Origin of the sequence: Dermacoccus sp. NHGro5 (genome assembly GCF_017565385.1) — a bacterium.
Classification (GTDB): domain Bacteria; phylum Actinomycetota; class Actinomycetes; order Actinomycetales; family Dermatophilaceae; genus Dermacoccus; species Dermacoccus nishinomiyaensis.
The window spans coordinates 1-95,819 of sequence record NZ_JAGEKQ010000011.1 but is presented as its reverse complement, the minus strand read 5'-3'; the positions used below and the strand labels follow the sequence as shown (position 1 = coordinate 95,819).

The 95,819-nt window shown below is 67.5% G+C and carries 94 protein-coding genes, 1 tRNA gene and 2 pseudogenes; 70 read left to right on the top strand and 27 right to left on the bottom strand.

What is annotated here, in order from left to right; translation table 11 throughout:
* The first annotated feature begins 255 nt into the window (after window positions 1-255).
* The 3 genes from J4Z35_RS06260 to J4Z35_RS06250 are packed head-to-tail and all read left to right on the top strand — an operon-like array spanning window position 256 to window position 2,266.
* Window positions 256-711, top strand: coding sequence for a MaoC family dehydratase N-terminal domain-containing protein (locus J4Z35_RS06260; protein ID WP_074040615.1), 456 nt, complete (start codon window positions 256-258; stop codon window positions 709-711).
* Window positions 708-1,142, top strand: coding sequence for a MaoC/PaaZ C-terminal domain-containing protein (locus J4Z35_RS06255; protein ID WP_006946241.1), 435 nt, complete (start codon window positions 708-710; stop codon window positions 1,140-1,142). Before J4Z35_RS06260 ends, J4Z35_RS06255 begins: the two co-directional genes overlap by 4 nt.
* An 11-nt stretch (window positions 1,143-1,153) precedes the next feature.
* Window positions 1,154-2,266: a UDP-N-acetylmuramate dehydrogenase gene (locus tag J4Z35_RS06250; RefSeq protein WP_208065448.1), complete on the top strand. Its 1,113-nt coding sequence runs from the start codon at window positions 1,154-1,156 to the stop codon at window positions 2,264-2,266.
* Window positions 2,267-2,343: 77 nt separating this feature from the next.
* Here the strand turns inward: J4Z35_RS06250 and J4Z35_RS06245 are convergent, their stop codons facing one another.
* Complete coding sequence (locus J4Z35_RS06245) at window positions 2,344-3,396, bottom strand: adenosine deaminase (protein WP_006946103.1); 1,053 nt, start codon at window positions 3,394-3,396, stop codon at window positions 2,344-2,346.
* 145 nt (window positions 3,397-3,541) lie between these two features.
* On the opposite strand from J4Z35_RS06245, the gene J4Z35_RS06240 reads away from it, so the two are divergent.
* The 5 genes from J4Z35_RS06240 to rplA all read left to right on the top strand — a co-directional run bounded on the left by J4Z35_RS06240 (window position 3,542) and on the right by rplA (window position 6,517).
* Window positions 3,542-3,614, top strand: a tRNA-Trp gene (locus J4Z35_RS06240).
* Between the two features lie 30 nt (window positions 3,615-3,644).
* On the top strand, window positions 3,645-3,896 hold the full coding sequence (secE, locus tag J4Z35_RS06235) for a preprotein translocase subunit SecE (RefSeq protein ID WP_006946054.1): 252 nt from the start codon (window positions 3,645-3,647) through the stop codon (window positions 3,894-3,896).
* A gap of 113 nt (window positions 3,897-4,009) precedes the next feature.
* Entirely contained in the window at window positions 4,010-4,843 is an 834-nt protein-coding gene (gene nusG / locus J4Z35_RS06230; RefSeq protein WP_208065447.1) for a transcription termination/antitermination protein NusG, read from the top strand.
* A gap of 126 nt (window positions 4,844-4,969) precedes the next feature.
* On the top strand, window positions 4,970-5,398 hold the full coding sequence (gene rplK, locus J4Z35_RS06225; protein ID WP_208065446.1) for a 50S ribosomal protein L11: 429 nt from the start codon (window positions 4,970-4,972) through the stop codon (window positions 5,396-5,398).
* Between the two features lie 399 nt (window positions 5,399-5,797).
* Window positions 5,798-6,517, top strand: a complete 720-nt coding sequence (gene rplA, locus J4Z35_RS06220) for a 50S ribosomal protein L1 (protein ID WP_038567056.1) — start codon at window positions 5,798-5,800, stop codon at window positions 6,515-6,517.
* Between the two features lie 130 nt (window positions 6,518-6,647).
* Here rplA and J4Z35_RS06215 read toward each other — a convergent pair whose 3' ends face one another.
* From J4Z35_RS06215 to J4Z35_RS06205, 3 genes are all read right to left on the bottom strand, one after another.
* Entirely contained in the window at window positions 6,648-9,050 is a 2,403-nt protein-coding gene (locus tag J4Z35_RS06215; RefSeq protein WP_208065445.1) for a lamin tail domain-containing protein, read from the bottom strand.
* A gap of 222 nt (window positions 9,051-9,272) precedes the next feature.
* Window positions 9,273-9,788, bottom strand: a complete 516-nt coding sequence (locus J4Z35_RS06210) for a hypothetical protein (RefSeq protein ID WP_208065444.1) — start codon at window positions 9,786-9,788, stop codon at window positions 9,273-9,275.
* A 418-nt stretch (window positions 9,789-10,206) separates the two neighbouring features.
* Window positions 10,207-10,974, bottom strand: coding sequence for a DUF6318 family protein (locus tag J4Z35_RS06205; protein ID WP_143181257.1), 768 nt, complete (start codon window positions 10,972-10,974; stop codon window positions 10,207-10,209).
* 397 nt (window positions 10,975-11,371) lie between these two features.
* Between J4Z35_RS06205 and rplJ the strand changes: the two genes are divergently transcribed.
* The 9 genes from rplJ (at window position 11,372) to tuf (ending at window position 28,823) form a co-directional block, all read left to right on the top strand.
* Window positions 11,372-11,962 carry a 50S ribosomal protein L10 gene (gene rplJ / locus J4Z35_RS06200; protein WP_040014839.1) on the top strand — a complete coding sequence of 197 codons (591 nt, stop codon included), beginning with the start codon at window positions 11,372-11,374 and terminating at the stop codon, window positions 11,960-11,962.
* A gap of 105 nt (window positions 11,963-12,067) precedes the next feature.
* A complete protein-coding gene (gene rplL, locus J4Z35_RS06195; protein ID WP_006946083.1) occupies window positions 12,068-12,454 on the top strand; it encodes a 50S ribosomal protein L7/L12 in 387 nt (128 codons plus the stop codon).
* Between the two features lie 198 nt (window positions 12,455-12,652).
* Window positions 12,653-16,123, top strand: a complete 3,471-nt coding sequence (locus J4Z35_RS06190) for an ABC transporter ATP-binding protein (protein ID WP_006946251.1) — start codon at window positions 12,653-12,655, stop codon at window positions 16,121-16,123.
* Between the two features lie 394 nt (window positions 16,124-16,517).
* A complete protein-coding gene (gene rpoB, locus J4Z35_RS06185) occupies window positions 16,518-20,003 on the top strand; it encodes a DNA-directed RNA polymerase subunit beta (RefSeq protein ID WP_006946069.1) in 3,486 nt (1,161 codons plus the stop codon).
* Window positions 20,004-20,168: 165 nt separating this feature from the next.
* On the top strand, window positions 20,169-24,065 hold the full coding sequence (locus J4Z35_RS06180; protein WP_006946156.1) for a DNA-directed RNA polymerase subunit beta': 3,897 nt from the start codon (window positions 20,169-20,171) through the stop codon (window positions 24,063-24,065).
* Between the two features lie 381 nt (window positions 24,066-24,446).
* A complete protein-coding gene (gene rpsL, locus J4Z35_RS06175) occupies window positions 24,447-24,821 on the top strand; it encodes a 30S ribosomal protein S12 (RefSeq protein ID WP_006946105.1) in 375 nt (124 codons plus the stop codon).
* A complete protein-coding gene (gene rpsG, locus J4Z35_RS06170) occupies window positions 24,821-25,291 on the top strand; it encodes a 30S ribosomal protein S7 (RefSeq protein ID WP_006946238.1) in 471 nt (156 codons plus the stop codon). Before rpsL ends, rpsG begins: the two co-directional genes overlap by 1 nt.
* 103 nt (window positions 25,292-25,394) lie before the next feature.
* On the top strand, window positions 25,395-27,509 hold the full coding sequence (gene fusA, locus J4Z35_RS06165) for an elongation factor G (protein WP_006946174.1): 2,115 nt from the start codon (window positions 25,395-25,397) through the stop codon (window positions 27,507-27,509).
* A gap of 117 nt (window positions 27,510-27,626) precedes the next feature.
* On the top strand, window positions 27,627-28,823 hold the full coding sequence (gene tuf / locus J4Z35_RS06160) for an elongation factor Tu (protein ID WP_006946303.1): 1,197 nt from the start codon (window positions 27,627-27,629) through the stop codon (window positions 28,821-28,823).
* A gap of 98 nt (window positions 28,824-28,921) precedes the next feature.
* Here tuf and J4Z35_RS06155 read toward each other — a convergent pair whose 3' ends face one another.
* Window positions 28,922-29,776 carry a hypothetical protein gene (locus tag J4Z35_RS06155; RefSeq protein ID WP_139023619.1) on the bottom strand — a complete coding sequence of 285 codons (855 nt, stop codon included), beginning with the start codon at window positions 29,774-29,776 and terminating at the stop codon, window positions 28,922-28,924.
* A 208-nt stretch (window positions 29,777-29,984) separates the two neighbouring features.
* Here J4Z35_RS06155 and J4Z35_RS06150 point away from each other — a divergent pair, with 208 nt between their 5' ends.
* The 33 genes from J4Z35_RS06150 to truA all read left to right on the top strand — a co-directional run bounded on the left by J4Z35_RS06150 (window position 29,985) and on the right by truA (window position 49,484).
* On the top strand, window positions 29,985-31,253 hold the full coding sequence (locus J4Z35_RS06150) for a PLP-dependent aminotransferase family protein (protein WP_208065443.1): 1,269 nt from the start codon (window positions 29,985-29,987) through the stop codon (window positions 31,251-31,253).
* A gap of 337 nt (window positions 31,254-31,590) precedes the next feature.
* Window positions 31,591-31,899: a 30S ribosomal protein S10 gene (gene rpsJ / locus J4Z35_RS06145; protein WP_006946210.1), complete on the top strand. Its 309-nt coding sequence runs from the start codon at window positions 31,591-31,593 to the stop codon at window positions 31,897-31,899.
* A 15-nt stretch (window positions 31,900-31,914) separates the two neighbouring features.
* Window positions 31,915-32,571, top strand: a complete 657-nt coding sequence (gene rplC, locus J4Z35_RS06140; protein ID WP_038567101.1) for a 50S ribosomal protein L3 — start codon at window positions 31,915-31,917, stop codon at window positions 32,569-32,571.
* Between the two features lie 2 nt (window positions 32,572-32,573).
* Window positions 32,574-33,218 (top strand): 50S ribosomal protein L4, encoded by a 645-nt coding sequence (gene rplD / locus J4Z35_RS06135; RefSeq protein WP_006946139.1) that lies wholly within the window; start codon window positions 32,574-32,576, stop codon window positions 33,216-33,218.
* Window positions 33,215-33,514: a 50S ribosomal protein L23 gene (gene rplW, locus J4Z35_RS06130; protein ID WP_006946188.1), complete on the top strand. Its 300-nt coding sequence runs from the start codon at window positions 33,215-33,217 to the stop codon at window positions 33,512-33,514. The genes rplD and rplW overlap by 4 nt, the downstream gene beginning before the upstream one ends.
* A gap of 51 nt (window positions 33,515-33,565) precedes the next feature.
* Window positions 33,566-34,402 carry a 50S ribosomal protein L2 gene (gene rplB, locus J4Z35_RS06125; RefSeq protein ID WP_006946059.1) on the top strand — a complete coding sequence of 279 codons (837 nt, stop codon included), beginning with the start codon at window positions 33,566-33,568 and terminating at the stop codon, window positions 34,400-34,402.
* Between the two features lie 15 nt (window positions 34,403-34,417).
* On the top strand, window positions 34,418-34,699 hold the full coding sequence (gene rpsS / locus J4Z35_RS06120) for a 30S ribosomal protein S19 (protein ID WP_006946113.1): 282 nt from the start codon (window positions 34,418-34,420) through the stop codon (window positions 34,697-34,699).
* Between the two features lie 46 nt (window positions 34,700-34,745).
* The gene (rplV, locus tag J4Z35_RS06115) at window positions 34,746-35,114 is read left to right on the top strand and encodes a 50S ribosomal protein L22 (protein ID WP_006946292.1); all 369 of its coding nucleotides are present in this window, start codon (window positions 34,746-34,748) and stop codon (window positions 35,112-35,114) included.
* The gene (gene rpsC / locus J4Z35_RS06110) at window positions 35,114-35,941 is read left to right on the top strand and encodes a 30S ribosomal protein S3 (protein WP_006946142.1); all 828 of its coding nucleotides are present in this window, start codon (window positions 35,114-35,116) and stop codon (window positions 35,939-35,941) included. The genes rplV and rpsC overlap by 1 nt, the downstream gene beginning before the upstream one ends.
* A complete protein-coding gene (rplP, locus tag J4Z35_RS06105; protein WP_006946267.1) occupies window positions 35,941-36,360 on the top strand; it encodes a 50S ribosomal protein L16 in 420 nt (139 codons plus the stop codon). The genes rpsC and rplP overlap by 1 nt, the downstream gene beginning before the upstream one ends.
* Entirely contained in the window at window positions 36,360-36,596 is a 237-nt protein-coding gene (gene rpmC, locus J4Z35_RS06100) for a 50S ribosomal protein L29 (protein ID WP_006946167.1), read from the top strand. The genes rplP and rpmC overlap by 1 nt, the downstream gene beginning before the upstream one ends.
* 2 nt (window positions 36,597-36,598) lie before the next feature.
* Entirely contained in the window at window positions 36,599-36,889 is a 291-nt protein-coding gene (gene rpsQ, locus J4Z35_RS06095; protein WP_038567110.1) for a 30S ribosomal protein S17, read from the top strand.
* 188 nt (window positions 36,890-37,077) lie between these two features.
* Window positions 37,078-37,446: a 50S ribosomal protein L14 gene (rplN, locus tag J4Z35_RS06090; RefSeq protein ID WP_006946197.1), complete on the top strand. Its 369-nt coding sequence runs from the start codon at window positions 37,078-37,080 to the stop codon at window positions 37,444-37,446.
* A gap of 6 nt (window positions 37,447-37,452) precedes the next feature.
* Window positions 37,453-37,812: a 50S ribosomal protein L24 gene (gene rplX / locus J4Z35_RS06085; RefSeq protein WP_038570394.1), complete on the top strand. Its 360-nt coding sequence runs from the start codon at window positions 37,453-37,455 to the stop codon at window positions 37,810-37,812.
* Complete coding sequence (gene rplE / locus J4Z35_RS06080) at window positions 37,812-38,375, top strand: 50S ribosomal protein L5 (protein WP_006946222.1); 564 nt, start codon at window positions 37,812-37,814, stop codon at window positions 38,373-38,375. Before rplX ends, rplE begins: the two co-directional genes overlap by 1 nt.
* Before the next feature lie 2 nt (window positions 38,376-38,377).
* On the top strand, window positions 38,378-38,563 hold the full coding sequence (locus tag J4Z35_RS06075) for a type Z 30S ribosomal protein S14 (RefSeq protein WP_006946078.1): 186 nt from the start codon (window positions 38,378-38,380) through the stop codon (window positions 38,561-38,563).
* A gap of 91 nt (window positions 38,564-38,654) precedes the next feature.
* Entirely contained in the window at window positions 38,655-39,053 is a 399-nt protein-coding gene (rpsH, locus tag J4Z35_RS06070) for a 30S ribosomal protein S8 (RefSeq protein ID WP_006946236.1), read from the top strand.
* 23 nt (window positions 39,054-39,076) lie between these two features.
* Complete coding sequence (gene rplF / locus J4Z35_RS06065; RefSeq protein ID WP_006946061.1) at window positions 39,077-39,616, top strand: 50S ribosomal protein L6; 540 nt, start codon at window positions 39,077-39,079, stop codon at window positions 39,614-39,616.
* 3 nt (window positions 39,617-39,619) lie between these two features.
* Window positions 39,620-39,994 carry a 50S ribosomal protein L18 gene (rplR, locus tag J4Z35_RS06060; protein ID WP_006946162.1) on the top strand — a complete coding sequence of 125 codons (375 nt, stop codon included), beginning with the start codon at window positions 39,620-39,622 and terminating at the stop codon, window positions 39,992-39,994.
* A gap of 37 nt (window positions 39,995-40,031) precedes the next feature.
* Window positions 40,032-40,679 carry a 30S ribosomal protein S5 gene (rpsE, locus tag J4Z35_RS06055; protein ID WP_062258619.1) on the top strand — a complete coding sequence of 216 codons (648 nt, stop codon included), beginning with the start codon at window positions 40,032-40,034 and terminating at the stop codon, window positions 40,677-40,679.
* Window positions 40,679-40,861: a 50S ribosomal protein L30 gene (gene rpmD, locus J4Z35_RS06050; RefSeq protein ID WP_038567114.1), complete on the top strand. Its 183-nt coding sequence runs from the start codon at window positions 40,679-40,681 to the stop codon at window positions 40,859-40,861. The genes rpsE and rpmD overlap by 1 nt, the downstream gene beginning before the upstream one ends.
* A 2-nt stretch (window positions 40,862-40,863) precedes the next feature.
* Window positions 40,864-41,328 carry a 50S ribosomal protein L15 gene (rplO, locus tag J4Z35_RS06045; protein ID WP_074040626.1) on the top strand — a complete coding sequence of 155 codons (465 nt, stop codon included), beginning with the start codon at window positions 40,864-40,866 and terminating at the stop codon, window positions 41,326-41,328.
* A gap of 197 nt (window positions 41,329-41,525) precedes the next feature.
* Window positions 41,526-42,839, top strand: a complete 1,314-nt coding sequence (secY, locus tag J4Z35_RS06040; protein WP_074040627.1) for a preprotein translocase subunit SecY — start codon at window positions 41,526-41,528, stop codon at window positions 42,837-42,839.
* Window positions 42,839-43,417 carry an adenylate kinase gene (locus J4Z35_RS06035; protein ID WP_038567119.1) on the top strand — a complete coding sequence of 193 codons (579 nt, stop codon included), beginning with the start codon at window positions 42,839-42,841 and terminating at the stop codon, window positions 43,415-43,417. The genes secY and J4Z35_RS06035 overlap by 1 nt, the downstream gene beginning before the upstream one ends.
* Entirely contained in the window at window positions 43,417-44,367 is a 951-nt protein-coding gene (locus J4Z35_RS06030) for a M24 family metallopeptidase (RefSeq protein ID WP_038567122.1), read from the top strand. The genes J4Z35_RS06035 and J4Z35_RS06030 overlap by 1 nt, the downstream gene beginning before the upstream one ends.
* Window positions 44,368-44,584: 217 nt before the next feature.
* Complete coding sequence (gene infA, locus J4Z35_RS06025) at window positions 44,585-44,806, top strand: translation initiation factor IF-1 (protein ID WP_006946284.1); 222 nt, start codon at window positions 44,585-44,587, stop codon at window positions 44,804-44,806.
* A gap of 88 nt (window positions 44,807-44,894) precedes the next feature.
* On the top strand, window positions 44,895-45,008 hold the full coding sequence (gene rpmJ / locus J4Z35_RS06020) for a 50S ribosomal protein L36 (RefSeq protein ID WP_006592630.1): 114 nt from the start codon (window positions 44,895-44,897) through the stop codon (window positions 45,006-45,008).
* 267 nt (window positions 45,009-45,275) lie between these two features.
* Entirely contained in the window at window positions 45,276-45,650 is a 375-nt protein-coding gene (rpsM, locus tag J4Z35_RS06015) for a 30S ribosomal protein S13 (RefSeq protein ID WP_006946278.1), read from the top strand.
* A gap of 65 nt (window positions 45,651-45,715) precedes the next feature.
* Window positions 45,716-46,123, top strand: coding sequence for a 30S ribosomal protein S11 (gene rpsK, locus J4Z35_RS06010; RefSeq protein WP_006946182.1), 408 nt, complete (start codon window positions 45,716-45,718; stop codon window positions 46,121-46,123).
* A 44-nt stretch (window positions 46,124-46,167) separates the two neighbouring features.
* Window positions 46,168-46,776, top strand: coding sequence for a 30S ribosomal protein S4 (gene rpsD / locus J4Z35_RS06005; RefSeq protein ID WP_006946058.1), 609 nt, complete (start codon window positions 46,168-46,170; stop codon window positions 46,774-46,776).
* A gap of 155 nt (window positions 46,777-46,931) precedes the next feature.
* Complete coding sequence (locus J4Z35_RS06000) at window positions 46,932-47,951, top strand: DNA-directed RNA polymerase subunit alpha (RefSeq protein ID WP_006946192.1); 1,020 nt, start codon at window positions 46,932-46,934, stop codon at window positions 47,949-47,951.
* A 78-nt stretch (window positions 47,952-48,029) separates the two neighbouring features.
* Window positions 48,030-48,545: a 50S ribosomal protein L17 gene (gene rplQ / locus J4Z35_RS05995; RefSeq protein WP_074040628.1), complete on the top strand. Its 516-nt coding sequence runs from the start codon at window positions 48,030-48,032 to the stop codon at window positions 48,543-48,545.
* A 90-nt stretch (window positions 48,546-48,635) separates the two neighbouring features.
* Window positions 48,636-49,484, top strand: a complete 849-nt coding sequence (gene truA, locus J4Z35_RS05990; protein ID WP_074040629.1) for a tRNA pseudouridine(38-40) synthase TruA — start codon at window positions 48,636-48,638, stop codon at window positions 49,482-49,484.
* A 135-nt stretch (window positions 49,485-49,619) separates the two neighbouring features.
* On the opposite strand, the gene J4Z35_RS05985 is transcribed toward truA, so the two are convergent.
* Window positions 49,620-50,189 (bottom strand): helix-turn-helix domain-containing protein, encoded by a 570-nt coding sequence (locus J4Z35_RS05985; protein WP_038567131.1) that lies wholly within the window; start codon window positions 50,187-50,189, stop codon window positions 49,620-49,622.
* A 285-nt stretch (window positions 50,190-50,474) separates the two neighbouring features.
* Between J4Z35_RS05985 and rplM the strand changes: the two genes are divergently transcribed.
* The 4 genes from rplM to J4Z35_RS05965 all read left to right on the top strand — a co-directional run bounded on the left by rplM (window position 50,475) and on the right by J4Z35_RS05965 (window position 54,283).
* Window positions 50,475-50,924, top strand: a complete 450-nt coding sequence (gene rplM, locus J4Z35_RS05980) for a 50S ribosomal protein L13 (RefSeq protein WP_006946227.1) — start codon at window positions 50,475-50,477, stop codon at window positions 50,922-50,924.
* A 31-nt stretch (window positions 50,925-50,955) separates the two neighbouring features.
* Complete coding sequence (gene rpsI / locus J4Z35_RS05975; protein WP_006946115.1) at window positions 50,956-51,465, top strand: 30S ribosomal protein S9; 510 nt, start codon at window positions 50,956-50,958, stop codon at window positions 51,463-51,465.
* Between the two features lie 115 nt (window positions 51,466-51,580).
* Complete coding sequence (glmM, locus tag J4Z35_RS05970; protein ID WP_038567134.1) at window positions 51,581-52,936, top strand: phosphoglucosamine mutase; 1,356 nt, start codon at window positions 51,581-51,583, stop codon at window positions 52,934-52,936.
* Window positions 52,937-53,098: 162 nt separating this feature from the next.
* Window positions 53,099-54,283 (top strand): aminotransferase class I/II-fold pyridoxal phosphate-dependent enzyme, encoded by a 1,185-nt coding sequence (locus tag J4Z35_RS05965; RefSeq protein WP_074040630.1) that lies wholly within the window; start codon window positions 53,099-53,101, stop codon window positions 54,281-54,283.
* Window positions 54,284-54,425: 142 nt separating this feature from the next.
* Here the strand turns inward: J4Z35_RS05965 and J4Z35_RS05960 are convergent, their stop codons facing one another.
* The 3 genes from J4Z35_RS05960 to J4Z35_RS05950 all read right to left on the bottom strand — a co-directional run bounded on the left by J4Z35_RS05960 (window position 54,426) and on the right by J4Z35_RS05950 (window position 58,016).
* Entirely contained in the window at window positions 54,426-55,409 is a 984-nt protein-coding gene (locus J4Z35_RS05960; RefSeq protein ID WP_074040631.1) for a malate dehydrogenase, read from the bottom strand.
* Between the two features lie 222 nt (window positions 55,410-55,631).
* Window positions 55,632-56,252 carry a carbonic anhydrase gene (locus J4Z35_RS05955; RefSeq protein WP_006946116.1) on the bottom strand — a complete coding sequence of 207 codons (621 nt, stop codon included), beginning with the start codon at window positions 56,250-56,252 and terminating at the stop codon, window positions 55,632-55,634.
* 30 nt (window positions 56,253-56,282) lie between these two features.
* Window positions 56,283-58,016 carry a fumarate hydratase gene (locus J4Z35_RS05950; protein ID WP_074040632.1) on the bottom strand — a complete coding sequence of 578 codons (1,734 nt, stop codon included), beginning with the start codon at window positions 58,014-58,016 and terminating at the stop codon, window positions 56,283-56,285.
* Window positions 58,017-58,283: 267 nt separating this feature from the next.
* On the opposite strand from J4Z35_RS05950, the gene J4Z35_RS05945 reads away from it, so the two are divergent.
* Genes J4Z35_RS05945 through ugpC form a run of 4 tightly spaced genes read left to right on the top strand, consistent with a single transcriptional unit; the run spans window position 58,284 to window position 62,730 of the window.
* The gene (locus tag J4Z35_RS05945) at window positions 58,284-59,597 is read left to right on the top strand and encodes an extracellular solute-binding protein (RefSeq protein ID WP_040014836.1); all 1,314 of its coding nucleotides are present in this window, start codon (window positions 58,284-58,286) and stop codon (window positions 59,595-59,597) included.
* Window positions 59,598-59,611: 14 nt separating this feature from the next.
* Complete coding sequence (locus J4Z35_RS05940; RefSeq protein WP_006946255.1) at window positions 59,612-60,568, top strand: sugar ABC transporter permease; 957 nt, start codon at window positions 59,612-59,614, stop codon at window positions 60,566-60,568.
* A complete protein-coding gene (locus J4Z35_RS05935; protein ID WP_006946055.1) occupies window positions 60,568-61,434 on the top strand; it encodes a carbohydrate ABC transporter permease in 867 nt (288 codons plus the stop codon). Before J4Z35_RS05940 ends, J4Z35_RS05935 begins: the two co-directional genes overlap by 1 nt.
* Window positions 61,435-61,461: 27 nt before the next feature.
* Window positions 61,462-62,730, top strand: coding sequence for a sn-glycerol-3-phosphate ABC transporter ATP-binding protein UgpC (ugpC, locus tag J4Z35_RS05930; protein ID WP_074040633.1), 1,269 nt, complete (start codon window positions 61,462-61,464; stop codon window positions 62,728-62,730).
* A gap of 259 nt (window positions 62,731-62,989) precedes the next feature.
* Here the strand turns inward: ugpC and J4Z35_RS05925 are convergent, their stop codons facing one another.
* Both J4Z35_RS05925 and glpX read right to left on the bottom strand, forming a co-directional pair.
* Window positions 62,990-63,922 (bottom strand): carbohydrate kinase, encoded by a 933-nt coding sequence (locus J4Z35_RS05925; protein ID WP_074040634.1) that lies wholly within the window; start codon window positions 63,920-63,922, stop codon window positions 62,990-62,992.
* Window positions 63,923-63,975: 53 nt separating this feature from the next.
* Window positions 63,976-64,980 (bottom strand): class II fructose-bisphosphatase, encoded by a 1,005-nt coding sequence (glpX, locus tag J4Z35_RS05920; protein ID WP_006946101.1) that lies wholly within the window; start codon window positions 64,978-64,980, stop codon window positions 63,976-63,978.
* 188 nt (window positions 64,981-65,168) lie between these two features.
* Between glpX and J4Z35_RS05915 the strand changes: the two genes are divergently transcribed.
* Window positions 65,169-65,729, top strand: a complete 561-nt coding sequence (locus J4Z35_RS05915) for a DUF4245 family protein (RefSeq protein ID WP_083603928.1) — start codon at window positions 65,169-65,171, stop codon at window positions 65,727-65,729.
* A gap of 75 nt (window positions 65,730-65,804) precedes the next feature.
* Here J4Z35_RS05915 and J4Z35_RS14420 read toward each other — a convergent pair whose 3' ends face one another.
* Both J4Z35_RS14420 and xseA read right to left on the bottom strand, forming a co-directional pair.
* Window positions 65,805-66,146: an exodeoxyribonuclease VII small subunit gene (locus tag J4Z35_RS14420; RefSeq protein WP_074040636.1), complete on the bottom strand. Its 342-nt coding sequence runs from the start codon at window positions 66,144-66,146 to the stop codon at window positions 65,805-65,807.
* Window positions 66,143-67,582, bottom strand: coding sequence for an exodeoxyribonuclease VII large subunit (xseA, locus tag J4Z35_RS05905; protein WP_074040637.1), 1,440 nt, complete (start codon window positions 67,580-67,582; stop codon window positions 66,143-66,145). The genes J4Z35_RS14420 and xseA overlap by 4 nt, the downstream gene beginning before the upstream one ends.
* Window positions 67,583-67,758: 176 nt before the next feature.
* Between xseA and J4Z35_RS05900 the strand changes: the two genes are divergently transcribed.
* Entirely contained in the window at window positions 67,759-68,784 is a 1,026-nt protein-coding gene (locus tag J4Z35_RS05900) for a 4-hydroxy-3-methylbut-2-enyl diphosphate reductase (protein WP_074040655.1), read from the top strand.
* A gap of 98 nt (window positions 68,785-68,882) precedes the next feature.
* On the opposite strand, the gene J4Z35_RS05895 is transcribed toward J4Z35_RS05900, so the two are convergent.
* Together J4Z35_RS05895 and J4Z35_RS05890 are read right to left on the bottom strand one after the other, a co-directional pair.
* Window positions 68,883-70,082, bottom strand: a complete 1,200-nt coding sequence (locus tag J4Z35_RS05895) for a DNA recombination protein RmuC (protein ID WP_074040638.1) — start codon at window positions 70,080-70,082, stop codon at window positions 68,883-68,885.
* A gap of 115 nt (window positions 70,083-70,197) precedes the next feature.
* Window positions 70,198-71,214, bottom strand: a complete 1,017-nt coding sequence (locus J4Z35_RS05890; protein WP_074040639.1) for a DUF389 domain-containing protein — start codon at window positions 71,212-71,214, stop codon at window positions 70,198-70,200.
* Window positions 71,215-71,298: 84 nt separating this feature from the next.
* Here J4Z35_RS05890 and ychF point away from each other — a divergent pair, with 84 nt between their 5' ends.
* Entirely contained in the window at window positions 71,299-72,372 is a 1,074-nt protein-coding gene (ychF, locus tag J4Z35_RS05885; RefSeq protein WP_006946293.1) for a redox-regulated ATPase YchF, read from the top strand.
* Between the two features lie 97 nt (window positions 72,373-72,469).
* On the opposite strand, the gene J4Z35_RS05880 is transcribed toward ychF, so the two are convergent.
* The gene (locus J4Z35_RS05880; protein WP_006946079.1) at window positions 72,470-73,414 is read right to left on the bottom strand and encodes an EamA family transporter; all 945 of its coding nucleotides are present in this window, start codon (window positions 73,412-73,414) and stop codon (window positions 72,470-72,472) included.
* Window positions 73,411-73,977: a TetR/AcrR family transcriptional regulator gene (locus J4Z35_RS05875; protein WP_006946191.1), complete on the bottom strand. Its 567-nt coding sequence runs from the start codon at window positions 73,975-73,977 to the stop codon at window positions 73,411-73,413. Before J4Z35_RS05875 ends, J4Z35_RS05880 begins: the two co-directional genes overlap by 4 nt.
* Window positions 73,978-74,405: 428 nt before the next feature.
* Here J4Z35_RS05875 and J4Z35_RS05870 point away from each other — a divergent pair, with 428 nt between their 5' ends.
* Together J4Z35_RS05870 and J4Z35_RS05865 are read left to right on the top strand one after the other, a co-directional pair.
* Window positions 74,406-75,746: a DUF262 domain-containing protein gene (locus J4Z35_RS05870; protein WP_006946161.1), complete on the top strand. Its 1,341-nt coding sequence runs from the start codon at window positions 74,406-74,408 to the stop codon at window positions 75,744-75,746.
* A 1-nt stretch (window position 75,747) separates the two neighbouring features.
* Complete coding sequence (locus tag J4Z35_RS05865; protein ID WP_006946302.1) at window positions 75,748-77,793, top strand: DUF262 domain-containing protein; 2,046 nt, start codon at window positions 75,748-75,750, stop codon at window positions 77,791-77,793.
* Between the two features lie 153 nt (window positions 77,794-77,946).
* Here the strand turns inward: J4Z35_RS05865 and J4Z35_RS05860 are convergent, their stop codons facing one another.
* Both J4Z35_RS05860 and J4Z35_RS05855 read right to left on the bottom strand, forming a co-directional pair.
* Complete coding sequence (locus J4Z35_RS05860; protein WP_074040640.1) at window positions 77,947-79,107, bottom strand: cation:proton antiporter; 1,161 nt, start codon at window positions 79,105-79,107, stop codon at window positions 77,947-77,949.
* 13 nt (window positions 79,108-79,120) lie between these two features.
* Window positions 79,121-79,420 (bottom strand): hypothetical protein, encoded by a 300-nt coding sequence (locus J4Z35_RS05855; RefSeq protein ID WP_006946179.1) that lies wholly within the window; start codon window positions 79,418-79,420, stop codon window positions 79,121-79,123.
* A gap of 459 nt (window positions 79,421-79,879) precedes the next feature.
* Here J4Z35_RS05855 and J4Z35_RS05850 point away from each other — a divergent pair, with 459 nt between their 5' ends.
* The 5 genes from J4Z35_RS05850 to J4Z35_RS05830 all read left to right on the top strand — a co-directional run bounded on the left by J4Z35_RS05850 (window position 79,880) and on the right by J4Z35_RS05830 (window position 87,094).
* The gene (locus J4Z35_RS05850; RefSeq protein WP_074040642.1) at window positions 79,880-80,188 is read left to right on the top strand and encodes a nucleotidyltransferase domain-containing protein; all 309 of its coding nucleotides are present in this window, start codon (window positions 79,880-79,882) and stop codon (window positions 80,186-80,188) included.
* A 234-nt stretch (window positions 80,189-80,422) separates the two neighbouring features.
* On the top strand, window positions 80,423-81,772 hold the full coding sequence (gene gdhA / locus J4Z35_RS05845) for an NADP-specific glutamate dehydrogenase (RefSeq protein WP_074040643.1): 1,350 nt from the start codon (window positions 80,423-80,425) through the stop codon (window positions 81,770-81,772).
* A 90-nt stretch (window positions 81,773-81,862) separates the two neighbouring features.
* Window positions 81,863-83,632 carry a circularly permuted type 2 ATP-grasp protein gene (locus tag J4Z35_RS05840; protein WP_074040644.1) on the top strand — a complete coding sequence of 590 codons (1,770 nt, stop codon included), beginning with the start codon at window positions 81,863-81,865 and terminating at the stop codon, window positions 83,630-83,632.
* Between the two features lie 89 nt (window positions 83,633-83,721).
* The gene (locus J4Z35_RS05835) at window positions 83,722-85,821 is read left to right on the top strand and encodes a prolyl oligopeptidase family serine peptidase (RefSeq protein ID WP_074040645.1); all 2,100 of its coding nucleotides are present in this window, start codon (window positions 83,722-83,724) and stop codon (window positions 85,819-85,821) included.
* Window positions 85,814-87,094, top strand: a complete 1,281-nt coding sequence (locus J4Z35_RS05830; protein WP_083603929.1) for an amidohydrolase — start codon at window positions 85,814-85,816, stop codon at window positions 87,092-87,094. The genes J4Z35_RS05835 and J4Z35_RS05830 overlap by 8 nt, the downstream gene beginning before the upstream one ends.
* 133 nt (window positions 87,095-87,227) lie before the next feature.
* On the opposite strand, the gene J4Z35_RS05825 is transcribed toward J4Z35_RS05830, so the two are convergent.
* The 5 genes from J4Z35_RS05825 to J4Z35_RS05805 form a co-directional block, all read right to left on the bottom strand.
* Entirely contained in the window at window positions 87,228-88,292 is a 1,065-nt protein-coding gene (locus J4Z35_RS05825; RefSeq protein ID WP_074040646.1) for an acyl-CoA dehydrogenase family protein, read from the bottom strand.
* A 3-nt stretch (window positions 88,293-88,295) separates the two neighbouring features.
* The gene (locus J4Z35_RS05820) at window positions 88,296-89,456 is read right to left on the bottom strand and encodes an acyl-CoA dehydrogenase family protein (protein ID WP_006946290.1); all 1,161 of its coding nucleotides are present in this window, start codon (window positions 89,454-89,456) and stop codon (window positions 88,296-88,298) included.
* A 122-nt stretch (window positions 89,457-89,578) separates the two neighbouring features.
* Entirely contained in the window at window positions 89,579-89,752 is a 174-nt protein-coding gene (locus tag J4Z35_RS05815) for a hypothetical protein (RefSeq protein WP_171969865.1), read from the bottom strand.
* Window positions 89,753-89,769: 17 nt separating this feature from the next.
* Window positions 89,770-90,387 (bottom strand): MBL fold metallo-hydrolase, encoded by a 618-nt coding sequence (locus J4Z35_RS05810; protein WP_074040648.1) that lies wholly within the window; start codon window positions 90,385-90,387, stop codon window positions 89,770-89,772.
* A 116-nt stretch (window positions 90,388-90,503) separates the two neighbouring features.
* A complete protein-coding gene (locus J4Z35_RS05805) occupies window positions 90,504-91,382 on the bottom strand; it encodes a siderophore-interacting protein (RefSeq protein ID WP_062258654.1) in 879 nt (292 codons plus the stop codon).
* A 130-nt stretch (window positions 91,383-91,512) separates the two neighbouring features.
* Between J4Z35_RS05805 and J4Z35_RS05800 the strand changes: the two genes are divergently transcribed.
* Both J4Z35_RS05800 and J4Z35_RS05795 read left to right on the top strand, forming a co-directional pair.
* A complete protein-coding gene (locus J4Z35_RS05800; RefSeq protein ID WP_136788992.1) occupies window positions 91,513-92,301 on the top strand; it encodes an NAD-dependent deacylase in 789 nt (262 codons plus the stop codon).
* A complete protein-coding gene (locus tag J4Z35_RS05795) occupies window positions 92,298-92,918 on the top strand; it encodes a hypothetical protein (protein ID WP_208065442.1) in 621 nt (206 codons plus the stop codon). The genes J4Z35_RS05800 and J4Z35_RS05795 overlap by 4 nt, the downstream gene beginning before the upstream one ends.
* Here the strand turns inward: J4Z35_RS05795 and J4Z35_RS05790 are convergent.
* From J4Z35_RS05790 to J4Z35_RS05780, 3 genes and pseudogenes are all read right to left on the bottom strand, one after another.
* Window positions 92,882-94,134, bottom strand: a protein-coding gene (locus tag J4Z35_RS05790) for an IS3 family transposase (protein ID WP_143181261.1) whose coding sequence is annotated in 2 segments (ribosomal slippage) — window positions 92,882-93,852 and window positions 93,852-94,134 — 1,254 coding nt in all. Because the reading frame shifts where the segments join, the coding sequence is not laid out codon by codon here. The genes J4Z35_RS05795 and J4Z35_RS05790 overlap by 37 nt on opposite strands.
* An 88-nt stretch (window positions 94,135-94,222) precedes the next feature.
* A pseudogene (locus tag J4Z35_RS05785) lies at window positions 94,223-94,522 on the bottom strand (integrase core domain-containing protein); the annotation flags it as partial.
* A 7-nt stretch (window positions 94,523-94,529) separates the two neighbouring features.
* Window positions 94,530-95,600, bottom strand: a pseudogene (locus J4Z35_RS05780) (IS30 family transposase); the annotation flags it as partial.
* Between the last annotated feature and the right edge of the window lie 219 nt (window positions 95,601-95,819).

The following is a 95,819-nucleotide window of genomic DNA, read 5'->3' as shown; positions in this document are numbered from 1 at the left end:
GTGCCATGCGGCAACGCCACATACTGCTGCACCAACGCGGTCTTCTCTTCCGCAGTCCATCTGCGCATACCCACCTCCTGAGTGACTCACACCCAGGCTGACAGTCAGGGCACCTTCGCGATTTTCGTCCCCATCTGCGATTTTCGGTCACATGCGTCTGACGTCCGTCGTGCTGCCGTCTTCGAACCTATGCGCGCCTCGACCTCGCGCCTCTCCGACTTCCGAGTAACGCCGAGGCACCTCTAGCGTCGAGACATGCCAGTGAACCCGGCGGTCGAGGGCCGCACCTACCGCATGCCGCAGGCGCACGTCGTCACGCGCGATGAGATCGTGACGTTCGCCCGCGCCGTCCGCACGAGCGACGACCGTTGCCTCGACGTCGACGCCGCCCGCGCCGCGGGCCACACGGACATCGTCGCGCCGACGACGTTCGCCGTCACGCTCGCCCAGCAGGCGGAGGCGCTCTTCATGCGCGATGAGGAGGCTGGCGTCGACTTCTCGCGCCTCGTCCATGGTGAGGAGACGTTCACGCATCACGCGCCGATCGTCGCGGGAGAGGCGCTCATCGCCGAGACGACCGTCGCGCGCGTTCGCTCGGCCGGCGGACACGACATGGTCACGCTCGCCACCGCCGTCACGACCGCTGATGGGTCGCATCGAGCTGACACGACGAGCGTCGTCGTCATCAGGGCAGAGGAGGCACACGCATGAGCGAGCACGAACACCGCAGCGTCGACCTCACGTCCGCGAGCGCGGGCGACACGTTGCTCGAGACGAGCGAAACGCTTCGACGCGCCGATCTCGTCGCCTACGCCGACGCCAGCGGCGATCAGAACCCGATCCACCAGGACGAGGCGTTCGCCAAGAGCGTCGGCCTGCCCGACGTCATCGCCCACGGCATGCTGACGATGGGGCTGGTCGCCTCACGCATCGAGGAGCTGGCGCAGGGGCACTTGATCGTCTCCTTCGGCACCCGCTTCGCCGCGCCCGTCGTCGTGCCTGCCGGCGGCGATGCACGCGTCGACATCGTCGTCTCGCTGTTCTCGCGCGACGACGACGCGGGCAGGGTGACGCTGGACGCGGCGGTGTCGGTGGCAGGCACTAAGGTCTTGAGTCGAACGAGAGCAGTCATCCAACTCTGATCGAGGTCTTCATGCAGGAGCAGTTCGACGTCCCGCTCGCGAGCCTGACGACGATGCATGTCGGTGGCCCTGCTCGACGTCTCGTGGTCGCGGAGACGATCGACGAGATCGTCGACGTCGTGCGCGAGGTCGATGACGCCGAGGAGCCGCTGCTCGTGCTCTCGGGCGGTTCGAACCTGCTCATCGCGGACGAGGGTTTTCCCGGCACGGTCGTCAAGATCGCGAACGACACCCTCGAGGTCGAGCACGACTCCGACTGCGGGGGCGTGACGGTTCGTGTCAGTGCCGGCATGGTGTGGGACGAGTTCGTCGCGTACGCTTGCAGCCACGACTGGTCCGGCATCGAGGCGTTGTCGGGTATCCCGGGGCTCGTCGGCGCGACGCCCGTGCAGAACGTCGGCGCGTACGGCCAGGAGGTCGCGCAGACCGTCGCGAGCGTACGGACGTACGACCGCGTCACCCAGCAGATCAAGACGTTCGCCAACGCCGACTGCGACTTCACCTACCGTCACAGCATCTTCAAGAACACCCCCTTCCGTGACGGCGACGCGAGCGGTCGCTACGTCGTGCTCGACGTGTCGTTCCAGCTGCGCAAGGCCGATCGCAGCCAGCCCATCACGTACGCGGATCTCGCCGCGGGGCTCGGCGTCGAGCAGGGCGATCGCGTTCCGCTCGCCGACGCCCGCGAGGCCGTCCTCGCCCAGCGTTCCAAGCGCGGGATGGTCGTCGTCGAGGCCGATCATGACACCTGGTCGTGCGGTTCGTTCTTCACCAACCCGATCGTCTCCGAACGCGTCATGGCGCGCATCCGCGAGCGAGCGGCCGAGCGCCTCGGCGCCGACGGACCCACACCGCCCGAGTTCCCCGCCGGCGCGGCGCACCCGGGGTTGCTCAAGACGTCGGCGGCCTGGCTCATCGACAAGGCCGGCTTCGGCAAGGGGTACAACATGCCCGGCCCGGCGGCGTTGTCGACCAAGCACACGCTCGCTCTGACGAACCGTGGCGATGCCAGCGCATCGGACGTCGTGGCCCTCGCCACCGAGATCGTCGACGGCGTCGAGGCCGCGTTCGGCGTGCGTCTCGTGCCCGAGCCCGTGTGGGTCGGGCTCGAACCGATCGCCTGACCCGCTCCGCCCACCTCCGGCGTCCGCGCACTCGATGCTCGAGCGCGACGCAGCAATCTGGGAGGCCGGCTGAGCGCTCAAGCAGGCGGTGCGGCGAGCCAGGCGTCGATGTCGGCGTCCGCGGCCGCGACGACGTCCGCCGGCGCGTTCGAGATCGTGAAACTGTCGCGCGCGAGTTGGGCGAGTTCGGCGTCGCTGAATCCGTGGACGTCACGCGCGGTGCGGTACTGATCCGTGAGGCGTGAGCCGAACAGCAGCGGGTCGTCGGCGCCGAGCGCCATCCGCGCGCCTGCGTCGAACAAGGGACGCAGGGGCACCTCCGGGGCGCTCTCGTACACGCCGAGTGCCACATTGCTGCCGGGGCACACCTCGAGCCCGACGCCGGCATCGACGACGCGCGCCAACACCTCAGGCGATTCCGCGGAACGCACCCCGTGCCCGAGCCGCGTGGGGTGCAGTGCGTCGAGCGTCTCGCTCACGGCGTCGGCGCCGAGCAGTTCGCCCCCGTGGGGCAGTGAGGCGAGGCCCGCGTTGCGCGCGATGCGGAACGCCGGCGCGAACGCGGAGGTGTCGCCGCGGCGTTCGTCGTTGCTCAATCCGAAGCCGACGACACCGCCGGCGTTCTTCGCCGCGAGCCGGGCCAACGTCCGCGCGTCGAGGGGATGCCGTAGCCGTGACGCCGCGACTACGACGCCCACCCCGATGCCGTGACGCTCACCGGCCCGCGCAGCTTCGTCGAGCACGATCTCCAAGGCGGGTGTGATGCCGCCGACGAACGGTGCGTAGGACGTGGGGTCGACCTGGATCTCCAACCATCGTGAGCCCTCACGCGCATCGCTCGCGGCGGCCTCGTCGACGATGCGGCGCATGTCATCCTCGCTACGCACGCAGGCGCGGGCGGCGTCGTAGAGGCGTTGGAAGCGGAACCAACCCCGCTCGTCGCGGGCCGATGCGAGCTGAGGAGGCCAGCTGCGCCTCAGGCTGTCCGGCAGCCGGACGCCGTGCGTCACGCTCATGTCGAGCAGGGTGTCGAACGCCATCGAGCCGGTGAAGTGCAGGTGCAGGTGCGCCTTCGGCAGGGCGTCGAGGTCTCGCCGGGAGCGGCTGGGGGAGGTGTCGCGACTCGTCACCCGCTCATCCTGTCACCGCCCTCGCGCGACGGCTGCCGCGCATCACGCACGGGGGAGGGCCAGATTTCCGTTCGAGCGTCGTCGTCCCGTACAGTTGGGGGTCGACACGGCACTCAACCGCCGCGTCGCGCGGGTTCGCTCGCGAAGGGCACTAGCTCAATTGGCAGAGCACCGGTCTCCAAAACCGGGGGTTGGGGGTTCAAGTCCCTCGTGCCCTGCACAGCGTATTGATCCGAGAGGGCGGGGCCGTGGCAGATTCCGATGTCGTGACGGGGGCTTCCGTCGCGGGTGAATCTGAGCGCCGCGGTTTCTTCGGCCGCATCCTGTTGTTCATCCGGCAGGTCATCGGCGAGATGCGCAAGGTCGTCTATCCGACGCGTGACGAGTTGACGACGTACACGATCGCGGTCCTGGTCTTCCTCGCCGTCATCATGGCGTACGTCAACGGTCTAGACTGGCTGTTCACGCGTGCGGTCTCCTGGGTCTTCGGTTCGAACTGAGTCCCGGGCCCATCTCGAAGATTCGCCGCCTGAGCGCCCCCGCGGGGGCCGCGCGGGCGGCGTTCGTGTGAGAGCACGCGACGTACGTCCCCACATGTGAAGGAAGCAGGTCGATGACCGAGCAGAACCCCGAGCAGCTTTCGCCGGCTGCGGCGGAAGAGGCCGAATTCGCGGCGGGCGCTGTGCGCACGCCTGACGCTGACCTGGCGCCCGAGCAGGGCGAGGTCGGCGAACTGCCGAGCGCCGCCGAGGACCACGCCGACGACGCCGAGCGCGAGGTGGAGCAGGAGGCCGTCGTCGACGCCGAGGTCGCCCCGGCCGAGCAGGCTGACGCGGTCGACCCTCGCGAGGCGTTCATCGCGGAGCTCAAGTCGCAGTTCGGTGACTGGTACGTCATCCACTCCTACGCGGGCTACGAGAAGCGTGTGAAGACGAACCTCGAGCAGCGCATCACGAGCCTCAACATGGAGGATTACATCTTCCAGATCGAGGTTCCGATGGAGGACTACACCGAGATCAAGAACGGGCAGAAGAAGTCGGGTACGCGCGTGCGCATCCCGGGTTACGTGCTCGTGCGCATGGATCTGACGGACGAGTCGTGGGGCGCAGTGCGTCACACCCCGGGTGTCACGGGCTTCGTCGGCAACGCGCACCAGCCGTACCCGTTGTCGATCGACGAGGTCGTCACGATGCTGAACCCGACGTTCGAGGAGCCGGAGGCTTCGGCTGAGGGTGCGGCCGCGTCGAGTGGCTCCGCGTCGTCGGCGTCCGCGGATGTCGACTTCACCGTCGGCGAGTCCGTCACCGTCATGGAAGGCCCGTTCGAGACGTTGCCCGCGACGATCTCCGAGATCAACGCGGACACGCAGAAGATCAAGGTGCTCGTGTCGATCTTCGGTCGCGAGACGCCGGTCGAACTGGGCTTCAACCAGGTCGCGAAGATCTGATCCTTCGACCTGCCGCGCGTTTCGTCGCGGCGGTCGTCATCAACCTCTCATCGCCTGTCCGGGTGGTGAGGATGCAACCGGGTCATCGCCCACGGCGTCGGCCCATGACAGGAAAGAGGTGGCTTCATGCCTCCGAAGAAGAAGGTTTCCGGTTTCATCAAGCTGCAGATCCAGGCCGGTGCGGCGACGCCGGCTCCGCCGGTCGGTCCGGCGCTGGGTCAGTACGGTGTGAACATCATGGAGTTCGTCAAGGCGTACAACGCTGCGACGGAGTCCCAGCGCGGCAACGTCATCCCGGTCGAGATCACGGTCTACGAGGACCGTTCGTTCACGTTCATCACGAAGACGCCGCCGGCTGCTGAGCTCATCAAGAAGGCTGCGGGCGTCCAGAAGGGTTCCGGCGAGCCGCACAAGACGAAGGTCGCGCACCTGTCGGCGGATCAGGTTCGTGAGATCGCGCAGCAGAAGATGCAGGACCTCAACGCGAACGATCTCGACATGGCGTCGCGGATCATTGCGGGTACGGCGCGTTCGATGGGGATTACCACCGACTGAAAGTGCACCGCCGGTACGGGCAGTGATGTTCGTACTGCCGTGACGTTCCGGCGGGGTGCGTTCAGTCGAGGAAAAGTGTCTGAGAGTGCATCCTCGGTACGGTCGGTGATGTTCATGCCGCCGTGACGTTTCGGCGGGGTCGATCAGTCGAGAAGAAATCGTCTGACGGTTCTGCCGGTTCTGCCGGTTCGACGCAAGCCCCTGGCCCTCACCTGGGTCAGGGGCTTCGTGCGTCCGTCGCCGATTTCACCCCACCCCCGCACGTCACGTAAGATCAACCGGTTGCCTGTGTGGCATCGCGGCGTCAGGATCGACCTGGTGTCGGGGGCGCGGAGCCCGAAAGTGGTTGGGCCGGCGCTGGCTCGTAGAACCACGATCTCCCTGTTGAAGGAGTTTGAGATGAAGCGCAGCAAGACGTACCGCGCGGCGGAAGAGAAGATCGAAGAAGGCAAGCTGTACTCGCCGCTCGAGGCTGTTCGCCTCGCGAAGGAGACGGCCGGCACGAAGTTCGATTCGACGGTCGAGGTTGCGATGCGCCTCGGTGTCGACCCGCGCAAGGCGGACCAGATGGTTCGTGGCACGGTGAACCTGCCGAACGGCACGGGTAAGACGGCTCGCGTCCTCGTGTTCGCGAACGGTGACAAGGCTGCGGCGGCTGAGGCTGCCGGCGCCGACTTCGTTGGTTCGGATGACCTGATCGCCAGGGTTCAGGGTGGCTGGACGGACTTCGACGCCGTCGTCGCGACGCCGGACCTCATGGGCAAGGTCGGTCGCCTGGGTAAGGTGCTCGGTCCGCGTGGTCTCATGCCGAACCCGAAGACAGGCACGGTGACGATGGACGTCGCGAAGGCCGTCGGAGACATCAAGGGCGGAAAGATCGAGTTCCGTGTCGACAAGCACGCGAACCTCCACTTCATCATCGGCAAGTCCTCGTTCGACGAGAAGGCTCTCGTCGAGAACTATGCGGCTGCGCTCGATGAGATCCTGCGGCTGAAGCCGTCGGCGTCGAAGGGTCGTTACATCACGAAGGCCACGATGGCCACGACGATGGGCCCTGGCATCCTGATCGACCAGTCGCGCACGCGCAACCTCATGGAGGACGGCGCCGAGCAGGCCTGATCGGCTTCTCGCTCGATCGCTCTACGTGAGCGGTCGACGCTTCTCGACGGGCGAGGCCCGCATCCCGATTCGTTCGGGGTGCGGGCCTCGCCTGTTGTGCCGTCCAGATCACATGGCCGGCCGCATGACCTCAGAACGGGGTGACGGTCATGCGGACGATCTGCGGGTCGTGGTCGGAGTCCTGGTCGGGGAACTCGCTGTTGGTGTGGACGATGTCGTAGTTGAACGGCGGCTTCCCGAGGCCGAGCCAGGGCTGGGCGAGCTTGGGGCTGAGCAGGATGTGGTCGAGGATCTGGCTGTTGCCCTCGTACACGTACGAGTACCGCTCGTTGGCGGGCAGGGTGCGCGGCAGGTCCGTCATCGCTGTCTTGCGGTTTCCGACGAGGATGTCGGTGGTCTGGCTGAACTCGAAGTCGTTGAGGTCACCGAGCGTCACGATGCGAGCGTTGGGGTCGGCGGCGAGCAGCTTGTCGATGAATCCGCGCACGACGGTGGCCTGCGCGTGGCGCTGCGTCTCGGACGAGCGCACGGGCTGCTGCCAGCGGCCGAAGAGCGGGTCGTCGCCGCCCTTGCTGTTGAAGTGGTTGGCGATGACGTACACCTTCGTCCCGCGGAACTTGAACTCGCCGACGAGCGGCTTGCGCGAGTCGGTGAAGGCGGTGTTCGTCGGGTCGATGCGGCCGGGCGAGACGGTGAGGTCGGTGAACAGACCACGCCCGGTGACGCCGGTGGCCGTCGTCGCGCCGGGGGTTCCCTTGTCGACGAACGACGTGCCGCGGTCGGTGCGGTAGAGGAACACCTGGCGGATGTTGCCTCCGGGCTGGCCTCCGTCCTTGCCGTTCTCGGGGTCGACCCAGCGCGCCTGGTACGTCGGGCCGCCGGCGGCCTTGATGGTGTCGACGAGCTTCTTGACGGTCGTGGACGAGTCGACGGTGCCGTCGTTCTGGGCGCCGTTGTTGTCCTGGATCTCTTCCAGCGCGAGGACATCGGGGGAGTGCAGGTTGCCCGTGATCTGGCCGGCGAGGCGGTCGTACTTCGTCTGCGGGTCGCTGGGTGCGAGGTTCTCGACGTTGAATGTCGCGACGGCCATCTCGAACAGGCCCTGGGCCTTCGTCGTCTCGCGCTTCAGGCCGGCGCTGCGGTGCCCCGCGACGTCGGTGACGTGCACGTGCGGCATGGCGAAGGAGTAGTCCATGATGCCGGTGGTGCGGCCGGTGTAGACGTCACCGACGGTGCTGACCGGCAGCGCGTTGGCGGGCTTGGCCTGGTCGTCGAGGATGACGCGCATCGCGTTCGGGTGGTCGTAGCCGGAGTAGAGCACGCCACCGCGCGGCGTGGTCAGCGCGTCGACGTTCTGGCCGGGCACGACCGGGGTCTCGCGGTACTTGGGGTTGGTCGGGCCGACGGCGCGCGCATCGTCGAGGGCGACGCGCATGCCTTCGAGCGACTCGTCGAAGTCGATCGCGTTCTTCGTCGGGTCGAAGGTGGCCGCTGCCGATTCGACGTTCTTCGGGTCGCCCGACGCGACGTTCTGCTGCGGGGCGATGCGGTCCTTGCCGAGGACGGCAGGCGCCGGCAGCGCTTGCCCGGACGCGGTGACGGTGACGACGGGGCTCGTCAGCTGCGTCGTCGTCAGGTTGTCGTTGCCCGAGGCGCCGCCCGGCCGGAATTCGGAGACGGTGGCGTCGACGCTGACGGCGTCACCGACGACGGCGGTGGGCGCGGTCTTGGTGTAGACGAAGACGGCGTCGCTCGTCGCGTCGTCGTCGTCGCTCGGGGCCTGCATCCAGAACCCGGTGGCATTGATGGCGGTGACGACACCGCTGACCTTGCTGACGCGCTCGTCCCTGAGCGGCGAGAGGTGCGAGGAACCCTGGATCTGCTGGATCGTCACCGTCGACGGCTCGTGCGGCGCCTGCGGGGTGCAGGCCGTCGCGCCGGCCGCCGACGACGTCGGCGTCGGGGTGCCGACGGTGAAGTCGACAGCGTTGTCGTCGGTGTCGGTGCACTCGCTCTTGCGGAAGACGGACGTCGAGTTCGTCGTCGCGGGGGCAGGGGAACCCTCCGCGACGCTCGCCCCGCCCCAGCCGACGAGGTCGACGGTGGCGCCGTTCGGGTCGACGATGGCGACGCGGCCCGCGGTGCCCGACATCGCGATCGTGCCCGTCACGTCAGGATTCTCCAGGGCGGGCGCGGACATGTTCGCGCCGTCGGCTTCCTTGACGAGGAAGTGGTGTCCCGGTGCGACCTGGCCGCTGAGCGGAGTCTTCTGGGCGCTCGTGCCCGACGCGGACCAGTACTGGACGCTCCAGCCGGTGAGGTCGACGGGCGCGCTCGAGGTGTTGTAGAGCTCGACGAAGTCGCTGCGCAGCGGTGCGCCGCTGTTGCCGCCTCCGCCGAACACCTCGCTGATCGTGACGGTGGTCGACGCAGCCTGCGCCGAACCTGCGGTGGACAGCGAGAACGACGTCAGCCCCGCGACGGCTGCGGCGACGGTGACGATGGCGGTGGGGCGCTGGGGAAGCAGTGGCATGAGGGGCTTTCGTTAGTTCAGCAACAGGACGAGCTGACAGTAGGCGGCGGGCCGCGGCGCGCAGGGTGCGTCATCGTGGCCAGTGGGTGAACAGTTGGTGCAGCGACTCTGCTGGGGACTGTGCACCCACACGGGGAACGTGCGCGCAGTCGCGCATTCGTGGTGCAGCTGGCGGGTGGGTGCGAGCGGTCGGGCGGCGGGTGTGTTCCCTGGGTGCGGTGGTCAGTGGTGGAGGCGTGATTGGAGGGTGGCGATGGTGAGCCGTTGAGGCTGTCCCGTGATCGTCGTGGCGCCGGGGATGGTGCGCCAGGGGCCGTTGTTCTCCTGGTACTGGCCGCTGAGGGTGGTGTCGATGCGGGTGGTGACGGTGCCCTTGGTGGGGTAGGTGTGAGTGACATTGCCGGTGGGGTAGGGCCCGCCCGCGTCGGTGGTGGGGCCGTAGGTGGCGGTGTCGCCGTAGTGGTAGGTGTAGGTGACGTCGGTGGGGCGCAGGGTGATGGTGTGTCCGAGCAGGGTGACGGTGGTCGTCTCACCGGGGGCGAGCCCGTCGGGGCCGTAGGTCGCCTGGAAGTAGGTGGGCAGGCCCGTGAGCGTGGTGTTGCCGGTGGGTTGGATGGCGACGGTGGCCTTCGTGAAGGTCTGAGTCGTCCAGGCCTGGGTGGCTGCTTGCTCGGCGGTGTAGGTGGGCGCGGCCGGAGCTGCTGGCGCTGTGGCGGTTTCTGATGCGGGGGTGGTCATCGTGGGTGCAGGTGGCGCGGTGGTGTAGTTGACGCACGATAGCTTCGGGGTCTGTCCTTCCCCTGTCGCGCACGGAATGTCTGCTAAACGGGTGTTCACAGTCGCATCGACGGTTGCGGTCGTTGTTCCCGTGGTGGCGGCTCGGCCGGTTCCGGTGCCTTCCGGGGCTCCTGGATGTGGGGCGGCTGAGCCAGTGCTTATGTGGGGCAGGGTGCCTGTTCCCGGGCGCGCGTTCTGGGGACGTTGTGGCCCGTCTGGCAGTTGGCCGCGGCCTTCCTTCTTACCCGCCACCACCACGACGGAGACTGTGTCGCCGCCGAGGCACGCTTGCCGGTTTGTCCCCTCGCAGGGATTTCCCGATGCCGCGGCTGGGGCAGAGGCAAGGACGGCTGTGGCCATGAGCAGCGGCGCTGATGTCTTAAGCGCGATCTGCACCGTACATCCCCACTCGCCAGTGCTGGCCGTCCCACATGAGTCGAACGGCGCCCCTAAGCTTGATGGCGCTCAGCTCGGTGCGCTTGCCTCCGCTCTCGACCCGGGTCGCTGGTGTCTCTGCTTGATCGAAGGTAAAGACGGGCTCGTCCAGTGATGAGGTGGGTGCTTCCTGGAGCTTGGTGAGGGTGGTGCGGGATCCCTCGATGTGTACTCCGGTGCGAGCGTTTTCTGCCACCCCAAGAGCCTGCTGGTCGCAGCCAGTGCAAGTCGGCGCGTACAGGTTGGCCAGGACGTTTTCCTTGGGTGCCGCGTCCAGTTGGTCGAGGGTTTCCCAGTAGAACTTCACGAAGGCCTTGGCGCCGTCTTTGGTGTGGGCCTTGGCGGCGTCGGGGATGACGACTGCGGCGGCGCCGGCCTTGGACGTCGTTCCGGGCGCGCTCGACGCGACCGAAGCACTCCGCGAGGTCGCGGGCGCCGACGAGGCGGCGCTGCGCAACGACGTAGAAGGGTCAGTCGAACTGGAACGCGGCGTGTTGCCGGCCGCGATGCGGCTCATGTCGGAGGGGGCGATGGTGCTCGTCGAGGCATCGGCCGTCGAGTCGTCGCCGCACCCACTCGCCGCCGTCGTCACGGCCGCGGCCAGGGCGATCACGGCGACCCCACGTGGCGCGAGATGGCGCCCGGCAAGTCCACGACGCGCGGTCGCGCCATCGTCGGGTAGAGCAGCTGCGGGGGTGGGTGCGTCGGGCATGCTTGGTCCTTCGGTAGGCGGTGAGGCAGCGCCCGGTGCGTCACCGGCCACTCCTCGAGTCTCACCAGCCCGGCGCGTGTCGCACCCGATCGCGACGGTAAGTTTTTCGTCAGGTTTCCGCGGCCTGTGCACCAGTGCCCACCGGCGTCGATCGCACCGATTTGGCCGCCCGCCGCCCGCCCGGTACATTGGGAGAACCAATGACCGCCGGTTGTTGCACTCTGCCTCTGGGTGGATGTGACCGAAGGCCTCACGTCAGTGAGCGTCCGGCGCAGGTGAGCTTCAGTCGATGATCGTGCTGTTCGTCAGCATGTTTTCAGAGCCTCAGCGCGCCTGCGCCGAGGCTCTTTTTTCGTGTCGCCCGAGCGACTGGCACTCACCACCGAAGGAGGCGCGCATGGCTACCGCCGCTAAGGATGCAGCCATTGCCGAGCTTGCGGACAACTTCCGCAACTCGGATGCTGCCGTGCTGACGGAGTACCGCGGTCTCACCGTGGCGCAGATCACCGATCTGCGTAACTCCATTCGTGAGCACGCCACCTACGCCGTGGTGAAGAACACGCTGACCGCCCGTGCGGCTGCCGAAGCCGGCGTGACGGCTTTCGACGGCCAGCTCCAGGGCCCGTCCGCTATCGCCTTCGTCACCGGTGACCCGGTGGAGACGGCGAAGAAGCTGCGTGACTTCGCCAAGGCCAACCCTCTCCTCGTCATCAAGGGCGGCGTCCTTGACGGCAAGGCCATGTCGGCCGAGGAGATCAACAAGCTCGCGGACCTCGAGTCCCGCGAGACCCTGCTCGCCAAGCTGGCCGGGGGCCTCCAGGCCTCGCTCAGCCAGGCTGTCTACCTCTTCGCGGCCCCGCTGTCGCAGGCTGCTCGCACCGTCGACGCCCTGCGTGCGAAGGTCGAGACCGAGGGACCGGCCACCGACGCAGCCCCGGCTGCCGAGGCGGCCACCGCAGACGTCGCCGAGGGTGGCGACGAGGCCTGATCCGGTCCTGACCGGCATCAGCGCAAACCCACCACAACGCCACTCACGGCACGGATCCCACGACCACATCGGTCCGGGTCCGACAGAACAGAAAGGACGCCCATCATGGCGAAGCTCTCCAACGACGAGCTCCTCGAGGCTTTCAAGGAAATGACGCTCATCGAGCTCTCCGAGTTCGTGACGCTCTTCGAAGACACCTTCAACGTCACCGCTGCTGCCCCGGTTGCTGCCGCGGCTGCTCCGGCTGCAGGCGGCGGCGACGCCGGCGCTGCCGAGGAGAAGTCCGAGTTCGACGTCATCCTGGCCTCGGCCGGTGACAAGAAGATCCAGGTCATCAAGGAGGTGCGCGCCCTCACGTCCCTCGGTCTCAAGGAGGCCAAGGACCTCGTCGACGGCGCCCCGAAGCCGGTTCTCGAAGGTGTCGCCAAGGACGCTGCCGACAAGGCCAAGGAAGCCCTCGAAGGCGCCGGCGCCACCGTCGAGGTCAAGTGATCTCTGCCCGGGCACTGCCTGGGCACTGATCGCGAGACATCGCGTCGAAGCGGGTCGCACCATCACGGTGCGGCCCGCTTTCGCATGCCCGCAGACCTGGCGTCGCGCCAGAGGAACCCTGCCGAGGCCGGTGCCGCCGATGACGCGCGCGATATTCGGGTGCGGTTGTCGGTGTTCACCCGTAGCCTGTGACGTGCCATGACGACACCACCCGCGCCGCACGCCTCGCCATCCCGCCAGATCGGATGGCGACGCATCGCCGTCCCCAGTACGTGGGCCGCCGTCATCCTCGCGGCCGTCACAGCGTTGGCGACGACGGCGGCGTCCGTCATCGCGGGCCGGCTGGCCGAGCACACGAGCGCTCGCCTCGTGACGCTGCTGGCCGTCACCGTCCTCGGTGGGGCGCTCGTCGACACCGCGGGGCGCTTCCTGTGGGCGGGCATGGTCGATCGTGCCGCCGGGCAGCTGCGTCGCGACCTCGTCGACGCGGTGCTCGCGCAACCGCTCGAGGCCCTGTCGGAGCAGGCGGGCGGTGAGATCCTCGACCGTGTCGACGACGACACCCACGAGATCTCGAACCTGCTGCGTCAGCAGATCTGGATGGTGCTGCGGATGACGCTCGCCATGGTGCCGATGTGGATCGTCGCAGGTATCACGTGGTGGCCGGCCTGGGTGCTCTTCCCGCTCTTCGCGGCGCTGACGTGGGTGCTCATGCGTTCCTTGCTCGCCCCGATCGCGGCGGGCAAGGTTCTCGAGGAGGCCGCCTGGACCGAGCACGCCGCCATCTTCGAGGAGGGCGTCGCGGGCCGCGACGACATCCGTACGAGCCTCGGCCAGCCGTTCGTGGTCGCGCGCCTCGCCAAGCTGTCGGCGCGCGTGCACGAGCGGTTCCTGGCCGTCGTGCGCCTCGAGGTCAAGCTGCTGCTGCGCACCGGCCTGTCGCTGCACCTGCTGCTCGTCCTCGTCGTGCTCGCCGGTGTCGCGCTCGCCTCGCGCACGTCGATGTCGGTCGGTGATCTCGTCACGATGTTCCTCGTCACGAGCACGTTCGTCGGCATGCTGGCCCGGGTCGCCGAGCAGTTCCCGGACATGCAGGCGGGCCTCGGCGCCATCGTGCGCCTGCGCGCCCTCCTGGCCGTTCCGGCCGAACCCGAGGGCGGACGAGCGCTGCCGGAGGGCCCGCTGGATCTCGACGTACGTCACCTCGACTTCAGCTACGGCACCGGCACGTTCGCGCTGCAGGACGTCGACCTGCACGTGCCGGCCGGGTCGACTCTCGCCCTGGTGGGACGCACCGGATCCGGCAAGTCGACGTTGGCCTCCCTCGTCTCGCGCGCCGTCGAGCCGCCGCCCGGTTCGCTCTTCCTCGGCGGCGTCGACGTGCGCGACCTCGACCTGGAGGCGCTGCGCGGGGGCGTCGGTGTCGTCACGCAGCGCACCGAGATCCTCGCCGGCACGCTGGCGGAGAACATCACCGTCTTCGAGCCGCTGCCGCGCGCTCAGATCGAGGACGTCGTCGAGACGCTCGGTCTCGGCCCGTGGGTCTCGACCCTGCCCGACGGCCTCGACACGGTGCTCGGCCCGGGTGGCGTGAGCCTGTCGGCCGGCGAGGAACAGCTGCTGGCGTTCGCCCGTCTGCTCGCACGCGACGTGCGCGTCATCGTGCTCGACGAGGCGACCGCCCGCATGGATCCGGTGACGGAGGCCCGCGTCGTCGCGGCCTCTGCACGGTTGCTCGAGGGGCGCACCGGCATCCTCATCGCGCATCGTCTCGGCACCATCGAGCGGGCCGACTTCATCGGCGTCATGGAGCGCGGGCGCCTCGTGCAGTTCGGTCGCCGTGACGAACTGCTCGAGACACCCGGTTACTTCCGCGACCTCACCGAAGCCGCCGGCGCGTCCGCCGTCCCCGCCCCGGACCACGAGGCCCCGCACGTCGCGCACGCGCGACGCACGGGCGCGGCGCCCGTCACGCGCGACATCCCCGAGGGTTCGTCCCTCGCACGCGCGATCATCAACGCGCTGAAGGTGCGGCCCGAGTGGGGCGTCGTGGCCATCTTCGCGTTCCTCGCGTTCTCCATCTTCGGTGCCATCGGCAGCGTCACGGGCTGGGCTTGGGGTCACACCGTGCAGGCCCTGGCGGACGGCACCCCCGCATGGGGTTGGGCCGCAGCGGTCGCGGTGTGCGTGATGCTCGGCCCGGTCTCGCTCGCGGTGGCCGTCATCCGTTACCCGCGGTGGTGGATCGAGATCTCCCTGCGGGTGCGCATGCGCGTGCTCATCGGACAGACGGGGCAGCACCGGCTGCCGCGCACGCCTCCCGGCGAGGTCGTCGCGCGCGCGATGGATTCGGATCGCTTCGTCCGCTATGCCGACCGGTGGATCGACTTCACCAACGGTTTCGTCATCGTCGTTCTCACCGCTGTGCTCGGTGGCACCTGGCTCGCGGGTCTCGTCCTGCTCGTCATCATGGTCGGCTCGGCGCTGGCCTCCGCCCTCGGACGGCGCGTGGCGGGCCGCTCCGCCGCGCGGGCGTCGGCGTCCCGTGCCCAGTTCGGTCGCGCCCTCGTCTCCTCGCTCGAAGCAGCGCGCACCATCAAGCTCGCGGGTCGCACCGGGCGCATCCGCGAACACCTCGCCGCCGTCGACCGCACGCGCGTCGAGGCCGCGGTGCGCGAGCACCGAGTCGCCGCCGTGCTCGACGGCGTCCCGACGCTCATGGTGCAGGCAGGCATCGTGGCAGCCTGGGCGGGGGCGCTGTACGGCACCTGGGGCCTTGCGACGGCGCTGCTCGTCGTCAACGCGGCGTCCAACTTCGACTGGTTCGGCCGGGTCGCCGGGTCGGTCGTCACCGAGGCGCCCGGAACGCGGGCCTGGCTCAGGGCGACGAGCGAACTCGCCGGCGGGGCCGATCTCGTCGACCTCCCGGCTGGCCTCGACCTGCCCTCCGGTGCGGCACCTCAGGTACCTGAGACGCCGAGGGAGCCCTTGCGCGAACTGGCGTTGCGCGACCTCGCCGCCCTGCACGATGACGGGACGGTCGGCGTCGAAGGCGTGGATCTCACCGTCGGGCAGGGCGAGCTCGTGCTGCTCCTGGGCGCCGTGGGCTCCGGCAAGTCGAGCCTGCTGGCGGCACTCGCGGGGCTCGTGCACCACACCGGCTCGCTCACGTGGAACGGACGAGAGGTGAGCGAGCCAGAGCTCTTCCTCCGCCCCGGCCAGGTCGCCTACGTCGCCCAGACGCCCCGAGTGCTCTCCGGCTCCTTCGCCGAGAACGTGCTCCTCGGTCACGAGCGCGAGTTCGACACTTCCGTCGACGCTGCGCGTCTCACCCCCGACATCGACAACGCGGGCGGCCGGGACAGTCTCGTCGGCCACCGCGGGGTGCGCCTGTCCGGTGGGCAGGTTCAGCGGCTGGCGCTCGCGCGAGCCCTGTCGACGGAGGCCGAACTGCTCCTGGCCGACGACGTCTCGAGCGCGCTCGACGCGCGCACCGAGCTCGAGCTGTGGGACGCGTTGCGTGCGCGTGGCAGCGCCGTCGTCGGGGCGACGTCGAAGCGTTCGGCTCTCGCCCGGGCCGACCGCGTCGTCGTCCTGGAGGCGGGCAGGGTTGCGGACGCCGGCCCGTGGCGTGAGCTCGAGACGCGCTGGTCGCACCTGGCGGGGTGACGGGCGACCGGCGCGTCGCTGCTTGACTGTGCGCCCGCCCTGCGTCATTCTCGTGGGGTCAAGACGGCGCCGGGGGAGGCGCCGGATCATAGCGGTCGATGCGGTCCACCCGGGCTCGTCAGGATGGGCGCGCGGTGCGACAGACTCGGGTTCCGAGTTCGTCGGCTTGCATCCTTCTTCTCTGGGTACTATCCTGCTATTTTGCGCTGCCCTGTCTGCGCCTGCCCCCGACACCCGATCCGGATTCCGCGTCAAGACGCCACCACGAAGAGCTGCCCGCTCTGCTTGGTCGCGACATCATGACGCCGGCCGTCCGAGGAGCGTCGAGGGGGGAGGACCCGTACGGCAGGTGGCGCGCACTGCCGATCTGTAAGGCCTCTGGAAGGGACCCTCCTTGGCTGCCTCGCGCACCGCGACCCAGACTCTGTCCTCGGCGAAGACTGCCTCCGGCCGTCTCACCTTCGCCAAAATTCGTGAGCCCCTCGAAATCCCGGATCTGCTCGCGCTGCAGACCGAGAGCTTCGACTGGCTTCTCGGCAACGAGAAGTGGCAGGCCCGCGTGGCCGCCGCCAAGTCGGAGGGCCGTGTCGACGTGCCCGAGCGCTCCGGTCTGGAGGAGATCTTCGAGGAGATCTCGCCGATCGAAGACTTCTCCGGCTCGATGTCGCTGAGCTTCCGCGACCACCGATTCGAGGACGTCAAGTACTCCATCGAGGAGTGCAAGGAGCGCGACATGACGTACGCGGCTCCGCTGTTCGTCACGGCTGAGTTCATGAACGCCGAGACGGGCGAGATCAAGAGCCAGACGGTCTTCATGGGCGACTTCCCGCTCATGACGGACCGCGGCACGTTCGTCATCAACGGCACCGAGCGCGTCGTCGTCTCGCAGCTCGTCCGTTCGCCGGGCGTCTACTTCGAGCGCTCCATCGACAAGACCTCCGACAAGGAGATCTACACGGCGAAGGTCATCCCCAGCCGTGGTGCGTGGCTCGAGTTCGAGATCGACAAGCGCGACATGGTCGGTGTCCGCGTCGACCGCAAGCGCAAGCAGTCCGTGACGGTGCTGCTCAAGGCGCTGGGCTGGACCGAGGCTCAGATCCTCGAGGAGTTCGGCCAGTACGAGTCGATGCGCGCCACCCTGGAGAAGGACCACACGGCCGACCAGGACGCCGCGCTGCTCGAGATCTACCGCAAGCTGCGCCCGGGCGAACCGCCGACGCGTGAGGCTGCCCAGCAGCTGCTCGACAACCTGTACTTCAACGGCAAGCGCTACGATCTCGCGAAGGTCGGCCGCTACAAGGTCAACAAGAAGCTGGGCGTCGACGGCGGGCTCGAAGACTCGACGCTCGGCATCGACGACATCGTCGCCACCATCAAGTACATCGTCGCGCTGCACGCCGGCGAGGAGACGATGAAGGGCACGCGTCACGGCGAAGAGATCGACGTCCGCGTCGAGATCGACGACATCGACCACTTCGGCAACCGCCGCCTGCGCAACGTCGGTGAGCTCATCCAGAACCAGGTTCGCACGGGCCTGTCCCGCATGGAGCGCGTGGTTCGTGAGCGCATGACGACGCAGGACGTCGAGGCCATCACGCCGCAGACCCTGATCAACATCCGCCCCGTGGTGGCGTCGATCAAGGAGTTCTTCGGAACGTCGCAGCTGTCGCAGTTCATGGACCAGAACAACCCGCTCGCCGGTCTGACGCACAAGCGTCGTCTGTCGGCGCTGGGCCCCGGTGGTCTCTCGCGGGACCGCGCAGGCATGGAGGTCCGTGACGTCCACCCGTCGCACTACGGCCGCATGTGCCCGATCGAGACGCCGGAAGGCCCGAACATCGGTCTCATCGGTTCGCTCGCGTCGTTCGGTCGCATCAACCCGTTCGGTTTCGTCGAGACGCCGTACCGCAAGGTCGTCGACGGCCAGGTCACCGACGACGTCGACTACTTGTCGGCGGACGAGGAGGACACGTTCGTCATCGCGCAGGCGAACGCGCCGCTGACGCCGGACAACCACTTCGCCGAGGACCGCGTCATGGCGCGCACCAAGGGCGGAGAGGCGAGCGACGTCGCGATCGAGGACGTCGACTACATGGACGTCTCGGCGCGTCAGATGGTGTCGGCCGCGACCGCACTCATCCCGTTCCTCGAGCACGACGACGCCAACCGCGCCCTCATGGGTGCCAACATGCAGCGTCAGGCGGTGCCGCTCGTTCGTTCGGAGGCTCCGCTCGTCGGTACCGGCATCGAGTACCGTGCGGCACTCGACTCGGGTGACGTCGTGCGAGCCACGAAGGCGGGTGTCGTGCAGGAGGTCTCCGCCGACCTCGTCACGGTCGCCAACGACGACGCGACGTACTCGACGTACCGCATCGCGAAGTTCACGCGCTCGAACCAGGGCACCTGCTACAACCAGCGTGTCGTGGTCAACGAGGGTGAGCGCCTCGAGGAGGGCGCCGTCATCGCTGACGGCCCCGCCACCGACGGCGGCGAGATGTCGCTCGGCAAGAACCTGCTCGTGGCGTTCATGCCGTGGGAGGGCTACAACTACGAGGACGCGATCATCCTGTCGCAGCGCCTCGTGCAGGACGACACGCTCTCCTCGATCCACATCGAGGAGCACGAGATCGACGCCCGCGACACGAAGCTGGGCCCGGAGGAGATCACGCGGGACATCCCGAACGTCTCCGACGAGGTGCTGGCCGACCTCGACGAGCGCGGTATCATCCGCGTCGGCGCCGAGGTTCGTGACGGCGACCTGCTCGTCGGCAAGGTCACGCCCAAGGGTGAGACCGAGCTGACGCCGGAGGAGCGCCTGCTGCGCGCCATCTTCGGTGAGAAGGCCCGCGAGGTCCGCGACACGTCGATGAAGGTTCCGCACGGTGAGACCGGCACGGTCATCGGCGTCAAGGTCTTCGACCGTGACGAGGGCGACGAGTTGCCCCCGGGCGTCAACCAGCTCGTGCGTGTCTACGTGGCGAACAAGCGCAAGATCACCGACGGTGACAAGCTCGCCGGCCGTCACGGCAACAAGGGCGTCATCTCGAAGATCCTGCCGGTCGAGGACATGCCGTTCCTCGAGGACGGCACGCCGGTCGACGTCGTGCTCAACCCGCTCGGTGTTCCCTCGCGAATGAACCCCGGTCAGGTGCTCGAGCTGCACATGGGCTGGGCCGCCTCGCGTGGTTGGAAGATCGAGGGTGACCCGGAGTGGGCGGCCAAGATCCCGGCCGATGCACGTGAGACGGGCCCGAACACCCGTATTGCGACGCCCGTGTTCGACGGTGCGCGCGAGACGGAGATCCGTGGCCTGCTCGAGTCGACGAACACGACGCGCGACGGCGTGCGCCTCATCGGCGACTCCGGCAAGGCGCAGCTGTTCGACGGCCGCTCGGGTGAGCCGTTCCCGGAGCCGGTCTCCGTCGGGTACATGTACATCCTGAAGCTGCACCACCTCGTCGACGAGAAGATCCACGCGCGTTCGACGGGTCCGTACTCGATGATCACGCAGCAGCCGCTCGGTGGTAAGGCGCAGTTCGGTGGTCAGCGCTTCGGTGAGATGGAGGTGTGGGCCCTCGAGGCCTACGGCGCCGCATACGCCCTGCAGGAGTTGCTGACGATCAAGTCGGACGACGTGACGGGCCGCGTCAAGGTGTACGAGGCCATCGTCAAGGGCGAGAACATCCCCGAGCCGGGCATCCCGGAGTCGTTCAAGGTCCTCATCAAGGAGATGCAGTCGCTCTGCCTCAACGTCGAGGTCCTGAGCAGTGACGGCACCGCCATCGACCTGCGCGACTCGGAGCAGGAAGTGTTCCGGGCCGCGGAGGAGCTGGGCATCGACCTGTCGCGCCGCGAGCCGAGCAGCGTCGAGGAAGTCTGATCACGGCGCCCGACACGCGGTGGGTCGATCGAGATGATCGCCCGGCCCACCGCGTGTCGGATCAGCCGGCGCAGACGTAGGTCCGCGGCTCGAACGAGCCGACCGGACAACCACAACAGCAACGATCAGACTTTTCAGATTTAGGCGAGAGAAGGAATCAGCAACGTGCTGGACGTCAACTTCTTCGACGAGCTTCGCATCGGCCTCGCGACCGCGGACGACATCCGCGAGTGGTCGCACGGCGAGGTCAAGAAGCCCGAAACCATCAACTACCGCACCCTCAAGCCCGAGAAGGACGGACTCTTCTGCGAGAAGATCTTCGGCCCGACGCGCGACTGGGAGTGCTACTGCGGCAAGTACAAGCGCGTCCGTTTCAAGGGCATCATCTGTGAGCGCTGCGGCGTCGAGGTCACGCGTTCCGCGGTTCGTCGCGAGCGCATGGGCCACATCGAGCTCGCCGCGCCGGTCACGCACATCTGGTACTTCAAGGGTGTCCCGAGCCGTCTGGGCTACCTGCTGGACCTCGCGCCGAAGGACCTCGAGAAGGTCATCTACTTCGCGGCCTACATGATCACCTCGGTCGACGAGGAGCAGCGTCACGCCGACCTGCCGTCGCTCGAGAACCAGATCGAGGTCGAGAAGAAGGAACTCGAGAACCGTCGCGACGCGGACATCAACACGCGTTCGACGAAGCTCGAGGCCGACCTCGCCGAGCTCGAGAAGGAGGGCGCCAAGGCTGACGCCCGCCGCAAGGTCCGCGAGTCGGCCGAGCGCGAGATGACGCAGATCCGCAAGCGCGCGGATCAGCAGATCGAGCGCCTCGAGCAGGTCTGGGATCGTTTCAAGAACCTCAAGGTCCAGGACCTCGAGGGCGACGAGATCCTCTACCGCGAGATGCGTGACCGTTTCGGTCTGTACTTCGAGGGCGGCATGGGCGCTGCGGCGCTGCAGAAGCGTCTCGAGAACTTCGACCTCGACGCCGAGGCGGAGCTGCTGCGCGAGATCATCGCGACGGGCAAGGGCCAGAAGAAGACGCGTGCGCTCAAGCGTCTGCGCGTCGTCACGGCCTTCCAGCAGACCGAGAACAAGCCGGCCGGCATGGTTCTCGACTGCGTCCCGGTCATCCCGCCGGACCTGCGCCCGATGGTGCAGCTCGACGGTGGCCGTTTCGCGACGTCCGACCTCAACGACCTGTACCGCCGTGTGATCAACCGCAACAACCGACTCAAGCGTCTGCTCGACCTCGGTGCGCCGGAGATCATCGTCAACAACGAGAAGCGCATGCTTCAGGAGGCCGTCGACGCGCTGTTCGACAACGGCCGTCGTGGTCGACCGGTGACCGGTCCGGGCAACCGCCCGCTCAAGTCGCTGTCCGACATGCTCAAGGGCAAGCAGGGTCGTTTCCGTCAGAACCTGCTCGGCAAGCGAGTCGACTACTCGGGTCGTTCGGTCATCGTCGTCGGTCCGACGCTCAAGCTGCACCAGTGCGGTCTGCCCAAGCAGATGGCGCTCGAGCTGTTCAAGCCGTTCGTCATGAAGCGCCTCGTCGACCTCGAGCACGCGCAGAACATCAAGTCGGCGAAGCGCATGGTCGAGCGTGCCCGCCCGGTCGTGTGGGACGTCCTCGAAGAGGTCATCCGTGAGCACCCCGTGCTGCTCAACCGCGCGCCGACGCTGCACCGTCTGGGCATCCAGGCGTTCGAGCCGCAGCTCGTCGAGGGCAAGGCCGTCCAGATCCACCCGCTCGTCTGCTCGGCGTTCAACGCCGACTTCGACGGTGACCAGATGGCCGTCCACGTGCCGCTCAGCTCCGAGGCGCAGGCCGAGGCCCGCATCCTCATGCTCTCGAGCAACAACATCCTCAAGCCCGCCGACGGTCGTCCCGTGACGATGCCGACGCAGGACATGATCATCGGTCTGTTCCACCTCACCTCCGAGGTGCTCGACGCCGACGAGATGAAGGACGAGGACATCCGCGCGTTCGCGACCGTCGCCGAGGCCCGCATGGCCTTCGACGCGGGCGAGATCAAGATCGGCACGCCGATCTCGGTGCGTCTTCGCGACTTCGTCCCGACGGCCGGCACGGTGCTGCCCGACGGCGTCGAGGCGGACCAGAACGGCTTCGTCTCCGAGCTGCGGATCCGTACGACCCTGGGTCGCGCGATCTTCAACGGCACGCTGCCGGAGGACTACGAGTACATCAACAAGCCCGTCGACAAGAAGGTCCTCTCGGCCATCGTCAACGACCTTGCGGAGCGTTACTCGAAGGTCCAGGTCGCGGCGTCGCTCGATGCGCTGAAGGAGACCGGTTTCCACTGGGCCACGCGCTCGGGCACGACCGTCGCCATCTCGGACGTCGTCATGCCCTCGAACAAGGACGAGATCCTCGAGAGCTACGACGCCAAGGCCGCGAAGGTGCAGCTGCAGTTCGACCGTGGTCTCATCACGGACGACGAGCGCCGTCAGGAGCTCATCGAGATCTGGACGCAGGCGGCGAACGAGGTCTCCAAGCAGATGGAGAACAACTTCCCGAAGGACAACCCGATCTACCGCATGGTCAACTCGGGTGCCCGTGGTAACTGGTTCCAGCTGCGCCAGCTCGCGGGTATGCGAGGCCTCATGGCCAACCCGAAGGGCGAGATCATCCCGCGTCCGATCAAGGCCAACTTCCGTGAGGGCCTGTCGGTGCTGGAGTTCTTCATCTCGACCCACGGTGCACGAAAGGGTCTGGCCGACACCGCTCTGCGTACGGCCGACTCGGGTTACCTGACGCGTCGTCTCGTCGACGTCTCGCAGGACGTCATCATCCGCGAGGAGGACTGCGGCACGAAGCGCGGTCTCGTCCTGCCGATCGCGCAGCGCAACTCTGACGGCCAGCTGGTCGAGCACGAGGACGTCGAGAGCTCGGTCTACGCCCGCAACGTGGCGCAGACGGTCGAGATCGACGGCGAGACGTTCCTGCAGGCCGGTGACGACCTCGGTGACGTCGCGCTCAGCAAGCTGATCGACGCCGGCATCGAAGAGGTCAAGGTCCGCTCGGTCCTCACCTGTGAGTCGCGCGTCGGGACGTGTGCGAAGTGCTACGGCCGTTCGCTCGCGACCGGCAAGCTCGTCGACATCGGCGAGGCTGTCGGCATCATCGCGGCGCAGTCGATCGGTGAGCCGGGCACGCAGCTGACGATGCGTACCTTCCACACCGGCGGTGCCGCGGGTGACGACATCACGCAGGGTCTGCCCCGAGTCGTCGAGCTCTTCGAGGCTCGCACGCCGAAGGGTGTCGCCCCGATCGCGGAGGCATCCGGAAAGATCGAGATCGAGGAGACCGACAAGGCTCGTCGCATCAACCTCATCCCGGACGACGGCTCGGAGCCGCACGCCTACCCGGTGAGCAAGCGTGCGCGCCTGCTCGTCGAGGACGGCCAGCGCGTCGAGGTCGGCACGCTGCTCGTGCAGGGTGCGATCGACCCGAAGCAGGTGCTGCGCATCCTCGGCCCGCGTGAGGTGCAGAAGCACCTCGTCGACGAGGTCCAGGGCGTGTACCGCCAGCAGGGTGTGTCGATCCACGACAAGCACATCGAGGTCATCGTGCGTCAGATGCTGCGCCGCGTGACGATCATCGAGGCGGGTGACACCGACCTGCTCCCGGGTGAGCTGGCCGACCGCGCGCGCTTCGAGGACGCCTCGCGCAAGGCGATTGCCGAGGGCGGACGTCCGGCGTCGGGTCGTAGCGAGCTCATGGGTATCACGAAGGCTTCGCTGGCCACCGAGTCGTGGCTGTCGGCGGCATCGTTCCAGGAGACGACGCGCGTCCTCACCGAGGCCGCGATGAACGTCAAGAGCGACCCGCTGCTCGGCCTCAAGGAGAACGTCATCCTCGGAAAGCTCATCCCGGCGGGTACCGGCCTCAGCCGTTACCGCAACGTCAAGGTGGAGCCGACGGAGGAGGCGAAGGCCGCGATGTACGCGCTGCCGGACTACCAGCCGTACGACTACCCGGTCTTTGGCCCGGGCTCGGGCGAGGCCGTCCGACTGGACGACGCGACGCTCGGCTTCGACAGCTGATCGACGCAGATCCACGCCGCGAGGGGCATCTCCTGCACAGGCAGGGGGTGCCCCTCGCGGTCTCCTCAGGTTCGTCGGCGTGTCGCGTTGCGGTCGGAACGTGCATGCTCCCGCGATTTGGCCGGGGCCCGGGAGAGTCGGTAAACTACTCGGGTGCATGGCAGGAGTCTGTCCGGACTCCACTCATGATCACACCCTCGCCGGGCAGTCGCCGCGATGGGCCGGGCACGGCGTCTCGAACGTCGTGCATGCGCCCCGCGACGAAAGTGCAGGGGAGGGGTCGCGCCTGTTGCGCCCTTCGGCGCACGATCCGCGACGAGACCAAGGAGCCTGCGATTCATCCTGCAGGCAGAACAGATACGACACGTTCGGAGAACTAGGTTGCCTACGATCAACCAGCTCGTCCGCAAGGGTCGCCAGGACAAGGCCACGAAGGCCTCGACTCCGGCTCTCAAGGGCAGCCCCCAGCGACGCGGTGTGTGCACCCGCGTCTACACCACGACCCCGAAGAAGCCGAACTCGGCTCTGCGAAAGGTCGCCCGTGTGAAGCTCACCTCTGGCATCGAGGTCACGGCTTACATCCCGGGCGTCGGCCACAACCTGCAGGAGCACTCGATCGTGCTCGTGCGTGGTGGCCGTGTGAAGGACCTTCCCGGTGTGCGCTACAAGATCATCCGCGGCGCGCTCGACACCCAGGGTGTCAAGGGCCGCAACCAGGCTCGTAGCCGCTACGGCGCCAAGAAGGAGAAGAAGTAATGCCTCGTAAGGGTCCTGCTCCTAAGCGTCCCCTCGTCGTCGACCCGGTCTACGGTTCGCCGCTCGTCACGCAGCTCGTCAACAAGATCCTGCTCGACGGCAAGAAGTCCATCGCCGAGCGCATCGTGTACGACGCCCTCGAAGGTTGCCGTGAGAAGACGGGTACCGACCCGGTCGTGACGCTGAAGCGCGCTCTCGACAACATCAAGCCGGCCCTCGAGGTCAAGTCCCGCCGCGTCGGTGGTGCGACCTACCAGGTGCCGATCGAGGTCAAGCCGGGCCGCGCGACGACGCTGTCGCTGCGCTGGCTCGTCGGCTACTCGCGTCAGCGTCGCGAGAAGACGATGACCGAGCGTCTGATGAACGAGATCCTGGACGCCAGCAACGGTCTGGGTGCCGCGGTCAAGCGCCGCGAGGACACGCACAAGATGGCCGAGTCGAACAAGGCCTTCGCGCACTACCGCTGGTGATCGCGGTTGGGTCGGCGGCCCGTCCTCTCCGTAGGATGGGTTCGGGCCGCCGTCCCGGCTCGCTCCAGCTACTCACACTGAACTTCGAACGAGAAGAGACACCGTGGCACAGGACGTGCTGACTGACCTCAAGAAGGTCCGCAACATCGGCATCATGGCGCACATCGACGCCGGCAAGACGACGGTGACCGAGCGGATCCTGTTCTACACCGGCGTCAACCACAAGATCGGTGAGACGCACGACGGTGCGTCGACGACCGACTGGATGGAGCAGGAGAAGGAGCGTGGCATCACGATCACGTCTGCTGCTGTGACGTCGTTCTGGAACGGCACCCAGATCAACATCATCGACACGCCGGGCCACGTCGACTTCACCGTCGAGGTCGAGCGTTCCCTGCGCGTGCTCGACGGCGCCGTCGCCGTCTTCGACGGCAAGGAGGGCGTCGAGCCCCAGTCCGAGACGGTCTGGCGTCAGGCGGACAAGTACGACGTTCCGCGCATGTGCTTCGTCAACAAGATGGACAAGATGGGCGCGGACTTCTACTTCACCGTGCAGACCATCAAGGACCGTCTGGGCGCCGAGCCCCTCGTCCTCCAGCTCCCCATCGGTGCGGAGAACGACTTCATCGGTGTCGTCGACCTCGTCGAGATGCGGGCGCTCGTGTGGCCCGGCGACGCCAAGGGTGACGTCACCATGGGCGCCAAGTACGAGATCCAGGAGATCCCGGCCGACCTGCAGGCCAAGGCCGATGAGTATCGTAACGCGCTCGTCGAGCGCGTCGCCGAGTCGGACGACGACCTCATGGAGAAGTACCTCGGTGGCGAGGAGCTCACGACGGCTGAGCTCAAGGCCGGCATCCGCAAGCTCACGGTCAACTCCGAGCTGTACCCGGTCATGTGTGGTTCGGCCTTCAAGAACCGCGGTGTCCAGCCGATGCTCGACGCCGTCGTCGACTACCTGCCGAGCCCGCTCGACGTCCCCCCGATGATCGGCCACAAGCCGGGCGACGAGGAGACCGAGATCACGCGCAAGCCGGCTCTCGACGAGCCGTTCTCGGCTCTGGCGTTCAAGGTCGCCGCGCACCCGTTCTTCGGTTCGCTGACCTTCATCCGCGTCTACTCGGGCAAGATCTCCGCCGGCTCGGCCGTCGTCAACTCGACGAAGGGCAAGAAGGAGCGCGTCGGCAAGCTCTTCCAGATGCACGCCAACAAGGAGAACCCGGTCGAGGAAGCACAGGCCGGTCACATCTACGCGGCGATCGGTCTCAAGGAGACCACCACCGGTGACACGCTGTCCGACGTGAACGAGCAGATCGTTCTCGAGTCGATGACGTTCCCGGAGCCCGTCATCTCCGTGGCCATCGAGCCCAAGACGAAGGGTGACCAGGAGAAGCTCTCCACGGCCATCCAGAAGCTGGCTCAGGAAGACCCGACCTTCCAGGTCGAGCTCGACGAGGAGACCGGTCAGACCATCATCCGAGGCATGGGCGAGCTCCACCTCGACATCCTGGTCGACCGCATGAAGCGCGAGTTCAAGGTCGAGGCAAACGTCGGTGCGCCGCAGGTCGCCTACCGCGAGACGATCCGCAAGGCCGTCCCGAAGTACGACTACACGCACAAGAAGCAGACCGGTGGTTCGGGCCAGTTCGCGAAGGTCCAGATCACCTTCGAGCCCCTGGACACGGCCGAGGGCGAGCTCTACGAGTTCGAGAACGCCGTCGTCGGTGGTCGCGTGCCGCGCGAGTACATCCCGTCGGTCGACAACGGCATCCAGGATGCGATGCAGCAGGGTGTCCTCGCGGGCTACCCGCTGGTCGGCATCAAGGCGATCCTCGTCGACGGTGCCTACCACGACGTCGACTCCTCGGAGATGGCGTTCAAGATTGCCGGTTCCATGGCGCTCAAGGAGGCCGTCCGCAAGGCCGACCCCGTGCTCCTCGAGCCGATGATGGCTGTCGAGGTCCGTACGCCCGAGGAGTACATGGGTGACGTGATCGGTGACATCAACTCCCGCCGTGGCCAGATCCAGGCCATGGAGGACGTCAGTGGCGCCAAGGTCGTTCGCGGCCTGGTTCCGTTGTCGGAGATGTTCGGGTACGTTGGCGACCTCCGTTCCAAGACGCAGGGTCGTGCCAACTACACGATGCAGTTCGACTCGTACAGCGAGGTTCCCCGGAGCGTCGCGGACGAGATCATCAAGAAGATCCGGGGCGAGTGAACGGGTTCATCCCCGTCGATTGACCCGTACACCACCTGTAACCAACAGACGCGTCCCGGCGCCTTCACCCGAAGGCGACACAGCGTTTGACCAACACAAGTCCTGAGGAGGACCCAAGTGGCGAAGGCAAAGTTCGAGCGGAACAAGCCGCACGTCAACATCGGCACCATTGGTCACATCGACCACGGCAAGACGACGCTGACGGCAGCAATCTCCAAGGTTCTGCACGACAAGTACCCCGAGCTCAACCCCTTCACGCCGTTCGACGAGATCGACAAGGCGCCCGAGGAGAAGCAGCGCGGCATCACCATCTCGATCGCGCACATCGAGTACCAGACGGAGCAGCGTCACTACGCTCACGTCGACTGCCCCGGTCACGCTGACTACGTGAAGAACATGATCACGGGTGCGGCGCAGATGGACGGCGCCATCCTCGTCGTCGCCGCGACCGACGGTCCGATGCCGCAGACGAAGGAGCACGTCCTCCTGGCTCGCCAGGTCGGCGTTCCCTACATCGTCGTCGCGCTGAACAAGGCTGACATGGTCGACGACGAAGAGATCATGGAGCTCGTCGAGATGGAGGTCCGCGAACTGCTGTCCTCCTACGACTTCCCGGGTGACGACCTGCCCGTCGTCCAGGTCTCGGCGCTCAAGGCGCTCGAGGGCGACGCCGAGTGGGGCGACAAGCTCATGAACCTCATGAACGCTGTCGACGAGTCGATCCCGGAGCCGGAGCGCGACATCGACAAGCCTTTCCTCATGCCCGTCGAGGACGTCTTCACGATCACCGGTCGTGGCACCGTCGTCACCGGTCGCATCGAGCGCGGTGTCCTGAACGTCAACGAGGACGTCGAGATCGTCGGTATCCACGAGGGTCCGGCTGCCAAGACGACCGTCACGGGCATCGAGATGTTCCGCAAGCTGCTCGACGAGGGTCGCGCGGGTGAGAACGTCGGTCTGCTCCTTCGCGGCATCAAGCGCGAGGACGTCGAGCGTGGCCAGGTCGTCGTGAAGCCGGGTTCGATCACCCCGCACACGGACTTCGAGGCTCAGGTCTACATCCTGTCGAAGGACGAAGGTGGCCGTCACACGCCGTTCTACGACAACTACCGTCCGCAGTTCTACTTCCGTACGACGGACGTCACGGGTGTCGTGCACCTGCCCGAGGGCACCGAGATGGTCATGCCCGGCGACAACACCGACATGACGGTGGAGCTCATCCAGCCCATCGCCATGGAGGAAGGCCTCAAGTTCGCCATCCGTGAGGGTGGTCGTACGGTCGGCGCCGGTCGCGTCACCAAGATCATCAAGTGATCTCGCTCCCGTGAGGGAGTGACATCATCGAAGAAGGGCCCGGGCACCGTGAGGTGCTCGGGCCCTCCTGCGTTCCCGATGGTGCGCTGCGACGGGTGTCAAGCACCACTGCCGCTCTGGCCGACGAAGCACTGCGTGGGGTGCCAGTGGCTTGGGGCGGCGCCGAGATCGAGGGTGAAGGTACCGCTCTTCGCGCCACCGTCGTCGGCCATGCCGTTGCCGACGACGACACGTCCGCTCGCGCGCTCGTAGCACACCGCGTTGAAGCCATAGACCTGCGACTCGGGGCCGGCCGCATATTTGCCGGTGATGCGGGGTCGAAAACCTTCGTACCCGTCCGGAATGACCTTGACATCGGAAACCGCGATGTCGTCTGCGTGCGGGTTGGGCTCCACCTTGGTGATGCGCATGCGCACCTTGACGCTGCCGGCGGGCGCCTTGCTCAGGCCGTTGTCGACCTTGGTCATCTGGCGGCCCTTGCCCACGTTGATGGAGCTCTCAGCCGTCGCGAGCACCTTGTTGTCGCCGTCCAGCATCTCGTACTGGATCGTGGCGACGCCGGGGCCGGTACCATCGATCTTCCAGACGCTGTACAGCTTCGCGTACTGGGAACTCGGTTCGGATTTGTATCCGCCCGCCATGACGACGCTCGCGTTCGTCATCACGGAGCCCGCGGGCGGCGTCACCTTCTCGGGTGCCTCGGGACGGGCGCCGGTGGGGCCGGCGGCCGCAGCGTCACTGCCGGCGGAGGCGGACGGCGGTGCCGAAGAGGGTGAAGTCTCGGCGGCACTCGACGACGACGATGTGGGGGAGGACTCCGTTGCCGTGGACGCAGACGACGTCGGGGACGAGGCCGAGCCCTTGGTGGTCGCGGCCTGCTCGTCCTGACATGCCGTGAGGGACAGCGCGGCGGCGAACGTCAGGGCCGCTGCTGCCATGCGGGGGGTCTTCATCGTGCTCTCCTCTGCCTCGGGTCCGTTCGTGGTCTCGAACGCGTTCATGGCTGTGACGGCACCGGCGACCGAGCGGTTCCGTGGCCCTCATGAGCGGGCCGTTCGACGAAGCCCGCGATGTGGACCACCAGAGCGCGCCGGCCCCGTGGGGGACGCGCCCGCCGTGAAAGGATGGTGACAAGACCGACCGCAGCACCTAGGAGACATCGTGTCACTCGCCGACCTCACCCGCGCCGAGCGTGATGAGCTGTTGAAGCGCGTCCAGGCCGACTACGAACAGTTACGTGCGCGCGGGCTGAGTCTCGATCTCACGCGCGGCAAGCCGTCGTCAGCGCAGCTCGACCTGTCGAACGCGCTACTGTCGTTGCCCGAGGGGACGAAGGATGCGTCAGGGGTCGACGTCCGCAACTACGGGGGGTTGCCCGGTCTCGTGGAGATCCGAAGCATCTTCGCCGACCTGCTCGGGGTCGACGTCGATCAGATCGTTGCGGGCAACAACTCGAGCCTGACGATGATGCACGACGTTCTCGTCTATCACCTGCTGCGAGGCGGCCTCGGCTCGCCGCGCCCGTGGTCACAGGAGGGAAGCGTCAAGTTCCTCGCACCCGTGCCCGGGTACGACCGCCACTTCGGGCTGCTCGAGAGCCTCGGCATCGAGATGATCAACGTGCCGATGCGTGAGGACGGGCCCGACGCGGACGAGTGCGCCCACCTCGTCGCGCACGACCCGAGCATCAAGGGCATGTGGATCGTGCCGACATACGCCAACCCCACCGGCGCGATCTGCTCGCAGGAGGTCGCGGCGAAGCTGGCGGCGATGCCGGCCGCCGCGCCTGATTTCCGCATTTTTTGGGACAACGCGTACGCCGTGCACCATCTCAGCATGAACGAGGCGAAGTCGGCCGACATCGTGAGCCTGGCCCAGGCGTCGGGCCATCCCGATCGCCCGATCATGTTCGCCTCCACGTCGAAGATCACCTTCGCCGGTGCCGGCGTCGCGTTCCTGGCCGGCTCGCGCGAGACGGTCGGCTGGTACTTGGCGAACCTCGGGCACGGCTCCATCGGCCCGGACAAGGTGAACCAGTTGGCCCACGCGCAGTTCTTCGGCGACGCAGAGGGGGTGCGCGAGCACATGCGCAAGCACGCCGCCATCATGGCGCCCAAGTTCGCTGCCGTCGACGCAGCCCTCAGCGAGCGGCTGGGTGAGTACGGGGTCGCACGCTGGAACAAGCCGGAGGGCGGCTACTTCGTCAACCTCGACGTCGTGCCCGGCACCGCGAGCCGCGTCGTCGAACTCGCCAAGGAGGCGGGCATCGCCCTGACACCGGCAGGCGCCTCGTTCCCGTACGGCAAGGACCCGTTGGACGAGAACATCCGGCTCGCGCCCAGCCTGCCGCCCCTGGCTGAGGTCGAGGAGGCCATGGCGGGCGTGGCCCTGTGCGTCCTCATCGCGGCGCTCGAGCACGCGCGGGATTGAGACGCCGCGACCGCCGCACTATGCCCTCGCCATCAGCGCCCCCGACGCCCCGATTTGGAGGCGGCGGGGGCGATCTGGCACTATGGACAAGTTGCTTGACGCGTGGTGAAGGTCCGTACCTGCACTGCCGCCTCTGAAACGCACTTGTTCGCACTTCCCTCACGAAGTGCACACGTTCTCATGGAACGGCGTGCGTCCAGGGAAGCGCAAGCACCGGCTGAAAAGCCTCCAGATCTTCCTGCCGGAAGATCGCGCCCGGAGGGCGCGCGACACGCCCGAGCGCGTGGGTGGGGGAGCCGGACACGAACATGATCGGCGAGAAGAGAGACTCACGCGAATGGCGGGACAGAAGATCCGCATCCGACTGAAGTCGTATGACCACGAGGTCATCGACAGCTCGGCGCGCAAGATTGTCGACACGGTGACCCGTGCAGGCGCAACGGTCGTTGGACCGGTGCCGCTGCCGACGGAGAAGAACGTCTTCTGCGTCATCCGGTCGCCGCACAAGTACAAGGACAGCCGCGAGCACTTCGAGATGCGTACGCACAAGCGCCTCATCGACATCGTTGACCCGACGCCGAAGGCGGTGGACTCGCTCATGCGACTCGACCTCCCGGCCGACGTCAACATCGAGATCAAGCTGTAAGCGAGGGTTTGACTCATGACTGCAACCACTGAGCGCCCCGTGAAGGGCCTCCTCGGCGAGAAGCTCGGCATGACCCAGGTCTGGGACGCCGACAACCGCCTCATCCCCGTCACCGTCGTCGCCGTCGGCCCGTGCGTCGTCACGCAGCTGCGCAGCGAAGGCGTCGACGGCTACAACGCGGTTCAGATCGGCTACGGCCAGATCGACCCGCGCAAGGTCACGAAGCCGCTGACCGGCCACTTCGAGAAGGCCGGCGTCACGCCGCGCCGCCACCTGGCCGAACTGCGCACCTCCGACGCCGGCGAGTACTCGCTCGGCCAGGAGCTGACGGCAGAGGCTTTCGAGGCCGGCCAGAAGGTCGACGTCGTCGGCCGCACCAAGGGCAAGGGTTTCGCCGGTGTCATGAAGCGTCACGGCTTCGCCGGTGTCTCGGCCTCGCACGGTGCGCACCGCAACCACCGCAAGCCGGGTTCGATCGGTGGCTGCGCCACCCCGGGTCGAGTCTTCAAGGGCATGCGCATGGCCGGTCGCATGGGTGGCGTTCGCCAGACGACCCAGAACCTCCAGATCCACGCCGTGGACGCTGAGAAGGGCCTGCTGCTCATCAAGGGTGCCGTTCCCGGCCCCGCGGGCGCTGTCGTTCTCGTGCGCACGGCCATCAAGGGAGCCTGAGCATGACTACCGTTGACATCCTGAGCCCCGAGGGCAAGACGTCCGGTTCTGTCGAACTGCCGGCCGACATCTTCGATGTCGCCACCAACGTCCCGCTGATCCACCAGGTCGTGGTGGCGCAGCTGGCCGCAGCTCGTCAGGGCACGCACAAGACCAAGACCCGCGGCGAGGTCCGTGGTGGTGGGCGCAAGCCGTACCGCCAGAAGGGCACCGGTCGCGCCCGTCAGGGTTCGACCCGCGCGCCGCAGTTCGCCGGCGGTGGCACCGTCCACGGCCCGCAGCCGCGCGACTACAGCCAGCGCACGCCCAAGAAGATGAAGGCCGCCGCCCTGCGCGGAGCCCTCTCGGACCGCGCCCGTTTCGAGCGCATCCACGTTCTCGAGTCCGTCGTCGCCGGTGAGGCGCCGTCGACGAAGGCTGCCGCGAAGTTCCTGGGCACGCTCTCGGACCGCAAGAACCTCCTCGTCGTCATCGACCGCATGGACTCGGTCTCCGAGCTCAGCGTTCGCAACCTGCCGAACGTCCACGTGCTCTGGAGCGACCAGCTCAACACGTACGACGTGCTGTGCGCCGACGACATCGCGTTCACGAAGGCTGCGTTCGACGCATTCGTCGCCGGCGGCCAGAAGTCGGAGGACACCAAGTGAGCACCCTGAACAAGGACCCCCGCGACGTCATCATCCAGCCCGTCGTCTCGGAGAAGTCCTACGCACTCCTCGACGAGGGCAAGTACACGTTCATCGTGGACCCGCGTGCGAACAAGACGGAGATCAAGATCGCCATCGAGCAGATCTTCGACGTCAAGGTCGCATCGGTGCACACGCTGAACCGCAAGGGCAAGACGCGCCGTACGCGTTTCGGCATGGGCAAGCGCAAGGACACCAAGCGCGCCATCGTCTCGCTCACGGAAGGCAACATCGACATCTTCGGTCAGGCCTCCTGACCCTCGATGACGATCGCCGAATCAATCCAAGACTGAGGACGACTTAGACCCATGGCTATTCGCAAGTACAAGCCCACGACCCCCGGTCGTCGTGGCTCGAGTGTGGCCGACTTCGTCGAGATCACTCGCTCCACGCCCGAGAAGTCGCTGGTGCGCCCCCTGACCAAGACCGGTGGCCGCAACGCCTCCGGCCGTATCACGACCCGTCACATCGGTGGTGGCCACAAGCGCGCCTACCGTGTGATCGACTTCCGCCGCGCGGACAAGGACGGCATCCCGGCCAAGGTCGCTCACATCGAGTACGACCCCAACCGCACCGCCCGCATCGCGCTGCTGCACTACGCCGACGGCGAGAAGCGCTACATCATCGCGCCGAACAAGCTGAAGCAGGGCGACCGCATCGAGAACGGTCCCGAGGCCGACATCAAGCCCGGCAACAACCTGCCGATGCGTAACATCCCCGTCGGTACCGTCATCCACTGTGTCGAGCTGCGCCCCGGTGGCGGCGCGAAGATCGCCCGTTCCGCGGGTGTTCGCGTCCAGCTCGTCGCGAAGGACGGCCCCTACGCCCAGCTGCGCATGCCCTCCGGTGAGATCCGCAACGTCGACGTCCGCTGCCGCGCGACGATCGGTGAGGTGGGCAACGCCGAGCAGAGCAACATCAACTGGGGCAAGGCCGGCCGCATGCGCTGGAAGGGCAAGCGCCCGACCGTCCGTGGTGTCGCGATGAACCCGGTGGACCACCCGCACGGTGGTGGTGAGGGCAAGACCTCCGGTGGTCGTAACCCGGTGAGCCCGTGGGGCCAGAAGGAAGGCCGCACCCGCCGCCCGAACAAGGACAGCGACAAGCTCATCGTGCGTCGCCGTCGTACTGGCAAGAAGCGCTGATAGGAGCCTTTCGAAATGCCTCGTAGCCTCAAGAAGGGCCCCTTCGTCGACGAGCACCTCGCGAAGAAGGTCGATGCCCAGAACGAAGCCGGCACGCAGAGCGTCATCAAGACGTGGTCGCGCCGCTCGATGATCACCCCGGACATGCTCGGCCACACCCTGGCCGTCCACGACGGTCGCAAGCACGTTCCGGTCTTCGTGACCGAGAGCATGGTCGGCCACAAGTTGGGTGAGTTCGCTCCCACTCGTACCTTCAAGGGTCACGAGAAGGACGACAAGAAGGGTCGCCGTCGCTGACGCGGCGGGGTAACCCAACATGACGAACGAAAGTAAAGGGACAGCGATGGAAGCCAAGGCGCAGGCGCGGCACGTCCGCGTGACGCCGATGAAGGCCCGCCGCGTCGTGGACATGATCCGTGGCAAGCAGGCCGCTGACGCGATCGCTCTGCTGCAGTTTGCTCCGCAGACTGCCAGCGAGCCCGTTCTCAAGACGCTCAACAGCGCCATTGCGAACGCGCGTTTCACGGCGGACAAGAACTCCGCACCCTTCGACGAGAACGCACTGGTCGTCACGACCGCGTTCGTCGACGAAGGTCCGACCATGAAGCGATTCCGCCCGCGTGCCCAGGGCCGCGCGAGCCGCATCCTCAAGCGCACGAGCCACATCACCATCGTTGTGGGCGAGCGCGACTCGAAGGGAGGTAACCGCTGATGGGTCAGAAGATCAACCCGAACGGTTTCCGCCTCGGCATCACGACCGAGCACAAGAGCCGCTGGTTCGCCGACTCGACGAAGCCGGGCCAGCGCTACAGCGACTACGTCAAGGAAGACGTCGCGATCCGCAAGCTCCTGTCCGAGGGCATGGAGCGCGCCGGTATCGCACGCGTCGACATCGAGCGCACGCGTGACCGTGTTCGCGTCGACATCCACACGGCGCGTCCGGGCATCGTCATCGGCCGCCGCGGCGCCGAGGCCGACCGCCTCCGCTCGCGCCTGGAGAAGCTCACGGGCAAGCAGGTTCAGCTGAACATCCTCGAGGTCAAGAACCCCGAGGCCGACGCTCAGCTCGTCGCGCAGGGCATCGCCGAGCAGCTCTCGGCGCGCGTGTCCTTCCGTCGTGCGATGCGCAAGGGCATCATGTCCGCGCAGCGCGCCGGCGCCAAGGGCATCCGTGTCCAGTGCTCCGGTCGTCTCGGCGGCGCCGAGATGTCGCGCTCGGAGTTCTACCGCGAAGGTCGTGTGCCGCTGCACACGCTGCGCGCCAACATCGACTACGGCTTCTACGAGGCGCGTACGACGTTCGGCCGCATCGGTGTCAAGGTCTGGATCTACAAGGGCGACCTGACGGCCAAGGAGCTCGCTCGTGAGCAGGCCGCCGCCCCGCAGCGTCCGGCCCGTGGCCGCCGCAACGACGGCCCGCGCGGCGACCGTGGTGAGCGCGGGCGCGGTCGTGGCCAGCGCGCCGAGCAGACCGCTGTCACCAGCGAGACGACGACCGAGGTCACCGAGCCCGCCAAGACTGAGGGAGGCGAAGCCTGATGCTCATTCCCCGTCGAGTGAAGCACCGCAAGCAGCACCACCCGAAGCGCAGCGGCACCGCCAAGGGCGGCACGCAGGTCACGTTCGGTGACTACGGCATCCAGGCTCTCGAGCCGGCTTACGTCACGAACCGTCAGATCGAGTCCGCTCGTATCGCGATGACCCGCTACATGAAGCGTGGCGGAAAGGTGTGGATCAACATCTACCCGGACCGTCCGCTGACGAAGAAGCCCGCCGAGACCCGCATGGGTTCCGGTAAGGGTTCGCCGGAGTGGTGGGTCGCCAACGTCAAGCCGGGCCGCGTCATGTTCGAGGTCAACGGTGTGTCCGAAGAGGTTGCGCGCGAGGCCATGCGTCTCGCGATGCACAAGCTGCCGATGAAGTGCCGCTTCGTCGCGCGTGAAGGTGGTGACATCTGATGGCCAAGGGTTCGGAAGACCTGCAGCCGAAGGCACTGCGCGAGATGACGGACGAGGTGCTGACGCAGAAGCTCGCAGAGGCGAAGAAGGAACTCTTCAACCTGCGCTTCCAGTCGGCCACCGGCCAGCTCGAGAGCTCGGCCCGTCTGCGTTCCGTTCGCACGGACATCGCGCGCATCTACACGGAGATGCGTGAGCGCGAGCTCAACATCGGCCGTGATGAGAAGGTTGGCTGACCATGACTGACAAGCAGGAGACCGCTGTGACCGAGCAGGCAGAGCGCAACTACCGCAAGACGCGTCAGGGTTACGTCGTCAGCGACAAGATGGACAAGACCGTCGTCGTCGAGGTCGAGGACCGCGTCAAGCACGCCCTGTACGGCAAGGTCATGCGCCGCAGCAGCAAGGTGAAGGCCCACGACGAGAACAACAGCGCCGGCATCGGCGACCGCGTTCTCATCATGGAGACCCGCCCGCTCTCGGCAACGAAGCGTTGGCGCGTCGTCGAGATCCTCGAGCGCGCCAAGTAAGCCGCGAGGCACGCGCGTAGCCGGGAAGTCCACGCCCGTCATCGGTGGGGCGGCGATCTCGTCGTCGCCCCACCGGCGCGGGGGACTCTCCCGGTTTTCGCGTGCGCCGATCGGTGTGAGACCATTAAACGTTCCGCAAGGCTCGCTCAGATCGGGCGAGAACCAGTGAGACGACAGGAGTAGAAACTGTGATTCAGCAGGAGTCGCGACTTCGTGTCGCCGACAACACCGGTGCCAAGGAGATCCTGTGCATCCGCGTGCTCGGCGGTTCTGGCCGCCGGTACGCCGGCATCGGTGACACCATCGTGGCCACCGTCAAGGACGCCATCCCCGGTGGCAATGTCAAGAAGGGTGACGTCGTCAAGGCCGTCATCGTTCGCACCAAGAAGGAGCGCCGTCGTGCAGACGGCTCCTACATCCGCTTCGACGAGAACGCGGCAGTCATCCTCAAGGGTGACGGCGACCCGCGTGGTACGCGCATCTTCGGCCCCGTCGGCCGTGAACTGCGCGACAAGAAGTTCATGAAGATCATTTCGCTTGCCCCGGAGGTGCTCTGAACCATGGTGGCCAAGATGAAGATCAAGAAGAACGACCTCGTCCAGGTCATCAGCGGCCGTTCCGAGAAGAATGGCGGCGACAAGGGCAAGCAGGGCAAGGTCATCGCCGTGTTCCCGGAGACGCAGCGCGTCCTCGTCGAGGGCATCAACCGCGTCACGAAGCACGTCAAGGCCGGTCAGCCCGGTGCCGGCACTGGCGGCCTCACGGTCGTCGAGGCGCCGATCCACGTCTCGAACGTGGCCCTCGTCGACCCGGAGACGAACAAGCCCACCCGTGTGCGCACCCGCGTCGAGCAGGTCGAGCGCGACGGCAAGACCAAGACCGTGCGTACCCGCGTGTCCGTGCGTTCCGGTAAGGACCTGTGATGTCTGAGACCACGAAGACCACCCCGCGTCTGAAGACGCGCTACCAGGACGAGATCAAGGGCCAGCTGCAGGGCGAGTTCAACTTCGCCAACGCGATGCAGGTTCCGGGTGTCGTCAAGGTCGTCGTCAACATGGGTGTCGGCGACGCCGCGAAGGACAGCAAGCTGATCGAGGGCGCCATCCGCGACCTCGAGGCCATCACCGGCCAGAAGCCGGCTGTCACCAAGGCACGCAAGTCGATCGCCCAGTTCAAGCTGCGTGAGGGCATGCCGATCGGCGCGCACGTCACGCTGCGCGGCGACCGCATGTGGGAGTTCCTCGACCGCCTCGTTTCGGTTGCGCTGCCGCGTATCCGCGACTTCCGCGGCCTGTCGCCGAAGCAGTTCGACGGCAACGGCAACTACACGTTCGGTCTGAACGAGCAGTCGATGTTCCACGAGATCGACCAGGACAAGATCGACCGCGTCCGCGGCATGGACATCACCGTCGTGACAACCGCCGCGAACGACGACGAAGGCCGCGCCCTGCTGCGCGCCCTCGGATTCCCGTTCAAGGAGAAGTGACGATGGCGAAGACCGCACTGATCAACAAGGCGAACGCCAAGCCGAAGTTCAAGGTTCGTGGCTACACGCGCTGCCAGCGCTGCGGCCGCCCGCACTCGGTCTACCGCAAGTTCGGCCTGTGCCGCATCTGCTTGCGCGAGATGGCACACGCCGGCGAACTGCCGGGCGTGACCAAGTCCAGCTGGTAAGAACCCACCACTTTCATTAGTTCGTTCTACACCGTAGGTCGACCCAACACACGCGGGTTGAAACCCCGGTGAGGAAGGGCGGAGAAGCCCAATGACCATGACCGACCCGATCGCGGACATGTTGACGCGAGTCCGGAACGCCAACTCGGCGCACCACGACTCGACGTCCATGCCGTTCTCGAAGCTGAAGTCCCACATCGCTGAGATTCTTGAACGCGAGGGTTACATCGCCGGCTGGACCGTCGAAGAAGCCCGCGTCGGCCAGACGCTCACGATCAACCTGAAGTACGGCCCGAACCGTGAGCGCTCCATCGCCGGAGTGCGCCGCGTCTCGAAGCCCGGCCTTCGCGTCTACGCCAAGTCCACCAACCTCCCCAAGGTTCTCGGTGGCCTCGGCATTGCCATTCTTTCCACGTCCTCCGGTCTGCTCACCGACAAGCAGGCGGCGGCCAAGGGTGTTGGCGGGGAAGTCCTCGCCTACGTCTGGTAATCAGGAATTAGGAGGAGAAACAGATGTCACGTATTGGACGTCTCCCGGTTCCTGTCCCGTCCGGTGTCGAGGTGACCATCGACGGCCAGGACGTCACGGTTAAGGGCCCCAAGGGCAGCCTTGACCTGACGGTTCCCGCGCCGATCACCGTCGCCAAGGGCGAGGACGGATCCGTCGAGGTGACGCGACCCAACGACGAGCGCGACGCGCGCGCCCGTCACGGACTGACGCGGAGCCTGATCAACAACATGGTCGTCGGTGTCACCGACGGCTACACCAAGAAGCTCGAGATCCACGGCACGGGTTACCGCGTGACGGCGAAGGGCAGCGACCTCGAGTTCGCGCTCGGCTACTCGCACCCGATCCTCGTGAAGGCCCCCGAGGGCATCACGTTCGTCGTCGAGAACCCGACCCGCTTCTCGGTCTCCGGTATCGACAAGCAGCTCGTCGGTGAGGTCTCGGCCAATATCCGCAAGCTGCGCAAGCCCGACCCGTACAAGGCGAAGGGTGTCCGCTACGAAGGCGAGCACATCCGCCGCAAGGTCGGAAAGGCTGGTAAGTAAGCCATGGCAAAGATCGTCAAGCGTTCGACGAGCAAGTCCGCAGCTCGCGGCCGTCGTCACCTGCGCCTGCGCAAGAAGGTCACGGGGACCGCGGTTCGCCCGCGCCTGGTCGTCTCTCGTTCCAGCCGTCACGTCTTCGTCCAGGTCGTCGACGACACGGTCGGCAAGACCGTCGCGTCCGCGTCCACCATGGAAGCCGACCTGCGCACGTTCGAGGGTGACAAGTCCGCCAAGGCCCGCAAGGTCGGCGAACTCGTGGCCGAGCGTGCGAAGGCCCAGGGCATCGAGGCAGTCGTGTTCGACCGTGGCGGCAACCGCTACGCCGGCCGCGTCGCCGCGATCGCCGACGGCGCCCGCGAAGGTGGCCTGAGCCTGTGATGACCAACCAGAACAACGCCGAGAAGAGGAATGTCTGATGGCTGGACCCCAGCGTCGAGGCGCCGGTACCGCCCAGACGGGCGGCGAGCGCGACAACAACCAGCGTGACAACCGCCGCGATGGCGGTCGTCGTGACGGCGGCCGCGGCCGCGGTCGCGAGGAAGAGCGCAACCAGTACGTCGAGAACGTCGTCACCATCAACCGTGTCGCCAAGGTCGTCAAGGGTGGTCGTCGCTTCAGCTTCACCGCCCTCGTCGTCGTCGGTGACGGTGACGGCACCGTCGGTGTCGGCTACGGCAAGGCCAAGGAAGTTCCCGCGGCCATCGCCAAGGGTGTCGAGGAGGCGAAGAAGAACTTCTTCCGCGTCCCCCGCATCCAGGGCACGATCCCGCACCCCGTTCAGGGTGAGGCTGCGGCGGGCGTCGTCCTGCTGAAGCCGGCATCGCCCGGTACCGGTGTCATCGCCGGTGGTCCGGTGCGCGCCGTCCTCGAGTGCGCGGGCATCCACGACGTGCTGTCGAAGTCTCTGGGCTCCGACAACTCGATCAACATCGTCCACGCGACGGTCGCGGCCCTCCAGGGTCTCGAGCGTCCGGAGGCCGTGGCCGCTCGCCGTGGCCTGCCGATCGACGACGTCGTCCCCGCTGCGATGCAGCACGCGATGGCCGAGAAGGCAGGTGCGTGATGGCTCAGCTCAAGGTGACCCAGATCCGTTCCGAGATCGGTGGCAAGCCGCAGCACCGTGAGACCCTGCGTTCGCTGGGCCTCAAGCGCATCGGCCACACGGTCGTCAAGGAGGACCGCCCCGAGTTTCGGGGCATGGTCCGCGCGGTCGCGCACCTCGTGACCGTCGAGGAGGTTGACTGAAAATGCCTGACACCAAGGCCAACGGGTCGGCCCTGAAGATCCACAACCTGCGTCCCGCCCCGGGTGCCAAGACCGCGAAGACCCGTGTGGGTCGCGGTGAGGGCTCCAAGGGCAAGACCGCGGGTCGTGGTACCAAGGGTACGAAGGCTCGTTACCAGGTTCCCGCTCGCTTCGAGGGTGGTCAGACGCCGCTGCACATGCGTCTGCCCAAGCTCCGCGGCTTCAAGAACCCGTTCAAGGTCGAGTACCAGGTCGTGAACCTGGACAAGATCTCCACCTTGTTCCCCGAGGGCGGCGACGTCGACGTCGCGGCGCTCGTGGAAAAGGGTGCCGTCCGCAAGGGCCAGCCCGTCAAGGTGCTCGGCACTGGCGACATCACCGTCAAGGTGAACGTCACGGCGCAGAAGTTCTCGGCCACGGCCAAGGAAAAGATCGAGGCCGCAGGCGGTTCCGTCACCGCTGAGTGACGCGTCTGAGACAGGACCCCGCCGGGGTGCCACGATGTGGTGCTCCCGGCGGGGTTCTTTCGTCGTCGGGACGCGGGGGAGGGTATCGTCTATTCGTTGACGGTGGTCGCCCGCGTCGGGTGCGACGCCGTCGTCGGGGCCACCCGGCAAGCCCTTTACGTATTCAGCCGTGACGCGTCACGGCTCAGGAGGTTTTTGTGCTGACCAGTTTTGGACGCGCCTTCCGGACGCCCGAACTGCGCAACAAGATCCTGTTCACGCTGGCCATCATGGCGTTGTTCCGGCTCGGTTCGCACATTCCGACGCCGGGGATCAGCTTCGATCTCGTGGCCAAGTGTCAGGCCGCGGCCGGTGGTTCGAGCAGCCTCCTCGGGCTCGCGAACCTGTTCTCAGGTGGCGCGCTGCTCCAGCTGTCGATCTTCGCGCTCGGCATCATGCCCTACATCACCGCGTCGATCATCATTCAGTTGTTGACGGTCGTCATCCCGCGTTTCGAGACCCTCAAGAAGGAGGGCCAGAGCGGGCAGGCGAAGATGACGCAGTACACCCGCTATCTCGCGATCGCGCTAGCGCTCCTGCAGAGTTCGACGCTCATCACCGCCGCTCGCAGCCCGTGGACGATTCTCGGTGGTAGCCCGACCACGTGTTCGACGATCATGACGGACGACTCGATCCCGACCGTCCTGCTCATGATTCTGACCCTGACGGCCGGCACCGGCCTCATCATGTGGCTCGGTGAGCAGGTGACGGAACGGGGTATCGGCAACGGTATGTCGCTGCTCATCCTGACCGCCGTTGCCGCTCGCGTGCCCCAGAGTCTGTGGGCGATCCACAACCAGGGCTGGGGGCGTTTCATCGCCGTGGTCATCATGTGCTTGGCCGTGACGACCGCCGTCGTTTTCGTGGAGAACAGCCAGCGACGCATCCCCGTCCAATACGCGAAGCGCATGGTCGGACGTCGCTCCTACGGCGGGACGACGACGTACATCCCGCTGAAGGTCAACATGGCCAACGTCATCCCGATCATCTTCGCGACGTCCTTGCTCTCCCTGCCCGTCATGGTTTCGCAGTTCGCGGCGAACAAGACGAATCCGCCCGGGTGGGCGCAGTGGATCAACACCTACCTGGCGCGCGGCGACCACCCCGTCTACATGGCGATCTACACGGTCCTGATCCTGTTCTTCACGTTCTTCTACGTGTCGATCACCTACCAGCCCGACGAGGTGGCGGACAACCTCAAGCAGGCCGGCAGCTTCATTCCGGGCGTCCGCGCCGGCTCCGCGACGGCCAAGTACCTCAACTACGTCCTGACGCGCATCACCACCGTCGGCGCGATCTACATCGCGTTCCTCGCGCTGCTACCCCTGATCGCGCTGGCGCTCTTCGACGCGAACCAGAACGTTCCGTTCGGTGGCGCGTCCATCCTCATCCTCGTCGGCGTGGGTCTGGAGACCGTCAAGCAGGTCGACTCCAAGCTGCAACAGCACAACTACGAAGGGTTCTTGCGGTAATGCGACTCATCATTCTCGGACCCCCCGGGGCAGGCAAGGGAACGCAGGCGGAGCGTCTGGCCCAAAGCCGGGGCATCCCGCACATCTCGACCGGCGATATCTTCCGCGCCAACATCAAGAACGAGACCGAGCTCGGCCTCAAGGTCAAGGACATCCTGGCCTCCGGTGGGTACGTCACGGACGAGATCACGAACGAGATCGTCAAGAACCGCCTCGACGAGAAGGACGCCGCGAACGGCTTCCTGCTCGACGGATACCCGCGCACCGCGGGCCAGGTCGTCGCGCTCGAGGAGATGCTCGCGGCGAAGGGCCAGGCCCTCGACGCGGCCCTGGAACTCACCGTCGATGGCGAGGAGCTCGTGCAGCGCCTGCTCAAGCGCGCCGAGACGTCGGGCCGTGCGGACGACACCGAAGAGGTCATCCGCGAGCGTCAGGAGCTCTACGTGCGCGAGACGGCGCCGCTGGCCGCCGCCTACACCGAGCGTGGCCTCCTCGTCCAGGTCGACGGCATGGGCTCGATCGACGAGGTCGAGGCGCGGATCGGCGCGGCACTCGACGAGGTCGCGGCGAAGAACTGATGTTCGGACGCACCCGACTGGATCTCAAGTCGAGTGACGACATCCGCGCGATGCGCCGGGCCGGTCTCGTGACCGGCTCGGCGCTTCGCGCGTCGGCACTCGGAACGCGCGCGGGCATGACGACGAAGGACGTCGACGCCATCGCCCACGCCCACATGCTCGAACGCGGTGCAACGCCGTCGTTCCTCGGGTACAACGGCTTTCCGGCGACGCTGTGCATCTCCGTCAACGACGAGGTGGTCCATGGCATCCCGGGGGAGCGCGTGCTGCAAGACGGCGACGTCGTCTCGCTCGATTGCGGAGCGATCGTCGACGGGTGGCACGGCGACTCGGCGTTGACGTTCGTCGTCGGGGCGGCGAGGGACGACGCGAGCTCGGCGCAGCGCGTGGCGGCGCGTCACGCGGGTGATGAGCCGGCGATCAGACGAGAGGGTGTCGTGGCGTGGGCGCAGGGTGACCCGCGCCGCGCTCTCGTGCTCGCGACCGAGGCGTCGATGTGGGCCGGCATCGAGGCGCTTCAGGTGGGCGAGCGCCTCAACGACGTCGGTGAGGGCGTACAAGACCTGCTCGAGGAGTTCAACGCTCCGGAGCGCCTCGCGGGGTTGCCGCCGGAGATGCCCAGCTTCGAGATCGTCGACGGCTACACGGGCCACGGTGTGGGTCGTGAGTTGCACCAAGATCCAACGGTCTACAACGAGTACGTCAACGAGCGGCTCCCCAAGGTGAAGCCTGGTCTCGTCGTCGCCGTCGAGCCGATGGTCACGCTCGGCACGTACGAGACGCATGAGCTCGACGATGGCTGGACCGTCAAGACCGACGACGGCTCCCTCGCCGCGCACTTCGAGCACACCGTGGCGGTGACGGAGAAGGGCCTGTGGGTGCTGACGGCGCAGGACGGCGGACGTTCGCGTCTCGAGCCGCTCGGGTTGTACGGCGGCCTGGACGACTGAGGGCCCACGCGGACGCGACGCCGTCCGGGTCCCCCAACGCTCGAGCCCCTCTCATCGGAACGGAGGCGGGTCGACGCGATTTGGGGAAGCCGAGCGCGTCTCGTAGACTGAGGGACGGTCTGTCGTGGTATGTGGCGCTCAACGTCACGCGACCGGGCAGGCCGGCCAACAGATTCCGTCCATCCGGGACGGTTTCGTGCAGCGAAATGCGGAGGCTATGGCCAAGAAGGACGGTGTCATCGAGATCGAGGGCACGATCGTCGAGGCTCTCCCGAACGCGATGTTCCGGGTCGAGCTCACGAACGGTCACAAGGTTCTCGCTCACATCTCGGGCAAGATGCGTCAGCACTACATCCGGATCCTCCCCGAGGACCGGGTCGTCGTCGAGCTCTCGCCCTATGACCTGACCCGCGGCCGTATCGTCTTCCGTTACCGCTGATTCAACCCAGTTCTCGCTCCCCGCGCTGCGTCCGCATGGTCGCAGCGTGTCGGTGTGTCGAGAGCGCGATCGACAAGACAGCAGGCAGATGAAGGTTCAGCCGAGCGTCAAGAAGATCTGTGACAAGTGCAAGGTGATTCGCCGCAACGGCCGAGTCATGGTGATCTGCGAGAACCTGCGCCACAAGCAGCGCCAGGGCTGATCCACCGAGCACCAGCTCACAGCGTCTTCGCCAGGACGCAACACATGAAAACTGCAGCACCCGGCCCCACTGGGCTCTGACGAGGATCCGACAGGATGAATCGTCGAGATCTCTCAGAGCGATCTGATCCAGAGACACGCCAGTGGACGTCACCCTCGGCGCGGAGGCCGAGGACCCGCGAGTCCCACCGCTCATCACGAGCATCGAGGCTCACGCCATAGCGGGAACGGTGCTGCCCCAGACCTCCGCTCATGATCAGGAGAACACATGGCACGTCTCATCGGTGTCGACCTGCCGCGCGAGAAGCGCGTCGAGGTCGGCCTCACCTACATCTTCGGCGTCGGGCGTACCCGTGCCCAGGAGACGCTGGCCGCGACCGGCGTCAACCCGGACACGCGCGTCCGCGACCTCACCGAGGAAGAACTCGTCAAGCTGCGTGACCACCTCGAGGCAAGCTTCCGCCTCGAAGGTGACCTGCGCCGTGAGATCGCCGCCGACATCCGCCGCAAGGTGGAGATCGGAAGCTACGAGGGTCTGCGCCACCGCCGTGGCCTGCCCGTGCACGGTCAGCGCACCAAGACGAACGCTCGTACCCGCAAGGGCCCGAAGCGCACCGTGGCCGGCAAGAAGAAGGCCAAGTGAGTCGAGCAGCTTCGGCTGATCACGACTACTTCCTCAACTGAGCGTCGAAACAGGAGATTCGAACTATGCCTCCCAAGAGCCGTATGGCCGCGGGCGCCAAGAAGGTGCGCCGCAAGGAGAAGAAGAACGTTGCTGCGGGCCAGGCCCACATCAAGAGCACGTTCAACAACACCATCGTTTCCATCACGGACCCCACCGGTGCCGTGATCTCGTGGGCGTCCGCCGGCCAGGTCGGCTTCAAGGGCTCCCGCAAGTCGACCCCCTACGCAGCGCAGATGGCCGCCGAGGCCGCTGCGCGTCGTGCCATGGACCACGGCATGCGCAAGGTCGACGTCTTCGTCAAGGGCCCGGGTTCCGGTCGTGAGACCGCCATCCGCTCGCTCACCGCGACCGGCCTCGAGGTCGGCGCGATCAGCGATGTCACGCCCACGCCGCACAACGGCGTCCGCCCGCCCAAGCGTCGCCGCGTCTGATCACCCAGACACCGCGAACGAAGACGAACTAGGAGACACCCCACATGGCCCGTTACACCGGCCCGATCACCAAGAAGTCGCGTCGACTCAAGACCGACCTCGTCGGTGGTGACAAGAACTTCGAGATGCGCCCCTTCCCGCCCGGCCAGCACGGCCGCGGTCGAATCCAGGAGAAGGAGTACCTCCACCAGCTGCAGGAGAAGCAGAAGGCCCGCTTCACCTACGGCGTCATGGAGAAGCAGTTCGTCCGGTACTACAAGGAGGCGGCGCGCCGCCCCGGCAAGACCGGTGAGAACCTGCTCATCATCCTCGAGTCCCGCCTGGACAACGTCATCTACCGCGCCGGCCTCGCCCGCACGCGCCGCGCTGCCCGTCAGCTCGTCACGCACGGTCACTTCGAGGTCAACGGCGTGCGCGTCGACGTCCCGTCCTACCGCGTCGAGCAGTACGACATCATCACGGTCCGTGAGAAGTCGCGCGAGGCGTTCCCGATCCAGCTCGCTCGCGAGACGTTCGGCGAGCGTCCCGTTCCGGCGTGGCTGCACGTCGTCCCGGGCACGCTGCAGGTGCTGATCCACCAGCTCCCGACGCGCGAGCAGATCGACAGCCAGCTCACCGAGCAGCTCATCGTCGAGCTCTACTCGAAGAACTGATCCGAGCTTCGCATCGGAAGGTGGCGCTTCGCGCCGCGTGAGGCGCCACCTTCCACCTGCCGGTCCGAGAGACAGAGCTCGCACCGGCGCAGGACTCGATTCCTGCTCGTTCACCCGGCGTCAAATAGTGGTCGCCGTAGGAAAGGACAACGAGAGTGCTCATCGCACAGCGCCCCACGCTCTCCGAGGACGTGGTTTCCGAGAGCCGTTCGCGGTTCGTCATCGAGCCCCTGGAGCCGGGTTTCGGCTACACGCTCGGCAACTCGCTCCGCCGCACCCTGCTCTCGAGCATCCCGGGTGCCGCCGTCACCAGCATCCGCATCGACGGCGTCCAGCACGAGTTCTCGACGATCCCCGGTGTCAAGGAAGACGTCACCGAGGTCATCCTCAACATCAAGGGTCTGGTCGTCTCCTCGGAGCACGACGAGCCCGTCGTGATGTACCTGCGCAAGCAGGGCGCGGGTGTCGTCACCGCTGCTGACATCGCGCCCCCGGCCGGTGTCGAGGTGCACAACCCCGACCTCGAGATCGCGACGCTGAACGACAAGGGCAGCATCGAGATGGAGCTGACGGTCGAGCGCGGCCGCGGCTACGTCTCGGCGGCGCTGAACAAGTCGGCGGAGCAGGAGATCGGCCGCATCCCGGTCGACTCCATCTACTCGCCGGTGCTGGCCGTGACCTACAAGGTCGAGGCCACGCGTGTCGAGCAGCGCACCGACTTCGACAAGCTCATCGTCGACGTCGAGACGAAGAACTCGATGGCCCCGCGTGACGCCATGGCTTCGGCCGGCTCCACGCTCGTCGAGCTGTTCGGTCTCGCGCGCGAGCTCAACGTCGAGGCCGAGGGCATCGACATGGGTCCGTCCCCGACCGACGCAGCGCTCGCCGAGGACCTCGCTCTGCCGATCGAGGACCTCGACCTCACCGTCCGCTCCTACAACTGCCTCAAGCGCGAGGGCATCCACACCGTGGGTGAACTCGTGTCCCGCAGCGAGGCCGACCTGCTCGACATTCGAAACTTCGGTTCGAAGTCGATCCACGAGGTCGCCGACAAGCTGCGCGACATGGGCCTTCAGCTGAAGGACAGCCCGCCCGGGTTCGACGCCAGCGTCATCGCCGACCGCTACGACGAGGACGCCGACGGCGCGGACCTCGCCGAGGACGAGCAGTACTGAGCAGCTTTTCGGTACAGCGGTGAGCCTGCTCGCGGAGTTGAGCATTCTCGCAGCTGACCGGTAGACCAAGGAGAAAACATGCCTACCCCCACGAAGGGCGCCCGCGTCGGCGGCAGCCCGTCGCACGAGCGGCTGATCATGGCCAACATGGCCACTCAGCTGTTCACCCACGACCGCGTCACGACGACGGAGGCGAAGGCCAAGCGCCTGCGTCCGTACGCCGAGCGCCTCATCTCGTTCGGCAAGCGCGGCGACCTCGCCTCGCGTCGACGCGTGATGCGCAAGATCTCGGACAAGTCGGCCGTGCACCGTCTCTTCACGGAGATCGCACCCGACATGGCCGAGCGTCCCGGCGGCTACACGCGCATCACCAAGATCGCGCCGCGCAAGGGCGACAACGCCCCCATGGTCGTCATCGAACTGGTTCGCGAGGCCTACTCCGCGAAGCAGTCGACGGTCAAGGAGGCCGAGGCCGCCACGAAGCGCGCGGTCAAGGAAGACGCTGCGGCCGCTCCGGCAGCGGACGTCACGCCCGAGACCTCTGCCGCGACGGAGACGTCCGGCGGTGCCTCGAAGGCTGACGGCGACGCCTGATCGACCTGTCACGCACGATGCCCGCTTCCCCCTCGGGGGAGGCGGGCATCGTCGCGTCCGTGGTCGAGTTCGCGGGATAGGTTGGGCGGCATGCGTTTCAGGATCGACTTCGCCTACGACGGCACCGACTTCTCGGGGTGGGCCCGCCAGCCCGGACGTCGCACTGTCGAGGAAGAACTGACGGGTGCGCTCACGCGCGTCCTGCGCCGCGACGACGTCCGGCTGACGGTGGCCGGGCGCACCGACGCCGGCGTCCACGCGCGCGGTGGGGTGTGCCACGGCGACATCGACGCCGACGCGTGGGCTGCGCTGCCGGGGCGAAGCGAGCGTGCGCCCGCGCAGGCGCTCGTCACGCGCCTCAACGGCGTCCTGGCGGGGGACGTCGTCGTCAAGGCCGCCAGTGAGCAGCCCGCGAGTTTCGATGCTCGCTTCTCGGCGCTGAAGCGCCGCTACAGCTATCGCCTGCTCGACGATGCGGCGCGCCTCGACCCGCTTCGCCGGCGCGACACCGTCGTCGTCAAGCGAAACCTGGACGTCGACGCGATGAACGCCGCGTCGGCCCTGCTCGTCGGGTTGCACGACTTCGCGGCCTACTGCAAGCCCCGCGAGGGTGCGACGACGATCCGCACGCTGCTCGACTACGCGTGGACGCGCGAGGCGGACGGCGTGCTCACCGCGCGGTTGGAGGCCGACGCGTTCTGCCACTCGATGGTGCGGGCCCTCATCGGCAGCGTTGTGCCGGTGGGGGAGGGGCGTCGCCCGATCGACTGGCCCGCGCAGGTACTGACTGCGGGGCGACGCGACCCGGGCGTCGTCGTCATGCCGCCGCACGGGCTGTGCCTCGAGGAGGTCAGCTACCCGAGTCCCGATCAGTTCGCGGCGCGCGATGCGGCGTCGCGCGTCATGCGTTCGGCGGCTGACCTCGATGGGGCAACCTGAGCCCATCGCGACCGCTGCCTCGACGTCAGCGCGGTGAATACGAGCGGAGTGGCCGGACGCGAGTGTCAGGACGCGTGGATTCGGCCCGTTCGCTCGCATTCATCGGCCGGTCATGGAGCTCGCCTGGGCCGGTGCTCACGTGACGTTCGGCAACGGCAGCGGGACGACGGTGACGGCGACCCGTCGCGCACCCGGGGTGCCTGCGCCGGCTCGGCGATACCGCGCAAGAAGCGCCTCCATCTCGGAGCGCAGAGCGCTCATCTGCTCCTCGCTCACGAGGACGGGGGAGTCGAACGCGCGGCACTCGTCCTGCCACACGTAGGGCCAGGCGTCCTGCTCGTCGACCCAGGCGTGGGCGCGCTCACTGACGTGCGTGATGAAGTCGTGCTCGAGCCAGCGCGCGTCTTCGGCGTCGGCGTCGTCGAGGAACTCGAGGGCATCGCCGGCGTTCGCGTCATCGGTGTCGTCCGATTCGTCGACGAGAGCCCAGACGCGCGTCTTGGCGTTGCCGAGCCCGGTGTCCTCGACCAGGCCTGCGCTCTCGAGCACGCGCACGTGGTAGCTCGTCGCCCCGGTGTGCGTGCCGAGGGCTCGGGCCAGTTCGGCAGACGTCGAACCGCCGTGCAGACGCAGGTGCGCGAGGATGCGCGAACGCATCGGATGGGCGATGACGCGGTAGGGGTCGCTGCCCGCGGCCGTGTTCATGGCCCGAGGCTACCGGAGTCGATGGCGCGACGACGGAGGCGCCCATTTTGCACAATTGTTGTGCGATCGACCCGGAGGGCGTCGATCGACGGGTGTGGCGATCCGTGAAAGACATTGCGGCGCAAGGGGATACGTCATGACTGCACGATTTCGACCGGGTGTGCATCTGCCGTAGACTGGATGACTGTTGCTTCGTCGCAGCTGGTCGCATGCGGGCTGTCGCCCGGGCGGTGACCGCGCACGAAGTGGCCGCCCATCGTCAACGACAGAACGAAGGGAACGACCGTGCGTACGTTCACCCCCAACCAGGAGTCGGCTCAGGCTGACCGCACCTGGCACGTCATCGACGCCACCGACGTCGTTCTGGGTCGCCTCGCGTCCCAGACTGCATCGCTGCTGCGTGGCAAGCACAAGCCCACGTTTGCGCCGCACATCGACACCGGTGACTTCGTCATCATCATCAACGCCGACAAGGTCGCCCTCACCGGCGCCAAGCTCGAGAAGAAGAAGGCCTACCGTCACTCGGGCTTCCCCGGCGGTCTGACCTCGACCTCCTACACGGAGCTCATGGCGAAGGACCCGGAGAAGGCCGTCGAGAAGGCCGTCCGAGGCATGCTGCCCAAGACGAAGCTGGGCCGCGCCCAGATCGCCAAGCTCAAGGTGTACCGCGGTGCCGAGCACCCGCACGCCGCGCAGCAGCCCAAGCCGTTCGAGATCACCCAGGTCGCGCAGTAATCGCGCGCGCTGCTGAATTCTTAGGAGAACCGTGGCAGACCAGAACGTTGAGCTCGACGTCCTCGAGACGGACGAGCCGCAGCTGACCGAATACACGAGCGAGTCGACCGGCCCCGTCGGCGAGAACGGCGAGGTTCGTCGCCCGTCCGCTTCCGCGCCCGGCGCCGCGACCGGCCGCCGCAAGCAGGCCATCGCCCGCGTCCGCATCGTCCCCGGTACGGGCGAGTGGAAGATCAACGGCCGCACCCTCGAGGAGTACTTCCCGAACAAGGTGCACCAGCAGATCGTCAACGAGCCCCTCACGGTGCTCGAGCTGGACGGTGCGTACGACGTCCTCGTGCGCGTGCACGGCGGTGGCCCCTCGGGCCAGGCCGGTGCCGTTCGCCTCGGCGTCGCCCGTTCGCTGAACGGCGTCGACGAAGAGCTGAACCGTCCGATCCTCAAGAAGGCCGGCTTCCTCACGCGTGACGCGCGCGTTCCGGAGCGCAAGAAGGCCGGCCTCAAGAAGGCCCGCAAGGCGTCGCAGTTCAGCAAGCGCTGATCCACGCGCTGCCCTGCTCGAATCGCTCCGTATCCGGCCCATGCGCCGGGTGCGGAGCGATTCGCGTACCGCCGCGTATTGTGGAGAGAGATTCCGAAGACCTCAGGAGGGGCACATGGGCCGCATGTTCGGCACTGACGGTGTGCGTGGCGTCGCCAACCAGGACGTCACGGCAGAGCTCGCACTCGGGCTGTCCGTCGCAGCAGCACGGGTACTCGTCGAGGCCGGGGAGGTCTCGGCCGATCACGAGCGTCCCGTCGCCGTCGTCGGACGCGACCCGCGCGCGTCGGGGGAGTTCCTCGGTGCGGCCACCGTCGCCGGGCTCGCGAGCGCGGGCGTCGACGTCTACGACGCGGGCGTGCTGCCGACGCCGGCCATCGCCTACCTGACGGCGACGATGAACGCCGACCTCGGCGCGATGCTGTCGGCCTCGCACAACGCTATGCCAGACAACGGCATCAAGTTCTTCAGCCGCGGCGGCCACAAGCTGCCCGACGCGCTCGAGGACGCGATCGAGGCGCACCTGCACGAGGAGTACGAGCGTCCGACGGGTGCGTCGGTCGGTCGTGTGCATCCCTACGCCGAGGGCGGTGAGAAGTACATCGGTCACCTGCTCGGCGCGCTTCCGCACCGCCTCGAGGGCCTCAAGATCGTCGTCGACTGCGCGCACGGCGCGGCCTCCGTCGTCGGGCCCGAGGTGTTCCGCCGCGCGGGCGCGGACGTCGTCGTCATCGGTGCGACGCCGGACGGGCTCAACATCAACGACGGCTACGGCTCGACGCACCTGGAGAAGCTGCAGGAAGCGGTCGTCGCGAATGGAGCCGACTTCGGTGTGGCCTTCGACGGTGACGCGGACCGCTGCCTCGCCGTCGACGGAACGGGTGAGGTGGTCGACGGTGACCAGATCATGGCGATCCTCGCGCTCGACCTCAAGGAGCGCGGCGTGCTCGCCGAGGACACGCTCGTCGCGACGGTCATGAGCAACCTCGGCATGATCAAGGCGATGGAGCGCGAGGGCATCGCCGTCAAGCAGACCGGTGTCGGCGACCGCTACGTGCTCGAGGAGATGCGCCGCGGGTCGTACTCGCTCGGGGGCGAGCAGTCGGGGCACGTCATCGCACTCGACCACGGCACGACCGGTGACGGCGTGCTCACGGGCCTGCTCCTTGCTGCCCGCGTGGCCTCGAGTGGGCGCTCGCTCGCCCAGCTCGGCGCCGTCATGCAGCGGATGCCGCAGAAGCTCATCAACGTCAAGGGGGTCGACAAGTCGGCCGTCGATTCGCACGACGGCGTGCAGGCCGCTGTGCGCGCCGCCGAGAGCGACCTCGCCGGCGCCGGGCGCGTGCTGCTGCGCAAGTCGGGCACCGAACCGGTCGTGCGCGTCATGGTCGAGGCCGACACCGCCGAACGCGCGCAGGCCGTCGCGACGCACCTCGCCGACGTCGTCAAGCGCGAGCTGTCGATCGACTGAACTGCCGGCTGCGCGCTTTCGTCCTGCGCCCAGATGCACCCGGGTGCATCTGGGCGCAGTCGTGTGCCTCCCAGTCGTGTGGTGGCCCGGCGAGCTGTCGACGGGAGCTGACGGACAGCGCCGACGGCCGTCACGCGTGCGGGGTGTGTCACAGTGGCAGGCATGAGCCTGCCAGCCGCCCAGCCGAGTCGACGCAGCGACGTCGAGCCGTTCCACGTCATGGAGGTGCTCGCCGCGGCAGCGGAACGTCAGCGTACGCACGGCGACGTCATCAGCCTGTGCGCCGGCCAGCCCTCGACGGGCGCGCCGCGCGCAGCCCGGGAGGCGGCCGTCGCGGCGATCGAGGCCGATGCGCTCGGGTACACCGAGACGGTCGGCATCCGGCCGCTGCGTGAGGCGATCGCCGCGTATCACCGCGACCTCGGCGTCGACGACGTGAGTGCTGACGACGTCATCGTCACGACCGGGTCGTCGGGCGCGTTCACGCTGCTGTTCCTCGCTGCGTTCGACGGCGGCGACGAGGTGTGGATGACCCGCCCAGGCTACCCCGCCTACCGCAACACGCTGCGGGCGCTGGGGACGTCCGTCGTGGAGCTCGCGTGCGGCGCCGAGGTGCGCTACCAACCCACCGTCGCGATGCTCGAGGCGGAACGTGTCGCGCGCGGCGCCGCGCCGAAGGGGCTCGTCGTCGCGAGCCCCGCCAACCCGACGGGCACGATCATCGACGCGGACGAACTCGCAGCCATCGCGCGCTGGTGCGACGCGCACGGCGTGCTGCTCGTCAGCGACGAGATCTACCACGGCATCTCGTTCGGGCGCGCGACGTCGAGCGCGTGGCAGACGTCGCGCCAGGGCGCCGTCATCGGTTCGGTGTCGAAGTTCTTCTCCATGACGGGTTGGCGCGTCGGGTGGATGCTCGTGCCCGCGCACCTGCGCCGACGCGTCGCCATTCTCGCCTCGAATCTCACGATCTGCCCGCCGGCCGTGTCACAGCATGCGGCGCTCGCGGCCCTCGGCGAGGCGGCACGCGGTGAGCTGGAGGAGCACGTCGAGACGTACCGGCGCAATCGTGAGTTGGTGCAGCGGCGCCTTCCCGAGATCGGGGTGACGACCTACGCGCCACCGGACGGCGCGTTCTACGCCTGGTGCGACGTCGAGCACCTCACCGACGACTCCGCGCGCTGGTGCGCCGACGTGCTCGCCGCGACGGGCGTCGCCATCACCCCCGGGATCGACTTCGACCCCGTCGACGGGCACCGGTTCATGCGGATGAGCCTCGCTGTCGCGAGCGATGAGCTCGACGAGGCGTTCGACCGGATGGTGAGGTTCGTCGGTAGCTCGTCATGACGCTGTGACGTCCTGCGGTTCACCAGTCGTGCCGGCTACGTCAGACGGCCCCGGTCGCTCGGGCCCTACGGTTCGTGGGATGCACGTCGGCGCGCGTCAGGAACCCCCTGGTCTCCTGACGCGCCGCCGCGAGTCGTTGGGCTCAGATGAGCCCGAGTGCGCGGACGGCGTCGCGCTCGCTCTCGAGCTCGGCGACGCTCGCGTCGATGCGGGCGCGGCTGAACTCGTCGATCGTGAGGTCGGGAACGATCCGCCAGGCGCGCTCGGTGACGGTGACGGGGAAGCTCGACACGAGCCCCTCGGGCACGCCGTAGGAGCCGTCCGACGGCACGGCCATGGAGACGATCCGGTCGGTGCCGAGAGCCCAGTCGCGGGCGTGATCGATCGTCGCGCTCGCGGCGCTCGCCGCTGACGACGCGCCTCGGGCGTCGATGATCGCGGCGCCGCGCTTCGCGACCGTCGGGATGAAGACGTCGTTGAGCCAGGCGTCATCGCCCACCTCGAGGCGCGCGGCACGGCCATGGATCGTCGCGTGCGTGACGTCCGGGTACTGCGTGGCGCTGTGGTTGCCCCAGATGATGACGTCGTGGATGTCGGTGACGCTCGCACCCGTCTTCGCGGCGAGCTGCGCGACGGCGCGGTTCTGGTCGAGGCGCGTCAGCGCGCTGAAGCGTTCGTTCGGGATGTCACGTGCCGCATGCATCGCGATGAGGCAGTTCGTGTTCGCCGGGTTGCCGGTGACGGTGACCTGCACTTCATCGGCGGCAGCGTCGTTGAGCGCCTCTCCCTGCGGGCCGAAGATGTGGCCGTTGACCTCGAGCAGGTCGCCGCGCTCCATGCCCGGCCCGCGCGGCTTCGCGCCGACGAGCAGCGCGTGACTGACGCCGTCGAACATGCGGCGCGCGTCGGAGCCGGTCTCGGTGCCTGCGAGCATTGGGAACGCGCAGTCCTGCAGCTCCATGACGGTGCCCTCCAGCTTGCGGAGCGCTTCGTCGACCTCGAGCAGGCGCAGCTCTACGGGCTGGTCGGGGCCGAGCAGTTCACCCGCGGCGATGCGGAAGAGGAGGCTGTAACCGATGGCGCCAGCGGCTCCGCTGACGGCAACGCGAACGGGGGGCTTGGGCATGACGGCTCATTTCGTCGGCGGGTTCCCGGACAAGACGTCGGGTCACCACTGACGGTAGGCCGAGCCGGCCCGCCGCGTCAGGGCCGAACGTCCCTGCGGGCCCTCCCGAGGCCCCGGAGTGTGCGAGTGGCCCGGGAGGGGCGCACAGCAGCCTGTGCGTGCCGCGACATCAGGCGTGCCGCCACCCGCTGGGGATGGCGGCATGGCGACAGCGGCGGACGATCAGGCCGTGATGTCACCCAGGGTGCCGACGACGTGCGCCTCGCCCTCACCGATGTCGTAGTGCACGGCGACGACGGCGAGCCGGCCGGCGTCGATGCGATCACGGATCAGCTGACTGCGCTGGGGGAGGAGCTCGCTCGTCGCCCGGGCATGCTCGGCCTCGAACTGCTCGCCGGTCGTCAGCCCGTGCTTGCGCCCGTGCAGGATCGACGGCATGACGCGCTCGATGATCGTGTGGAGGTACCCCGGCGGCATGTCGCCGGTCTCCTCGGCGGCGAGCGTCGCGTTGATGGCGCCGCAGCTCTTGTGCGCGAGCACGACGACGAGCGGTGCGCGCAGCACCTCGGTGCCGAACTCGATCGAGCCGAGCACGCTGGGGTCAAGCACGTGGCCCGCGGTGCGCACGACGAACAGATCGCCGAGGCCCTGGTCGAAGATCATCTCGGCCGGCACGCGGGAGTCGCCGCACCCGAAGATGACGGCCTGGGGTGCCTGCCCGGCGACGAGCTCGCGCCGGCGCTCGCCGTCACTGTGCGGGCGCTGCGTCGTGCCGGAGACGAAGCGTCGGTTGCCCTCGACGAGGGTGTCCCAGGCCTGCTGCGGCGTGAGGGTGCTGCTCATGGTGGCTCCTTGGTGATGACGTCGGCGCCGTCAGCTCAGGCCGGGGCGGGTGGTGATGGTCATGGCGGTCGGCTTCGCCGTGGCGGCGAAGAAGTCGTTGCCCTTGTCGTCGACGACGATGAACGCGGGGAAGTTCTCGACCTCGATCTTCCACACGGCCTCCATGCCGAGCTCAGGGTATTCGAGCACCTCGACCTTCTTGATGCAGTCGAGGGCGAGACGCGCGGCCGGGCCGCCGATCGAGCCGAGGTAGAACCCGCCGTACTCCTGGCAGGCCTCCGTCACCTGGGCGCTGCGGTTGCCCTTGGCGAGCATCACCATCGAGCCGCCGGCGGCCTGGAACTGCTTGACGTACGAATCCATGCGCCCGGCCGTCGTCGGCCCGAACGAACCGGACGCCATGCCCTCCGGCGTCTTCGCGGGGCCTGCGTAGTAGACCGGGTGGTCCTTGAGGTACTGCGGCATCTCCTCGCCGGCGTCGAGGCGCTCCTTGATCTTCGCGTGCGCGATGTCGCGCGCGACGACGAGCGTCCCCGTCAGCGAAAGGCGGGTCTTGACGGGATGCTCGCTCAGCTCGGCGCGGATCTCGTCCATCGGGCGGCTCAGGTCGATGTCGACGGCGGCGCCCTTGCCGGTCGAGCCCGCGCCGGTTGCCTCGTCGCCGCTCTCGATGAGGTGCGCCTCGGTGACGTCGGGCAGGAACTGCGCCGGGTCGGTCTCGAGCTGCTCGATGAACACGCCCTCGCGCGTGATCTTGCCGAGCACCTGACGGTCGGCCGAGCAGCTGACGGCGATCGCGACGGGCAGCGACGCGCCGTGGCGCGGGAGGCGGACGACGCGCACGTCGTGACAGAAGTACTTGCCGCCGAACTGCGCGCCGATGCCGAAGTTGCGCGTCAGTTCGAGGATCTGCTCCTCGAGCTCCGGGTCGCGGAAGCCGTGGCCGGTGGCGGCGTCACCGGACGTCGGCAGCTCGTCGAGGTACTTCGCGCTCGCGTACTTCGCGGTCTTGAGCGCGAACTCGGCGCTCGTGCCGCCGATGACGACGGCGAGGTGGTACGGCGGGCACGCGGCGGTGCCGAGGCTGCGCAGCTTCTCGTCGAGGAACTCGAGCATGCGCTTGGGGTTGAGGATAGCCTTCGTCTCCTGGTACAGGAACGACTTGTTGGCGCTGCCGCCGCCCTTGGCCATGAAGAGGAACTTGTAGGTGGTCTCGTGGCCCGGCTGGCTGTCGGCGTAGATCTCGATCTGCGCGGGCAGGTTCGAGCCGGTGTTCTTCTCGTCCCACATCGTCAGCGGCGCCATCTGGCTGTAGCGCAGATTGAGTTTCGTGTACGCGTCGTAGACGCCCTCCGCGAGCGACGCCTCGTCGGGAGCGGGGTCGTGCTCGTCACGCGCGACGAGCACCTGCGAACCCTTCTTGCCCATGACGATCGCCGTGCCCGTGTCCTGACACATCGGCAGGACGCCCGCCGCCGCGATGTTCGCGTTCTTGAGCAGGTCGAGCGCGACGAACTTGTCGTTGTTGCTCGCCTCGGGATCGTCGAGGATCTTGCGCAGCTGCGCGAGGTGAGACGTACGCAGGTAGTGCGCGATGTCGTGCATCGCGGTGGCCGACAACGTCTCCAGGGCCGAGGGGTCGACCTCGAGGAAGGTGCGCCCGCCGGGGCCCTCGAGCGTGCGCACCCCGTCGCTCGTCAGCTTGCGGTAGGTGGTCGTGTCCTCGCCGGTGGGCAGCAGGTCGGAGTACGCGAAATCAGCCATGCGTGGAGACTATCGGAGCGCGACGCGGCTGCGGCCCGACGAGCCGGCGGCGCCGCCGTCAGGGCATGCGCGGGTGGGGTGTGAATGCTGACGAAAATCGCAGATGTGGACGCAGATCGCAGGCGGGGAGGGCGAACGTAGCACCCCTGATCGCGCGATCGTGTAACGGCTCAATAACCGTTTGGTCTCCCTGGCGGTGCAAGTATGGCGTCCATCACAGCGTGCGTGGATGATGAGTTGTCGATTAACAAGGATGGAGCGGTGTTCATGAACACATCCAAGTCACGCAGGCGAGTGGCTGCCGCAGCATCGATGGCGATGCTCGCGACGACCGCGCTCGCCGGGTGCGGTGGCGACAGCGGGGGCGGCACGCCCACGCTGACCTGGTACATCAACCCGGACGTCGGCAACTCCGACGCCTCCAAGGGTGGCCAGGCCACACTCGCCGCGAACTGCACGAAGGCCTCCGGCGGCAAGTACAAGATCAAGGTCGAGCTGCTGCCGAACTCGGCCTCCGACCAGCGCACGCAGCTGCTGCGTCGCCTCGCCGCGGGCGACAGCTCGATGGACCTCATGAGCACCGACCCGGCGTTCGTCACCGAGTTCGCTGCTGCGGGCTACCTCGCGCCCGTGCCGGAGTCGATGCAGAAGAACTTCACGGAGGACCGCGTCCAGAGCTCCATCGACGCCTCGATGTACAAGGGCAAGCTGACGTCCGTGCCGTTCTGGGCGAACACGCAGCTGCTCTGGTACAAGAAGTCGGTCGCGCAGAAGGCCGGTCTCGACATGAGCAAGCCGGTGACGTGGGATCAGGTCATCGACGCCGCGAAGAAGACGAAGACGAACGTCGGCGTCCAGGGCAAGCTCTACGAGGGCTACGCCGTGTGGATCAACGCGCTCGTCGCGGGCGGCGGCGGCAAGATCGTCGAGGACCCGAGTGCGACGTACGAGAACATCAAGCTCGGCCTCGACTCGGACGCCGGCAAGAAGGCCGCGTCGATCATCAACAAGGTCGCGACGTCGGGCGTCGGCGGCCCCGCGATCGGTTCGTCCGACGAGACGGCGTCGCTGACGCTGTTCCAGTCGCCGAGCGGCGGTTTCCTCGTCAACTGGCCCTACTCCTACGGTGCCATCCAGAAGGCCGCGCCGAAGGTGGCCGAGGACGTGGCGGCCGCGGTCTACCCGCGCACCGACGCCTCGCACGACGCCGCGCCTCCGTTCGGTGGTATCCAGCTCGCCGTCGGCAAGAACTCGAAGCACACCGACCTCGCCTACCAGGCGGCGGAGTGCATCACGAACGAGAAGAACACGACGGCGTACATGGTTGCCTCGGGCAACCCGAGCAGCCGCAAGGCCTCGTACGACTCGGCGGACGTCAAGAAGGCCTTCCCGAACGGGATCGCCGCCCAGATCCGCACCTCGCTGGACAAGGCCGTGCCGCGTCCGCTCTCGCCCTACTGGGGCGACATCTCCGGGGCTCTGCAGCAGCAGTTCTCGCCGCCGTCGAAGGTGACGCCGAACACTCCGGCCGAGGCCCAGAAGTTCATCCTCGACGTCCTGAAGGGGAAGGCCCTGCTGTGAGTACCGCTGCATCCATGGAGAAGAGTGCGGCCACCGGTGTCGCAACGGGGGCGAAGCGCAAGAAGGCGCCGCTCTCCGATCGCGCACGCGCCGAGCGCAACCTCGGGTGGAAGCTCGCGGGGCCGGCGTTCGTCGTCATGTGTCTCGTGACGCTGTACCCGATCCTCAACGCGCTGTACCTGTCGTTCTTCAAGTACCGCCTCACCGACCCGGCGGGCAAGAAGTTCGTGTGGTTCCAGAACTACGCCTCCGCGCTCAAGGACTCGCTGTTCTGGAACGCCATGGGCACGACGCTCATCATCACGATCGTCACGGTCGTCGTCGAGCTGATCCTCGGCTTCGCCATCGCGATGCTCATGAACAAGATCGTCATGCCACGACGCACGCTGCGCACCGTCGTCCTGCTGCCGTACGCGATCATCACGGTCGTCTCCGCGTTCGCGTGGAAGTTCGGCTTCGACGTCAGCACCGGCTTCGTCAACCACTGGCTGCACACCCTGACGTTCGGCTCGTTCCCGCTCGACTACGACTGGTTCGGTCAGCGGGGCAGCTCGCTGTTCGTCATCTGCCTGTCGGAGATCTGGAAGACGACGCCGTTCATGTCACTGCTGCTGCTGACGGGCCTCGCACAGGTCGACTCCTCGATGGAGGAGGCCGCCAAGGTCGACGGCGCCACCTGGTGGCAGCGCCTCACGAAGGTGATCCTGCCGAACATGAAGGCCGCCATCATGGTCGCCCTGCTGTTCCGCACGCTCGACGCCTTCCGCATCTTCGACAACCCGTACGTCATGACCGGCGGCGCCAATGACACGACGAGCCTTTCGATGCTCGTCTCCCGTGAGGCGATCGATCGCGTGGAGATCGGCATGGGCTCCGCCCTCGCCGTCATCCTCTTCCTCTGCGTGCTCATCATCGCGGCGATCTTCGTCAAGGGCTTCAAGGTCGACCTCGCTGCCGGGAGGAACAACTGATGGAAACCAACGTCTCGAACAAGGCCAAGTGGGGGATGTTCGGTTTCGCCATCCCCGTCATGATCTGGACGCTGCTGCCGCTCGTGTGGATCTTCGCGCTGTCGCTCAAGAGCGACGCCGCCCTCACGGACACGACGGGCAAGGAGAACAGCTTCGGCAACTTCTTCCCGACGCACCCGAGCTGGGACAACTACGAGTTGATCCTCAAGGGCGGGGCGTCCGACCTGTTCATGCCGGCGCTGTGGCACTCGATCGTGGTGTCGCTGCTCGCCACGCTGATCTCTGTCATCCTCGCGACGTTCTGCGCCTACGCGATCGCCCGCCTCGACTTCCCGGGCAAGAAGATGATCCTGACGATGGCGCTCGCCGTCTCGTTCTTCCCCGTCATCGCGATGGTGACGCCGCTGTTCAACATGTGGCGTCAGATCGGGCTGTTCGACACGATCCCCGGCCTCGTCATCCCGTACCTCGCGCTGACGCTGCCGCTGGCGATCTGGACACTGTCCGCGTTCTTCCAGCAGATCCCGTGGGAGATGGAGCAGGCCGCCCAGGTCGACGGTGCGACGTCGTGGCAGGCGTTCCGCAAGGTCATCGCGCCGCTCGCCGGCCCGGGTGTCTTCACGACGGCCATCATCACGTTCTTCACGGCGTGGAACGACTTCGTGTTCGCCATCTCGCTGACGTCGGGCAACGCCCGCACGGTGCCCGCCGCGCTGAGCTTCTTCACCGGCGCCAGCCAGTTCACGCAGCCGACGGGCGCCATCGCCGCGGCCGCCGTCATCGTGACGATCCCCGTCATCATCCTCGTCCTGATCTTCCAGCGTCGGATCGTCTCCGGCCTCACCTCCGGCGCCGTCAAGGGCTGACGCCCGCCTCTTTAGGAGAGACACCTCATGTCCAGCATCCAGCTCAAGAACATCGTCAAGAAGTACGGCGACGGATTCCCGGCCGTCAACGACGTCAGCCTCGACATCGCCGACGGCGAGTTCATGATCCTCGTCGGCCCGTCCGGCTGCGGTAAGTCGACGCTGCTGCGCATGGTCGTCGGCCTCGAGGACATCACCTCCGGTGACCTCGAGATCAACGGCAAGCGCGTCAACGACCTCGCACCGCGCGACCGCAACCTCGCGATGGTGTTCCAGAACTACGCCCTCTACCCGCACCTGACGGTGTTCGAGAACATCGCGTTCCCGCTGCGGCTCAACAAGGGCAAGGTGAGCGATGACGAGATCCAGCGCAAGGTGCGCGAGGCGAGCAAGATGCTCGAACTCGACGAGCACCTCGAGCGCAAGCCCGGCAACCTCTCCGGTGGTCAGCGTCAGCGTGTCGCGATGGGCCGCGCGATCGTCCGCGACGCCGACGCGTTCCTGTTCGACGAGCCGCTGTCGAACCTCGACGCCAAGCTGCGCGGGCAGATGCGGACGGAGATCGCGCGCATGCAGCGTCGCCTCGGCATCACGACGATCTACGTCACGCACGACCAGACCGAGGCCATGACGCTCGGTGACCGCGTCGCCGTGCTGAAGAAGGGCGTGCTGCAGCAGTGCGCGAGCCCGCGCGAGCTGTACGAACAGCCCGCCAACCTCTTCGTCGCGGGCTTCATCGGCTCGCCGCCGATGAACTTCGTACCCGCACGCGTCGAGGGCACCACGCTGCGCCTGCCGTTCGCGACCGTGCCGATGACGGAGCAGCTTGCCCGCGACGTCGCGGGCAAGGACATCGTCATCGTCGGCATCCGCCCCGAGTACATCAAGGACGCCGAGGTCAACCCGGTCTCCGGTGGTGCGACGTTCAAGGCCGTCGTCGACCAGACGGAGTGGCTCGGCAACGAGCAGTACGCCTACATCCCGTTCGAGCAGGACCCGGCCGCGAAGCAGCACCTCGACGCGCTCGAGAAGGACCTCGACGGTGAGGGCGCTCGCAGCCAGCTCGTCGTCAACCTCGACGCTCGCTCGCAGATCTTCGAGGGCGACGAGGTCGAGTTCGCGTTCGACCCGGCACACATGCACGTGTTCGACCCGGAATCGGGCCACAACTACACGCGCAACGAGGAGAAGGCCACCCAGATCGCCGCGAACTCGGAGAAGCAGCGCAAGGCCGCGCTGCAGCGTGCCAAGGAGCGTGACGCCCGCGGCGCCATCTCCGGAGGAACGGACGTCTGAGCGTTGATGTGAGCCTCATGCTCGGGCTCACCCCGAGCATCGGTTGAGGTCACGCTCCAGTAGAGGTCGAGGGCCCGCATCGGTGACGATGCGGGCCCTCGTGCTGTGTTCGTGCGGCGTCCGAATACTGCGCGGTGGGGCTGCGTTGCAAGGATGCTGCCCTCGCAAGGACGGTGCTCGGCATGGCTGTGCTGTGTCGCCGTCGGGCCGTGGTTGTGGGCCGGGTGCAGTGGCGCAAGCGTCGAGACCTGGTGCGGGCTCAGAGGCCGGCGATCTCTTCACGCGTGGGCGGGTTCGAGCCGGCGCGCGTCACCGTCGTCGAGGATGTGGCGATGGCGCGCGCGAGGGCGGGGCGCACGTCGTCCTCGCGGGCGTGCGCGAGGCGCTGACGGGCCTCGACACCGCCGAGCAGCCCGAGGTCGAGCAGCCCCGAGATGAGCCCTGACATGAACGAGTCGCCGGCGCCGACGGTGTCGGCGACCTCGACGGAGCGCCCGGCCACCTCGAAGGTGCCGCTCTCGGCGAGGCGGACGTGCGCTCCGTCACCGCCGCGGGTGATGATGACGAGTCGCGGCCCGAGGCCGGCCCACAACTCGGCGATCTCCTCGACGCTGCTGCCCGGGTAGAGCCACTGCGCGTCCTCGTCGGAGGACTTGATGACATCGACGTACCCGCAGAACTGCTCGACGCGCTCGCGCTCGTCGTCGGGGCTGCCCATGAGGGAGGGGCGCACGTTCGGGTCGAACGACGTCGTCGCGGACGCGTGAGCGGCCTTCAACGCCTCGAAGACCGACGCGGAGCCCGGGGTGAGCGAGGCGCCGATCGAGCCGGTGTGGACGTGCGCGACATCCGTCGGCAGGCCCGTGACCGCCGGCCAGTCGATGGCGAAGTCGTACGTTGCGGCGCCGTCGTCATCGAGGTGGGCCTGAGCTGTCGACGTGGCGTCGAGGTCGAAGCTCGCGACCGTCAGCTCGACGCCCTCGTCGGTGAGCAGGCGCTGGATGCGGTGACCCCGCTCGTCCTCACCGAGGTGCGTGGCGAGGACGGCGGGGTGGCCGAGGCGCGACAGCCCGACCGCGACGTTGAGCGGGCTGCCACCGACGTGTTCCGCGCTCTCGCCGTCGCGAGGATGGACGACGTCGATGAGGGCCTCACCGATGACGAGCGTGGTGGCGGTATTGGGCTGGGTCATGCGTCGGCTCCTGGCGTCTCGTCGCCGCGGCCGGCGTCATGCGCTGCCCCGACTTACTGGTACTGCTCCGAAGCGTATTCAGCCACCTTGCTCAGGCGGTGCTCGGCCTCGATGGTTCGTACGGTACCGCTCTTGCTGCGCATGACGAGCGAGCTCGTCGTGCAGCCGTTCTCGCGGTAGCGCACACCCTTGAGCAGTTCACCGTCGGTGATGCCCGTCGCGACGAAGAAGCAGTTGTCGCCGCGGACGAGATCGTTCGTCGTCAGCACACGATTGACGTCGTGGCCCGCGTCGAGCGCGCGCTGCTTCTCCTCGTCGTCCTTCGGCGCAAGACGGCCCTGGATGACGCCGCCGATGCACTTGATCGCGCACGCGGTGATGATGCCCTCAGGCGTGCCGCCGATGCCGAGCAACAGGTCGACACCCGTGTTGGGGCGGGCGGCCATGATGGCACCGGCGACGTCACCGTCGGAGATGAACTTGATGCGCGCGCCGGCGTCACGGATCTCCTGCGCGAGCGGCTCGTGGCGCGGGCGATCGAGCAGCACGACCGTGACGCCGTTGTTCGTCGTGTTCTTGGCCTTCGCGATGCGGCGGATGTTCTCGGCGACGGGCAGGCGGATGTCGACGACGTCTGCGGCCTCGGGGCCGGTGACGAGCTTGTCCATGTAGAACACGGCACTCGGGTCGTACATCGAGCCGCGCTCACTGACGGCGAGGACGGAGACGGCGTTCGGCATGCCCTTCGCCGTCAGCGTCGTGCCGTCGATCGGGTCGACGGCGACGTCGACGTCAGGGCCCGTGCCGTCGCCCACCTGCTCACCGTTGAACAGCATCGGGGCCTCGTCCTTCTCGCCCTCGCCGATGACGACGGTGCCGTTCATGCTCACCGTCGAGATGAGGGTGCGCATCGCCTCGACGGCGGCGCCGTCCGCGAGGTTCTTCTCACCGCGACCGACCCAGGGGCCGGCGGCCATGGCGGCCGACTCGGTGACGCGCACGAGTTCGAGCGCCAGGTTGCGGTCGGGGATCTGGTAGGTGGGCAGCTTCGATGTCACGGTCGGTGTCTCCTCGATGTCGCACTGGTGTGGCGGCTGGCTCCCGCGGTGCTCGAGGCGGCGTGGCCGGGGCGGCGGACCGCCCCGGTTTCCGCTGACGCGGGTGCGTCGGCGAACATGGGGGAGTGAGTACCCCGCACGAGAAGGCCACGACCACCGAGCCGACACAGCCTGCGTCAGCGCCGGCCATGCCCCCGCCCCCTCCGCCGAAGCGGCGCGGGATGCAGGGAAACGCCAAGAGCATGGTCCTGTCCATGATCGCTTGTATCGCCGGCTGTTTGGTGATTTTGGCCCTCATTCCTCGTCAGGGGGCCACGAAACTGCCCACCGTGCAGGCGTCACAGATCGCGCGCGAGGTGTCGTCGACGAAGCACTGGGACGTCGCCGTCGCCGACGGGCTCGGTTCGCCGTGGCGTGCCGTCAACGTCGCGATCGTGCCGGGCGACAAGGATCACGCGGAGCGTTGGCGCGCGGGCTATCAGGGTGACGGTGAGGACTACGTCTCGATCCAGCAGCGCAAGGACGGCGGCGCGGCGTGGATCAAGGACGTTGCATCCGGCTCTGATGCCGGCAGCGTCGACCTCGGCGGCGTGAACTGGCGCAAGGTCGAGATGCAGTCGGGCCAGAAGGGGCTCGTGCGCTCGCAGCCGCTCGCCGGGCTCGACACCGTCGTCACCGGCAAGGGCTCGTGGGCCCAGTTGCAGCAGATCGCCACGGCGGCCAAGCCGTACAGCCAGATCGCGAAGTGAGCGAACGCGAGCGTCGGGAACGCTGAACTCGGACGCGCTCAGGCCGGGCGCGCGTAGTGCCCGGCGCGCGGCGCGTCAGGCTCGTTCGCTGCCGTTCTCTCGGCGCGCGACGGCTTCTTCGATGCGCGACTGTGCCCCGTCGAGCCACCGCGTGCAGTGATCGGCGAGGGCCTCGCCGCGCTCCCACAGCCGCATGCTCTCCTCGAGCGGCGCGCGACCACCTTCGAGCGTCGTGACGATCTGGGCGAGCTCGTCGCGAGCCTGTTCGTAACCCATGCTCGCAATGTCGGCGTTCGCGGCGTCGGGCGCGCTCGCGGGCACGGTACCAGGGGTGCCGGCCTGGGCGGCATCGGTCGAGTCGTGGTTCATGACGTCGTCGGACGCCTCGTTCGCGGGTGCCTCGTGCGAGTCGCTCATGCGTCGTCCTCGGTGGTCTCGGATCGGGTGGTGGTGGGCGCCGCGTCGTCGCCAGCCGTCGCCGGTGCAGTCTTCTTCTTGGCCTTCGGGGCATCGGACGCGCGTCCCTGCGTCGCTTTCTTCGACGATGCAGCCGTGCGCGCCTTCGTTGTCGTCGGCGTACCCGCTCGGCGCGTCCGCGGTTTGCCGCTGTAGGGCGTGACGGCGAAGTTGCCCTGCGACACGGTCACCTTGAGGATGTCGTCGACGCTGACGTCGTCGCGGGCCATGACGAGGGAGCCGTCGGCGTGTTGGACGACGGCGTACCCGCGGTCGAGGGTCTTCTGCGGGGACAGGGCGACCACCTGGGCGCGCCCGTGAGCGATCTGGTCGCGCGCGCGGGTGAGACGCTGCCGCATCGCGTAGGCGCTGCGGTTCGTGAGGCGGTCGACCTCGTCGCGTTGCTGGGTGACGAGGGTGCCCGGTTCGCGCAGCACGGGCCGCCCGACGAGGGAGTTGAGGTGGCGCCGTTCGGCGGCGAAGCGGCCGCGCAGGCCTTGGCTGAGCCGCGCGCGGTGTTGCGCGAGGGCGGTCTGTTCGGCGGCCAGATCCGGTACGACGAGCTTGGCGGCGTCCGTCGGGGTCGAGGCGCGTCGGTCGGCGACGTGATCGAGCAGCGGCGTGTCGACGTCGTGCCCGATGGCGCTGACGACGGGAGTGCGCGCGGCGCTGACGGCCCGCACGAGCGTCTCGTTGCTGAACCCGAGCAGGTCCTCGAAGGAGCCGCCGCCGCGCGCGATGACGATGACGTCGACGTGGTCGAGACCGTCGAGTTCGCGCAGGGCGCCGCTGACGGCGGTGACGCAGTCGGGGCCCTGGACGGGAACGTGGCGGATCTCGAAGCGGGCGGCCGGCCAACGGCGTCGCGCGTTCTCGACGACGTCGTTCTCGGCAGCGCCCTCGCGGCCGGTGATGAGCCCGATGACGCGGGGCAGGAACGGCAGCGGCCGTTTGCGGTCGGGGGCGAACAGGCCCTCTGCGGCGAGCGTGCGCTTGAGCTGTTCGAGGCGCAGGAGCAGTTCGCCCTCGCCGACGGGCCGCATCGTACGGCCCTCCATCATGAGGCTGCCGCGCTTCGTCCAGAACGTCGGTTTGGCGTGCACGACGACGCGCGCCCCTTCACGAACCGCGGGGCCCATCGCGTTGAGCGTGTTCGTCGGAACGGTGAGGGAGAGGGACATGTCGACGTCGGCGTCCCGCAGCGTCAAATACGCGGTGCGGGCGCGGATGTTGAGTTGCACGATCTGCCCCTCGACCCACAGCGGCGACATGCGATCGACGTACTGCGCGATCTTCATGCTGAGCAAGCGCACCGGCCACGGCTGCTCGGCGGTCGTGTCGCCCGCGAGGGCCGGAAGGCCCGCCGGCGTGCCCGTGCCTGGGGGTGTGCTCGTCACGGGGCAACTCTACGGGGGCGAGGCGCCCGGCTCAGGCGCGAAGGACGAATGCGGCGGTGAGGTGCGCTCTGCGGGAGCGAACAGTCTGCGGCGCTCGCGTTCGCATCCCCAGGGCGCGTGATGCCGCTCGCACTCGCTCGGCGTCGAAGGCCGTGGTCGTGGTCGTGGTCGTTACGATGGTGAGCGTGGATACCCAGACGAAGCGAGTTCTCCTGGCCGCGCCGCGCGGATACTGCGCGGGCGTGGATCGGGCCGTCATCACCGTCGAGAAGGCTCTCGACCTCTACGGCCCGCCGGTGTACGTGCGCAAGGAGATCGTCCACAACAAGCATGTCGTGACGACGCTCGAGAAACGCGGCGCGATCTTCGTCGACGAGACCGACCAGGTGCCCGAGGGCGCGACCGTCATCTTCTCTGCGCACGGGGTCGCTCCCGTCGTTCACGAGGAGGCGAAGGCGTTGAGCCTCAAGACGATCGACGCCACATGCCCGCTCGTCACGAAGGTGCACCGCGAGGCCACGCGCTTCGCGAGCCAGGACTACGACATCCTGCTCATCGGGCACGAGGGGCACGAGGAGGTCGTCGGCACTGCGGGTGAGGCGCCCGAGCACATCACGCTCGTCGACGGGCCCGACGATGTCGTCAACGTCGAGGTGCGCGACCCGGAGCGCGTCGTGTGGTTGTCGCAGACGACGCTGAGCGTCGACGAGACGATGGAGACGGTGCGCCGGTTGCGCGAGAAGTTTCCGCACCTGCAGGATCCGCCGAGCGACGACATCTGCTATGCGACGCAGAACCGTCAGCTCGCCGTCAAGCAGATGGCGCCCGAGTGCGACCTCATGATCGTCGTCGGCTCGCGCAACTCGTCGAACTCGGTCCGTCTCGTCGAGGTGGCGCTGGAGCACGGTTCGCGCGCCGGGCACCTCGTGGACTACGCCGATGAGCTCGACGAGGCATGGCTCGACGGGGTCACGACCGTCGGTGTGACCTCGGGGGCATCGGTGCCGGAGATCCTCGTGCGGGGCGTGCTCGACTACCTCGCCGCCCGCGGCTATGAGGACGTCAAGCCGATCGTCGCCGCCGAGGAGAGCCTGCTGTTCGCGCTGCCCAACGAACTGCGCCGTGACCTCAAGGCGCGCGGCATGTCCGACTCGATGCGCGGCGGCGAGCAGGTCGCCCAGGGCGCCGACTCGCTTCACTGAGACATGCCGCCACGCTGACGCGTGCGGGCGCCGGGCCCTCGCTCCATGTCGGAGCGGGGGCCTTCGACATCCCATCCAGCATGCCCGGCCGCGCACCGTCAGCCCCGCTCGTCCGAGGGGTTGCCCGGCGCGGGGTCGGCCGGCGTGGGTTCGGCCAGCACGGGCTCGAGCAGCGCCTCGTGGGTGAGTGGGCGCGGCGTCACGTCGAGGGGCGCGACGCCACGCGGCGGGGTGGCGGAGACGTCGAGGTCGTGCATCCGGCGCGCGGTGACGAGCACGCGGCTCTCGAGCGAGCCGACGAACAGGTTGTACGCCTCGACGCTGCGTCGCAACGAGCCGCCGAGATCGTGGGTGTGCTTGGCGAGCACTCCGATGCGGTCGTAGAGCTCGCGGCCGAGCGTCAGCAGCTCACGCGCGTTCTCCTCGAGCGTCGCCTGCTGCCACATCGCGCTGACGCTGCGCATCGTCGCGATGAGGGTGCTCGGCGAGGCGAGCACGACGTGACGCTCCATCGCCTCCTCGAGCAAACCGGGGTCGGCATTGAGCGCGGACGCGAGAATGGCGTCGCCCGGCACGAAGCAGATGACGAACGCGGGCGCCTGCGGCAGTGCCGTCCAGTAACGCTTCGAGGCGAGCGTGTCGACGTGCGAGCGCAGCTGCTTGGCGTGGCGCCCCAACGCGGCGCTGCGGGCGCGTTCGTCGAGGTCCGCCTCCTGCGCCGCGAGGAACGCACTCAGCGGCGCCTTGGCATCGATGACGAGCGAACGCTCGCCCGGCAGATGGACGACGACGTCGGGGCGCACGTCGTCACCGGTGTCGTTGCGCCCGCGCCACTGCTCGTCGAAGTCGCAGCGACGCAGCATGCCCGACAGCTCGAGGATGCGCCGCAACTGCGATTCGCCCCACTGCCCGCGCACGCTCGAGGCGTTGAGCGAACCGGCCAGCGATGAGGTCTCGCGCCGCAGCTCGTCGGTCGTCGCGGTGACGCGCCGCAGGGCGACGTCGACGGAGCTGAACTGCTCGACACGGTCGCGTTCCAGCGTCGCGACCTGGCGCTCGACGCGGCTCAGGGCGTCACGCAGGGGCCCCAGAAGTGCGGCCGTCTGCGCGTCGTCGCTCACCGTCGCCTCGAGGTCGACGATGCGTTCGCGCAGCACGTCGCGTTCGGCTTGCGCCGCCGCGAGCTGTGCGACCTCGTCCGTCGGGGTCACGGCCGTGCGTCGCAGGGCGACCCACATGGCGAGGGCTCCGAGAGCGAGACCGGCGACGAACGTCACGAAGATGGCTGTTGTCTGCACGGGTGAAACTCAAGCATCTGCCACCGACAACCCCGGAGCGGCGAGGTTTGTCGGTGCGCTGCGTGTGCGGTGGAGGTGCCAGGTCGGCGCCTGTCACCACCGTGCGGTGGCGGCGTCAGTGCTCCCGTGGGGCGACGGCGGCGGGTGAGGTCGGGCTCGGGCCGAGTTGCGCGCGTAGCCGCCGTTCGGAGGAACGGTGGCGCATGGCGTCACTGAGGTGGCGCCAGACGAGGCGTTGCACGATGAGCGTCAGCACGCCCGCGATGATCATTCCGGCCAGGTTCATCCCGAGCTGCGCGGCGGATCCGGTGATCTCCGCTGTGTCGAAGACGGCGAGGCCGAGGGCGAGGTTTCCGGCGGCGGGCACCGTCGTGACGGAGATGAAGACGCCCACCATGGCGCTCGTCTTGTCGGTCGCCAGGGCGAGCACCCCGGCCGTTCCGGCGAGCAGCGCCACGATGAACGACCACAGGTCGGGGCGCCAGATGAAGCCCGTCTGAGGGCGGGGGCGTGTCACATCGGCGGCCGAGACGACGTCGAGCGAGGCCGCTAGCACGGCGGCGAGCATGATGACGACGATGGCGAAAGCGAACGTCCACAGCAGGGTGGCGGCGCTGCGAGCGGCGAGGCGCCAACGTCCGAGGGCGATGCCGGTGCAGATCGCGGCGATGACGGCGAACTCGGGCCCGACGACCATCGCGCCGACGACGAGGACGGCTGAGTCGGTGATGACGGCGATGCTCGCGAGGGCTGTTGCGATGCAGAGGAAGACGAGGTAGGTCGCCGTCGGTGTGCTCGCTTTCTCCGCCTCTCGCTCGACGAGGTGCCAGATGACGGCGTCGTCCGGGTCGCCGTGCGCGGCTTCTTCGACGTCGTGCGCGGCGTCGAACGGGGTGCCGAGGGGTTGGTCGATGACGATGCCGCCGCGGTGGCCGAGGCCGACGGCGTTGAGGTCGTCGAGGACGGCGGTGGCGGCTTCGCGGGCGACGTCGGCTTCGAAGACGTCGCCGACCGGCTTGAGGGACGCTCCGCGCAGGTGCGTGAGGTTGGTGAGGCGGGCGTCGTCGCTCAGGGTGTCGCGGACGGCGTCGGTGAGGTCCGTCGGCACGTTGAGACGCAGGTGCACGAGCATGGCGTCATTGTGTCAGCGCCGCTGATGTCGAAGGCGTCCGTCGGATGAAGCCGGCGCGGGCGGTGGCACGTAGACTCTTCTCTCGTGGCTCTTACCATCGGAATCGTCGGTCTCCCCAACGTCGGCAAGTCGACCATGTTCAACGCTCTGACGAAGAACAACGTGCTCGCTGCCAACTATCCCTTCGCAACGATCGAGCCGAACGTCGGTGTCGTGCCGTTGCCGGATCCGCGGTTGAAGAAGCTCGCGGAGATCTTCGGTTCGGCGGCGATCCTGCCGGCGACGGTGTCGTTCGTCGACATCGCGGGCATCGTCAAGGGTGCGTCCGAGGGGGAGGGGCTGGGGAACAAGTTCCTCGCCAACATTCGTGAGGCGGACGCGATCTGCCAGGTCGTGCGCGCGTTCGTCGATGACGACGTGCACCATGTCGACGGCAAGGTGTCGCCGAGTTCGGATCTGGAGACGATCAACACCGAGCTGATCCTCGCCGATCTGCAGACGCTGGAGAAGGCTGTGCCGCGTCTGGAGAAGGAGGTCAAGGGCAAGAAGACCGAGAAGTCGGTCTATGACGCTGCCCTGGCCGCGCAGAAGGTGCTCGAGGAGGGCAAGACGCTGAGCTCCGTCGGTTTCGACACGAGCGAGATCCGCGAGCTCGGGCTGCTGACGGCGAAGCCGTTCATCTATGTGTTCAACGTCGACGAGTCGCAGCTGACGGACGAGGCGTTCCAGGCCGAGATGCAGGCGCTCGTCGCGCCGGCGGAGGCGATCTTCCTCAATGCGCAGCTCGAGTCCGAGGTCGCCGAGCTCGACGAGGACGACGCGAAGGAGCTGCTCGAGTCGGTCGGTATCACCGAGCCGGGCCTGGAGCAGCTCGCGCACAAGGGTTTCAACACGCTCGGGCTGCAGACGTATCTGACGGCCGGGCCGAAGGAGACGCGCGCCTGGACGATCGGCAAGGGCTGGACGGCGCCCATGGCCGCCGGCGTCATCCACACCGACTTCCAGAAGGGCTTCATCAAGGCTGAGATCATCTCATTCGACGATCTCGTCGAGTGTGGTTCGGTGGCCGAGGCTCGCGCGAAGGGCAAGGCCCGCATGGAAGGCAAGGACTACGTCATGCAGGACGGCGACGTGGTGGAATTTAGATTTGCGCTTTAGCCTCTCCACAGAGCTATTTGGGCCGCACCAAGTGATTTGATCCCGGTCCTGGGCGGATCTCCAGGTCTTGCCCGACGTCTATCTCAGGCCGACTGATTCAGACTTCCTGACCTATCGGGAGCTCGCTAGAACGCGACGGTTCGGCGGCACGCGCCTGTGTCGCAGGTGCGAGCGAGAGGACCAGGAGCGAGGCGCAGATGCCCGCCAGTCCAACCCAGCCGAGGGCGGGGAGGCGCTCACCGACGATGACCACCGCCAGGAGGGCGGCGATTGCGGGTTCAGCGAGGGTGAGCGTTGTCGCGGCGCTTAGAGTGACGCGCGTGAGGCCGTACCCGAAGAGCAGATAGCCCAGGAACATCGGGACCATTGCCATGTAGAGCCCGACCATCATGGGCTGGGCGGAAGCGATGAGTGGTGCGCCGGTGAGCATGAGTACGGGCATCAGCGCAATGCCGCCCAGACCGAAGACAGCGCCCATCGCTGCCGCGCGCCCGACGCCGCGGTTCATGAGGCGGTGAGCGCTCCACGAGTACATGGCGTAGGTTGCGCCAGCAACCAGGCCGAGGATGACGCCGGCGACCGTGGGGAGCGTCTCGCTCGGCGAGTCGTGCATCTTCGCAGCGCACAGTACTGCGCTGCCCGCGATGCCGAGCGCTACGGCGAGCATCCACCAGCCGCTGAGTCTGCGTCGCTCGATCACTCGTTCCAGAAGGCCCGAGGCGATGGGGGCAGAGCCGAGGGACACAACAGTGCCGACCGCGACGCCAGCCAGATGCATCGAGCTGTAGAAGGCCAGCGGGTAGATCAGCACGGCTGCGGCTCCGACGAGCACTGTCCCACGTTGCGAAGACAGTGCGGGTCGTTCCCGGCGGAGCGAGGGGGCCGCGATGGCTGCCTGCAGGATCCCGCCGATGCCGAGCGCGGCCGCGCCCATGGCCAGCGGGCCGACTGTCGGTGCGAACGTCGCCGCAGTCCCCGTGGTACCCCACAGGAGGGCGGCGGCGAGCACCGCGAAGATGCCGGTGGGGGAGCCTCGCTTCACAGTGCGGCCAGCATCCGCGATGCGATGGCTCGGGCGTGCTCCAGGCGCGCCGGGGTGCCCTCGAGACCTGCCCGTGCGACGGCTCCTTCGAGGAGGAAGCTGAAGTGCTCGGCCAGCTCCAGCGCCTCGGCGTCGGTGGCCATGACTTCCAGGTTCTCGACGAGAATCCGCTCCACCTGCTCCTTGTGCGCGCGCACGGCCGAGCGAGCAGGGTGTCCGGCCGGGAACTCGGCGGCCGCATTGAGCAGCCCGCATCCCCGGAAGCCCTTGCCGTAGGCATCGTTCGCGTGGTCGATGTAGGCGTCGAACACTGCCAGCACTCGGTCTGCTGCCGTAGACGCCTTCACCGCACGTGCCTGGTGGAGGCCGAGCCACTCCTCGTGGCGGGAATCGATATAAGCGCTGACGAGCTCTGCCTTGGACGAGAAGTTGTTGTAGAGGCTCTTCTTCGCGACCCCGGCCTCAGAAGTGATCGTGTCGATCCCTGTCGCGTGCACGCCGTCCTCGTAGAAGCGTCTCGCTGCGGCATCGAGCAGCCGCTCTCGCGCTGATCCTTGATTCATGTCGCCCTCCGGTAGTAGGTAGGTCAGTCTACCTACTACCGAGAGTTGTCTCAATCTCTGTGCGCTTGGATGCTTACGAGCACGGGCGCGAGGTCCTAACAGCCTGCGTGAGCCCGAGATGGGGATCGTTCTTCGCGACTGGGCTGTGGGGAGACGGCATGACGGGGTCCAGGAAGCTGTGCACGCGCAGAGGTTGGTATGTGCGGCGACGTGGTGGAATTTAGGTTCAATGTGTAGTCGAGTTCCGGTCTAACCTAAGGGGGCTCAGTGATCCAGCTCTGGAGTGTTATCGCAGTTGCGATCTTGACCGTTTTGTCGTTGTTGCCCGCACACCATGCTCCTGCATGCACTCCAGCACTGACTGCACGATGCAATTTCGGATCCCGACCCCTGGTACAGCGTCCTACCTATCGATTACCGTCGACACCATGACGATCAACACCGAGATGCTGCAGTTCGTCTCCGTCGACGAACTGCTCGGCACTCAAGGTCCCGACCTGCGCATACCGGATTTCCAGCGCCCGTACTCCTGGTCCCCACGCATCGCGGCACAGCTGTTCACGGATGTCGCGGAGGCTCTCGATAGCAGGCCGGAGCATTCGTACATCATGGGCACCGTCATCCTCCTGAGGCGTCCCCAGGAGTCGCATTTCGAGGTGGTCGATGGACAGCAGAGAATCCTGACCCTCCATCTGCTGCGGGCGCTTCTGCGCGGCCAGAGAATCCCCCATCTCCAATCAGGGGACACTCCGATCCACCACGTCCATCAGGAACTCTCGCGACGGGTCGCCGACCTCGAACGTTCTCCGGGGCGCCTCGACAGGTACCGGGAATTCCTCGACGCCGAAGCCAAAGTTCTGAAGATCGTCACCGATGACGAGGATGAGGCATTCCAGTTCTTCGACTCGCAGAACTTCCGAGGCAAATCACTGCGCCCGCACGACCTGCTCAAGGCCTTCCACCTGCGCGAAATGGCAGATGCCAGCACTGCCGAGCAGCGCGCCGTGGTCGAGCAATGGGAGAAGGCCGACGAGAACGAGCTGGACCGGCTCTTCGGCACCTACCTGGCCCGCATCCACTGGTGGAGCCGCAACATGCCAGCGCATGCATATACCACCGATGACCTCGACCTCTTCAAGGGAGTCGGCAGATCCACTCGCCGCCTGCCGGGGGCCGAATACCATCGCGCTGCCAAGGCGGTGCTTCCCGGCCTGCAGGAGTGGTCCTATCCTGATGCCGACTCGGTGACCCGCAGAGATCTCAAGCGGGCCCAGCACCAGCTCGATGCTCCGGTCGCTGCGGGTAAGTCCTTCTTCGACTACGCCGCGTTCATGCTCGAGGAGTATGAGCGGCTGGACGAGGAACTCTTCTCCGACGCCAACACAGCCGGTCTCACGACTGCGGATCGCACGGTCTTCCACGACGGGGCGCGATTCAGGTACTGCCGGGAGCTGTACGTCGCCGCGGTCCTGTACTACACGAACAAGTACTCCGAGGCCGATATGCCGCAGGTACGACGCCACCTCTTCCGCTGGGCATACTCCCTCCGCTTGGCGTACGAGCGTCTGGGCTGGAGAACCACGGACAACTACGCACGAGGGATCAGCACCAATATGGACGGCCTGAACAAGGTGAACCTGTTCTCCGCCATCCGCGACAGTCTCGATCCGCGGGAGATCGAGCTGGAGAACATGAGCGCCCCGCGCACGGCGCGGACTGACAACCCGGAGGATGCACGGCTCCTCACCCTGCTGAAGGAGTCCCGCTGAGATGACACAGACCATCGCTCAGGATGACGTCCAGGCCATCCCCGTCGGGCAGCTCTTCAGCCCGGACGCTCCCAGCTATTCGATTCCCCTCTACCAGCGCAATTACACCTGGGGCGAGGAGCAGATACACCGCCTGATCCACGACGTCTTCGACGAGGCCGAGCAGGAGGAGGCCAAGGACTACTTCCTTGGCAACCTCGTGGTCGCCCCTCCGCAACGGGCCGATGAGCCGCTCGACGTGATCGACGGACAGCAGCGCCTGACCACCTTGTATATCCTGCTGGTCAAGCTCTCTTCCCGGCCGGGTTTGAAGGACCGCATCGGTCCGCTTCGGCCGCTCACCTACGAGGCTCGGGAGAAGGCCACCCGCGCTCTCCGCGGCGTCGCCGATACGATCGATGAGCCGGCGGAGGATGAGAAGGATCGAGAGGACTCCGGCATCCTCCGCGCATCGATGATTATCGAACAGCTACTGGACGGCGGGGCCGACGGTGACCGTTTACAGACTCCCCAGGTGATCGACTATCTGCTCACCAGGGTCCTCGTCGTCCGCATGCCGATCGACCGGAGCACCGATCTGAATCGGTACTTCGAGATCATGAATACGCGCGGTGCGCAGCTCAGTCCCGTGGACATCGTCAAGGCGCGACTCCTCCGATACCTGTCTGACCCCCTCGATCGCGCCCTGCTGAACCGCGTCTGGACAGCATGCTCCGACATGGAGCACTACGTGGGGATGAGCGCCACTGCCGGAAACACCTCCCAACGCGCAGAAGTCTTCGGCCCCGACTGGGACCAGATGCCGACAGCAGATTTCTCCCGCTTGCGTGCACAACTCATCGACACCACCTCCGAAGCGGCCTCGCCCGCCGCCGACGACGCTTCGAACACACCCGAATCCACCGCGCTGACCCTCGACGATGCGGTGGCTGCCTACTCCCAGACCACGGTCAGGACCGAGTCGGAAGATGCCGACGGCGGCGAGCGATTCACATCGCAGATCACGTTCCCGACTCTGCTGCTGCAGGTTCTCGCGGTGGAGGGAGCAGGCAGGGGCTCCGCACGGGAGGATGATCGTCAGCTCGACGACAAACTGCTAGTGCAGCGCTTCTCTGCACGCGTCGATTCACTACCGCCGCCGGAGCGGATTGACTGGGTGCGCAAGTTCACCACGGACCTGCTGCGCATCCGCTACCTGTTCGATCATTTCATTCTCAAGCGTGATGCGACGCTGACCACCGGGCACGAATCCACCACGGACGAGGAACCTGGCAGCTGGTCGTTGTACCGGCTCGCGCGAGGATCGTCCCGTCGCGGCAACAACGGGCAGGACACTCCCCGGTACCCCTCGACCTTCGCCGCTGACGAATCCGGTGCCGGCCCGCGCAGCCTGCACCGACGGATCCTGCTGCTACAGTCGGCGCTGCGCATCACCTACACCTCCCCGCGCACGATGCACTGGATGACCGATGCACTTCGCTACGTCACCGAGCTCACCGATCACGATGAGCCGATCACAGCTCAGGGCTTCCTCCACTGTCTCGAGTCCCATGCCCACGAGCGCCTGCGCGAGGCGGTGACCCCGGACCCGGACAAGGAGGAGACCGGCCCGGATGGGATGGCGCTCGGCTTCGCCATCCCGCGCATCGTGTTCACGTACCTGGACTACCTGCTGGTGGAGGAGATGAACCAATGGGACTTCACCTTCAGCTACCGCACCTCCGTGGAGCACTTCTCCCCGGGCACCGAGGACATCGAGCACTCCTCCTTCGCATACCGCCTGGAGGATCCGCACCTTCTCGACTGGTTCGGGAACTTGGCGCTGGTCACTGTGAGCACCAACTCGAAGTTCAGCAACTACCTCCCAGCGCAGAAGGCGAACAACCACGATGCTCGCCGGCAGAGCCTGAAACTCGAGCTGATGGCACGGCGGGCGGAGACCGGGAGTTGGAACGACGCAGATGTGCGCACTCATCATGAGGAGATGGTGGAGTTGTTGCGCCGGGCGCTTGCAGGAGAGCGAGCGCGATCAGATTCTGACATCTGATCGCCCCCTGTCCCCGTGAGAAGTACGTCAGGTCGAAGAATGGTAACGGGGTCTGGACCGAGCTACGGCATTGGGTGCCGCTCGGGGATGATGTGGAGCGGTGGGTCGAGAGGTTATTCGGCTACGGAACGTGGTCGAGTTCCGCTTCAATGTTTAAGGGGTGGGTGGCGGATCGACGCGGTCGTCCTGCTGCGCCACCTTCGCCAGCGGACCGCTGAGGGCCGCCGTCGCGACGATCGTCACGAGCGCGCCGAGCAGCATCGCCGTGTCCTCGCCAGGTCGCAGCAACCCGAGATGCGTCCCCGTCGTCGCGGCTGCCACGGGCACCCCCATCTGCGCCGCGGTCGTGACGGCGACCGGCCACGGCTGCTTCGTCATCGCCATCGCGCCGTGCACGACAAGAGCGCTCAACCCCAGGGCGAGACCGAGCGCGAGGGCATCCGGATGCGCCGCGAGGTCACGCAGGTTGAGCGACGCCCCGAGCCACACGAAGAAGATCGGCGCGAACAGCCCGTCAGTCAGCGCGAACACCTGCTTCGCGACGCGCTTCGGCTCACCGACCCCCGCAACGGCCAACCCGACGCAGAATCCCGCGAGCATGATCGACACGTGCCGCCACTGCGCGAGCGCCGCGACTGCGAACAGGATCGTCAGCGTCACCCGCAGCTCGAGCGCGAGCCCGCGATTCTCCGACACCTCGTGCACCCGCCGTCGATACCCGCGCTGCTCGACGAACCGCAGCACGACGAACACGACGAGCGACACCGTCACGACCGCCACAGCGCCGATCGCCGCCCGCGACATGTGCGCCGGATCGATCGCGAACGGCAACGCGACGATGCACGCCGCGTCCGCGAGCGCCAACTGCGGCAGCATCGCGACGATCGAGGGCCCCGTCAGCGGCATACCCTGCAGCGCCGGCATGACGATCGACGCCGAAGAACTCGCCAGCAGCACCGCGTACAGCCCCGCGTGCCCCGTGCCGAACACGTGCGCGATCGCCCATCCTGCGGGCGCGGCGAGCACCCCGACGGCGACCGCCCGCGCCACGCCGATCGACGCACCCGTGCGCAGCGCCTTGTCGCGCACCGGCACGTGCGTGCCGGCGACGAACATGACGAGCGCGAACCCGACGTCCGCGAGAAACGCGAACGTGCCGTCATGCGGGTCGAGCACCCGCGCGCCGGTCTGCCCGAGCGCGAGCCCGACGACAAGCTCGCCGATGACGACCGGCAACCTCACCGCGCGCGGCAACGACAACAGCGGCCCGAGCACCGCGACGAGACAGATGAGAGCGAGTTGCGCGAAGTTCACGTCCGTCGCGACCTCAGGCGGAACGGTGCGCGAGGTCGACGATGCGCACAGGCACGTCGGTGTTCTCGTCCGTGTGATAACTCGCGCAGACCCGGTGATAACCGTCGGCGATGATGGCGTCGCGTCCGCTCGTCGCGTCACCACGCACGAGCAGCACCGGGCTGAGCGCCCTGCCGTCGGCGATCTTCTTCAGATCCGACGTGACGTGCGGGTTGTCCGTCGGCAGCAGGGCGAAGCGCGAGGCGCCCAGAATGTCCTTCGCCTTGAAGTGCGCCGATTCGACGTTCTCGAACGCCTCGACGGTCGTCGTCATCGTCGCCTCACCGGCGAGCAGCGACAGATACGCCGCCGCCGACGTGCCTCGGGGCCAGCCTGAGCATGTACACGTCCGATTCCCCGTTTCATCGTGCGGTGTCACACGATATCGGTCGTGAGTTGGCTGCGCACCTCACTTCTATCGGCGAGGACGAGTCTCTGAGGAGTGCGCTCGACGATGGTGGGCGGAGCGGGAGAATGGTTAGGCAGAGAATCCACACGGGCTATTCTTGCCCCCAATGCAGGCGTGGGAAGAACCGCGAAATCCGGCAGGCGTTCGCACGCAAGCTGCGGCGCCGGCAGAAGGTGCAAACTGCTGACACTCGGCGACATCGCCGACGTCGACATGCGCATCGGCTACACGGACTGACTCGATCCCTGTGGTGGACGCAGGCGACCCGTCGCGGGCGTCCGCCGTTGCTGTGGTCGATCCAGCCTGCGGTGCGATACGCAGGGCATGCCTTCCGTCGTGAGCCTGGACCACGAGGCGATCAGCCGCGTCGCAGAACGTCCCGGCGTGGCCGAGTTGTCCCTGTTCGGCTCAGCTGCTGCGGGGACTTCTCATCACAACAGCGACGTCGACTCTCTGGTCGATTTCCTCCCTGATCGCCCCGATCCGCTGGAGGACTTCTGCGCCCTCCGTGACGACCTGAGCAGGATCCTCGAACGCGATGTTGACCTCGTGGCGAAGCGCGCCATCCGCAACCCGTACTTCCGCGACTCAGCTCTCGCGCAGGCGGAGGTTGTCTATGTTGCCGACGTCTAGAGCGCATCTATGGGATGCGAAACATCCGTACCCGTGAGTACGGGGTGGTCGAGCACGAGATCGTGTGGGCGGTCGTCGATTCGCGTCTCACTCCGTTGGCGCAGGAGCTGGCAAGGCTTCTCGGCGAGTCATGACTCGCCCACACTCGAGTGGAATTACGAACCGGGCCAACGTCACATGGCCGTCGCAGGCATCCGCTCGTAAGGTGGCGGGACACCACGATGAGGAGAACACATGCCTGAGCGGCTCGAACCCCAACTCGAAACCGTGCGCGAGACGATCCTTCGCCGCAACCCCGGCGAGTCAGAATTTCACCAGGCCGTCGACGAGGTGCTCGCCAGCCTGGGCCCGCTGCTGAAGCGTCGCCCCGACTACGTCGAGTCGAGCATCATCGAGCGTCTGGCGGAGCCCGAGCGTCAGATCATCTTCCGCGTGCCATGGGTCGACGACGACGGCCGCGTGCAGGTGAACCGAGGATTCCGCGTCGAGTTCAACTCAGCGCTCGGGCCATACAAGGGTGGCCTGCGCTTCCACCCCAGCGTCTACCTCGGCATCGTCAAGTTCCTCGGCTTCGAACAGGTCTTCAAGAACGCGCTCACCGGCATGCCCATCGGCGGCGGCAAGGGCGGCTCCGACTTCGACCCGAAGGGCCGCTCCGACGCCGAGATCATGCGTTTCTGCCAGTCGTTCATGACGGAGCTGTACCGCCACATCGGTGAGTACACGGACGTACCCGCCGGCGACATCGGCGTCGGCGGCCGCGAGATCGGCTTCCTCTTCGGCCAGTACAAGCGCATCACCAACCGCTACGAGGCCGGAGTGCTCACGGGCAAGGGCCTCACCTGGGGTGGCGCGCAGGCGCGAACCGAAGCCACCGGGTACGGCCTCGTGTTCCTCACCGAACGGATGCTCGCGACGCAGAACCGTTCCTTCGACGGCGCGAAGGTCGTCATCTCCGGCTCCGGCAACGTCGCCGTCTACGCCGCACAGAAGGTCACCCAGCTGGGCGGCACCGTCGTCGCGATGAGCGACTCCGGCGGGTACGTCGTCGACGAGCGGGGCCTCGACATCGACGCCATGCGCGAACTCAAGGAATCCAGGCGCGGACGCATCAGCGAATACGCGGACGAGCACGAGGGCGCCCGATTCGTCGCCGAAGGAAGCATCTGGGACGTGCCGTGCGACGTGGCCCTGCCCTGCGCCACCCAGAACGAGCTCCCGGACGACGCAGCTCGCACCCTCGTGGCCAACGGCTGCATCGCCGTCGCCGAAGGCGCCAACATGCCGACGACGCCCGCAGCGACCGCCCTGCTGCAGGAGGCCGGCGTCCTGTTCGCGCCCGGCAAGGCGTCGAACGCCGGCGGCGTCGCGGTGAGCGCCCTCGAGATGCAGCAGAACGCCTCCCGCGACTCGTGGTCGTTCGACCACACCGAAGAACGCCTGCGCGCCATCATGAACGGCGTCTTCCGCACCTGCGAGGAGACGGCCGACGCCTACGACGTGCCGGGCGACTACGTGCGCGGCGCCAACATCGCGGGCTTCGTCAAGGTGGCCGACGCGATGCTCGCGCTCGGCGTCGTCTGATCGTCGTCCGAGCATCGAACGCCCCGAATCGGTGTGGTGGAAAAGCCGATTCGGGGTCTGCGCGGTCCGGCGGCGGCGTATAAACGAGGCATGCCCGCCTCTGAGAACGACCCGTCGTCAGGCCTGTCTAACGAGGGCGCCCTGCTCGGGCTGCACGACAACGGCCCCACCGACGTGCACCCGGGCGCGAACGCCGAAACACAGACGCTCGAAGCCACCGAAGCCGGCCTCACGTCGGTCGCGAAGGCCTGGGACGAAGCCGTCGACGCGGACGGCGCGCCCCGCCTCGCCTACGTCGCAGCCCTGGCAGCGATCGCGGCGCTCAGTGATGACGAGCGGGCGGCCCGGCAAGAACGAGCAGAGGCCATGGAGAAGGCGGAGGGCATCACCTTCCGCGTCAGCGGTGAGGACGAACCCCGGATCTTCCCGACGGACTTCATCCCCCGCATCATCGACGCCGACACGTGGGCCGACCTGAGCGCGGGCCTCGAACAACGCGCCCGCGCCCTCAACGCGTTCCTCGACGACATCTACGGGGCGCGACGCATCATCGAGGCTGGGGTCGTCGACGCCGACGACATCGAACGCTCACCGGGCTACGTCGACGAAGGCCGCCTCCAACCCTCCGGGTCCGTGCGAGCCCACATCTGCGGCATGGATCTCGTGTGCGCCGACGGACGATGGCTCGTCCTCGAGGACAACCTTCGCGTTCCCTCCGGCGTGGTGTTCTCGCACTTCCTTCGCGCGATGGCGAACGACACGTTCGCCGACGTGATCAGCGAGTACGACCTGCTCAACCCCCGCGACGGATTCGCGATGCTGCGCGAGACGCTGCAGGCCGCGGCACCTGCGCACGCCGCGAACCCCGACGACCCAGGGCTTGCGCTCGTCTCGACGGGCGAGAGCGACTCCGCCTGGTTCGAGCACCGCCGCATCGCCGAGTTCGTCGGCATGCCCGTCTGCACGCCCGCGGACCTCTGCGTCGTCGACGGGCGCCTGCACCTGCAGGACGCGACGACGCTGCGCCCACTCGACGTCGTCTACGCGCGCATCGAGAAGGATCAACTGTTCGCAGCCCTCGGCTGCGACGGTCAGCCACTCGGCCCCGGACTCGAGGACGCCCTTGCCCACCACCGTCTCGCGTTCGTCAACACATTCGGCAACGGCGTCGGCGACGACAAGGCCGTCTACGCGCTCGTGCCCGACATGATCCGGTTCTACCTCGACGAGGAGCCCCTGCTCGAGCAGGTCCCCACCGATCTGTGCCACAAACCCGGCAAGGTCGAGGAGGTCATCGCACGGCTCGACGAACGCGTCGTGAAACCCGTCGACGGCTACGGCGGCGCCGGCATCACCATCGGGCCGGAGTGCTCCCCAGCCGAGCTCGACGAACGCGCCGAGCAGCTGCGGGCGCATCCCGACCACTTCATCGCGCAGGACATCGTGCGCCTGTCGACGCTGCCCACCTACGCCGCCGACGAGAGCGGACGCACCTGCATCCACCCGCGGCACGTCGACCTGCGGGCGTTCGTGCACGTTCGCGCCACCGAGCAGCCCGGGAGTGCGCCCGGCGAGTCGGGGGAACCCAGCGTCCTCGATGCGCGCAAGCTGAGCGCCCACACCGTCCCCACCGCCCTCACCCGAACGGCCCCGGCTGGTTCGCTCATCGTCAACACCTCCCGCGGCGGTGGCGGCAAGGACACGTGGATCCTGCGCTCACCTGCACCGACAGCGCCGGCTGCAGCCTCCTCGCAGACCCCGTCAGAGACCGCGGTGGGCGCCGATCGCGGTGACGCCGCCACGGTTGCGTCAGGTGATGTTCCTGGCCCCGACGACTCCGCGGCACCACCTCGATCATGACCCGCGAGGTCGGTTCTCCGGCATCCGGAGACGAACCAGGCGCGCTCGCTCTGGAGGTCTGGCCCCCCGGGCGCCTAGGATCGGCTGACGTGAACGACGTCAGCCCGCCCGAACCCGAGCATGCCCACGTCCTGACCTCCTACGCGCCGCCCGCCGAGCACCGCGCCCCCCCACGCCCGCGCACGCTGGACCGCTACGTCAAGGACCCTGCGCTCTCGCCCGACGGGCGGCTGCTCGCGTGCGTCGTCGTCGAACAGGATCGTTTTCCCTTCGCCCTGCAGATGCCGCTCGACGACGACGGGGTTCCGATCGTCGGCGAGGAGCGCGAGGTGCGTCTTCCCGTCGAAGGCGGTGTGCGGCGCGTCCTGTACTCACCCGACGGGCACTGGCTCGCCTGCGAGGTAGCACCCGACGGTGGTGACCGCGAGCAGATCTGGTTCGTCACCTCCGACCCGGACGACGCGAACTCGTACACCGTCGACCTCGCCGCGTACGAGACGGTCGAGCTCGTCAGCTGGGACGACGACTTCGTCGCCGTCTCCGTCTTCGACCGCGAGGGCACCGTCGAGGGCCGCCTGTTCAATCCGGTGACGGGGGAGACCCGCGTCGTCGACCGGCGCACCGGCGGCGCCCTGACGCACTCGCGTGGCAACGTCTCGTTGTTCCGCGTGGGTTCGCGCGGCAACCGTGAGCTCCTGGCCGTCGACGGCGGCGGCACCTGGCGCCCCATCATGCCGGTCGACAACGGCTCGACGACCGACCGCGGATTCGTCACGTTCGAGGGGGATCGCCCCAGCTTCATCGTGCGCAGCGACCACAGCGCCGAACGCTTCCGACTGCTGCGGCTCACCCCCACCGAGCACGCCCACGACGTCGAGGTGCTCCTCGAACGTGAGGACGCCGACGTCGAGGAGTTCGCCGTCTCCCTCGACGGTTCCGTGGCGGCCGTCCTGTGGAACGACGAGGGGTGGTGCGACCTGCAGATCGTGGACCTGACGGGTGGGCGCGCCCGCGTCGTCGACCTGCCCGAGCTGCCGTCGCTCATCGCGACGACGCCGTCGCTGACGGCGGACGGGTCGCTGCTCGCCCTCACCGTCGCCGGACCCGAGTTTCCGCCCACCGTCGTCGTCTACGACGTGGCCGCCCGACGCTGGGTCGGCGACGAGTTCCGCGCTGTCGCAACGGCGGTCGACGACGCGGTGAGCGACGCCGTCGGTGAGAGCGTGGCCGAGAACCGTCCCCGTGAGAGCGGCTCGGACGACGAGACGGCCGGGCACGCAGCGACCGGTGACGACGTCGGCGCGAGCGGCGCTGACGCACTGGCCGACCAGGACGGCCTCGACACGATGTCACCCGCGCGCCCGACGGACGAACGTGGCCGGCCGGTGTTGTCCGCGTGGGGCGAAGCGGACATCATCCCCGAGCTGCTCCACTACGAGGCGCGCGACGGCATGCGCTTGTCCGGGTGGCTCTACCGGGCCGTCGGGCCTGCGCCGAGCGAGCCCGCCCCGACGATCGTCTACTTCCACGGCGGCCCCGAGGGACAGGCGCGCCCCGACTACAACAACGTGCTGCGCAAGCTCGCGGCGACCGGGCACTCGGTGTTCCTGCCGAACGTGCGTGGCTCAGCAGGACGCGGGCGGCGCTTCTCGCAGGCCGACGACCGTTACGGCCGGTTCGCGGCGATCGACGACGCCGAGGACACGCTCGACCACCTCATCGACGCAGGGATCACCCGCGACGGCCAGGCCGTCATCATGGGCCGCTCGTACGGCGGATACCTCGTGCACGCGTCGCTCACCCGGCACGCCGGGCGTTGGGCCGGCGGCATCGCGGCGTGCGGCATGTCGGATCTCGAGACGTTCTACCGTGACACCGACCCGTGGATCGCCTCCGCGGCGATGCCCAAATACGGCGACCCCAAGCTCGACCGGCACCTGCTCGCGCAAGCCTCCCCGCTGCGTCAGTTCTCCCGCGTCGACGTGCCCGTGATGTTCATCCACGGCCAGCTCGACTCGAACGTCCCCGTCTCCGAGGCTTACCAGGCGCTGGGCGTGCTCGCGTCGCGGGGCGTGCCGGCGGAGATGCTGTTGTTCCCCGACGAGGGGCACGAGTTCGAACGTCTCAACAACCGCTGGGACATGGAACAGCGGGTCTTGGCTTTCTGCGAAAGGATCTTCGGTGAGTGACTTCGACAAGAACGACGCGAACACGGGTGGGAAGAACTCCGAGCCCGACGTCGACGCGGCACACGAGGCCGCCATGGCGTACGACGGCATCGACGACGACCTGCGGGACAAGCTCGTCGAGTGGCGCCGCCACCTGCACACCAACCCCGAGCTGAGCTATGAGGAGAAGGCGACGACGGACTACGTCGCCGAACAGCTCGAAGGTCTCGGGTTCGAGGTGCGACGTTTCTCCGTCGGCACCGGCTTGATCTGTGACGTGCCCGCCGCCGACGACGCGACGGCCGACGACCTCGTCGCGTTGCGCGCCGACATCGACGCGCTGCCGATGGATGAGGAGACCGACCTCGAGTTCGCCTCGACGAACGAGGGCGTCAGCCACTCCTGCGGCCACGACGCGCACACGGCGATGCTGCTCGGCGCCGCGACGCTGCTCGCGAAGAACCCGCCGCCGCGCCCCGTCCGCCTCATCTTCCAGCCCGCCGAGGAGCAGATGCCCGGCGGCGCCGTCGACTGCGTCGAGGACGGCGCGATCGAGGGCGTCGACCGCATCATCGCGCTTCACTGCGACCCGCACCGCGTCGTCGGTGACGTCGGTGTGCACGCGGGCGCCATCACCTCCTCGAACGCGAAGATCGAGGTGACGCTGACCTCCGACGGCGGGCACACCGCGCGTCCGCACGAGACCGGCGACCTCATCTACGCGCTCGCGAGCATCGCGACGGGCGCGGCCCAGGTCATCGACCGCCGCATCGACCCGCGCTCGGGCACCGTCATGACGTGGGGCTCGATCGAGGCCGGCGGCAGCGCCGCGAACGTCATCCCGTCGAAGGGGACGCTCGTCGGCACCGTCCGCTCCGCGAGCCGCGACACGTGGGCGCAGCTGCCCGACGTCGTGCCGCCCGCGATCTCGGGCATCGCCGAGCTGTACGGCGTGAAGGCCGAGGTCAACTACGTGCAAGGTGTGCCGCCGGTCGTCAACGACGAGGCGTGCGCGCAGCTCGCAGCCCAGGCGGTCACCGACGTCCTCGGCGAGGACGGCGTCGGCGAGGCCGACCAGTCGTCCGGTGGCGAGGACTTCGGCTGGTACACCGAAGAGATCCCCGGCATCTACCTGCGCCTCGGCGTCTGGGACGGCGACAGCGACGAGACCGACCTGCACCACCCTGCGTTCATGCTCGACGAGCGCGCGCTGCCCATCGGTGCGGCCGTGTTCGACCGGTTCGCGCGACTCGACCGCGATGCCGCGAGCGACGAGTCGTCGAACGCGTCGTGATGACGATCGGCTGACGCTGCGCGGCGGGCCGGATTTGTCGGCGACGAGCGCATGACACACGAACGGCGGGACGAGTTTGGATGCTCGTCCCGCCGTTCGTCATTCGTCGTCGGCCGCCGTCGTGCGAGCAGTCTCAGACGACGTCGACCGACGTGTGATCGCCGACGCCGGCCGCCAGGGCCGCGAGGTGCTGACGGGTGTCGCCGAAGGTTCGCTCGATCGTCGCGAGGCGCGAGGTGTAGTGGCCGACGGCGTACTCGGCCGTCATGCCGATGCCGCCGTGCAACTGGATCGCCTCCTGGCCGACGAGCCGGCCGTAGGTGCCGACGAGGTACTTCGTCCGCGACACGATGGCGTCGAGGTCGAGCGCGTCGTCGCCCTCACCGGGGTCGGCGAGCGCCATCGCGGCGTAGAGCACGGCGCTGCGCGTCAGCTCGACGCCGACGTACATGTCGGCGGCGCGTTGCGTGAGGGTCTGGAACCGCATGATCGGCACGCCGAACTGCTTGCGCGTCTTGAGGTACTCGACCGTCAGCGCGAGCGCGGCTCCCATCGCTCCGAGCGCCTCGCCGCACTGTGCGACGTTGCCCAGTGTGAGCGCGGCGTCGAGCACCTCGCGGCCGCCGAGCCGCGTCGCGGGAGCGCCGTCGAGCGTCACCTTCGGGCCGTCGACGGTGGGGGATTCGACGAGGTAGACCCCGACGTCGTCGCCCGTGCCGGCGGTCGTGACGATGGCGTCAGCCGACGACAGGTCGGTGTTGCCGCGAGCCTCACCCGCCAGCTCGCTACCCGACGCGGTGCGGGCGCTCGCGGCCGGTGACCACGTCGCACCCGACTCGCCGAACGCGGTGAGCACGAGCTTCTCGCCGCTGATGACGTCGGCGAGCAGCGGCGAGTTCGCCGCGTCGAGGGCCGCCGCAGCCGCCATCGCATCGGCGTAGGGGAGCGTGACGCGAGCCGCGCCGAGCTCGACGGCGGCGAGCGTCACCTCGATGGCCGACGCGCCGAAACCGCCCTTGTCCTCGGCGAAGGCGAGCCCGAGCAAGCCCATCTCGGCGAGCTTGCCCCAGGCGTCCGCGTCGAACGGCTGCGGGCCGGCGGGGGCGCCGGATCCGGTGTCCTTCGGCGTGAGGCTCGAGGCAAGGTCGCGCACCGCGCTCTGCAACGCGCGCTGTTCTTCGGTGGGTGTGAAGTCCATGATTCAGCCCTTCAGTCCAAGGATGCCGCCGGAGATGATGTTGCGCTGAACCTCGTTGGAACCGCTGTAGATCGACGCCTTGCGGTAGTTGAGATACCGCGGCAGCGTCTCGCTGCCCCACTCGCCCGTGTACCAGGTGAGGGCGTCGACGCCGGCCACGTCGACCATGAGTTCGTAGACGTCCTGCTGCAGCTGGCTGCCGCGCAGCTTGAGGATCGACGACGCCGGGTCGGGGCGCCCGTCACGCGAGTCACCCGCGACGCGCAGCACCGTCAGTTCGAGCGCCATGACCTCGGCCTCGAGCTGGGCGAAGCGCGCGGCGAGCAGGGGCTCGTCGAGCGCGGTGCCGTGAGGGCTGCGTGTGGCCTTCGCGTGCTCCTTCGCCGCGGCGAGCGCGGCCTTGATCGAGCCGACGGGCGCGGCGCTCGTGCGCTCGTTGCCGAGTAGGAACTTCGCGTAGTCCCAGCCGCGGTTCTCCTCGCCGACGAGCTGGTCGGCGGGCACGCGGACGTCGTCGAAGAACACCTCGTTGACCTCGTGACGGCCGTCGATCAGCTTGATCGGGCGCACCGTGAGGCCGGGGGAGGACATGTCGATGAGGAGAAAGGAGATGCCCTTCTGCGGCTTGTCGGCGCTCGGGTCGGTGCGCACGAGGGTGAAGATCCAGTCACCGAACTGCCCGAGCGTCGTCCACGTCTTCTGTCCGTTGACGACGTACTCGTCGCCCTCGCGCACCGCCGTCGTGCGCAGGGACGCGAGGTCGGAGCCGGCGTCCGGCTCGGAGAAGCCCTGCGACCACCAGATCTCGCAGCTCTTCGTCTTCGGCAGGAAACGCTCCTTGAGCTCCTGCGAGCCGAACGCGGCGATGACGGGGCCGACCATGCTCGTGTTGAACGCGAGCGGCATCGGCACGCCGGCACGCTGCAGTTCGGAACGGTAGATGTGCAGCTGCAGTTCGTCCCAGCCGCGCCCACCCCATTCGGTCGGCCAGTGGGGTGCGGCCAGGTCGGCGTCGTCGAGGATGCGCTGACCTTCGCGCAGCAACTCGGGCACGACCTCGCCGTCAGCGATGTATCCGGTCTTGATGTGGTCGGGGAAGCTCTCGGCAAAGGCGCGCAGCTCGCGCTGCAGGGCCTTGTCCTCGTCTCGTAGTGTCCGTTGCACCGTGGCTCCTTGCTCGGGGACGTGGCGCCATGACGCGCCTCACCCTGTCTATCACTCTTGTTGAGCATCGCTCAATAGGGCGAGGCCCGGCGGTGACAGACCTACGGTGTCGGAGGAGGGGCTCAGGCGAGGTCGCAGTTCGACTTCATGAGTTCGGCGTACGTCGTCGAGGCGTCGTGGCTGTTGTATCTGCGCGCATCCGAGGGGAACGTCAGCTTCTTGAACTTCGCGATCGACGCGGTGCGCGAGGCCTCGTTGCCGCCCGGGTGCGAGGCGCTGCCGATTTTCGTGCTCATGACCGTGTCGCCGCCGATCATCGTGCTGTCGTCCGGGAACCAGAAGATCGTGCTGCCCTCGGTGTGGCCGGCAGGTGGATGAGCGGGACGCGGTGGCCGGCGATCGTCGTCGTGGACTCCTCGAAGGTGGAGGTCTTCGCGTCGGTCGTGCGCGAGGTGCCTTCCTCGACGGAGCAGTTGCGCTTCGGATCGTGCAGGTAGGGCTGGTCGAGTTGGTGGATGCACGCGACGACCTTCGGGTTCGTCTTCATCGCCGCGGCGAGGCCGCGCAGCTTGTCGCAGTGCCCGTGGGTGATCACGATCGCGTCGACGCCGCCGATCGACTTCACGTAGTCGGCGACCTCCGTGTCTCGTATGCCGGGGTCGACGAGGATGTTGCCGGCCGGCGAGCTGAGCACCTGGAACGTGGCCGTCCAGCCCGAATCGCTGGTGCTGTCGAACTGCGTGACGGTGAACGCCGACTGCTTGTTCGTGCTCGACGCGCTGATCGCCGGCGTGACGGGCAGCGACGACGCAGCCGCAGCCCTGGGGGACGCACTGCTGGGCGACGAATCCGCCGCGTCCGTTCCGCAGGCCGCCAGGGTGAGCCCGCCGATGAGGACGAGGGCTGAAGCAGTGCGACGAGTGTCGCGCATGGGGTCTGCATCCGAATGTGTGAGGTGTTGCTCACATCATGGTCGTCGCGCTCGGTGTGCATGGCTATGTCGCCCCACATGATGAGATGCCCAGCGCCGGCCGCATGGGCGAGGCCTCACGGGCGCGGACGGCCCACCGACCAGAAGCCACTCGCCGTGATGGCGCGCCGTGACAGGCCGCGCTCTTTCGTCAGGTGACGCTTGATCGCGGCCACCGCGCCGCCCTCCGCACACACCCACGCGTAGTCGGCGTCGTCGACGTCGAGGTCTGCGAGTGCCGCGACGGCGGCCGAACCGGACGCATCCGTGCCGCGCTGCACGACGGTGATGCCGGCGTCGGCGACCTCCGGGTGCAGGTATGTCGCATCAGGGACCTCGACGACGCAGGTGAGGCGGGGTTGCGTGTTCTGCGAGTCTTCACCTTTTCCAGTCGCCCGTTCGCGGGCTGCGTCGACGATGGCGAGCATGCCCGGCAGGCCCGTCTCGTCGGCGACGAGCACGTGATGCCCGCCCGCGGGCGCGGCGCTGTAGAGCGCAGACTGGACGCGCACCCCGACCTCGTCACCGACCCTGACGTCGCGCAGCCAGCGCGCGCCGGGCCCGTCGTGGCCGACGTCCACGATGTCGACGTCGATCTCGGCGTGCTCGGGGCGCAGCATCCGGATCGTGTACCAGCGCAGCTGCGGGCGCACGGCATCGTCCATGGCGGCGACGGCGCTGCGGGGGTCGCGTTCGTCATCAGGCGGGGTGACGACGGGTGCGCCGGCCGGCGGCATGAAGAGGCCGAAGTACTCGTCGGGACCGGTGAGTTCGAGCGTGCGGAACATCTCGGCGTGCAGGGTGACACGGGTGAAGGCCGGGCACAGCGCTTCGACGGCGCGCACCTCGGCGGGTGCCGTCGGCCAGGTCTCGCGCTCCGGTGGCAGAGCCATGGTGAGCGAGGCGGCCGCCGAGTACGCGGCATGCAGCCCGCGTTCGATCGTCCTGAGTGGCATGAGAGCCTCCGCGTCGTCGCGATGAATGAGGTCTACCTAACCTAGGCGATCGTCTGGTCTGGGGCACGTTCGGTCGGGCGTCTCGGCGGCGCGGGCGACCTCGCAGCTGGGGTGGCGCCTACGCTGATGCATGCCCACGCCAGCTTCGGAACCCCTCGACGCCTTCCTCGACCTGGCGCGCGACGCGCGTGACGTCGTTGTCCTCACGGGCGCGGGGATGAGCGTCGAGAGCGGCATCCCCACGTTCCGCGACGCGCACACGGGCCTGTGGGAGCGCCACGACCCGGAGGAGCTCGCGACGATCGACGCGTGGGAGCGCGACCCCGACTTCGTCTGGGCCTGGTATCGCTGGCGGGCCAAGCTCATTCGCGATGTCCAGCCCAACGTCGGCCATCGCGCACTCGCCGACTGGGCCGACGCCGAGCGGGCGAACCTGTGGATCGTCACGCAGAACATCGACGACCTCCACGAACGCGCGGGCAGCAGTGTCCTCGCGCACCTGCACGGCAGCATCTTCGCGTTGCGCTGCTCTGAGTGCGACACCCCCTTCGACGAAGCCGACGACGCCGCACTCGCGCTGCCGTCCGACCCCGTCGAGCGGTTGGCCCCGCCGCGTTGCCCGGTGTGTGGCGCAGCGGTGCGCCCCGGCGTGGTGTGGTTCGGCGAAGAACTGCCGCAGGAGCCGTTCGCGCACGCCGAGGCCGCGCTCGAGCGCGCCGATCTCGTCCTCAGCGTCGGCACGTCCGGGGTCGTGCAGCCCGCGGCCGGGCTGCCGTACCGGGCGCTGACGCGGGGCGTGCCCGTCGTCGAGATCAACCCCGCCGAGACCGAACTGAGCGACGACGCGACGCTCGTCTGGCGTGCGCCCGCCGCCGCCGCGCTGCCCGCGCTCGTCTCGGCACTCCGGGGTAAGGCGTGACGCGTCGGGGCGCCCGCTGGTCAGTGCAGGGCCGTGCCGACGCTGCGCGTCGCGGGCCACGCGGCAGGCTTGCGTGCTCGTCGGCGGGCTCGATCCACCTGAAGGCGCACCATCACGACCTCGCGCACGTCGGGCTCGTCATCAGCCTGCACGTCGGCGCGATGTATCTGCCGTCGCTGCTGACGGGTCGCCTCGTCGACAGGGTCGGCCCGATTCCGATGGCGTGGGCGTCCGGCGGCATCCTCGCGGCTGCGGCGCTGTTCGCCGCCGTCGCGCCCGGTGACTCGTTCGCGGCGCGTGGCCAGCACGGCACGCCCACGACGGGCCGCATCAAGGCTCGAGCTCGTCTCGCGCGAGAGCACGCCGCCGTCGCCCAGCACCGCGCGAGCACACTGCACGCCATCACGAAGCAGCTCGCGACCTCGCACGCCGTCGTCGCTGTCGACGACCTCAACGTCGCCGGCATGACGCGCAGCGTACGAGGCACCATCGACAAGCCTGGCCGCAACGTCGCCGCGAAAGCGGGCCTCAACCGTTCCATTGACTCGCCCCGGCGTGTCTGGAGAGTGTTTTGCTGGTGTCAGCCGGCTTGTTCGACCGGTTCGTTGCGAGCGTAGTCGAGTTGTTCGACCTCGAGGGGCGTGAGGTCGTCGATGGAGCCGTGGGCGCGTTCGGTGTTGAACCACAGCACCCAGGAGGCAGTGGCGGCCTCGACTTGGTCGACGTCGCGCCAGGGCCCTTCGTGGTGGATCAGCTCGGACTTGTACAGGCCGATCTGCGACTCCGCGAGGGAGTTGTCGTACGCGTCGCCGACGGACCCGACGGACGGGTCGATGCCTTCGTCGATGAGCCGGTCGGTGAACGCGATCGACGTGTAGACGCTGCCCGCATCCGTGTGGTGCGTCAGTCCGGTGAACGCGGTGACGCCTTCACGTCGGCGCGCCCATAGCGCCATGTCGAGACAGTCCAGCACCAGCGGCGTCGTCATGCTCGTCGCGGCCCGCCATCCCAGGATGCGTCGGGAGTGCGCGTCGAACACGAACGCGACGTACACCCATCCGGACCACGTCCACACGTACGTGAAGTCCGCGACCCACAGCTGGTTCGTGCGCAGCCGTGCGAAGTGGCGGTCAACGAGGTCGGCAGGTCTGGTCTGCCTCGGCTCCGTATCGACCGGACGCTTGCGTCTGCCGCGAACCACGCCAGCGATCCCCAACTCCCGCATGAGACGTTCGACCGTGCAGCGGGCGATGTCGTGCCCGTTGCGGCGCAACCGAAGCCACAGCTTGCGCGCGCCGAGGACCTTGCGTTGCTCCTGCCACGTGGCCAGGATGATCGGCTTCCACCGCTCATCCGACACCGCCCGAGGCGACTGGCCGCGCCCTCTGGCGTCGTAGTACGTCGATGGGGCGATCTTCACGCCATGCTGGGTCAGCACCGTGCAGATCGACTCGACACCCCATCGCAGCCCGCCGTCGGCGCGCTCCCTGTGCTCGTCGATGAAGACGACTATCTCTTGTGTGGCCGGTCGAGTTCGGCCGCGAAGAAAGCTGATGCTGCCTTCAAGATCTCGTTCGCACGACGAAGCTCGGCGTTCTCACGCTTGAGGCGCTTGATCTCCACCGCTGCGTCGGTCGTGACGCCAGGCCGGTCGCCGGCATCGACTTGCTGGCGGCGAATCCAGGTGCGGATCGTCTCGGGCGATCCCACACCGAGCATCTGCGCCACCGCGCTCATCGCCTGATACTCGCTCGGATAGTCGGATCGCACCTCGGCGACCATACGGACAGCGCGCTCACGAAGCTCACGCGGGTACTTACTGGGACGTCCCATGAGACAGATCCTTCCAAGGAATCCTGTCTCCGGACACGCCGAGGCGAGTCACGAGAAGAACTGAAGCGCCCTGGGTTTCGTTCCGCGCTTATGTGGTGACGAGGGTGCTCGTGTGGGATTGATCGTAAGCCGCCTCAACCTCGACCGGGGTGCGGTAGCCGAGTGCCTCGTGTAGGCGCTGATGGTTCCACCAGCTCACCCACTCCAGCGTCGCCAGTTCGACCGCTGATGTCGATGGCCACGTGGGGCGTGAGTAGATCAGCTCGGCCTTGTACAAGCCGTTGACCGTCTCAGCGAGGGCGTTGTCGTACGAGTCGCCCACTGTCCCAACGGAAGGCGCGACGCCGTGCTCGGCCAACGTGCCGGTGTAGGCCAGGCTGACGTACTGACCGGATTCAACTGGTCGTTGCAACACCGGCTTCTTGGAGAGACTTTAGCTGCTCGTTCAGTGCCTCGGCAGGTGTCTTCCACCCCAGGCTCTTGCGTGGACGAGTGTTCAGCGTGTGCGCCACGGCGTTGATCTCGTGTGCCGACCAGCGTGACAGGTCAGTGCCCTTGGGGAAGTACTGACGAAGCAGGCCGTTCGTGTTCTCGTTGGTGCCGCGCTGCCACGGTGAGTGCGGATCGGCGAAGAACACCGGGATGCCTGTCTCGACACGAAACGCTATGTGCGCGGACATTTCCTTGCCGCGGTCCCACGTCAGTGAACGCCTCAACTCCACCGGCAGACGTGTCATCGTCGTCGACAACGCGTTCTTCATCGTGATCGCGCCGTACCCGGCCAGGGCCGGCCCATTTTTCACTGATTCCTTGTGCCGATAGCCTTCCTCGCGGGGCAGGTGAACGAGCATCGTGTAGCGGGTGGTGCGCTCCACGAGCGTGCCGATCGCGGAGCGTTCCAGCCCGATGATCAAGTCGCCCTCCCAATGGCCCGGCACTGCACGGTCGTCGGCTTCAGCAGGCCGTTCACTGATGAGCGCTTCGGGCGTGACGTGCGCCCACGTCGTGCGCTGCGCGCGCGCCCGCGGGGCGCGCAGCGCACGCCCGGTGCGCAGGCACAAGATGAGTTCACGTCTCAACGCTCCTCGGCCTTGGATGTAGAGGGATTGATAGATCGCCTCGTGGCTGATGCGCATGGACTCATCATCGGGCAAATCGAGAGGCAGGCGCCTACTGATCTGCTCCGGGCTCCACGCGCGCACCCACGCCCGGTCCTTGCGGCGTGGCTTGTTACGGCCCGTCCATTTCTCTACCGGCGGCCCGGCCACGACGTTTCCGTTCTCGTCGACGATGTGGCCGCTGAGTCGTTGCTCAACGTACTCGCGCAACCGCGGGTTCGCCACGAGCTTGGCTTCCTTCGGCCGCCGCGCTGCCATGTCGGCCTTCCACTGCGCGACCGACGCGCGATAGTCACGCGTGAGGCCCCGTGTCGCGGCGTTTCGGCGTAGCTCGCGCGAGAGTGGAGTCCAGCAGAGTGGTGTACGACGGACCTGAGTGAGCGCGTGCCTTCAACGTAGGCGCGGCCACCAGGTGGATCCTTCGAGTGATCTCTCACAACCGACTCGAAGAAGGACACCTTGATGACCGCTGTGCCCAGTATCGACCCTGCCCAGTTCCTGAACGAGCAGCTGTCCCAAGCGAGCCCTGATCTGATGCGGGACTTGCTGACCACGTTCGTCAACGCG

Coding starts and splice junctions, on each gene's coding strand:
- rplC (WP_038567101.1), top strand. CDS start 31,915: ATGACTGCAACCACTGAGCGCCCCGTGAAGGGCCTCCTCGGCGAGAAG.
- infA (WP_006946284.1), top strand. CDS start 44,585: ATGGCCAAGAAGGACGGTGTCATCGAGATCGAGGGCACGATCGTCGAG.
- J4Z35_RS05800 (WP_136788992.1), top strand. CDS start 91,513: ATGCCCACGCCAGCTTCGGAACCCCTCGACGCCTTCCTCGACCTGGCG.
- J4Z35_RS06155 (WP_139023619.1), bottom strand. CDS start 29,776: ATGAAGACCCCCCGCATGGCAGCAGCGGCCCTGACGTTCGCCGCCGCG.
- rplD (WP_006946139.1), top strand. CDS start 32,574: ATGACTACCGTTGACATCCTGAGCCCCGAGGGCAAGACGTCCGGTTCT.
- J4Z35_RS05805 (WP_062258654.1), bottom strand. CDS start 91,382: ATGCCACTCAGGACGATCGAACGCGGGCTGCATGCCGCGTACTCGGCG.
- rpsE (WP_062258619.1), top strand. CDS start 40,032: ATGGCTGGACCCCAGCGTCGAGGCGCCGGTACCGCCCAGACGGGCGGC.
- rplB (WP_006946059.1), top strand. CDS start 33,566: ATGGCTATTCGCAAGTACAAGCCCACGACCCCCGGTCGTCGTGGCTCG.
- rpsJ (WP_006946210.1), top strand. CDS start 31,591: ATGGCGGGACAGAAGATCCGCATCCGACTGAAGTCGTATGACCACGAG.
- J4Z35_RS05865 (WP_006946302.1), top strand. CDS start 75,748: ATGACACAGACCATCGCTCAGGATGACGTCCAGGCCATCCCCGTCGGG.
- gdhA (WP_074040643.1), top strand. CDS start 80,423: ATGCCTGAGCGGCTCGAACCCCAACTCGAAACCGTGCGCGAGACGATC.
- J4Z35_RS05935 (WP_006946055.1), top strand. CDS start 60,568: ATGGAAACCAACGTCTCGAACAAGGCCAAGTGGGGGATGTTCGGTTTC.
- J4Z35_RS06210 (WP_208065444.1), bottom strand. CDS start 9,788: ATGACCACCCCCGCATCAGAAACCGCCACAGCGCCAGCAGCTCCGGCC.
- rpmJ (WP_006592630.1), top strand. CDS start 44,895: ATGAAGGTTCAGCCGAGCGTCAAGAAGATCTGTGACAAGTGCAAGGTG.
- J4Z35_RS05890 (WP_074040639.1), bottom strand. CDS start 71,214: ATGCTCGTGCACCTGCGTCTCAACGTGCCGACGGACCTCACCGACGCC.
- J4Z35_RS05945 (WP_040014836.1), top strand. CDS start 58,284: ATGAACACATCCAAGTCACGCAGGCGAGTGGCTGCCGCAGCATCGATG.
- J4Z35_RS05900 (WP_074040655.1), top strand. CDS start 67,759: ATGGTGAGCGTGGATACCCAGACGAAGCGAGTTCTCCTGGCCGCGCCG.
- J4Z35_RS05925 (WP_074040634.1), bottom strand. CDS start 63,922: ATGACCCAGCCCAATACCGCCACCACGCTCGTCATCGGTGAGGCCCTC.
- J4Z35_RS05940 (WP_006946255.1), top strand. CDS start 59,612: ATGGAGAAGAGTGCGGCCACCGGTGTCGCAACGGGGGCGAAGCGCAAG.
- rplQ (WP_074040628.1), top strand. CDS start 48,030: ATGCCTACCCCCACGAAGGGCGCCCGCGTCGGCGGCAGCCCGTCGCAC.
- J4Z35_RS06260 (WP_074040615.1), top strand. CDS start 256: ATGCCAGTGAACCCGGCGGTCGAGGGCCGCACCTACCGCATGCCGCAG.
- rplA (WP_038567056.1), top strand. CDS start 5,798: ATGAAGCGCAGCAAGACGTACCGCGCGGCGGAAGAGAAGATCGAAGAA.
- rpsS (WP_006946113.1), top strand. CDS start 34,418: ATGCCTCGTAGCCTCAAGAAGGGCCCCTTCGTCGACGAGCACCTCGCG.
- rplP (WP_006946267.1), top strand. CDS start 35,941: ATGCTCATTCCCCGTCGAGTGAAGCACCGCAAGCAGCACCACCCGAAG.
- J4Z35_RS05985 (WP_038567131.1), bottom strand. CDS start 50,189: ATGAACACGGCCGCGGGCAGCGACCCCTACCGCGTCATCGCCCATCCG.
- J4Z35_RS05840 (WP_074040644.1), top strand. CDS start 81,863: ATGCCCGCCTCTGAGAACGACCCGTCGTCAGGCCTGTCTAACGAGGGC.
- J4Z35_RS05855 (WP_006946179.1), bottom strand. CDS start 79,420: ATGACGACGACCGTCGAGGCGTTCGAGAACGTCGAATCGGCGCACTTC.
- J4Z35_RS05870 (WP_006946161.1), top strand. CDS start 74,406: ATGACGATCAACACCGAGATGCTGCAGTTCGTCTCCGTCGACGAACTG.
- nusG (WP_208065447.1), top strand. CDS start 4,010: ATGACCGAGCAGAACCCCGAGCAGCTTTCGCCGGCTGCGGCGGAAGAG.
- J4Z35_RS05955 (WP_006946116.1), bottom strand. CDS start 56,252: ATGAGCAGCACCCTCACGCCGCAGCAGGCCTGGGACACCCTCGTCGAG.
- J4Z35_RS05915 (WP_083603928.1), top strand. CDS start 65,169: ATGCCCCCGCCCCCTCCGCCGAAGCGGCGCGGGATGCAGGGAAACGCC.
- rplR (WP_006946162.1), top strand. CDS start 39,620: ATGGCAAAGATCGTCAAGCGTTCGACGAGCAAGTCCGCAGCTCGCGGC.
- J4Z35_RS05950 (WP_074040632.1), bottom strand. CDS start 58,016: ATGGCTGATTTCGCGTACTCCGACCTGCTGCCCACCGGCGAGGACACG.
- J4Z35_RS06250 (WP_208065448.1), top strand. CDS start 1,154: ATGCAGGAGCAGTTCGACGTCCCGCTCGCGAGCCTGACGACGATGCAT.
- J4Z35_RS05875 (WP_006946191.1), bottom strand. CDS start 73,977: ATGAATCAAGGATCAGCGCGAGAGCGGCTGCTCGATGCCGCAGCGAGA.
- rplV (WP_006946292.1), top strand. CDS start 34,746: ATGGAAGCCAAGGCGCAGGCGCGGCACGTCCGCGTGACGCCGATGAAG.
- rplK (WP_208065446.1), top strand. CDS start 4,970: ATGCCTCCGAAGAAGAAGGTTTCCGGTTTCATCAAGCTGCAGATCCAG.
- rpsK (WP_006946182.1), top strand. CDS start 45,716: ATGCCTCCCAAGAGCCGTATGGCCGCGGGCGCCAAGAAGGTGCGCCGC.
- truA (WP_074040629.1), top strand. CDS start 48,636: ATGCGTTTCAGGATCGACTTCGCCTACGACGGCACCGACTTCTCGGGG.
- J4Z35_RS06215 (WP_208065445.1), bottom strand. CDS start 9,050: ATGCCACTGCTTCCCCAGCGCCCCACCGCCATCGTCACCGTCGCCGCA.
- rplL (WP_006946083.1), top strand. CDS start 12,068: ATGGCGAAGCTCTCCAACGACGAGCTCCTCGAGGCTTTCAAGGAAATG.
- J4Z35_RS06075 (WP_006946078.1), top strand. CDS start 38,378: ATGGCGAAGACCGCACTGATCAACAAGGCGAACGCCAAGCCGAAGTTC.
- J4Z35_RS06190 (WP_006946251.1), top strand. CDS start 12,653: ATGACGACACCACCCGCGCCGCACGCCTCGCCATCCCGCCAGATCGGA.
- rpsD (WP_006946058.1), top strand. CDS start 46,168: ATGGCCCGTTACACCGGCCCGATCACCAAGAAGTCGCGTCGACTCAAG.
- J4Z35_RS05850 (WP_074040642.1), top strand. CDS start 79,880: ATGCCTTCCGTCGTGAGCCTGGACCACGAGGCGATCAGCCGCGTCGCA.
- J4Z35_RS05815 (WP_171969865.1), bottom strand. CDS start 89,752: ATGAGCACGAAAATCGGCAGCGCCTCGCACCCGGGCGGCAACGAGGCC.
- J4Z35_RS06255 (WP_006946241.1), top strand. CDS start 708: ATGAGCGAGCACGAACACCGCAGCGTCGACCTCACGTCCGCGAGCGCG.
- J4Z35_RS05960 (WP_074040631.1), bottom strand. CDS start 55,409: ATGCCCAAGCCCCCCGTTCGCGTTGCCGTCAGCGGAGCCGCTGGCGCC.
- rplF (WP_006946061.1), top strand. CDS start 39,077: ATGTCACGTATTGGACGTCTCCCGGTTCCTGTCCCGTCCGGTGTCGAG.
- rpsQ (WP_038567110.1), top strand. CDS start 36,599: ATGACTGACAAGCAGGAGACCGCTGTGACCGAGCAGGCAGAGCGCAAC.
- J4Z35_RS05965 (WP_074040630.1), top strand. CDS start 53,099: ATGAGCCTGCCAGCCGCCCAGCCGAGTCGACGCAGCGACGTCGAGCCG.
- rpsC (WP_006946142.1), top strand. CDS start 35,114: ATGGGTCAGAAGATCAACCCGAACGGTTTCCGCCTCGGCATCACGACC.
- J4Z35_RS06035 (WP_038567119.1), top strand. CDS start 42,839: ATGCGACTCATCATTCTCGGACCCCCCGGGGCAGGCAAGGGAACGCAG.
- rpsM (WP_006946278.1), top strand. CDS start 45,276: ATGGCACGTCTCATCGGTGTCGACCTGCCGCGCGAGAAGCGCGTCGAG.
- rplJ (WP_040014839.1), top strand. CDS start 11,372: ATGGCTACCGCCGCTAAGGATGCAGCCATTGCCGAGCTTGCGGACAAC.
- J4Z35_RS05810 (WP_074040648.1), bottom strand. CDS start 90,387: ATGCGCGACACTCGTCGCACTGCTTCAGCCCTCGTCCTCATCGGCGGG.
- J4Z35_RS06205 (WP_143181257.1), bottom strand. CDS start 10,974: ATGCCCGACGCACCCACCCCCGCAGCTGCTCTACCCGACGATGGCGCG.
- glmM (WP_038567134.1), top strand. CDS start 51,581: ATGGGCCGCATGTTCGGCACTGACGGTGTGCGTGGCGTCGCCAACCAG.
- rpsG (WP_006946238.1), top strand. CDS start 24,821: ATGCCTCGTAAGGGTCCTGCTCCTAAGCGTCCCCTCGTCGTCGACCCG.
- rpmD (WP_038567114.1), top strand. CDS start 40,679: ATGGCTCAGCTCAAGGTGACCCAGATCCGTTCCGAGATCGGTGGCAAG.
- J4Z35_RS06030 (WP_038567122.1), top strand. CDS start 43,417: ATGTTCGGACGCACCCGACTGGATCTCAAGTCGAGTGACGACATCCGC.
- rpsH (WP_006946236.1), top strand. CDS start 38,655: ATGACCATGACCGACCCGATCGCGGACATGTTGACGCGAGTCCGGAAC.
- J4Z35_RS14420 (WP_074040636.1), bottom strand. CDS start 66,146: ATGAGCGACTCGCACGAGGCACCCGCGAACGAGGCGTCCGACGACGTC.
- rplO (WP_074040626.1), top strand. CDS start 40,864: ATGCCTGACACCAAGGCCAACGGGTCGGCCCTGAAGATCCACAACCTG.
- rplE (WP_006946222.1), top strand. CDS start 37,812: ATGTCTGAGACCACGAAGACCACCCCGCGTCTGAAGACGCGCTACCAG.
- ugpC (WP_074040633.1), top strand. CDS start 61,462: ATGTCCAGCATCCAGCTCAAGAACATCGTCAAGAAGTACGGCGACGGA.
- J4Z35_RS05825 (WP_074040646.1), bottom strand. CDS start 88,292: ATGGACTTCACACCCACCGAAGAACAGCGCGCGTTGCAGAGCGCGGTG.
- rpmC (WP_006946167.1), top strand. CDS start 36,360: ATGGCCAAGGGTTCGGAAGACCTGCAGCCGAAGGCACTGCGCGAGATG.